The organism is Pseudogulbenkiania ferrooxidans 2002, from assembly GCF_000174355.1.
Lineage (GTDB): Bacteria > Pseudomonadota > Gammaproteobacteria > Burkholderiales > Chromobacteriaceae > Pseudogulbenkiania > Pseudogulbenkiania ferrooxidans.
Genome location: NZ_ACIS01000013.1, coordinates 1 through 82,630 on the forward strand (window position 1 = coordinate 1; position 82,630 = coordinate 82,630).

94 protein-coding genes, 1 tRNA gene and 1 pseudogene are annotated in these 82,630 nt (G+C 62.9%); 64 read left to right on the forward strand and 32 right to left on the reverse strand.

The window, feature by feature from the left end; all coding sequences use genetic code 11:
- Window positions 1–21: 21 nt before the first annotated feature.
- The 29 genes and pseudogenes from rpsJ (at window position 22) to rplQ (ending at window position 13,929) form a co-directional block, all read left to right on the forward strand.
- Window positions 22–333, forward strand: coding sequence for a 30S ribosomal protein S10 (rpsJ, locus tag FURADRAFT_RS18160; protein ID WP_008955635.1), 312 nt, complete (start codon window positions 22–24; stop codon window positions 331–333).
- 144 nt (window positions 334–477) lie between these two features.
- Entirely contained in the window at window positions 478–1,122 is a 645-nt protein-coding gene (rplC, locus tag FURADRAFT_RS18165; protein ID WP_008955636.1) for a 50S ribosomal protein L3, read from the forward strand.
- Window positions 1,122–1,742 (forward strand): 50S ribosomal protein L4, encoded by a 621-nt coding sequence (rplD, locus tag FURADRAFT_RS18170; protein ID WP_008955637.1) that lies wholly within the window; start codon window positions 1,122–1,124, stop codon window positions 1,740–1,742. Before rplC ends, rplD begins: the two co-directional genes overlap by 1 nt.
- Window positions 1,739–2,041 (forward strand): 50S ribosomal protein L23, encoded by a 303-nt coding sequence (gene rplW, locus FURADRAFT_RS18175; RefSeq protein WP_008955638.1) that lies wholly within the window; start codon window positions 1,739–1,741, stop codon window positions 2,039–2,041. The genes rplD and rplW overlap by 4 nt, the downstream gene beginning before the upstream one ends.
- Window positions 2,042–2,052: 11 nt before the next feature.
- Window positions 2,053–2,887, forward strand: a pseudogene (rplB, locus tag FURADRAFT_RS18180) (50S ribosomal protein L2).
- A 7-nt stretch (window positions 2,888–2,894) separates the two neighbouring features.
- Window positions 2,895–3,173 (forward strand): 30S ribosomal protein S19, encoded by a 279-nt coding sequence (rpsS, locus tag FURADRAFT_RS18185; RefSeq protein ID WP_008955640.1) that lies wholly within the window; start codon window positions 2,895–2,897, stop codon window positions 3,171–3,173.
- A 9-nt stretch (window positions 3,174–3,182) separates the two neighbouring features.
- The gene (gene rplV / locus FURADRAFT_RS18190) at window positions 3,183–3,512 is read left to right on the forward strand and encodes a 50S ribosomal protein L22 (protein WP_008955641.1); all 330 of its coding nucleotides are present in this window, start codon (window positions 3,183–3,185) and stop codon (window positions 3,510–3,512) included.
- A gap of 10 nt (window positions 3,513–3,522) precedes the next feature.
- A complete protein-coding gene (rpsC, locus tag FURADRAFT_RS18195) occupies window positions 3,523–4,224 on the forward strand; it encodes a 30S ribosomal protein S3 (protein ID WP_008955642.1) in 702 nt (233 codons plus the stop codon).
- A complete protein-coding gene (rplP, locus tag FURADRAFT_RS18200) occupies window positions 4,208–4,624 on the forward strand; it encodes a 50S ribosomal protein L16 (RefSeq protein ID WP_008955643.1) in 417 nt (138 codons plus the stop codon). The genes rpsC and rplP overlap by 17 nt, the downstream gene beginning before the upstream one ends.
- Window positions 4,624–4,812: a 50S ribosomal protein L29 gene (gene rpmC, locus FURADRAFT_RS18205; RefSeq protein WP_008955644.1), complete on the forward strand. Its 189-nt coding sequence runs from the start codon at window positions 4,624–4,626 to the stop codon at window positions 4,810–4,812. The genes rplP and rpmC overlap by 1 nt, the downstream gene beginning before the upstream one ends.
- A 1-nt stretch (window position 4,813) precedes the next feature.
- A complete protein-coding gene (rpsQ, locus tag FURADRAFT_RS18210) occupies window positions 4,814–5,077 on the forward strand; it encodes a 30S ribosomal protein S17 (RefSeq protein WP_008955645.1) in 264 nt (87 codons plus the stop codon).
- A 197-nt stretch (window positions 5,078–5,274) separates the two neighbouring features.
- Window positions 5,275–5,643, forward strand: a complete 369-nt coding sequence (gene rplN / locus FURADRAFT_RS18215) for a 50S ribosomal protein L14 (RefSeq protein WP_008955646.1) — start codon at window positions 5,275–5,277, stop codon at window positions 5,641–5,643.
- Between the two features lie 9 nt (window positions 5,644–5,652).
- Window positions 5,653–5,967, forward strand: a complete 315-nt coding sequence (gene rplX / locus FURADRAFT_RS18220) for a 50S ribosomal protein L24 (protein WP_008955647.1) — start codon at window positions 5,653–5,655, stop codon at window positions 5,965–5,967.
- 9 nt (window positions 5,968–5,976) lie between these two features.
- Window positions 5,977–6,516, forward strand: coding sequence for a 50S ribosomal protein L5 (gene rplE, locus FURADRAFT_RS18225; RefSeq protein WP_008955648.1), 540 nt, complete (start codon window positions 5,977–5,979; stop codon window positions 6,514–6,516).
- A gap of 4 nt (window positions 6,517–6,520) precedes the next feature.
- The gene (gene rpsN, locus FURADRAFT_RS18230) at window positions 6,521–6,826 is read left to right on the forward strand and encodes a 30S ribosomal protein S14 (protein WP_008955649.1); all 306 of its coding nucleotides are present in this window, start codon (window positions 6,521–6,523) and stop codon (window positions 6,824–6,826) included.
- A gap of 13 nt (window positions 6,827–6,839) precedes the next feature.
- On the forward strand, window positions 6,840–7,235 hold the full coding sequence (rpsH, locus tag FURADRAFT_RS18235) for a 30S ribosomal protein S8 (RefSeq protein ID WP_008955650.1): 396 nt from the start codon (window positions 6,840–6,842) through the stop codon (window positions 7,233–7,235).
- Between the two features lie 12 nt (window positions 7,236–7,247).
- Window positions 7,248–7,781 carry a 50S ribosomal protein L6 gene (gene rplF, locus FURADRAFT_RS18240; protein ID WP_008955651.1) on the forward strand — a complete coding sequence of 178 codons (534 nt, stop codon included), beginning with the start codon at window positions 7,248–7,250 and terminating at the stop codon, window positions 7,779–7,781.
- Window positions 7,782–7,794: 13 nt separating this feature from the next.
- Complete coding sequence (gene rplR, locus FURADRAFT_RS18245; protein ID WP_008955652.1) at window positions 7,795–8,148, forward strand: 50S ribosomal protein L18; 354 nt, start codon at window positions 7,795–7,797, stop codon at window positions 8,146–8,148.
- Window positions 8,149–8,161: 13 nt separating this feature from the next.
- Window positions 8,162–8,680 carry a 30S ribosomal protein S5 gene (gene rpsE, locus FURADRAFT_RS18250; RefSeq protein WP_008955653.1) on the forward strand — a complete coding sequence of 173 codons (519 nt, stop codon included), beginning with the start codon at window positions 8,162–8,164 and terminating at the stop codon, window positions 8,678–8,680.
- Window positions 8,673–8,858, forward strand: coding sequence for a 50S ribosomal protein L30 (gene rpmD, locus FURADRAFT_RS18255; RefSeq protein ID WP_008955654.1), 186 nt, complete (start codon window positions 8,673–8,675; stop codon window positions 8,856–8,858). The genes rpsE and rpmD overlap by 8 nt, the downstream gene beginning before the upstream one ends.
- Window positions 8,859–8,861: 3 nt before the next feature.
- The gene (rplO, locus tag FURADRAFT_RS18260; protein WP_008955655.1) at window positions 8,862–9,296 is read left to right on the forward strand and encodes a 50S ribosomal protein L15; all 435 of its coding nucleotides are present in this window, start codon (window positions 8,862–8,864) and stop codon (window positions 9,294–9,296) included.
- Between the two features lie 11 nt (window positions 9,297–9,307).
- On the forward strand, window positions 9,308–10,627 hold the full coding sequence (gene secY / locus FURADRAFT_RS18265) for a preprotein translocase subunit SecY (protein WP_008955656.1): 1,320 nt from the start codon (window positions 9,308–9,310) through the stop codon (window positions 10,625–10,627).
- Between the two features lie 23 nt (window positions 10,628–10,650).
- Window positions 10,651–10,869, forward strand: a complete 219-nt coding sequence (gene infA, locus FURADRAFT_RS18270; protein WP_008955657.1) for a translation initiation factor IF-1 — start codon at window positions 10,651–10,653, stop codon at window positions 10,867–10,869.
- Between the two features lie 36 nt (window positions 10,870–10,905).
- Window positions 10,906–11,019, forward strand: a complete 114-nt coding sequence (gene rpmJ, locus FURADRAFT_RS20300) for a 50S ribosomal protein L36 (RefSeq protein WP_011137711.1) — start codon at window positions 10,906–10,908, stop codon at window positions 11,017–11,019.
- Between the two features lie 70 nt (window positions 11,020–11,089).
- The gene (gene rpsM / locus FURADRAFT_RS18275; protein WP_008955658.1) at window positions 11,090–11,452 is read left to right on the forward strand and encodes a 30S ribosomal protein S13; all 363 of its coding nucleotides are present in this window, start codon (window positions 11,090–11,092) and stop codon (window positions 11,450–11,452) included.
- 18 nt (window positions 11,453–11,470) lie between these two features.
- Window positions 11,471–11,866 (forward strand): 30S ribosomal protein S11, encoded by a 396-nt coding sequence (rpsK, locus tag FURADRAFT_RS18280; protein WP_008955659.1) that lies wholly within the window; start codon window positions 11,471–11,473, stop codon window positions 11,864–11,866.
- An 18-nt stretch (window positions 11,867–11,884) separates the two neighbouring features.
- Window positions 11,885–12,505, forward strand: a complete 621-nt coding sequence (rpsD, locus tag FURADRAFT_RS18285) for a 30S ribosomal protein S4 (RefSeq protein WP_008955660.1) — start codon at window positions 11,885–11,887, stop codon at window positions 12,503–12,505.
- Window positions 12,506–12,527: 22 nt separating this feature from the next.
- The gene (locus FURADRAFT_RS18290; protein ID WP_008955661.1) at window positions 12,528–13,511 is read left to right on the forward strand and encodes a DNA-directed RNA polymerase subunit alpha; all 984 of its coding nucleotides are present in this window, start codon (window positions 12,528–12,530) and stop codon (window positions 13,509–13,511) included.
- A 25-nt stretch (window positions 13,512–13,536) separates the two neighbouring features.
- Complete coding sequence (gene rplQ / locus FURADRAFT_RS18295; RefSeq protein ID WP_008955662.1) at window positions 13,537–13,929, forward strand: 50S ribosomal protein L17; 393 nt, start codon at window positions 13,537–13,539, stop codon at window positions 13,927–13,929.
- A gap of 65 nt (window positions 13,930–13,994) precedes the next feature.
- On the opposite strand, the gene FURADRAFT_RS18300 is transcribed toward rplQ, so the two are convergent.
- Together FURADRAFT_RS18300 and FURADRAFT_RS18305 are read right to left on the reverse strand one after the other, a co-directional pair.
- On the reverse strand, window positions 13,995–14,909 hold the full coding sequence (locus FURADRAFT_RS18300) for a glutaminase (protein WP_008955663.1): 915 nt from the start codon (window positions 14,907–14,909) through the stop codon (window positions 13,995–13,997).
- Window positions 14,910–14,987: 78 nt separating this feature from the next.
- Window positions 14,988–15,785, reverse strand: coding sequence for an MOSC domain-containing protein (locus tag FURADRAFT_RS18305; protein ID WP_008955664.1), 798 nt, complete (start codon window positions 15,783–15,785; stop codon window positions 14,988–14,990).
- 532 nt (window positions 15,786–16,317) lie between these two features.
- On the opposite strand from FURADRAFT_RS18305, the gene FURADRAFT_RS18310 reads away from it, so the two are divergent.
- Entirely contained in the window at window positions 16,318–17,961 is a 1,644-nt protein-coding gene (locus tag FURADRAFT_RS18310; protein WP_008955665.1) for a methyl-accepting chemotaxis protein, read from the forward strand.
- Between the two features lie 45 nt (window positions 17,962–18,006).
- Here FURADRAFT_RS18310 and lnt read toward each other — a convergent pair whose 3' ends face one another.
- From lnt to FURADRAFT_RS18345, 7 genes are all read right to left on the reverse strand, one after another.
- Window positions 18,007–19,500: an apolipoprotein N-acyltransferase gene (lnt, locus tag FURADRAFT_RS18315; protein WP_008955666.1), complete on the reverse strand. Its 1,494-nt coding sequence runs from the start codon at window positions 19,498–19,500 to the stop codon at window positions 18,007–18,009.
- A gap of 3 nt (window positions 19,501–19,503) precedes the next feature.
- A complete protein-coding gene (locus FURADRAFT_RS18320) occupies window positions 19,504–20,355 on the reverse strand; it encodes an HlyC/CorC family transporter (protein ID WP_008955667.1) in 852 nt (283 codons plus the stop codon).
- Window positions 20,356–20,359: 4 nt separating this feature from the next.
- Window positions 20,360–20,866 carry an rRNA maturation RNase YbeY gene (gene ybeY, locus FURADRAFT_RS18325; RefSeq protein WP_008955668.1) on the reverse strand — a complete coding sequence of 169 codons (507 nt, stop codon included), beginning with the start codon at window positions 20,864–20,866 and terminating at the stop codon, window positions 20,360–20,362.
- Entirely contained in the window at window positions 20,853–21,824 is a 972-nt protein-coding gene (locus FURADRAFT_RS18330) for a PhoH family protein (protein WP_008955669.1), read from the reverse strand. The genes ybeY and FURADRAFT_RS18330 overlap by 14 nt, the downstream gene beginning before the upstream one ends.
- A 21-nt stretch (window positions 21,825–21,845) precedes the next feature.
- Window positions 21,846–22,142 carry a YciI family protein gene (locus tag FURADRAFT_RS18335; protein ID WP_008955670.1) on the reverse strand — a complete coding sequence of 99 codons (297 nt, stop codon included), beginning with the start codon at window positions 22,140–22,142 and terminating at the stop codon, window positions 21,846–21,848.
- Window positions 22,143–22,206: 64 nt separating this feature from the next.
- A complete protein-coding gene (miaB, locus tag FURADRAFT_RS18340; protein ID WP_008955671.1) occupies window positions 22,207–23,541 on the reverse strand; it encodes a tRNA (N6-isopentenyl adenosine(37)-C2)-methylthiotransferase MiaB in 1,335 nt (444 codons plus the stop codon).
- 23 nt (window positions 23,542–23,564) lie between these two features.
- On the reverse strand, window positions 23,565–23,927 hold the full coding sequence (locus FURADRAFT_RS18345) for a hypothetical protein (RefSeq protein ID WP_008955672.1): 363 nt from the start codon (window positions 23,925–23,927) through the stop codon (window positions 23,565–23,567).
- Between the two features lie 221 nt (window positions 23,928–24,148).
- On the opposite strand from FURADRAFT_RS18345, the gene FURADRAFT_RS18350 reads away from it, so the two are divergent.
- Entirely contained in the window at window positions 24,149–26,812 is a 2,664-nt protein-coding gene (locus FURADRAFT_RS18350; protein WP_008955673.1) for a sensor domain-containing protein, read from the forward strand.
- Window positions 26,813–26,838: 26 nt separating this feature from the next.
- Here the strand turns inward: FURADRAFT_RS18350 and FURADRAFT_RS18355 are convergent, their stop codons facing one another.
- The 4 genes from FURADRAFT_RS18355 to antA all read right to left on the reverse strand — a co-directional run bounded on the left by FURADRAFT_RS18355 (window position 26,839) and on the right by antA (window position 30,867).
- A complete protein-coding gene (locus FURADRAFT_RS18355) occupies window positions 26,839–27,849 on the reverse strand; it encodes an AraC family transcriptional regulator (RefSeq protein WP_008955674.1) in 1,011 nt (336 codons plus the stop codon).
- 89 nt (window positions 27,850–27,938) lie between these two features.
- Window positions 27,939–28,970, reverse strand: a complete 1,032-nt coding sequence (gene antC, locus FURADRAFT_RS18360) for an anthranilate 1,2-dioxygenase electron transfer component AntC (protein ID WP_008955675.1) — start codon at window positions 28,968–28,970, stop codon at window positions 27,939–27,941.
- A 16-nt stretch (window positions 28,971–28,986) separates the two neighbouring features.
- Complete coding sequence (gene antB, locus FURADRAFT_RS18365) at window positions 28,987–29,475, reverse strand: anthranilate 1,2-dioxygenase small subunit (RefSeq protein WP_008955676.1); 489 nt, start codon at window positions 29,473–29,475, stop codon at window positions 28,987–28,989.
- Window positions 29,476–29,478: 3 nt separating this feature from the next.
- Window positions 29,479–30,867 carry an anthranilate 1,2-dioxygenase large subunit gene (gene antA / locus FURADRAFT_RS18370; protein ID WP_008955677.1) on the reverse strand — a complete coding sequence of 463 codons (1,389 nt, stop codon included), beginning with the start codon at window positions 30,865–30,867 and terminating at the stop codon, window positions 29,479–29,481.
- Window positions 30,868–31,382: 515 nt separating this feature from the next.
- Between antA and FURADRAFT_RS18375 the strand changes: the two genes are divergently transcribed.
- The 6 genes from FURADRAFT_RS18375 (at window position 31,383) to FURADRAFT_RS18400 (ending at window position 38,815) form a co-directional block, all read left to right on the forward strand.
- Entirely contained in the window at window positions 31,383–32,489 is a 1,107-nt protein-coding gene (locus tag FURADRAFT_RS18375) for a muconate/chloromuconate family cycloisomerase (RefSeq protein ID WP_008955678.1), read from the forward strand.
- A gap of 137 nt (window positions 32,490–32,626) precedes the next feature.
- Window positions 32,627–32,917 carry a muconolactone Delta-isomerase gene (gene catC, locus FURADRAFT_RS18380; RefSeq protein WP_008955679.1) on the forward strand — a complete coding sequence of 97 codons (291 nt, stop codon included), beginning with the start codon at window positions 32,627–32,629 and terminating at the stop codon, window positions 32,915–32,917.
- Window positions 32,918–33,027: 110 nt separating this feature from the next.
- Window positions 33,028–33,948 carry a catechol 1,2-dioxygenase gene (catA, locus tag FURADRAFT_RS18385; protein ID WP_008953947.1) on the forward strand — a complete coding sequence of 307 codons (921 nt, stop codon included), beginning with the start codon at window positions 33,028–33,030 and terminating at the stop codon, window positions 33,946–33,948.
- A gap of 145 nt (window positions 33,949–34,093) precedes the next feature.
- On the forward strand, window positions 34,094–35,680 hold the full coding sequence (locus FURADRAFT_RS18390; protein WP_008955680.1) for a methyl-accepting chemotaxis protein: 1,587 nt from the start codon (window positions 34,094–34,096) through the stop codon (window positions 35,678–35,680).
- 179 nt (window positions 35,681–35,859) lie between these two features.
- Window positions 35,860–36,609 carry an IclR family transcriptional regulator gene (locus FURADRAFT_RS18395; protein ID WP_236261629.1) on the forward strand — a complete coding sequence of 250 codons (750 nt, stop codon included), beginning with the start codon at window positions 35,860–35,862 and terminating at the stop codon, window positions 36,607–36,609.
- Between the two features lie 310 nt (window positions 36,610–36,919).
- Complete coding sequence (locus FURADRAFT_RS18400; protein ID WP_008955682.1) at window positions 36,920–38,815, forward strand: sensor domain-containing diguanylate cyclase; 1,896 nt, start codon at window positions 36,920–36,922, stop codon at window positions 38,813–38,815.
- A gap of 568 nt (window positions 38,816–39,383) precedes the next feature.
- On the opposite strand, the gene FURADRAFT_RS20305 is transcribed toward FURADRAFT_RS18400, so the two are convergent.
- From FURADRAFT_RS20305 to FURADRAFT_RS18450, 12 genes are all read right to left on the reverse strand, one after another.
- Window positions 39,384–40,034: an RloB family protein gene (locus tag FURADRAFT_RS20305; RefSeq protein ID WP_008955683.1), complete on the reverse strand. Its 651-nt coding sequence runs from the start codon at window positions 40,032–40,034 to the stop codon at window positions 39,384–39,386.
- 22 nt (window positions 40,035–40,056) lie between these two features.
- Window positions 40,057–41,376, reverse strand: a complete 1,320-nt coding sequence (locus tag FURADRAFT_RS20310) for an AAA family ATPase (protein ID WP_008955684.1) — start codon at window positions 41,374–41,376, stop codon at window positions 40,057–40,059.
- 582 nt (window positions 41,377–41,958) lie between these two features.
- Window positions 41,959–43,242, reverse strand: coding sequence for a type II secretion system protein GspD (locus FURADRAFT_RS18405; RefSeq protein ID WP_008955685.1), 1,284 nt, complete (start codon window positions 43,240–43,242; stop codon window positions 41,959–41,961).
- Window positions 43,239–44,309: a zonular occludens toxin family protein gene (locus FURADRAFT_RS18410; RefSeq protein WP_008955686.1), complete on the reverse strand. Its 1,071-nt coding sequence runs from the start codon at window positions 44,307–44,309 to the stop codon at window positions 43,239–43,241. The genes FURADRAFT_RS18405 and FURADRAFT_RS18410 overlap by 4 nt, the downstream gene beginning before the upstream one ends.
- A gap of 4 nt (window positions 44,310–44,313) precedes the next feature.
- Window positions 44,314–44,607: a DUF2523 family protein gene (locus tag FURADRAFT_RS18415; RefSeq protein WP_008955687.1), complete on the reverse strand. Its 294-nt coding sequence runs from the start codon at window positions 44,605–44,607 to the stop codon at window positions 44,314–44,316.
- Window positions 44,608–44,614: 7 nt separating this feature from the next.
- On the reverse strand, window positions 44,615–46,198 hold the full coding sequence (locus FURADRAFT_RS18420; protein WP_008955688.1) for a hypothetical protein: 1,584 nt from the start codon (window positions 46,196–46,198) through the stop codon (window positions 44,615–44,617).
- Between the two features lie 240 nt (window positions 46,199–46,438).
- Window positions 46,439–46,645, reverse strand: coding sequence for a major capsid protein (locus tag FURADRAFT_RS18425; RefSeq protein WP_008955690.1), 207 nt, complete (start codon window positions 46,643–46,645; stop codon window positions 46,439–46,441).
- Window positions 46,646–46,694: 49 nt separating this feature from the next.
- Window positions 46,695–47,009, reverse strand: a complete 315-nt coding sequence (locus FURADRAFT_RS18430) for a hypothetical protein (RefSeq protein WP_008955691.1) — start codon at window positions 47,007–47,009, stop codon at window positions 46,695–46,697.
- Complete coding sequence (locus tag FURADRAFT_RS18435; protein WP_008955692.1) at window positions 47,002–48,846, reverse strand: replication endonuclease; 1,845 nt, start codon at window positions 48,844–48,846, stop codon at window positions 47,002–47,004. The genes FURADRAFT_RS18430 and FURADRAFT_RS18435 overlap by 8 nt, the downstream gene beginning before the upstream one ends.
- 1 nt (window position 48,847) lies before the next feature.
- The gene (locus tag FURADRAFT_RS18440; protein WP_008955693.1) at window positions 48,848–49,102 is read right to left on the reverse strand and encodes a hypothetical protein; all 255 of its coding nucleotides are present in this window, start codon (window positions 49,100–49,102) and stop codon (window positions 48,848–48,850) included.
- A 5-nt stretch (window positions 49,103–49,107) separates the two neighbouring features.
- Window positions 49,108–49,425, reverse strand: a complete 318-nt coding sequence (locus tag FURADRAFT_RS18445) for a hypothetical protein (protein ID WP_008955694.1) — start codon at window positions 49,423–49,425, stop codon at window positions 49,108–49,110.
- Between the two features lie 35 nt (window positions 49,426–49,460).
- Window positions 49,461–49,685 (reverse strand): hypothetical protein, encoded by a 225-nt coding sequence (locus FURADRAFT_RS18450; protein ID WP_008955695.1) that lies wholly within the window; start codon window positions 49,683–49,685, stop codon window positions 49,461–49,463.
- Between the two features lie 109 nt (window positions 49,686–49,794).
- Here FURADRAFT_RS18450 and FURADRAFT_RS19900 point away from each other — a divergent pair, with 109 nt between their 5' ends.
- A complete protein-coding gene (locus FURADRAFT_RS19900; RefSeq protein ID WP_008955696.1) occupies window positions 49,795–50,538 on the forward strand; it encodes a hypothetical protein in 744 nt (247 codons plus the stop codon).
- Between the two features lie 175 nt (window positions 50,539–50,713).
- The gene (locus FURADRAFT_RS20315) at window positions 50,714–51,535 is read left to right on the forward strand and encodes a phage integrase (protein WP_201441973.1); all 822 of its coding nucleotides are present in this window, start codon (window positions 50,714–50,716) and stop codon (window positions 51,533–51,535) included.
- On the opposite strand, the gene FURADRAFT_RS20655 is transcribed toward FURADRAFT_RS20315, so the two are convergent.
- From FURADRAFT_RS20655 to FURADRAFT_RS18465, 3 genes are all read right to left on the reverse strand, one after another.
- Entirely contained in the window at window positions 51,532–52,476 is a 945-nt protein-coding gene (locus FURADRAFT_RS20655) for a hypothetical protein (RefSeq protein ID WP_150105104.1), read from the reverse strand. The genes FURADRAFT_RS20315 and FURADRAFT_RS20655 overlap by 4 nt on opposite strands.
- A gap of 124 nt (window positions 52,477–52,600) precedes the next feature.
- Window positions 52,601–52,677: transfer RNA gene (locus FURADRAFT_RS18460), tRNA-Met, on the reverse strand.
- Between the two features lie 270 nt (window positions 52,678–52,947).
- Window positions 52,948–54,099 carry a class I SAM-dependent methyltransferase gene (locus tag FURADRAFT_RS18465; protein WP_008955699.1) on the reverse strand — a complete coding sequence of 384 codons (1,152 nt, stop codon included), beginning with the start codon at window positions 54,097–54,099 and terminating at the stop codon, window positions 52,948–52,950.
- Between the two features lie 64 nt (window positions 54,100–54,163).
- On the opposite strand from FURADRAFT_RS18465, the gene FURADRAFT_RS18470 reads away from it, so the two are divergent.
- The 21 genes from FURADRAFT_RS18470 to FURADRAFT_RS18570 all read left to right on the forward strand — a co-directional run bounded on the left by FURADRAFT_RS18470 (window position 54,164) and on the right by FURADRAFT_RS18570 (window position 73,888).
- Window positions 54,164–54,943 (forward strand): pteridine reductase, encoded by a 780-nt coding sequence (locus FURADRAFT_RS18470; protein ID WP_150105105.1) that lies wholly within the window; start codon window positions 54,164–54,166, stop codon window positions 54,941–54,943.
- Between the two features lie 71 nt (window positions 54,944–55,014).
- Window positions 55,015–55,977 (forward strand): tRNA 2-thiocytidine(32) synthetase TtcA, encoded by a 963-nt coding sequence (ttcA, locus tag FURADRAFT_RS18475; RefSeq protein ID WP_008955701.1) that lies wholly within the window; start codon window positions 55,015–55,017, stop codon window positions 55,975–55,977.
- 46 nt (window positions 55,978–56,023) lie between these two features.
- On the forward strand, window positions 56,024–56,767 hold the full coding sequence (locus FURADRAFT_RS18480; RefSeq protein WP_050773252.1) for a polyamine aminopropyltransferase: 744 nt from the start codon (window positions 56,024–56,026) through the stop codon (window positions 56,765–56,767).
- A gap of 120 nt (window positions 56,768–56,887) precedes the next feature.
- Window positions 56,888–57,952: a Gfo/Idh/MocA family protein gene (locus FURADRAFT_RS18485; protein ID WP_014085786.1), complete on the forward strand. Its 1,065-nt coding sequence runs from the start codon at window positions 56,888–56,890 to the stop codon at window positions 57,950–57,952.
- A 61-nt stretch (window positions 57,953–58,013) separates the two neighbouring features.
- Entirely contained in the window at window positions 58,014–58,550 is a 537-nt protein-coding gene (locus FURADRAFT_RS18490) for a DUF4337 domain-containing protein (protein ID WP_008955704.1), read from the forward strand.
- A gap of 18 nt (window positions 58,551–58,568) precedes the next feature.
- The gene (locus FURADRAFT_RS18495; protein ID WP_008955705.1) at window positions 58,569–59,135 is read left to right on the forward strand and encodes an acyltransferase; all 567 of its coding nucleotides are present in this window, start codon (window positions 58,569–58,571) and stop codon (window positions 59,133–59,135) included.
- Between the two features lie 51 nt (window positions 59,136–59,186).
- Window positions 59,187–60,284, forward strand: a complete 1,098-nt coding sequence (locus FURADRAFT_RS18500; RefSeq protein WP_008955706.1) for a DegT/DnrJ/EryC1/StrS family aminotransferase — start codon at window positions 59,187–59,189, stop codon at window positions 60,282–60,284.
- A 13-nt stretch (window positions 60,285–60,297) separates the two neighbouring features.
- The gene (locus FURADRAFT_RS18505) at window positions 60,298–61,587 is read left to right on the forward strand and encodes a lipopolysaccharide biosynthesis protein (RefSeq protein WP_008955707.1); all 1,290 of its coding nucleotides are present in this window, start codon (window positions 60,298–60,300) and stop codon (window positions 61,585–61,587) included.
- Window positions 61,577–62,107, forward strand: coding sequence for an acyltransferase (locus FURADRAFT_RS18510; RefSeq protein ID WP_008955708.1), 531 nt, complete (start codon window positions 61,577–61,579; stop codon window positions 62,105–62,107). Before FURADRAFT_RS18505 ends, FURADRAFT_RS18510 begins: the two co-directional genes overlap by 11 nt.
- Entirely contained in the window at window positions 62,101–63,318 is a 1,218-nt protein-coding gene (locus tag FURADRAFT_RS18515) for a DegT/DnrJ/EryC1/StrS family aminotransferase (protein ID WP_008955709.1), read from the forward strand. The genes FURADRAFT_RS18510 and FURADRAFT_RS18515 overlap by 7 nt, the downstream gene beginning before the upstream one ends.
- Window positions 63,315–64,379 carry a glycosyltransferase gene (locus FURADRAFT_RS18520; protein WP_008955710.1) on the forward strand — a complete coding sequence of 355 codons (1,065 nt, stop codon included), beginning with the start codon at window positions 63,315–63,317 and terminating at the stop codon, window positions 64,377–64,379. Before FURADRAFT_RS18515 ends, FURADRAFT_RS18520 begins: the two co-directional genes overlap by 4 nt.
- Window positions 64,376–65,485 (forward strand): glycosyltransferase family 4 protein, encoded by a 1,110-nt coding sequence (locus FURADRAFT_RS18525; protein ID WP_008955711.1) that lies wholly within the window; start codon window positions 64,376–64,378, stop codon window positions 65,483–65,485. The genes FURADRAFT_RS18520 and FURADRAFT_RS18525 overlap by 4 nt, the downstream gene beginning before the upstream one ends.
- Window positions 65,482–65,949: a hypothetical protein gene (locus FURADRAFT_RS18530; protein WP_008955712.1), complete on the forward strand. Its 468-nt coding sequence runs from the start codon at window positions 65,482–65,484 to the stop codon at window positions 65,947–65,949. The genes FURADRAFT_RS18525 and FURADRAFT_RS18530 overlap by 4 nt, the downstream gene beginning before the upstream one ends.
- 8 nt (window positions 65,950–65,957) lie before the next feature.
- A complete protein-coding gene (locus tag FURADRAFT_RS18535; RefSeq protein WP_008955713.1) occupies window positions 65,958–67,184 on the forward strand; it encodes a glycosyltransferase family 4 protein in 1,227 nt (408 codons plus the stop codon).
- Between the two features lie 8 nt (window positions 67,185–67,192).
- Complete coding sequence (locus FURADRAFT_RS18540; protein WP_008955714.1) at window positions 67,193–68,251, forward strand: acyltransferase family protein; 1,059 nt, start codon at window positions 67,193–67,195, stop codon at window positions 68,249–68,251.
- A 170-nt stretch (window positions 68,252–68,421) separates the two neighbouring features.
- Window positions 68,422–69,066, forward strand: a complete 645-nt coding sequence (locus tag FURADRAFT_RS18545) for an alanyl-tRNA editing protein (protein WP_008955715.1) — start codon at window positions 68,422–68,424, stop codon at window positions 69,064–69,066.
- 29 nt (window positions 69,067–69,095) lie between these two features.
- Window positions 69,096–69,443, forward strand: coding sequence for a hypothetical protein (locus FURADRAFT_RS18550; protein WP_201441974.1), 348 nt, complete (start codon window positions 69,096–69,098; stop codon window positions 69,441–69,443).
- 90 nt (window positions 69,444–69,533) lie between these two features.
- Window positions 69,534–70,697, forward strand: a complete 1,164-nt coding sequence (locus tag FURADRAFT_RS18555; protein WP_008955716.1) for a DegT/DnrJ/EryC1/StrS family aminotransferase — start codon at window positions 69,534–69,536, stop codon at window positions 70,695–70,697.
- Window positions 70,694–71,332, forward strand: a complete 639-nt coding sequence (locus FURADRAFT_RS18560) for a sugar transferase (RefSeq protein ID WP_008955717.1) — start codon at window positions 70,694–70,696, stop codon at window positions 71,330–71,332. The genes FURADRAFT_RS18555 and FURADRAFT_RS18560 overlap by 4 nt, the downstream gene beginning before the upstream one ends.
- Window positions 71,333–71,334: 2 nt before the next feature.
- Window positions 71,335–73,239: a polysaccharide biosynthesis protein gene (locus FURADRAFT_RS18565; RefSeq protein WP_008955718.1), complete on the forward strand. Its 1,905-nt coding sequence runs from the start codon at window positions 71,335–71,337 to the stop codon at window positions 73,237–73,239.
- A 40-nt stretch (window positions 73,240–73,279) separates the two neighbouring features.
- Window positions 73,280–73,888, forward strand: coding sequence for a DUF1294 domain-containing protein (locus FURADRAFT_RS18570; RefSeq protein ID WP_008955719.1), 609 nt, complete (start codon window positions 73,280–73,282; stop codon window positions 73,886–73,888).
- 233 nt (window positions 73,889–74,121) lie between these two features.
- Here the strand turns inward: FURADRAFT_RS18570 and FURADRAFT_RS18575 are convergent, their stop codons facing one another.
- A complete protein-coding gene (locus FURADRAFT_RS18575) occupies window positions 74,122–75,333 on the reverse strand; it encodes a GGDEF domain-containing protein (RefSeq protein WP_008955720.1) in 1,212 nt (403 codons plus the stop codon).
- A 236-nt stretch (window positions 75,334–75,569) separates the two neighbouring features.
- Between FURADRAFT_RS18575 and FURADRAFT_RS18580 the strand changes: the two genes are divergently transcribed.
- Window positions 75,570–76,622, forward strand: a complete 1,053-nt coding sequence (locus tag FURADRAFT_RS18580; protein ID WP_008955721.1) for an NADP(H)-dependent aldo-keto reductase — start codon at window positions 75,570–75,572, stop codon at window positions 76,620–76,622.
- Window positions 76,623–76,686: 64 nt separating this feature from the next.
- Here FURADRAFT_RS18580 and FURADRAFT_RS18585 read toward each other — a convergent pair whose 3' ends face one another.
- The gene (locus FURADRAFT_RS18585; RefSeq protein WP_008955722.1) at window positions 76,687–77,055 is read right to left on the reverse strand and encodes a YggL family protein; all 369 of its coding nucleotides are present in this window, start codon (window positions 77,053–77,055) and stop codon (window positions 76,687–76,689) included.
- Between the two features lie 169 nt (window positions 77,056–77,224).
- The gene (gene ubiD, locus FURADRAFT_RS18590; protein WP_008955723.1) at window positions 77,225–78,700 is read right to left on the reverse strand and encodes a 4-hydroxy-3-polyprenylbenzoate decarboxylase; all 1,476 of its coding nucleotides are present in this window, start codon (window positions 78,698–78,700) and stop codon (window positions 77,225–77,227) included.
- 149 nt (window positions 78,701–78,849) lie between these two features.
- Between ubiD and FURADRAFT_RS18595 the strand changes: the two genes are divergently transcribed.
- The 3 genes from FURADRAFT_RS18595 (at window position 78,850) to FURADRAFT_RS18605 (ending at window position 81,836) form a co-directional block, all read left to right on the forward strand.
- Complete coding sequence (locus tag FURADRAFT_RS18595; RefSeq protein ID WP_008955724.1) at window positions 78,850–79,452, forward strand: OmpW/AlkL family protein; 603 nt, start codon at window positions 78,850–78,852, stop codon at window positions 79,450–79,452.
- 97 nt (window positions 79,453–79,549) lie between these two features.
- Window positions 79,550–80,605: a PLP-dependent cysteine synthase family protein gene (locus FURADRAFT_RS18600; protein ID WP_008955725.1), complete on the forward strand. Its 1,056-nt coding sequence runs from the start codon at window positions 79,550–79,552 to the stop codon at window positions 80,603–80,605.
- Window positions 80,606–80,726: 121 nt separating this feature from the next.
- The gene (locus tag FURADRAFT_RS18605) at window positions 80,727–81,836 is read left to right on the forward strand and encodes a VanZ family protein (protein WP_008955726.1); all 1,110 of its coding nucleotides are present in this window, start codon (window positions 80,727–80,729) and stop codon (window positions 81,834–81,836) included.
- On the opposite strand, the gene FURADRAFT_RS18610 is transcribed toward FURADRAFT_RS18605, so the two are convergent.
- A complete protein-coding gene (locus FURADRAFT_RS18610; protein WP_040653235.1) occupies window positions 81,813–82,445 on the reverse strand; it encodes a pyrimidine 5'-nucleotidase in 633 nt (210 codons plus the stop codon). The genes FURADRAFT_RS18605 and FURADRAFT_RS18610 overlap by 24 nt on opposite strands.
- Window positions 82,446–82,630: the final 185 nt, after the last annotated feature.

Below are 82,630 nucleotides of genomic sequence, written 5' to 3' on the forward strand. Positions count from 1 at the left end.
CGCCTAATCGGAAAGCCCAAGATGCAAAGCCAAAAAATCCGCATTCGCCTGAAAGCTTTCGATTACAACCTGATCGACCGCTCCGCCCAGGAAATCGTTGAAACCGCCAAGCGCACTGGCGCCGTGGTCAAAGGCCCGGTTCCGCTGCCGACCAAGATCGAGCGTTTCAACATCCTGCGTTCGCCGCACGTGAACAAGACTTCCCGCGACCAGCTGGAAATCCGCACTCACCTGCGTCTGATGGACATCGTTGACCCGACTGACAAAACCGTGGATGCGCTGATGAAGCTCGATCTGCCGGCCGGCGTCGATGTGGAAATCAAGCTGCAGTAATCACTTGGGTTCGTCTGTCGCAGGTCTAAGTGCTTGCGATAGTTGAATTTTCTGTGATACATTAGCGGACTCGCCATTTTGGCGAGTCCGCTTTTGTTTTTATGAGCCGGTCAATCGTAATCGGCCCTGCAAAAGGAAATAAACATGAGTTTAGGTCTTGTCGGTCGCAAAGTCGGCATGACCCGCATTTTTGCCGAAGATGGTGCTTCCATCCCGGTAACTGTGCTGGACATGGCTGCCAATCGCGTCACGCAAATCAAAACCGCCGAAGTTGATGGCTACGAAGCTATTCAGGTGACCTACGGTTCCTGCAAAGCCAACCGCGTCAACAAGGCTGAAGCTGGTCACTTTGCCAAGGCAGGCGTTGAAGCCGGCCGTGGTCTGGGTGAGTTCGTTCTGAACGCTGAACAGCTGTCGCAGTTCAAGCCGGGCGATGCCATCACCGTCGAAATCTTCCAGGTGGGTCAACTCGTTGACGTTACCGGTACCTCCAAGGGTAAAGGTTTCTCCGGTGTGATCAAGCGTCACAACTTCTCCTCCAACCGTGCTTCCCACGGTAACTCGCGTTCGCACAACACTCCGGGTTCCATCGGTCAAGCGCAGGATCCGGGTCGTGTACTGCCGGGTAAGCGCATGGCTGGTCAGTACGGTAACGTGCAGAGCACCGTGCAGCGCCTGGAAATCGTCCGCATCGATACCGAACGTCAACTGATTCTGGTCAAGGGTGCAGTTCCGGGTGCCACGAACGGTGATGTCGTCGTTCGTCCTAGTGTGAAGGCGGGTGCGTGATGGAATTGAAGGTTATCAATGTACAAGGTCAGGCTGTAGAAGGCCTGCAAGCTTCCGAAGGTTTGTTCGGTCGCGAATACAATGAAGCTCTGGTCCATCAGGTGGTTACTGCGTTCCTGGCTAATGCCCGTAGCGCCAACCGTGCCCAGAAGACCCGTGCTGAAGTGAAGCACTCCACCAAGAAGCCGTGGCGTCAAAAGGGCACCGGTCGTGCCCGCTCCGGTATGACTTCCTCGCCGATCTGGCGTGGTGGTGGTCGCACCTTCCCGAACAGCCCGGACGAGAACTTCTCGCACAAGGTAAACCGCAAGATGTTCCGTGCCGGTATGGCCGCGATTCTGTCGCAGCTGGTCCGTGACGAGCGTCTGATCGTTGTCGACAACTTCGCGGTTGAAACGCCGAAAACCAAAGAGTTCGTCGGCCTGGTCAAGTCCATGGGGATCGAGCAGGGTCTGTTCATCACCAACGAAATGGATGAAAACCTGTATCTGTCGTCGCGCAACCTGCCGAATGTGCTGGTGATCGAGACTCAGCAAGTTGATCCGTACAGCCTGCTGCGTTTCAAGAAAATCGTGATCACTCGCGACGCCGTGAAGCAACTCGAGGAGCAGTGGGCATGAATCAGGAACGTTTGTTGCAAGTAATCCTTGCTCCGGTTGTTTCCGAGAAGAGCACCCTCGTCTCCGAGAAAAACCAGCAAGTCGTGTTCCGCGTCGCTAGCGATGCAACCAAGCCGGAAATCAAAGCGGCTGTCGAGATGCTGTTCAATGTAAAAGTTGATGGCGTTTCCACCGTGAACGTCAAGGGCAAGGTCAAGCGCTTTGGTCGTACTTTCGGCCGTCGCAAGGACTGGAAAAAGGCTTACGTCAGCCTGGTAGCCGGTCAGGAAATCGACCTGACTGCGACTGCAGCTGAGTGAGGAGATAGAGCATGCCTATCGTTAAAGTAAAACCGACTTCCGCGGGTCGCCGTGCCGTAGTCAAGGTGGTTCACCCTGACCTGCACAAGGGTGCTCCGCTCGCCGCCCTGGTCGAAAAGAAGAATTCGACCGCCGGCCGTAACAATAACGGCCACATCACCGTACGTCATCGCGGTGGTGGTCACAAGCAGCACTATCGCATCGTCGACTTCCGTCGCAACAAGGATGGTATTCCGGCCAAGGTTGAGCGTATCGAATACGATCCGAACCGTACCGCGCATATCGCCCTGCTGTGCTACGCCGATGGCGAGCGTCGCTACATCATCGCGCCGCGCGGCGTGAAGGTTGGTGCCGTGCTCCTGTCCGGTGCTGAAGCTCCGATCAAGGCCGGCAACTGCCTGCCGATCCGCAATATTCCGGTCGGTACCACCATCCACTGCGTAGAACTGGGCAGCCGGGCAAGGGTGCCCAGATGGTGCGTTCCGCAGGTGCTTCCGCCATGCTGCTGGCGCGCGAAGGCGTTTACGCCCAGCTGCGTCTGCGCTCCGGCGAAATCCGCAAGGTGCATGTCGATTGCCGTGCCACCGTAGGTGAAGTGGGTAACGAAGAGCACAGCCTGCGCAAGCTTGGCAAGGCCGGTGCAACCCGTTGGCGTGGTATCCGTCCGACCGTTCGTGGTACTGCCATGAACCCGATCGATCACCCGCATGGTGGTGGTGAAGGTCGTACGGGTGAAGGCCGTGTGCCGGTTAGCCCGTGGGCACGCCGACTAAGGGCTTCCGTACCCGTCGCAACAAGCGTACTGACAATATGATCGTACGCCGTCGCTATTCCACTAAAGGGTAATTGACATATGGCACGTTCGCAGAAAAAAGGCCCGTTTGTTGATCTGCACCTTCTGAAGAAGGTGGACGCGGCGCGTGCGACCAGTGATAAACGTCCGATCAAGACCTGGTCGCGTCGTTCGACCGTCCTGCCGGATTTCATTGGCCTGACTATCGCTGTACACAACGGTCGCACCCATGTGCCGGTTTATGTTTCCGAAAACATGGTCGGTCATAAACTGGGCGAATTCTCCCTGACTCGTACCTTCAAGGGCCATGCCGCCGACAAGAAGGCGAAGAAGAGGTAAGGTGAAGCGATGAGAGTATCTGCACATTTGAACACCGTCCGCCTGTCGGCACAGAAGTGCCGTCTGGTGGCCGATTTGATCCGCGGCAAGTCCGTTGATCAGGCCCTGAACATCCTGGCGTTCAGCCCGAAAAAAGGCGCCGTGATTGTCAAGAAAGTGCTGGAGTCGGCTATCGCCAACGCCGAGCACAACGAGGGTGCCGATATCGACACCCTGAAGGTGGCTGCCATCTTCGTTGACAAAGGTCCGAGTCTGAAGCGTTTCGCTGCCCGTGCAAAAGGCCGTGGCAACCGTATCGAAAAGCAGACTTGCCATATCACGTTGACCGTGGGCAACTAAGGGGTAAGCAATGGGTCAGAAGATTCATCCGACGGGTTTCCGTCTTGCCGTTAACAAGAACTGGTCTTCCAAGTGGTTCGCGAACTCGCATGATTTCGCCGATATGCTCAAGCAGGATATCGACGTTCGCGCCTTCCTGAAGAAGCGTCTTGCTAACGCATCCGTGGGTCGTGTCACCATCGAGCGCCCGGCCAAGTCCGCCCGCATCACTATTCATAGTGCCCGTCCGGGTGTTGTGATCGGCAAGAAAGGCGAGGACATCGAGGTTCTGAAGAAAGAACTGCAGAAGCGCCTGGGCGTGCCGGTGCACGTGAACATCGAAGAAGTCCGCAAGCCGGAAATCGACGCTCAAATCATCGCCGACGGTATCGCCTCGCAGCTGGAAAAGCGCGTGATGTTCCGTCGTGCCATGAAGCGTGCCATGCAGAACGCCATGCGTATGGGCGCTCAGGGCATCAAGATCATGAGCTCGGGCCGTCTTAACGGCATCGAAATCGCACGTACCGAATGGTACCGCGAAGGCCGCGTGCCGCTGCATACCCTGCGTGCCGACGTTGACTACGCTACTTCGGAAGCCAACACCACGTACGGCATCATCGGTATCAAGGTATGGGTTTACAAAGGTGAGCTGAAGCCGGGTCAGGTTCAGGCCGCTCCGGTTGCCACCGAGAAGAAAACGAGAAAGGGTCCGCGCAATGCTGCAGCCAACTAGACTCAAGTACCGCAAACAGCAGAAAGGCCGTAACACCGGCATCGCTACTCGTGGTAACAAAGTCAGCTTCGGTGACTTTGGCCTGAAGGCTATCGGTCGTGGCCGTCTGACTGCTCGTCAGATCGAGGCGGCTCGCCGTGCGATGACCCGTCACATCAAGCGTGGCGGCCGTATCTGGATTCGTATTTTCCCGGACAAGCCGATCAGTTCCAAGCCCGCCGAAGTCCGTATGGGTAACGGTAAGGGTAGTACGGAATACTACGTGGCTGAAATTCAGCCTGGCAAGATGCTGTATGAAATGGATGGCGTTGCAGAAGAGCTCGCTCGCGAAGCCTTCCGTTTGGCCGCAGCCAAGTTGCCGATCCCGACTGTGTTTGTGACTAGACAGGTAGGTCAGTAATGAAAGCGTCCGAACTGAGAGCAAAGACTGATGCCGAGCTGAAGGTGGAACTGCTGAGCCTGCTGAAGGCACAGTTCGCGCTGCGCATGCAGCACGCCACCCAACAGCTTGCCAAGAGCAGTGAGCTGAAGAAAGTGCGTCGCGACATCGCTCGTGTTCGCACCGTTCTGAAAGAAAAGGCGGCTTGATATGAGCGAAACCAAAGTCGTACGTACGCTGACCGGTAAAGTGGTTAGCGACAAGATGGATAAGACTGTAACCGTACTGGTCGAGCGCAAGGTTAAGCACCCGATCTACGGCAAAATTATCCGCCGTTCCAAGAAGTTCCACGCACACGACGAGAACAACGAGTTCCGTGCCGGCGATACCGTTGTCATCAGCGAGTCCCGTCCGCTCTCGAAGAGCAAGTCGTGGGTTGTGACTGCCCTGGTCGAGAAAGCTCGCCAGGTGTAACGCTTGCAGAGGGGCTCGCCCCTCTGTATAATGGCCACTTCCCTGTCCATTCGGGCAGGGGTCGCCCTTTACGGGGTCCAAAACTGGCCGTTTGATACGCCGCAGATTTTTCTGTGGCGTTTCGTCTAACTGAACGCCGAAAAGCCGGCTGAAGGTTGACGAAAGTGACGGGTTAAGTTGGATAGAAAGGTAATCAAATGATCCAAATGCAGACCATGCTTGAGGTCGCTGACAACACCGGTGCGCGCTCTGTTATGTGCATCAAGGTGCTGGGCGGTTCCAAGCGTCGCTATGCAAGTGTTGGCGATATCATCAAGGTGAGCATCAAGGATGCTGCTCCCCGTGGTCGCGTCAAGAAAGGCGATGTGTACAGTGCTGTCGTGGTTCGCACGGCCAAGGGTGTACGTCGTCCGGACGGCTCGCTGATCAAGTTCGATGGCAACGCCGCCGTACTGCTGAACAACAAACTTGAGCCGATCGGCACTCGTATCTTCGGGCCGGTAACGCGTGAACTGCGTACCGAGCGCTTCATGAAGATCGTTTCGCTCGCTCCAGAAGTGCTGTAAGGAGGACGCATGCGCAAAATTCGTAAGGGTGATGAAGTCGTAGTAATCACCGGCAAGGACAAGGGTAAGCGCGGCACCGTTCTTCGTGTTCTGGACGAGAAGGTCGTTGTCGAAGGCGTGAATGTTGCTAAGAAGCATCAGAAACCGAATCCGGTTCGTGGTGTGGCTGGTGGCATCGTTGAAAAGACCATGCCGGTTGATGTGTCCAATGTGGCCATCTTTAACCCGGCTAGCCAGAAGGCTGATCGCGTAGGCTTCAAGACTCTTGAAGACGGCCGCAAGGTGCGCGTATTCAAGTCCAATGGCGAAGTTATCGGGGCCTAAGGAGTCAACATGGCACGTTTCTACGATTTTTACAAAGAAAGCGTAGTGCCTGAGCTGGTAAAACAGTTCGGCTACAAGTCGATCATGGAGGTTCCCCGCATCGAGAAAGTCACCCTGAACATGGGTGTAGGCGAAGCGGTGGCCGACAAGAAGGTGATGGAGCACGCCGTAGGCGACCTCGAGAAAATCGCAGGTCAGAAGGCTGTTGTGACCACGGCGCGTAAATCGATCGCCGGCTTCAAGATCCGCGACGCTTATCCGATTGGCTGCAAGGTAACGCTGCGCCGTGAGCGCATGTACGAATTCCTTGATCGCCTGGTGACCATCGCACTGCCGCGTGTGCGTGACTTCCGTGGCGTGTCCGGCAAGTCTTTCGACGGCCGTGGCAACTACAACATGGGCGTTCGCGAACAGATCATCTTCCCGGAAATCGAGTACGACAAGATCGATGCGCTGCGTGGGATGAACATCACCATTACCACCACGGCGAAGACTGACGAAGAAGCCCGCGCACTGCTGGCTGCGTTCAAGTTCCCGTTCAAGGGTTAAGCACATGGCAACACTTGCACTGATTAACCGTGAAGAGAAGCGCGCCAAGCTGGTCGCCAAGTTCGCCAGCAAGCGTGAACAGCTCCTCGAAATCATCAACAACCAGAGCCTCTCGGAAGAAGAGCGTTTCGCTGCACGCCTGAAACTTCAGCAACTGCCGCGTAACGCCAGCCCGGTTCGCCAGCGTCGTCGCTGTGCTGTTACCGGTCGTCCGCGTGGCGTCTTCCGTAAATTCGGTCTGGGTCGCAACAAACTTCGTGAAATCGCCATGAAAGGCGAGATCCCGGGCGTTGTGAAGGCCAGCTGGTAATAGGAGATACAGAATGAGCATGCATGATCCTATTTCCGATATGTTGACCCGCATCCGCAACGCTCAGCGTGCTTCCAAGGCTGCCGTATCCATGCCTTGCTCCAAGCTGAAGGTTGCACTGGCCCAGGTGCTGAAGGATGAAGGTTATATCGAAGACTTCGCCGTAGCCGGCGAAGAGAAAAAGCCCGTCCTGGATATCCAGCTCAAGTACTATGCCGGTCGTCCGGTTATTGATCGCATTGAGCGCGTATCCCGTCCTGGCCTGCGTGTTTACAAAGGCTCCACCGAGATCCCGAAAGTCATGAACGGTCTGGGTGTTGCAATTGTATCCACCTCCAAAGGTCTGATGACTGATCGCAAGGCCCGCGCAGCCGGTATCGGCGGCGAGCTTCTCTGCATCGTGGCGTAAGGAGAGGGTTGAATGTCTCGCGTAGCAAAGAATCCCGTAGCGATCCCGGCCGGTGTTGAAGTCAAGTTCAACGCCACCGAAGTGAGCGTCAAGGGCGCTCTTGGCACCCTCAGCACCGCTTTGTGCGGCGAGGTTGAAGTGAAACTGGATAACAACCAGCTGACCTTCGCGGCCAAGAACGACAGCAAGTTCGCTCGTGCCATGTCTGGCACGTTGCGCGCCCTGCTCAACAACATGGTGAATGGTGTCAGCAAAGGCTTCGAGAAGAAGCTGACCCTGGTCGGCGTGGGCTATCGTGCCCAGGCTCAGGGTGATGCCGTCAACCTGTCTCTTGGTTTCTCGCACCCGGTTTCCCACAAGATGCCGGCCGGTGTGAAAGTGGAAACCCCGACTCAGACCGAGATCCTGATCAAGGGTGCTGACAAGCAGCTCGTTGGTCAAGTCGCTGCCGAAATCCGTGCCTACCGCTCCCCGGAGCCGTACAAGGGCAAGGGCGTACGCTATGCCGACGAGGTCGTGGTTCTGAAAGAGACCAAGAAGAAGTAATTGAGGCCCTGACATGGACAAGAAACAAGCTCGACTCCGCCGTGCACGCAAAACCCGTGCCCGGATTGCGGAGCTCAAGATGGTGCGCCTTTCTGTATACCGCACCAACTGCCACATTTACGCTCAGATCATTGATGAGACTGGTAGTCGTGTGCTGGCCAGCGCTTCCACTCTGGAAGCCGAAGTGCGCTCTGATCTTTCCAATGGTGGCAACCAGGCCGCTGCAGCCGTAGTCGGCAAGCGGATTGCCGAGAAAGCTAAGGCAGCTGGCATTGAAAAAGTCGCTTTTGACCGCTCTGGTTTCCAATACCACGGCCGTATCAAAGCGCTGGCCGATGCAGCTCGCGAAAGCGGCCTCGTATTCTAATTCGGAGTGAAGAATGGCTAAGCACGAAATGGAAGATCGTGGCGACGGTCTGATCGAGAAAATGATCGGCGTCAACCGCGTCACCAAAGTGGTGAAGGGCGGCCGTATCATGGCTTTCTCCGCTCTCACCGTAGTTGGTGATGGCGATGGCGGTATCGGCATGGGTAAGGGCCGTTCCAAGGAAGTGCCGGTTGCAGTGCAAAAGGCAATGGAATCGGCTCGCCGCAACATGGTGAAGATTCCCCTGAAGAACGGTACCCTGCATCACACCGTAATTGGTAAGCACGGTGCTACCACCGTGTTCATGCAGCCTGCCAAAGAAGGTACCGGTGTAAAGGCCGGTGGCCCGATGCGCGCGATCTTCGACGCGATGGGTGTTCGTAACGTGTCCGCCAAGGTGCACGGTTCGACCAACCCGTACAACGTCGTACGCGCAACCCTGGACGGTCTGAACAAGATCTTTGTTCCTTCGCAGATCGCCGCCAAGCGTGGCCTGACTGTCGAGGAAATCCTGGGGGTGGAGCATGAGTAACGCCAAGACTGTCAAGGTGACTCTGGTGAAGAGCCTGATCGGTCGCCTGGAATCCCACAAGGCCTGCGCTCGTGGTCTGGGTCTGAAGAAGATCAACCAGACTGTCGAAGTGCTCGATACGCCTGAAAACCGTGGCATGATCAACAAGATCAGCTACTTGTTGAAAAGCGAGGGCTAAGCGATGTTGCTGAATACCATTAAGCCGGGCGCGGGCGCGAAACACGCCAAGCGTCGCGTTGGCCGTGGCATCGGCAGCGGTCTGGGCAAGACTGCTGGTCGTGGTCACAAGGGCCAGAAGAGCCGCGCAGGTGGCTTCCACAAGGTCGGTTTCGAAGGCGGTCAGATGCCGCTGCAGCGCCGCCTGCCGAAGCGTGGCTTCAAGTCCCTGTCCGCCGGCAAGACTGCTGAGGTTCGTCTGTCCGAACTGAATCAGTTGCCGGTTGATGAAATTGATTTGCTCGCCCTCAAGCAAGCCGGCATCGTTGCCACCCAGGCCCTGGTGGCCAAGGTGGTGCTGTCTGGCAAGGTTGAGCGTGCTCTGAAGTTGCGTGGCGTGGCCGTGACGGCCGGCGCTCGCGCAGCTATCGAAGCCGCTGGCGGCAGTATCATTGAATAAGGCGCACGTACGTGGCGAATACTTCTCTAGTCTCTAATGGCAACAAGTTTGCCGATCTGAAGCGGCGTGTGCTGTTCCTGATCGGTGCACTGATCGTTTACCGCATTGGTGCGCATATACCTGTACCCGGTATCAACCCTGCCGAACTAGCGAAGTTGTTCCACACGTCGCAAACGGGCCTCCTCGACATGTTCAACATGTTCTCGGGCGGGGCCCTTTCCAGATTTACGGTATTTGCCATTGGCATTATGCCGTACATCTCGGCCTCTATTATTCTGCAGTTGGGCTCGGAAATCGTTCCGATGCTCAAGGAGCTTAAGAAAGAGGGCGACGCTGGACGTCGTAAGATAACCCAGTACACACGTTACGCGACTGTTTTGCTGGCGACTTTCCAAAGTTTCGGCATTGCAGTGATGCTTTATAAGCAGCCTAACCTGGTGGTGACTCCTCAGTGGGAGTTTTACCTGACGACTGTGGTTACGCTGGTAACCGGCACCATGTTCCTGATGTGGCTTGGTGAGCAGATGACTGAGCGCGGTATCGGCAACGGTATTTCGCTGATCATCTGTGCCGGTATTGCCGCCGGTGTACCTGCCGCCATCGGTAAAACACTGACCCTGACCAGTCAGGGTTCGTTGCCTATCCTGTTTGCCATTGTTTTGTTTGCATCGGTGATTCTGGTGACTTACCTGGTCGTGTTCGCCGAACGCGGTCAACGTAAGGTGCTGGTGAACTATGCCAAACGACAGGTTGGCAATCGCGTCATGCAGGGCCAGAGCACGCATATGCCGCTCAAGCTCAACATGGCAGGGGTGATTCCGCCGATCTTTGCTTCCAGCATTATCCTGTTCCCGGCTACCGTCATCGGCTGGTTCGGCAACACGGAAGGCATGGGCTGGCTGAAATCCGTTGCAGACAAACTGCATCCGGGCCAGCCGATCTATGTCCTGCTGTATGCAACGGCGATCATTTTCTTCTGTTATTTCTACACGGCCTTGGTGTTCAACCCCAAGGAGACGGCAGACAATTTGAAGAAAAGTGGTGCCTTCATCCCGGGGATTCGTCCAGGTGAGCAGACTTCGCGTTACATCGAGAAGATCATTCTGCGGCTGACGTTGATCGGTGCGATCTATATCACGTTGGTTTGCCTGTTGCCTGAGTTCCTGATCCTGAAGTGGAATGTTCCGTTCTACTTTGGTGGGACCTCGCTGTTGATCATCGTTGTCGTGACGATGGACTTCATGGCTCAGGTTCAATCCTACATTTTGTCGCACCAGTACGAGAGTTTGCTGAAGAAAGCTAATTTCAAAGGCAATGCTCTTACCCGCTGATATACGAGTTCACACTGGGTTATATGGCTAAGGAAGATACCATTCAGATGCAGGGCGAGGTCCTGGAGACGTTGCCGAACGCAACCTTCAGGGTCCAGCTTGAGAATGGACACGTAGTGCTCGGGCATATTTCCGGGAAGATGCGGATGCACTACATCCGCATCCTTCCTGGCGATAAGGTCACGGTGGAGTTGACTCCCTATGATCTGTCCCGTGCCCGAATTGTGTTCCGTGCAAAATAATGCACTCGCTCTTTTTAGAGATTGAAAGGAACTGACATGCGAGTTCAGCCTTCGGTAAAGAAAATTTGCCGTAACTGTAAAATTATCCGTCGCAACCGTGTTGTTCGCGTGATCTGCACGGATCCCCGTCACAAGCAAAAACAAGGCTAATATTTGTTAGCCTGCGTTTTGCGTGATACAATCGCAAGCTTTTCAAGGTCTTAAGGCTTAAGGAAAGAGTATGGCCCGTATTGCAGGGGTAAACATCCCCAACCATGCGCATGCCGTTATCGGCCTGCAGGCTATTTACGGCATCGGTCAAACTCGTGCTCAGCAAATTTGCGCTGCAGCAGGTGTTGTTACCTCCACGAAAGTGAAGGATCTGACCGACGCCGAAATGGACAAACTGCGTGAAGAAGTAGCCAAGTTCACCGTTGAAGGTGATCTGCGCCGCGAAATCACCATGAGCATCAAGCGTCTGATGGACATGGGCTCTTACCGTGGCATGCGCCATCGTCGTGGCCTGCCGTGCCGCGGCCAGCGTACTCGCACCAATGCTCGTACCCGCAAAGGTCCGCGCAAGGCGATCGCCGGCAAGAAGTAATCTTAAGGAACACAGATAATGGCTAAAGCAAACACAGCTGTCCGTGTACGCAAAAAAGTGCGCAAGTCTGTTAGCGAAGGTATCGTGCACGTGCACGCTTCGTTCAACAACACGATCATCACTATCACCGACCGTCAAGGCAATGCTTTGTCTTGGGCTACCTCTGGCGGCGCTGGTTTTAAGGGCTCGCGCAAGAGTACACCCTTTGCTGCTCAGGTAGCAGCGGAGCACGCTGGTAAAGTTGCCCAAGAATACGGTGTGAAGAACCTCGAAGTTCGTATCAAAGGCCCGGGCCCGGGTCGTGAATCTGCCGTTCGCGCGCTCAACGCGCTGGGTTTCAAGATCACCAGCATCTCCGACGTGACGCCGGTGCCGCACAACGGCTGCCGTCCGCCCAAGAAACGTCGTATTTAATTCGGAGAGTGTGAGAACATGGCACGTTATATTGGCCCGAAATGTAAACTCGCGCGTCGCGAAGGTACCGACCTGTTCCTGAAGAGCGCGCGTCGTGCACTGGATTCCAAGTGCAAACTGGACAGCATTCCTGGTCAGCATGGCGCTCGCAAGAGCCGTCTGTCTGATTATGGCGTCCAACTGCGTGAAAAGCAGAAGATCCGCCGCATTTACGGCGTGCTCGAGCGCCAGTTCCGCAACTATTTCGCCGAAGCTTCGCGCCTGAAGGGCTCGACCGGCGAAAACCTGCTGAAACTGCTGGAATCCCGCCTCGACAACGTCGTATACCGCATGGGCTTTGGCTCCACCCGCGCCGAAGCGCGCCAGTTGGTGAGCCACAAGGCCATCGTGGTGAACGGTCAAGTTGTGAACATCCCGTCCTTCCAGGTGAAGGCTGGTGATGTTGTTGCCATCCGCGAAAAAGCCAAGAAACAGGCCCGTATCGTTGAAGGCCTGGCTCTGGCCGAGCAGGGTGGTTTCCCGTCTTGGGTTTCTGTTGACCCCAAGAAGATGGAAGGTGTTTTCAAGTCGGCTCCGGAGCGTTCCGAACTGGCTGGCGATATCAACGAACAGCTCGTTGTGGAATTCTACTCCAAGTAATCGCTAGCTCTAGGGAATGACTATGCAAAACAGCGCTTCGGAATTTCTTAAACCGCGACTCATCGATGTGCAGCCGGTTTCGGCTACTCACGCGCGTGTATCGATGGAGCCGTTTGAACGCGGTTATGCCCATACTCTGGGTAATGCCCTGCGTCGCATTCTGCTCTCCTCGATGCCGGGTTTTGCACCGACCGAAGTCACTATCGCTGGCGTTTTGCATGAGTATTCCGCTCTTGATGGCGTTCGCGAGGATGTCGTTGACATCCTTTTGAACCTCAAGGGCGTGGTGCTTAAGCTGCATGGTCGTGACAGCGTCGTTCTTACTCTCAAGAAAGAGGGTGAGGGCGCTGTTCTGGCTGGCGATATCGAGTTGCCGCACGATGTTGAGGTGATCAATCCGGATCACGTCATCTGCCATCTGGCAGCTGGCGGCAAGATCGATCTGGAAGTGAAGGTCGAGAAGGGTCGTGGTTACCAGCCGGTTAGCGTTCGTGTTAACCAGGACGATAACCGCGCCATTGGTACCATTCAACTGGATGCTTCCTTCTCTCCGGTTCGCCGGGTGAGCTTTGGTGTGGAAAGCGCCCGCGTTGAGCAGCGTACTGACCTGGATCGCCTGGTGCTCGATATCGAGACCAACGGTGTGATCGAACCTGAGCAAGCCGTGCGTAACGCCGCGCGCATCCTGATGGATCAGCTGTCGATTTTTGCTGATCTGCAAGGTACTGCGGTTGAAGAAGTCGTTGAAAAGGCGCCGCCGATCGATCCGATCCTGCTGCGTCCGGTCGACGATCTTGAACTGACGGTTCGTTCGGCTAACTGCCTGAAGGCCGAGAACATTTACTACATCGGTGACCTGATTCAGCGTACCGAGACCGAGCTTCTGAAGACCCCGAACCTCGGCCGCAAGTCCCTGAATGAGATCAAGGAAGTTCTCGCGTCCAAAGGCCTGACTCTCGGCATGAAGCTGGAAAACTGGCCGCCGGCAGGGCTGGAAAAACCGTAAGGTTTGAGATTAAAGGACATTAACAATGCGTCATCGTTATAGCAATCGTAAACTGAACCGCACGACTAGCCACCGTCTGGCTATGCTGCGCAACATGGCTAACTCGCTGCTGCGTCACGAAGTCATCGTGACCACGTTGCCGAAGGCCAAGGAATTGCGCCGTGTGGCTGAGCCGCTGATCACGCTGGGCAAGAAGCCGTCGCTGGCAAACCGCCGCTTGGCTTTCGACCGCACTCGTGACCGCGACATCGTTGTAAAACTCTTCGACGTACTGGGTCCGCGCTACACCGCCCGCAATGGCGGTTATGTTCGCATCCTGAAGTACGGCTTCCGCAACGGCGACAACGCTCCGATGGCTCTGGTTGAGCTGCTGGACCGTCCGGAAGATGCGGTAGCAGTGGAAGAAGAAGCCGAGTAACCTTCGGGTGCTCTGAATAAAAAAGCCAGCGCAAGCTGGCTTTTTTATTTTCCGCTTCGCGAAGGCTAGAAAATGGATAGCCCGGTGCGGGTGGTGAAGCGGTCTAGCGCTTCCAGCCCGATCAGCGAATTGCCTTGGCTGTCGAGCGCCGGGCTCCACACCGCCATGCTCAGCTTGCCGGGGATGACCGCCAGGATGCCTCCCCCCACGCCGCTTTTGCATGGTAGTCCGACCCGGTAGGCGAATTCACCGGCGGCGTCGTAGGTGCCGCAGGTGAGCATGATGGCGTTGACCTGCTTGGCCTGGCTGCGGCTCAGTCGCTGCTGGCCGCTGACCGGGGAGAGGCCGTGGTTGGCGAGGTAGAGGCCGGCGCGGGCGAGTTCGGCGCAGCTCATGGTGATGCTGCAGCTGTGGAAGTAGCTGTCTAGCGTGCGCTCTACCGGATTGACCATGTTGCCGTAGCTTTTCATGAAGTGCGCCAGTGCGGCATTACGGTCACCGTGCTGTTGCTCGGACTGCGCCACCTCGAGATCGAAGGCGAGGTCGTCGGCGCCGCTTTCCTGACGCAAGAAATCCAGCAGCACCGCCTTGGCTTCGCCATACAGCGAGTTGGCGAGATCGGTCACCACCAGCGCACCGGCGTTGATGAAAGGATTGCGGGGAATGCCGTTCTCGTTTTCCAGCTGGATCAGCGAGTTGAAGGGGTTGCCCGACGGTTCCTTGCCAACGCGGGTCCACAAGTTGTCGCCAAGACGTCCCAGCACCAGCGACAGCATGAACACCTTGGACAGGCTCTGAATCGAGAACCGGGTGTCGGCCTGGCCGGTGGAGTATTGCTGGCCGTCGAGCGTGGCGATGCTGATGGCGAACTGCTGTGGGTTGATCTTGGCCAGGGCGGGGATGTAGTTCGCCACCTTGCCCAGTCCGAAATAGGGGACGATGTCCTGCGCTATTTCATCGAGGAGGGTCTGATAATCCATCTGTCTTGTGTTGTCAGTGTGAGTTGTCGTTGGCGGCCCTGTGGCGGGCTCTTGTCGGCACCCTCTCTGGAGTTGCCGTCAGAAAGTATAGCGTAGCTCAAGCACCTCGAAGGGGTCGCCCAGCTGCAGGATCCCTTCGTTGCGGGGTACCAGGTTGACGCCGAAGCAGATGCCCTCGGGCAGCTGGCGAGTCTTGATCAGGGTGGCAAGGGGCTCGCCGTCTGGCGACGGCATGCCGTTGTCGGGGTTGACCGTGGTCAGGGTGCAGCGGGTGCAGGGTTTGGCGACGTCGAAGATCACCGCGCCGATGCGCACCACCTTCCAGTCGTCTTCTTCGTAGGGTGTGGCGCCGCTGACCACCAGGTTGGGGCGGAAGTGGCGCTGGGTGACCGGCTGGGGCAACTGGGTGTTGAGTTCGTCGAGTGAGCTCTGGTTGACCAGCAGATAGGGGTAGCCATCGGCAAAGGACAGTCCGTGTTCGCTGGTCTTCTGCTTGCGATGGGAGCGGCACCCCAGCCACAACAGGCGGCAGGGAATGCCGAGGTAGCGGCTGAACCAGGCGTCGGTCCGCGGCGAGCCATGATAGGCGGTGAAATGGTCTTTCCAGACGCTGGTAGCGCTGGGGGTGTCGAATTCGGTGGCGAGCGCGGCGATGGGGGCAGCATCCGGGGCCTGCAACAGGATGGCGCCGGGAATCGGCGTGCAGCGGATCGTGAGCAGTTGGGGATAGTCGCGTGCGGTAATGAAGCGCCCGGCCTCATCGGTCAGCAGCCACTCGCGGTCGTGCAGCAAGCCCTGCCACGAGGCAAACGCCCGGGCGTACGGAATGCCGCGGGCGGATTTGAGGGGGTGGACGTACATGCTGGCCAGTTGCACGGATCTGCTCCTTAGGAATGTGCGTTGCTGCGGGGTGAATGGGGTCTGTCTGGCGTGCTCGGCTGCGGTGATGCCTGACGTGTGTTGGCCATGGCCTGGCCGCTCTGTAGGCATCGATCCGGTTTGGCCGCTTGCTTGCGATAGGGTTGTCGCGTCTCGCCGGATGACGTCATGGCTTTGGCTTCACGGCGCCTGGCCCGACCGGGCGGGTGCTCCCAGCGAGGTTAGCAGGCCGGAGCGCGCTCGGGTAGCGTGAGCGGTATCCGGGTCGTGCCGGCAGGTAGCAGGCGGCTCAAGAATCCCCCTGCCAGGTCGATCAAGAAGGGGAGATGACGCTCTGGCGCCGCGTGGCCGGCTGTCGCTGATCCGGCACCAGGTGGCTGACGCGTTGGGTACTAGGGTTTTTCCTGAGAGTCTATGCTAAAGGCTTAGTAGTATCCTGAGGGGGGCTGACTGCTGCCAGGCAGCCTCCGATGTACCCGGCGGCCAGGGTTGGCCGAAGCCGTGTGCCGGCATAACCAGGGGGAGAACAATGAAACAAGCAAATCATGGCTGGAGCCTGCGGGCAAGGTTGCTGGGGCTGCTGGGCCTGGTGGCGGTGCTGGTCTGCGTGCAGGGTGGTTGGAGCCTGTTGAGCGAGCGTGACAGCATGCTGCAGGATCGCAAGGACAAGGTGCGCAATCTGGTCGAGGCGACGGTGGCGGTGGTGGCCAACTACGAGCAGAAGGCAGCCAGCGGGACGCTGAGCGAAGCGCAGGCCAAGGCTTTGGCCGCGGCGGCACTCAATGCCATTCGCTACGATGGCAAGGAGTACTTCTTCGCTTACGACCAGAATATGGTGTACGTGGCGCATGGCGCGCGCCCCGACAAGATCGGGCAGAGTGCTCACGGCATGAAGACGCCGGAAGGCGTCGACCTGGCAGCGCTGTTTCTGAAAACCGTGCAGGAGGGGCAGGGCAAGGGTTTTGCGCCTTACGTCTGGGACAAGCCGGGCTCCACGACGCCGCAGCCGAAGATCTCGTACCTGACGGTCACGCCGGGCTGGCACTGGATGATCGGCACCGGGCTGTACCTGGACGATCTCGACGCGGTCTTCCAGCGGGCGCTGCTGGGCCTGGTGTTGCGGGTCGGCGTGGTGCTGGCGTTGCTGCTCGGGGGCGGGCTGCTGCTGGTGCGCAGCGTGCTGCGTCAGCTCGGCGGCGAGCCGGCGGCGACCGCCGCCATCGTGCGCCGTATTGCCGACGGCCAGCTGGATGCCTCGATTGCGCTCGTTCCGGGCGACCGCGACAGCTTGCTGGCGGCGGTGGCCGACATGCAGTCGCAGTTGCGCCAGCTGGTGCAGCGGATTGCGGAAGGGGCCAATACCATGTCTGGCATGAGCTCCCGGATCGCTGGTAACGCCGAGTCGGTGGCGCAGTCCTCGGGGCAGCAGAGCGGTGCCGCGACGTCGATGGCGGCTTCGGTGCAGCAGATGACGGTGAGCATCAACCAGATTGCCGAGCATGCCCAGGACGCGCGCCAGCTATCGCAGGCTTCCGGCACGCTGTCGCGTGAGGGTGGGGAGGTGATCGCCAGCGCGGTGGGCGAGATGCAGCGCATCAACGAGTCGGTGGACCAGGCGGCGTCGAGCATCGGCGAGCTGGCCCAGAAGACCCAGACCATCTCCAGCATCATGCAGGTGATCAAGGATATTGCCGATCAGACCAATCTGCTGGCGCTCAACGCGGCGATCGAGGCCGCGCGTGCCGGGGAGAGCGGACGCGGTTTTGCCGTCGTGGCCGACGAGGTGCGCAAGCTGTCGGAGCGTACCGCCCAGGCTACCCAGGAAATTGCCGGCATGATCGATGAAATTCGTCTGACTTCGGATGCTTCGCACAGCACCATGGCCGAGGCGGTACAGCGCGTGAAGAGCGGGTTGCAGCTGGCGGAGCAGGGCGGTGAGGCGATTGCGCGCATCCGCGACAGCGCCCAGCAGGTGGTGCTGGTGGTCAACGATATTTCGCACTCGCTGAAGGAGCAGAGCGAGGCGAGTCAGGGGATTGCCCGCCACGTCGACGATATCGCGCAGAGCGCGGCGGTCAATGCCGACGCCTCGCTGGCGGCGTCGCATGCGATCGAGGAACTGCATGCGCTGGCCGATACCCTGCGCGACCAGGTGGCGCGGTTCCGCTGCTAAGCGCGCTAGTCGCTGCGAGTAGGCCCGGCCACTGCCGGGCCTTTTTCATGCCTGTTGCCGGCGCTGGCGACGCCCGATCAGGATGGCCAGCGTCAGCAGCAGGGCGGCCAGCAGCAGGACCGGGCGGTTGCCGTACTGCATGTAGGGGGTCAGGCCAGTGCGTCCCTGCACCATGCCCGACAGGACCTGGCGCGTGAACGGGGCGGCAATCGCGCCGATTTCGCCATCGGCGTGGATGATCGCGGTCATGCCGGTGTTGGTGGCGCGCAGCATCGGCCGCCCGGTTTCCAGCGCCCGCGTCTGCGATAGCTGAAGATGCTGGCTGGCGGCGTCGCTCTGGCCGAACCAGGCCAGGTTGCTGACGTTGGCGAGCAGGGTGGCCTTGGCGGCCGGGCCGATCAGCTCCTCGCCGAAGCTGTCTTCGTAGCAGACGTTGAACGCTACCTGCTGGCTGGCCATGGCGATCGGCGGCTGGTCGGCGCCGCCGCGGCTGAAGCCGGAGAGTGGCATGTTCATGAAGCGGTAAATCCAGCTGGTGATGCCTGGCAGCGGGATGAACTCGCCGAACGGTACCAGGTGGTTCTTGGCGTAGTACGGCAGCCCCGGCGTGGTCGGGGCGATGACGGCGTTGAGGTAGCCGCGGCCGTCGTCGGTACGGCGCGGCACGCCGAAGGCCAGGGCCATCTGGTTGCGCTCGGCGGTGGCCGCGAGCAGGCCGAGGAAGCCGGGGGGCAGCTCGTCGAGGAACACGGGCAGGGCGGTTTCCGGCAGGATCATCAGGTCGGCGCGGGTATTGGCGACCTGGCGATAGTAGCTGGTGAGGGTGTATTCGTAGATCGCCGGATCCCACTTCAGGCTCTGCGGGATGTTGCCCTGGGCCAGCGCCACGCGCAGCGGTTTGCCTACGGGCCGGGTCCACTCGATCGCCTTGAGCTGCTGGCCGCCGGCCCAGAACGCGGCGACCGTCAGCAGCAGTGCCAGGCGCCAGCGGTTGGCGAGGCGGGGCAGCACGATCAGGGTACCGGCGCTGAACGCCACCAGCAGGGTGACGCCGTAGACGCCGGACACGGCGGCGTAGCCCGCCAGCGGGCTCTCGGTAATCTGGGAGTAGCCGGCGGTGCCCCAGGGGAAGCCGGTGAGCATCCAGCCGCGCTGCCATTCGGCCAGGGTCCACAGGGCCGGGAACAGCACCAGCCAGCGCATGGCGGGGCGGCGGTCGATGCGGCAGGCGAGCCACAGCGCGAGGCCGGGGTAAAGCGCGAGGTAGGCCGGCAGCAGCGCCGTCATCGGCGCGGCGAGCCAGAACGGCATGCCGGCGATGTCGTGCAGGCTGTAGTAGATCCAGTGGAAGTTGGCGGTGTAGGCGGCGACGCCCCAGCTGTAGCCGAGCCAGAAGGCGCGCTGGGGCTGGCGTTGGGCCAGTTCGGCCAGTGCCGCGAGGGCGAGCGGCATCAGCCAGAACAGGCGGTAGGGGGCAAAGGCGAACAGCGTGGCGGCGCCGGCGAGCGCGGCCACGAGCAGGAACAGTAAGGTGCGCATGGGTCAGGGTGTGAGCGGCTGGTCCTGGGGTTGCAGGCGTTCGACCAGCAGGGTGTGTAGACGACGGCCGTCGGTTCGGATCACGGTGAAGCGCAGGTCGTCGCTTTGCACCGTTTCGCCACGCTTGGGCAGATGGCCGAACAGCGAGATCACCAGGCCGCCGATGGTATCGACGTCGTTGTCGGCAAAGCCGGTATCGAAGTAGTGGTTGAAGTCGGCGATCTCGGTCAGCGCCTTGACGCGGTAGCGCTGGCCGCGCACCGGGATGATGTTGTCGGCGCTGTCGTCGTTGTCGTATTCGTCCTCGATATCGCCGACGATCTGCTCGATGACGTCTTCGATGGTGACGAGGCCGGCGACGCCGCCGTATTCGTCGACCACGATGGCCATGTGGTTGCGCGTGGTGCGGAAGTCGCGCAGCAGCAGGTTGAGCGGCTTGGATTCTGGGACGAACACCGCCTGGCGCAGGATGTCGACCAGCTTGAAGGTGGCGGGCTGGTGGAAGTAGCGCAGCAGGTCCTTGGCAAGCAGGATGCCCTGCACGTCGTCCTTGTCGTCACCGATCACCGGGAAGCGCGAGTGCCCGGTCTCGATGACGAAGGGCAGCAGCTTCTCCACGGTTTCATCGTGCCGGACTACGTCCATCAGGCTGCGCGACACCATGACGTCGCGCACGGTCAGTTCGCTGACCGACAGCACGCCCTCGATCATGCCGAGCGCTTCGGCGTCGAGCAGGTCGCGCTCGAAGGCCGAGTGCAGCAATTCGACCAGTTCCTTGCGGTCTTCCGGCTCACGCAGCAGCAGCGTCGACAGGCGCTCCAGCCAACCGGGTCTGCTCTTGCTGGAATCGTCCATGGTGTCAGGTTTTCTCCGCCGCGTAGGGGTCCGGATATCCTAGCTTGGCGAGAATGGCGGTTTCAAGCGCCTCCATGACCTCGGCCTCGTCGTCGTCTTCGTGGTCGTAGCCCTGCAGGTGCAGCATGCCGTGCACCGTGAGGTGGGCGTAGTGGGCCGCGAGCGGGGTGTCCTGTTCGGCGGCTTCGCGTGCCACCACCGGCACGCACAGCACCAGGTCGCCGAACAAGGGCATGCCGGGGAGGGTTTCGCCTTCGTTGAGGGCGAAGCTCAGCACGTTGGTGGCGTAGTCCTTGCCGCGGTAGTCGCGGTTGAGGGCGCGGCCTTCCTCGCCTTCGACCAGCAGCAGGCTGATCTGCGCTTTCTGCACGTCGGCCTGCAAGGCGGCGCGAGCCCAGCGTTGCAGGTCGGCGGCGCGGGGCAGGTCGGCGGCGTCGCTGCGGATATCCAGCGTCAATTCCAGGCGTTCGGCCAACCTTTGTCGCAGCGGGGTGCGCTTAGCTCTTTTCATCGGACTTGCTTTGCGTGAGTTCTTTCAGTTGATGGGCGTCGTAGGCGTCGACGATTTTCTGCACCAGCGGGTGACGCACCACGTCGTCGCTCTGGAAGTGATGGAAGTGGATGCCGCGCACGTGGCTCAGGATGCGCTCGACCTCAACCAGGCCGCTTTTCTGGTGGCGTGCCAGGTCGATCTGGGTGATGTCGCCGGTGATCACCGCCTTGGAGCCGAAGCCGATGCGCGTCAGGAACATCTTCATCTGTTCCGGCGTGGTGTTCTGCGCCTCGTCGAGGATGATGAAGGCGCTGTTCAGGGTGCGGCCGCGCATGTAGGCGAGCGGGGCGATTTCGATCAGGTTCTTCTCGAACAGCCGGGTCACCTTGTCGAAGCCCATCAGGTCGTAGAGCGCGTCGTAAAGCGGACGCAGGTAAGGGTCGACCTTCTGCGCCAGGTCCCCGGGCAAAAAGCCCAGCTTCTCGCCGGCCTCGACCGCCGGGCGCACCAGCACGATACGCTTGATGGCGTCACGCTCCATGGCGTCCACCGCGCAGGCGACGGCGAGGTAGGTCTTGCCGGTGCCGGCCGGGCCGATGCCGAAGGTGATGTCGTGCTGCTGGATGGCCTTGATGTAGCTGTTCTGGCGCGGCGTGCGACCGCGCAGGTCGCCCCGGCGTGTCGCCAGCACCGGCGCTTCTTCTTCCGGCGTGGCGGCATGCTGGCGAACCTCGACCAGGCCGAGCTGGATGTCGTCGATCGACAGCTCCTGTTTTTCGGCCTGCAGGTAGAAACGGGTCAGCGCGGTGGCGGCGTCCGCGGCGCGCGAGCCGCGGATGCGGAAGCCCTCGCCGCGGCGCTGGATCACCACGTCCAGCCCGGTTTCGATCTGCTTGAGGTTTTCGTCGAGCGGGCCGCACAGGCGCGCCAGGCGTTCGTTGTCGATGGGGTTGAAGCTTAGCTGTTCGGTTTGCAAGGGGGGTCGGCTCCGCGGCGTTCAGCCGGGCAGGGGCTCGCGCAAGGCGTCGAGGTCTGCCGCGGTCAGGGTCGGAATGAATTCGGTAATGTCGTACTGGGCCAGGCCGGCCTGCGCGAACGGGTCTTCGGCCAACCTTTGTTCCAGCGCGGCCCGTTCACCGCGCGCCAGGATCACGCCGCCGTTGCGCGGCACCTTGCGCCCCGAGGCCAGGAAGGCGCCGTCGGCGTAGCCGCGTTGCAGCCAGGCGACGTGGGCGTCGAGCAGGGCGTCGACGGCGGAGAGCGGGGCGGTGTAGCTGAGGGAGACGATGAACATGGTTGGCCGAAGCGTGAATGGTATGGTTTAAGGATACGCCCGGCATGGGCCGGGCGGAACTCCTTCAGACGGTTTCGGTGGTCACGATTTCGCCCGCCAGCGAGTGCGGGCGCGCCTCGGTGATGCGCACCTCGATCATCTGGTTCAACAGGCGCGGGTTGCCGATGAAGTTGACGACGCGGTTGTTCATGGTGCGTGCCGCCAGCATGTTCGGATCCTTCTTCGACACCGCTTCGACCAGCACGCGCTGCACCGTGCCGACCATGCTCTGGTTGATGGCGAAGCCCTTGGCCTCGATCACCTCGTTCAAGGCTTCGAGGCGGCGCACCTTCTCTTCGTGCGGCGTGTCGTCCGGCAGGTTGGCGGCCGGGGTGCCGGGACGCGGGCTGTAGATGAACACGAAGCTGAAGTCGAACTCGAGGTCCTTGACCAGCTTGAGCGTGGCGTTGAAGTCGTCCTCGGTCTCGCCGGGGAAGCCGACGATGAAGTCGGACGACAGGCACAGGTCGGGGCGGATGGCGCGCAGCTTGCGGATGATCGACTTGTATTCCAGCGCGGTGTAGCCGCGCTTCATCGCCATCAGCACGCGGTCGCAGCCGCTTTGCACCGGCAGGTGCAGGTGCGACACGAGCTTGGGCAGCTTGGCGTAGCAGTCGATGATGCGCTGGCTGAATTCGCGCGGGTGGCTGGTGGTGAAGCGGATGCGCTCCACGCCCGGCACTTCGTGCACGTATTCCAGGAGCAGCGCGAAGTCGGCGATCTCGCCGTCGGCCATCAGGCCGCGGTAGGCGTTGACGTTCTGCCCCAGCAGGGTGATTTCCTTGACGCCCTGGGCGGCGAGGCCGGCGATTTCGGTCAGCACGTCGTCGAACGGGCGCGACACTTCCTCGCCGCGGGTGTACGGCACCACGCAGAACGAGCAGTACTTGGAGCAGCCTTCCATGATCGAGACGAAGGCAGCGCCGCCGTCGACCTTGGCGGGCGGGATGTGGTCGAACTTCTCGATCTCGGGGAAGGAGATGTCGACCTGGGCCGCGCCGCTGTCCTGCTTGGCGCGGATCAGCTCGGGCAGGCGGTGCAGGGTCTGCGGGCCGAACACCACGTCCACGTAGGGCGCGCGCTTGACGATGGTGTCGCCTTCCTGCGACGCCACGCAGCCGCCGACGCCGATGATCAGATCCGGCCTGGCGTCCTTCAGCGGACGGATGCGGCCGAGATCGGAGAACACCTTCTCCTGCGCCTTCTCGCGCACGCTACAGGTGTTGAACAGAATGACGTCGGCCTCTTCGGGGTTGTCCGTCTTGACCATGCCTTCGGCGTCACCGAGCACGTCGACCATCTTGTCGGAGTCGTACTCGTTCATCTGGCAGCCGAAGGTCTTGATATATACCTTCTTCATGGCAACAGCGATTCCAGCTAGGGTTATGGCCGGGCCAGGGTGCGCAGATCGTCGTCCGTCAGTACCCAGATCCGGTTGATGGCGCCTGACATATCGACCGTCACCCCCACGCGCCGGCCCACCAGTCCCGGCAGCTGGCCGGTCAGCAGGAAGCGGTTGTTCTCGTCGAGGATGCGTACGCCGGGCGCCAGCGGATAGGCGGTGCCGGACGGGATGAAGAGTCCGGTGAGTGCCTGCAGCCAGGAGCGCTCGGCCGCGAAGCTGATCTGCGCGCTGTCGGCGGCGTTGATTTCTCCGACCTGCAGGGTGGCGGGCAGCACGCGGCCGGCCAGGGCGCTCTGGGCGCACTGCAGGGTGACGAGGAGGGCGAGGAGTCGTGTTTTCATAGGCAAATGAACATGTTGCGCGAGTCTACCATAGACTCCCCGGAGGGAGGCGCCGGCCCGTGGCAAAGCGGGGTTTTTCCTGTCGGTCAGGATGGTTGCCGCTCGCGCCGCAACGGCAAGAGCAGCGCGCCGGCGGGCTTGGCCCATTATAATGCCAAGTACATGACGCGCCGGGATAGGGCTGGCGCGTTCCACCCTATCCTTCCCCGACCTGGAGCCCCATGACTCACCAGCGCCAAGCGCTGCGCCTGTCCGGTACGTTCGCCCTGGCGGGCGTGCTGTGGATCGTGCTCAGCGACCGTTTCCTGGCTTCGCTGCCGGTCAGCACGCAGACCCTGATGATGCTGCAGACCTACAAGGGGATGGGCTTCGTCGCCGGCATCTCGCTGCTGCTCTACTACCTGGTGCGGCGTGCCTTGAAGTCGCAGGCACAGCTGTTGGTCCAGCTGCGGCGCAACCAGGCGCTGTTCCAGGAGGCGCAGCTGAGCGCGCAGCTGGGCAGCTGGGAATACGACAGCGCGCGCCGCGAGTTCCTCTGGAGCGGCGCCGCCCGGCAGCTGCTGGGGCTGCCCGCCAGCGAGACGCGCACGGAGCGCGGCACCCTGCTGCAGCGGGTGGCGGCGGGCGATCGCGCGCGGGTCGCGACGGTGCTCGATGCGATGTTGGCCGAAGGCAGCGGCAGCGTCGAGTTCTGCCGTGCCGGCACCGGCGCGGCGCCGGTGTGGCTGCGGCTGCACTACCAGGTGCACCTCGACGAGGAGGCGCCCGGCCTGGTGCTGGGGGTGCTGCAGGACATCAGCGTCCAGAAGGCGCAGGACGACGCCTTGCGCGAGCGCGAGCAGCTGTTTCGCGGCACCTTCGAGCAGGCGGCGGTGGGGATCGCCCACCTTGGGCTCGACGGCCACTGGATCCGCGTCAACCAGCGCTTGTGCGACATCCTCGGCTACTCGCGCGAAGAGCTGCTGCGGCTGACCCTTCAGGACATCACCCATCCCGCCGACCAGGACAGCGATCTGGTGATGACGCGACGCCTGCTCAGTGGCGAGATTCCCAGTTTTTCCATCGAGAAACGCTATCGGCAGCGGCGCGGCCAGCTGGTCTGGGCCAATCTCACCGCGGCGCTGATGCGCGATGAAGGCGGGCGGCCGGAATATTTCATCTTGGTGGTGGAGGACATCTCGGCGCGCAAGCAATCGGAAGAAGCCCAGCAGCTTGCACTGACGGTGTTCGACAGCATGCTCGAGGGCGTGATCATTACCGACCACCATCGCCGCATCCTGGCGGTGAACGCCGCCTTTGGCGAGATCACCCGCTACCCGGTGGAGGCCCTGCTGGGACGGACGCCGCCCTTGTGGCGCACGGCGCACCAGGATGCCGCGTTCTACCGCCGCATCTGGCGGCAGCTGCTCGCGAGCGGGCGCTGGGAGGGGGAGCTCTGGCATCGCAAGCGGGACGGCACGCCGTTTCCGCTGTGGCTGTCGATCAGCTGCGTGCGCGACGAGCAGGGCCGGCCGCGTCAGTACGTCTTCGTGTTCAACGACATCAGCCAGCTCAAGGACAGCCAGGAGCAGCTGGAGCGCCTGGCGCATTACGATCCCCTCACCGGGCTGCCCAATCGTCACCTGGCGCTGGCCCGGCTGGAGCACGCCCTGGAGCGGGCCCGGCGTCATGCCTTCCCGCTCGCGGTGATGTTCATCGATCTCGACCGCTTCAAGACCATCAACGACAGCCTCGGGCATCAGGCGGGCGATGAACTGCTGGTGGCCATCGCGCAGCGCCTGCATCAGCGGCTGCGCCAGGAGGATACGCTGGCGCGCCTGGGGGGCGACGAGTTCCTGGTGGTGATCGAGGAAGCCCCGGTGCAGCAGGTCGCCAGCATTGCGCACGCCTTGCTCAAGGTGGTCGATCAGCCTTTCGGCTTCTCCGGCGGGGGCGAGGCCTACGTCGGCGCCAGCATCGGCATCAGCCTCTACCCCGGCGACGGGCGCAGTGCCAGCGAGCTGATCCGCAACGCCGATGCCGCGATGTACCTGGCCAAGGCCCAGGGCAGCAACGCGTACCGCTTCTACACCGAGTCGCTGACGCGCGCCGCCAACGAGCGACTGAGCATGGAAACCAGCCTGCGCCGGGCGCTGCGGTGCGAGGAGTTCGTGCTGCACTACCAGCCCCTGGTCGAGCTGGCGAGCGGCAGGGTGCTGGGGGCCGAAGTGCTGGTGCGCTGGCAGCCGCCGGGGGAGGCGCTGGTGCCGCCGTCGCGCTTCATTCCGCTGGCCGAGGAGACCGGGTTGATCGTCCCGCTCGGCGACTGGGTGTTGCACGAGGCGTGCCGCCAGGGCAAGGCCTGGCTCGACGCCGGGCTGCCGCTGCTGCTGGCGGTCAACCTCTCGCCGCGGCAGTTCCTGCGTCACGATCTGGTCGGCCAGGTGCGCAAGGCGCTGCAGGGCAGCGGGCTGCCGCCGGCGCAACTGGAACTGGAGCTGACCGAGGGGGCGCTGATGGAACAGGCCGAGCAGGCGGTGAAGACGCTGCATGCGCTCAAGCGCCTCGGGGTGAGCCTGGCCATCGATGACTTCGGCACCGGCTACTCCTCGCTGGCCTACCTCAAGCGTTTTCCGCTCGACAAGCTGAAGATCGATCGCAGCTTCGTGCGCGACCTGCCGCGCGACAGCAGCGATGCCGAGATCGTCACCACCATCATCGCCATGGTGCGCAACCTCAAGCTCGAGGCGTTGGCCGAAGGGGTGGAAACGCCACAGCAGCTGGCGTTCCTGCGCCAGTTGGGGTGCGACAGCGGCCAGGGCTACCTGTTCAGCCCGCCGCTGCCGGCGGAGGCGTTCGAACGCTGGCTGCGCGATGGCCGCGGCGTGATCGCGCCGCCGTCCTGAGGCGGGGAGGGGGCGGCCGGGTGGCGCTAGCGCCGCCCGATGCGGCTCAAGGTCTGCGACGGCGTTTCGTCGAACAGTTTCCGGTAGTCGCTGGAGAAGCGTCCCAGGTGGGTGAAGCCCCAGCTCATGGCGATGCTGGAGATATTGCGGCCGGAGCGGTCCGCCAGGATGTCGCGCCGCACCGCCTCGAGCCGGAATTGCTTGAGATAGGCGATCGGCGCCAGGCCGAAATGGCGCTTGAAGCCCTCGAACAGCTTGAAGCGCGACACCCCCGCCACGCGCTCGATGTCCTCCAGGTTCAAGTCCTCGTGCGCGTTTTCGTGGATGTATTGCCGGGCGCGCGTCAGATAGTGCGGACAGGACGGCGCCAGCATGCTGGCCAGTTCGTCCGAGTAGTTGTGCGGCTGCGACAGCAGCAGCCCCTTGATCAGGGCGTGCTCCAGGTCGTTCGCCATGTAGAGGTGGCTGAACAGCTTGCCGGTGCGCTCCATCTCGCTCAGCAGGTATTTGACCATGCGCCACCAGGCGGCCTGATCGCCGCTATGGGCATCCATGCCTGCCTGGAAGGTCAGCGGGGCATCGAGCGGGCGTTGCAGCAGGTTTTCCAGCACCTTGCGCAGGGCCGGGCGCGGGATGGCCACCAGGATCTTGCGGCAGTTGCCGGCGATGGTGAGGGCCTGGTTTTCATGCGGCTGCAAGATCAGGCCGTTGTTGCTGTCGGACAGCAGCAGGCGCCCTTCCGCCGACAGTTCCTGCTCGCCCACCAGCGGCAGGCTGATGCTGTAGCAGTTGAGCGGGGTGTCCTCGCGCACGACCACGGTGACGTCGGTGCCGTACTCGACATAACCGAGCGAGGTGGCCATCGAGCGCAGCACGTTGCCGGCGTGGTGAAACTGCAGCCGTTGCGGGCAGCTCACTTCCAGCCCGTGCGGTCCGCAGATGCCGGCCATCCAGTCGCGCGCGCCGTCCAGGTCGTTACGCAGCGCGTGTATGCCAAGACAATCGCACTCGGCTTGCGTTTGCTTCTGTTCGCTCATGGCCACCCTCCGCCTACGCCTAGCATAGGGAATTTGGACGCAATTTCATAGACTTGGCCGCACCCGCCAGGGCGGGCACGGCCAGGGTGTCAGCGGCTGGTGTTGCTGTCGCTGAACTTCTCGTAGTAGAGGCGGGCGTCTGCCAGGCCCTGCGCGTCCAGCCACTGCTTGATCGCCTCGACCATCGGCGGCGGGCCGCACAGGTACATGTCGAAGGGGCGGGCGGCCAGCCAGCGGCGGTCGAGGTGCTCGGGGATCAGCCCGGCCTTGCCCGCCCACTCCGGCGAGGGGTTCATCACCACGATCTGGTACGAGAAATCGGCGATGCGCTCGGCGTAGCCCGCCAGCCGTTCCAGCTCGCACAGGTCGCGCGCGTTGCTCACGCCGTAGTAGAGCCGCACCGGCTGGCCGCAGCCGCCCTGTTCGGCCAACTCGTCCAGCATGCCGAGGAAGGCCGACAGTCCGGTGCCGCCGGCCACCATCACCAGCGGCCGCTCGACTTGGCGCAGGTAGAACGCGCCCAGCGGAGCTTCGAATTCGATGGCCTGGCCCGGTTGGCAGCGCTCGCGCAGGTAGTCGCTCATCGCGCCGTTGGGCAAGAGGCGGATCAGGAACTGCAGCTGGTTGCGCGGGTTGGGGCGGTTGGCGAACGAGTACGAGCGCCAGGCGGCGCTGCCCGGCACCTGCAGCCGCGCGTACTGACCGGGCAGGAAGTCCAATTGCTGCGGGTAGGCGCTGGCGTCCAGGTGCAGGATCGCGGTGGTCTCGGACACCTGCCGTACCCCGCTCACGTTGGCCGAAAGCAGGCGGGTGCCGCCGACGTGGCACAGGCTGGAGTCGAAATCGAAGTAGAACGAGGCGTCCGACTGCACCCGCGTCTGGCAGGTCAGCACCTTGCGGGCGGCGAGATCCGCCGCCGACAGGGTCTCCTCATCGACGTAGTCCTGGCTGTAGCGGCCCGCTTCGCAGCGGCCCTGGCAGGTGCCGCACACGCCTTCGCGGCAGTCGAGCGGGATGTTCACCCCGTTGCGCAGCGCGGCGTCGAGCAGGACTTCGTTGGGCCGGACGTCGAAGAACAGCGTTTTGCCGTCGGCAAAACTGAAGGCGACTTTGTGGCTCATGGCACGGTCCTCCTGCTTACAGATGGTAGAAATCCAGCACCGCATTGATGGTGTCGTTGAGCAGCAGCACGTGTTTCCGCACGATCTTCCAGCTCTCGCCCGCGGGGCGCAGCCGGTAGGTGACGCGGCCGAAGAAGTGCTCGGCGACGCCGTGGCGGCTGTAGAAGGTGGTCCAGTTGGCCTTCACCTCGAGCTGGCCGTCCGGGCGCTCGTCGATATGCACGTTGCTGATCTGGTGCAGGGTGCGCGGCAGCGGCGTGGAGGCGGCCGACTTGCCGGTGCGCAGGCGGAACACGCGGTCTTCCAGCCCCGAGCGGTTGCGGTAATAGATCAGCGACATGCCGCGCTTGGGGTCGGTGGTGTACTCGTGTTCGGAATCCCACTGCGGCACGTGGAATTCGCTGTCCTCGTCGAATAGATCGAGGTAGGCGTCCCAGTCCTGCGCGTCGCACAACTCGGCCTTGAGGTAGAGGAACTGTTCGATCGCATGTTGTCGTTGGCTCATGGCTCAAATCTCCTTGCTGTCGTTGCACTTCTGCTGCAGGCCCTTGAGCAGGAACTCGCGCCAGGCGCCGTGCTGGTTGACGTACAGGCCCTCGTGGGTCAGTTCGGTGCCGGTCAGCACCGGCTGGATGCCCAATAGCTCGCTGTTCGGCGTGGTGCCTTGCAGCCACTTGTGGTGGCCGCGCGAAATGTCGTTCCAGCGCTCCAGGCGGGCCTGGAAGCCACGCTGCTGTTCGCGGAATTCCACCAGGTCGTCCGGCGTGCCCATGCCGGAGACGTTGAAGAAATCCTCGAACTGGCGGATGCGGTTTTCGCGGTCCTGGTTCGATTCGCCCTTCACGCCGATGCACTGACTGACGATCTCGGTCTTGTTCCAGGCCACCGGGCGCACGATGCGCAGCTGCGAGCTGATCTGGTCCATGAAAAACAGGCTGGGGTAGATGTTGAGGTTGCGCAGGCGGTGCATCATCCACTCCGCCTTGGCTTGGCCGTGTTCCTCCACCAGGCGCGGCATCACGCTGGCGTAGCCGGGGCGCACCGCCGGGTTGGGCATGTCGCTGAACAGCACGCTGTGGCCGTTCCGGAACGAGAACCAGCCGTCGTCGGTTTCGGCGTCGCCGGCACCGAGCTTGCTGTAATCGAGCGTGCCGCTGCCGGCCTCGCCTTTTTGCGCGTTGGCGTCCTGGCGGTGCTGCACCGTGGCCACGTAGTTGTAGTGCACGGTGCTGACGTGGTAGCCGTCCAGGCCGTTCTCGTTCTGCAGCTTCCAGTTGCCGTCGAAGGTGTAGGTGGATTTGCCCGGCAGCACTTCCAGTTCGCCGGTGGGGGACTGCGCCACCATCATGTCGAAGAAGACGCGCGCATCGCCCAGGTAGTCTTCCAGCGTGTCGCGGCCGTTGGCGTCCAGGCTGATGAAGACGAAGCCCTTGTAGCTCTCGATGCGCGCCTTCTTCAGGCCGCGCGTGGATTTGTCGAAGTCCTCGCCGTATTCGCCCGGCGCCTTCACCTTCAGCAGGCGGCCGTCGTTCTTGTAGCACCAGGCGTGGAACGGGCAGGTGAAGGTGGATTGATTGCCCTTGCTCAGGCGCGTCAGCGTGGCACCGCGGTGCTGACAGGCGTTGATCATGGCGTTCAGTCCGCCGTTGCCGTCGCGTGTCACGATCATCGGCATGCGGCCGGCGCGCAGGGTGATGAAGTCGTGCGGGTTGGGGATTTCGCTTTCGTGGCAAGCGTAGATCCAGTTCTTCTCGAAGATGAATTCCATCTCCAGTTCGAACAGTTCCGGTTCGGTAAACATCTCGCGCGCCATCCGGTACACGCCTTCCGCGGGTCGGAAGTCCAGACAGCCGCCGATGAATTCTTGCCATTGCGATGGGGTTTTTGCCGTGCTCATGATCAATTCTCCTCCTGCCTTGTGATGGTCTTTTAATCACGCTAAGACCACGGCGATTGAATACCTGATCGGGGGTCGGGGCTATCCGGCTACTTGGCGTTCGCTATCCGTTTTTTTGGGCCGTCCTGTCGTCCTCCCCTCCTTGAGCGCTTCCGGTGCGTGTTCATGCCATCCGGGATGGTAGCCCCGTCGCTGTCCGCGCCGCACGGGCGCGTCGTTTGTCCTTCTCCTCTTCGCCGTCGCCCGCAAAAAAAGCGGATAGCCATTGACCAGTAGCCGGATAGCTCCCCGGCGCCAACGGGTATTCAATCGTCTCCAGCCAGAGCGCACCTCGCAACGGCCCGCGCCGGGCTTTGCTACGGGGTAGCGGGCGGAAGCGCAGGGCAGACGGGTTGATCGCCAAATGGATACCTTCCAGGTATCGGTCTGATGCTAAAACAGTATTGGATGGTGAAAAAATAACCTAATAAGCTGCTGTTTCAGTTGGTAATTTTAGCGATTGATACTTTAAAGACATGATCAGATCCATCGAGACCATCCTGGTCGATGTGCCCACCATCCGCCCGCACAAGTTGTCGGTGGCCACCATGAACACCCAGACCCTGGTGCTGGTGCGCGTGCAGTGCGAAGACGGGATCGAGGGCTGGGGCGAGGCGACCACCATCGGCGGCCTGAACTACGGCGACGAGAGTCCCGAGAGCGTCAAGGTCAACATCGACACGCACATCGCCCCGCTGCTGATCGGTCAGGAGGCGCGCAACGTCGCCGCGACGATGGCGCGGGTGCGCAAGGTCATCCAGGGCAACCGCTTCGCCAAGTGCGCGCTGGAAACCGCGCTGCTGGACGCCCAGGCGCGCCGCCTCGGCATCCCGCTGTCCGAACTCCTGGGCGGCCGCCTGCGCGACGCGCTGCCGGTGGCCTGGACCCTGGCCAGCGGCGACACCGCCCGCGACATCGCCGAAGCCGAGAGCATGCTCGAGCAGCGCCGCCACCGCATCTTCAAGCTCAAGATCGGCCTGCGCCCGGTGGTCGACGACGTCAAGCACGTGCTCGCCATCAAGAAGGCGCTCGGCGACGCGGTGAGCGTACGCGTCGACGTCAACCAGGCCTGGAGCGAGCTCGACGCCGTCAACGGCATCGCCGCGCTGCAGGACGGCGGCGTCGACCTGATCGAACAGCCGGTGCGCGCCGAGAACCGCGCCGGGCTGGCCCGCCTGGCGCGCCAGTTCGCCGTGCCGGTGATGGCCGACGAAGCGCTGCACGGCCCGCTCAGCGCCTTCGAGTTCGCCAAGGACGCCGACGCCGACGTGTTCGCGGTCAAGATCGCCCAGTCTGGCGGCCTGATCCCGGCCAAGCAGGTGGCCGATATCGCCCAGCTCGCCGGCATCGGCCTGTACGGCGGCACCATGCTGGAAGGCGCGGTCGGCACCGCCGCCTCGGCCCACGTCTTCGCCACCTTCGGCGAGCTCGCCTTCGGCACCGAACTGTTCGGCCCGCTGCTGCTGACCGAGGAAATCCTCGTCGAGCCGCTGCAGTACCGGGATTTCATGCTGCAGGTGCCGACCGGACCGGGCCTGGGCATCCAGATCGACAGGGACAAGCTGGCCACCCTGCGCCGCTAGCGCCGCCAATAAAACCCTATCGGCGTTGTTGCGCGGCCTGGCCGTACGACGAGTACTGTCTGCGGCCGCGCGCCTAGCCGATACCGCTTCGCTGGGTTTTCTTGGTGGCTTTGAATCAACTCATTGAGGAGCAATTCATGCTGTTTCACGTAAGGATGGAAGTGAATCTGCCGCCCGCGATGCCGGCCGCCGAGGCCGCCGCACTGAAGCAAGTCGAGAAGGAACAGGCGCAGGCGCTGCAGCGCGCCGGCAAGTGGCGCCACCTGTGGCGCGTCGCCGGGCAGTACGCCAACGTCAGCCTGTTCGACGTCGAGAGCGTGGACGAACTGCACCAGCTGGTATCGACCCTGCCGCTGTTCCCGTACATGACGATCGAGGTCACGCCGCTGTGCCGCCACCCCTCGTCGATCCGCGACGACGACCGCTAAGCCCCGAACCCCCACCCATTCAGCCCGAGACAAGGCCGTGAAATGCGTTCGGCCGGTTGAACGGAATGCCACAACGCATTGGCACGACGATATAAATGAGGAGTAGAGACATGACACACGCAGAAATCGACGCCCTGGTAAAAAGCTTCCTGGTCGACACCGCCACCGGCGAAGTCAACCCGCGCGTGCAGCAGATCGCGGTGCGCCTGACCAGCGACCTGTTCAAGGCCATCGAAGACCTCGACCTCAGCCCGAGCGAAGTCTGGAAAGGCCTGGAGTACTTCGCCGAAGCCGGCGCCACCCACGAACTGGGGCTGCTGGCCGCCGGCCTGGGCCTGGAGCGCTTCGTCGACATCCGCATGGACGAGGCCGAAGCCAAAGCCGGCCTCACCGGCGGCACCCCGCGCACCATCGAAGGCCCGCTCTACGTCGCTGGCGCGCCGAAGTCGGAAGGCTTCGCCCGCATGGACGACGGCAGCGAGGTGGAGCAGGGCGAAGTGCTGTTCATGCAGGGCACCGTGTACGACGCCGACGGCAAGCCGCTGCCGGGCGCCCAGGTCGAAGCGTGGCATGCCAACCTGATGGGCAACTACTCGTTCTTCGACAAGAGCCAGTCGGACTTCAACCTGCGCCGCACCATCGTCACCGACGCCAACGGCCGCTACCAGTTCCGCAGCATCATGCCGATGGGCTACGGCTGTCCGCCGCAAGGCACCACCCAGCGCCTGTTGAACCTGCTCGGCCGCCACGGCCGCCGTCCGGCGCACATTCACTTCTTCGTGACCGCCGCCGGCCACCGCAAGCTGACCACGCAGATCAACATCGACGGTGACGACTACCTGTGGGACGACTTCGCCTTCGCCAGCCGCGAGGGTCTGGTGCCGGCGGTGAACCGCATCACCGACGCGGCCGAGATCGACAGGAAGGGCCTGCAGAAGCCGTTCGCCTCGATCGACTTCGACTTCCGCCTCAACGGCGAAACCGCGGCCGCGCCGACGACCGAAGTCGAACGCAAACGCGCCAGCGCCTGAAGCGGGCGGGCGAAGAGCAACCGGGTGGTTCGTCAGAGCCCCCCGGTTTTTTGCCGTCGCCAACCCGGCTGGCCGGATCGGCTTATCCGAACCGGCCGGCACGGCACCCGCGCGGGTCCTTTTCCCGAACACCTAGTGGTACAGCATGCGAAACAATCTGCCGATCACCGATCACGAAGTGGCGCTCGATCCCCGATGCCCGATCGTGACGAAAACCGATCTACAGGGAAAAATCCTGTACGCCAACCCGGAGTTCATGCGCATCAGCGGCTTCGCCGAGGAGGAGCTGCTGGGCCAGGACCACAATATCGTCCGGCACCCCGCCATGCCGGTGCAGGCGTTCGCCGATCTGTGGGCAACCATCCGGCGCGGCCAGACCTGGCAGGGCCTGGTGAAGAACCGCCGCAAGGACGGCGGCTTTTATTGGGTCAAGGCCCACGTCTCGCCGCTGCACGAGCAGGGGCGGCATGTCGGCTACATGTCGGTGCGCACGGCGCCGAGCGCGCTGGAAAAGCAGCAGGCCGAGCAGTTGTACCGCGCGCTCGAACGCGGAGCGGCGGCGTTTCCTGCCACGCCGCCGCTGCAGGCCCGCGCGCTGTCGTTCTGGCTAGCGGCGGCGCTGCTGGTGATGATGGCTGGCGTGCTGGGCGGCCTGTGGCTCGATCGTTCTCTGGCGCTGGCGCTCAATCTGGCGAGCATCACGCTGGCGGGCGGACTGCTGTTCTACGCGCTGCGGCAAGCCCGGCGCTCCGGCCGTCTCGTGCTGGCGGCCCTGACCCAGTGGCGGGAGGGGCGCCTCGATCAGTCCGTTGTCCCGAGCGGCCCACGCGAGTTCCAGTACATGTTCGCCGCGCTCGAGTCCACCCGGCTCCATCTGCAGGCGGTGGTGTCGGACGTGGTGGCGGTCAACCATCGCATCGACCGCACCTCGACCCATATCGAAACGGAAACCCAGCAGCTCTACCAGCAGAACACCCAGATCGCGCAAGGGGTGGCGCAGATCGCCGCCGCCATGGAGCAGCTGGCGGTATCGATCCAGGAAATTTCCACCATGACGCAAGAGGGCTCGGCGCACGCCAAGCGCAGCAGGGCGCTGGTGGCGGCGGGCAACCGTTTCATCGACGAATCGAAGTCGGCGATGGACGAGGCCGCCGGTGGCGCCTCAACGACCAATGCCGCGGTGCAGGAGCTGGAGGGCATTTCGGAGGACATCGGCTCGATCACCGACATCATCCAGAGCATCGCCCAGCAGACCAATCTGCTCGCCCTCAACGCCGCCATCGAGGCCGCGCGCGCCGGCGAGCAGGGACGCGGCTTTGCCGTGGTGGCCGACAAGGTGAGACAGTTGGCCGAAAACACCGCCGACAACACCGTCAACATCCGCGCCTCCATCGCACTCCTGAAAGAGAAAATCGCGCACATCATCGACGGCCGCCAGGCTGTCGGCGTCTGCATCAAGCGGGTGCAGCACAACATCCAGCAAACCGTCGACAGCCTGCAGCAGATCGATCAGGCCAGTGCCGGGCTGGAAACGGTCACCGCGGCCATCGCCAACTCGCTGCAACAGCAATCCAGCGCCTCGGCGGAGGTCGCGCAGAGCATGGAAAGCCTGGGCGCCGCCTCCGAGCAAAGCACGGTGAACATCGTCAAGAACCGCGAGATCGCCGCCGCCTTGCACGGCTTGTCCCGGGCGCTGATGAAATTGCTGGCCGACTTCGAGAAGAACCGATGAGTGCCGCCGCCATGCCTTCGTCCAGGCCAGAAACAGCGGCGCCGGGGCGAGTTGAGCCGGGCGACGCCATGAATCGTGCCGCCGTTGGTGATGTGGGAGGCGAAATGGCCGACAGCGCGCCGGGGCGGTCCGGGCCGGCGCGTCCGGACGCGCCCCGCGTTTTCCCTGAGCCGCCCGCCATGCACGATACCGATACGCCGTTCGAACGCGGCCTGGCGGTGATACAAGCCTTCGACCCGTGCGGCACGCCCTTGTCGGTGAGCGAGATCGGCCAGAAGACCGGCATACCGCGCGCGTCTGTCGCCCGCTGCCTGTATACCCTGCAGCAGCTCGGTTTCGTGCGCCCGAGCGCAGACAAGCGCTTCGCGCTGACGCCGAAAATCCTGACGCTGGGTTTCGATGCGTTTGCGTCCGTCCCGTTGCCGCGTGCCGCGCAGGCGGTGCTCAATCATCTGGCCGAGCTGACCGGCGAGAGCTGCATGCTGCTGGTGCCCGACCGGGGCGAGATGCTGTGTCTGGCCGAGGCCCCAGGCCATTTCTTCCACCACAGCCGCTTCGCCACGGGGGCGCGGGTGCCGATGACGTGCACCGCGTCGGGGCGGGTCATCCTGAGCGAGCTGGAGCCGGCGGCGCGGAATGCCCTGCTCGACGCCCCGCGACCACGCCACACCCCGCATACCGTGGTCGAGCGCCAGGCCCTGCAGCGGCTGCTGCCGGCGATTCGCAGCCAAGGGTATGCCTGGTGCGACCAGGAGTTCGAGCTTGGCCTGTGTACCTTGTCGGTGCCGATCCGCGATGACCTCGACGCCGCCCGGGCCACGCTCTGCCTGCACGTGCCGGCCTGCCGGGGGGCGGGGCACGAGCTGCCGCAGCGCTACCTGGAGCCGCTGCGCGAGGCGGCGTGGGAGCTGTCGCTGCTGCTGAAATAGGGGGGGCGCTGGTGGGCGCCTCCGCCGTCGCGGCGCCGACCACAGATCGAGTGCCTTGGCGCCAATGCGCGCCAGGCGGTGACGATGCCGAGAGGGGGGCCATTGCCCGGCGGCGGCGGGGCTGGTCGACTAAGATTCGGAAATCATCTTCAAGATGTCACATGCATGCTACTTGTTTGAGGCAGCAATCTGACGTCTAATCAGGTGACTCTCCCTCTTTTTCGTTGGCTGGCTAATGCCATATGAACCTCGATTAAGTTCAGCCCGGACTATCTCCCACCCGCTTTCGATCCTGGCCATCGTTGGGCTCATGGTCGCGTTGCTCTGGTTTGTTCTCATCGCGGAACAAGACCGTAATCACGCCGATGTTGAGCGTCATGCCAAGACCGAGTCCGCCAATCTTGTCCGGGCCTTCGGGGAACACGTCGTTCGCACCTTCAACGAGGTCGACGAAGCGCTGCTGATCCTGCGCCAGTCATGGCTTGACGACCGGTCCGATTTCGACCGGAAAGTCCAGTTGCTCCAGTCCACCTACCCCAAGTCACTGCTGGTCCAGGTCGCGGTCATCGGTCCGGACGGAAAGCTCGCGTATTCCAATCTGGACCCGCACGCGAAACCGGTCGATCTGAGCGACCGTGAGCATTTCCGGGTGCATCGTGACAGCAGCCAGGACCGGCTTTATATCAGCAAACCCGTCAAGGGGCGGATCTCCAGCCGCTACAGCATACAGGTGACCCGCCCCATTCTGGGGGAGCATGGCCACTTCGAGGGGGTGCTGGTCATCTCGCTCAGCCCCGACTACTTCGGGCAATTTTTTGCTTCGATCGACCTCGGCCCACGTGGCTCTATCGGGCTGGTCGGAACGGACGGCATTTTCCGCGCGCGCGGAAGCAATCGGAAACTGGATAACCAGGCTGTCGGCACGGCGGTGCCTCCCGATCGTCCGTTTTTGCGCCCAAGTGCGCCTGCGCAGGGGAGCTTCGAAGCACTGAGTTCGATCGATGGGGTCGACCGGCTGGTGACGTATCGACGCCTGGATGACTATCCGATGGTCGTATCGATAACCCAGCCCGTCGAGGACATTTTCGCCGCGCATGAACAGCGCTGGTTCCGCTACCGCCTGCTCGCCGCTGTCATCTCGCTGTCCATGGTGCTGGGCGGTGTGCTGCTGGCACGCGCGCTTTACATTCAACGTCAATTCCGCAGCCGATTGCTGTTCGTCAACGACAGCCTGCGTATTCTGAACGATATCGCCACCCAGTCGGGCGATACCCTGCAAGAGCAACTGCAGAAAGCTCTGGAACTTGGGTGTCGTCACCTTGGGGTTGAATTTGGCATCGTCAGCCATGTGCACAGAGGCCGCTACCGTGTCGAAAGCTGCTGTACGCCGCCGTCTGCCAACCTGAAGGCCGGCGATGAATACGAGCTCTCGCAGACCTGCTGTTCGATCACGCTTAATCGCGCGGATGTGGTGGCGATCCACCATATGAGCGATTCCGAGTATGCGGGCCACCCCTGTTTCGATGCCTTCAAACGGGAGTGTTATATCGGCACCCCGACGTGGGTCGGCGGCGAACTCTATGGCACTGTCAATTTTTCCTCTACGAAACCTTATGGCCGAACGTTTGATCGCAGCNNNNGCTTGTTGGGGCGCTGGGTTGGCATCGCCATTGCCGAGGACAGATCGATCAGCACGCTGAGATCCATCGCGACAACGGACGAACTGACGGGTGTGATGCGCCGTGGCCACTTTACGGAGATTGCCGAGAAAGAATTCGGTCGGACCAAGCGCTATGGGGGCCGACTGTCGATGTTCCTGATCGACCTCGACTACTTTAAACGCATCAATGACAGCTTCGGCCATTATGGTGGTGATGAAACCCTGAAGCGCGTCGCCATTGTTTTTCAGCAGGTGCTCAGGAGCAGCGACATTCTCGGCCGCCTTGGCGGGGAGGAGTTCGCCGTTCTGTTGCCCAACACCCCGGAGTCCGAAGCGAAAGAGGTGGCCGAGCGCCTGCGCCATGAAGTCGAAGAGAGCACGATTCAAGCGCTGAGCGGAGAAATTCGCGTGACCATCAGTATCGGTGTTGCAGAACTGGCCGCCGAGGACGACTTCACGGCCATCTACAATCGCTGCGATGCCGCGCTTTATGAGGCGAAGCGGCGGGGCAGAAACTGCGTCGTGGCAAAAGGCGTATGTCTGTAAGAAGGCTACAATGGCAGCCCCGGCGGCCGGCTTGGAGTACCTGTCGGAGGACGACGGCAACGTGGCCGGCTGATCTGTCGTCGCGCCGGGAGGGGCGGCGGAAAGTGTAGACGCGAACTGTCGCTCTGCGTCGTCACGGCGTTGTGCAGGCCCAGTGAGGGCGGGGATCGCTATAGATCGATGCGGAGCTTGAAGGCCGACACGGGGCCTACCGCAAGGCAGAAAAGCAAAAGGCCAACTCGTTTGAGTTGGCCTAAGGCTTTAATTGGTGGTGGCGAATCAGGGACTCGAACCCCGGACCTGCGGATTATGATTCCTTCGCAATAGCCCCACACTGATCGTCAATCCACTACATTTCAATGGGTTAAGAAAATCTAGGCTCACTGTAGTCGACTTTGCGCGACTATAGCGTCGACGGTTAGTTGACAGTCAAAGGCTGGTGCAAGTGTGGGGTGATCAGCCCCTTTCGGCACAGTAATGTTGAGCGCCCGCCCATCTCGAACCACCAGGCAGCCCTTACAGCCAGGTCCCTCAAGGACAGCCATGCACGCTTCTGCGAGTCCAATGCTCATTCAAAATTGTCAATTGCATCTAGCAAGAGATGAATTTCCGTGAACGGATTGAGCTGATATGGTTTTGTTCTTTGCGGGTCCGCACTTTCTAAAGTTTGTGCATTCATTTTTTTTGCCGCTTTGCGAGCAGAATCAAGCCCCCCTTTTACAGAATCAAATATCGATGCATTGGCTTTGTCGTATTCATGAATGCCTTTTTCTTTTAAGTGCTCCTTTAATTTACTATTGCTAATTAGGTCAGCGTAGCTGCTGTATGGCGAACCATTTTCTTGAAAGTGAAGCAAGAGCCACAGCTCAAAGCAAACATTAGAAATAGCAATATTAATGCCGTTGGACTTTGCTTTTTGAGATGCCTCCGCATGCAGAGCGTCAGGGTATTTTGCAACGCTCTCCCTGTCAAATACGACCCAGAAAATGTCACTTTTTGGGCAGGTAGGAGATTTTTTATGTTTAACTGCCTCATCAACCAATTGAACAGGTGTATTTTTTTTTGTTGGCTCTACTCTGATTACGTTTTTTCTACGGTTCCCTGGGGATGTTTCTTGTAGGTAGCTATTAATATAATTTGGTTCGGTTTTCGCCCCTTCGCAATATATATGAAGGACTGCCTGCAGCTTTCTCTGAACTGCCGATTTCTTCTTTGGCATGATGAATTAACTTATGTAAAATTTATTCAAAGAAGTTGCTGTTTTTATTATCTTCCGCTAATTTTTCGTCCTCAGCGGGGCGTAACAGCTTGGAAATTGACATGTAGTCAATGCTTGGCAACGCACCAAATCTTCCATCGTCATACCAGTCATCAAATGGGCTGTTTGATTTGACTTCTTTCTTATCAAAAGAGTCCAGTGAATACAGCTGCGTTTTGCCACGAATTTTTTCAGTGAACCAAATTTGATCCCGTCTCATCCTCGCCGGATTCATTAGCTGAATATTGTGAGTGGTGAATATTAGCTGAGCATTTTTTGTATTAACTTCAGAGTCGTTAAATAGTTTAATTATCAATTCAGCAATATGAGGGTGAAAGCTATTCTCCAATTCATCCATGAAAATAATGCCACCACTGCTTAAGACTCCCTGAAGCATAGGAAGAAAAGAAAAGAGCTTTTGTGTTCCTTCTGACTCTCGATCTTCTTCAAACTCTTCAAGGTCGCCAGATTCATTTTCATGTGCGAAGAAAAGTTGCAACTTACTTCTTTCAATTAGAACTTTTTTTACTTTTTCTGGCAGATTGTCAGGAATAAAATCGGGGGAAAAGTTTTCATTCTTATGAACTTTAATTCTTGCAATCCCAGTATCTACAAGGCAAAGTAATTTCGATGTAAAATCGATTGACTTTTCATATTCATTCATGTCCGACATCAGTACTTGTTGATTTGGACCTAGAATCGCAATGTCTTTTCTAAAGAAGTCGTAGGCAGCACGAATTACATCTGCGGCAGCAGCACTATTAGCAGCCTTCGAAAGATAACTATTGTTTTTGAAGATTGGGATGCGGCGCGCTCCACCCTTGTAATGCCCTCCGAATTGTATTGTTTCCCACGAGTCATTCTCGGTTCGTTTAAAAATATTGGCCTTCTGTCTTGTGGGGAAAAAGTCTAAGCTCTCTTCAATAATTGAAGTGTGAGTAAATGAAACGCTATATAAGTATCTGATATTGTCGTGGCTAAAAAACTCTAGCTCGAACTTGACTGGCGCTTTCTTTGTTGCGTCGGAAAGTCGATACGGATCATACCAAGGTATCGGTTCGCCCTCTTTTAGATCACCGGAATAAACAACCAAATTCTGTAGTGCTTGGAATGCAAGCAAAATATTAGTTTTTCCTGATGCATTCGCGCCATAAATTCCAATGCTTCGCAATACCCCGATACGATCCCCGGCTGGATATGCAACATGGGTGGATAGGTGGTTTCTAGGGGACTCTACATGCATGCTTAGTAGAGTCTCGTCCTTGATTGATCTGAAATTTTGTATAGTGAAATCAATGATCATGATGTTTCCGTCTCGCCAAAGTGGCTGTTTTCTTGAGTTTCGCACAAAATTTGTCGGAAAACACGTTCTTCGTCACATCCTGTGGCCTGTCATCTACATGCGGACTATGATCTATAGTTGCTTGGACTTCTTGGGCTTTGCCCAAGCCCCACAAACGATCGCGTTTGATCCTCGGGGGCTGGGGTGAACGGCCACCCCAGCCCTCCGAGTGAGCGTGGGGTCGCTACGAAGCCGTCAAGGGCAAGACGAGTGGCCTACGGCCACCCTTGACCGTTTCTCCGCTCGTGGGGAGTGGTGCCGGCCGTCGACAAGGCAAGCCAGCGCGATCTGGCTCCGGCTGTGTGTTCCTCGCGCTCGCGCGCTGCGGTACGCCAGCCGGCGCCGTGTCGCGCGGGGTGGGCAAGTCGAAGGAAAGTCGGACCAGGAAGGTCGCGCGGAATTATTGGTGTTTATGCGTGGATTGCTCGGGCAGATCGCCCAGGAACCGAGGATGGGGCATGCCTTGGCCCCTCTGCGCATCGGTCAACCAGGCATTCACGCATAAACACCAGTAATCCTTGCCCATCCCGGTTTCCAGCGGAGCTAGCTGGCCGTTTTGGTCAGTTGCAGCATCAGCAGGATCTCGGTCTGGTTGCTGCTGCTGGAGCGGGCGCGCAGGAAGTCGGGCAGGAAGGACAGCCCGGTGCGACTGGCGTTGTCCTTCTCGTCGCGCAGGCCACCGAGCACGATCAGCTCGCCGTCCAGGGCGGAGACATGGGTGCGGAGCTCGCGCTTGATCAGGGTCGGCGAGTCATCGACGCCGGTCTCGGTTTTGACGAAGTTGGACACCTGCTGCGACACCTCGAGGTCGATCGTGCGGTCGCGCACCTGGGGCGCGATGTTGAAGATGACACCGGATGACTTGTACTCGATCGAGCGCACCGGCGTGCCGCCGCCCTGCGGATAGGACACCGACCCGAGCACCGGCACGTCCTGTCCCACCGTCAGCGAGGCGCTGCGGCCGGACTTGACCCGCAGGTACGGAGTCGACACCACCTTGAAGCGCGAATCGCCGGCCAGTGCACCGATCGCGGCGTCGATCGCGCCGGTCTTGAGGGTGATCGCATTGTCGCCCTTGGGCGGTGTACCGATCGTCACACCAAGCTTGCCGCCTAGCAGAGACAGCGCGAGCTGGAAGCCTGACGCCTCGTTCTGGCCGGTCGACACCTCGTACACCACGCCCTTCACTAGCACCTCTCCCATCGCAGTATCGACTTGTGGCAGTACACGCTTGAGCATGTCGATCTCGGCCGCCGTGCCCTGGAACACCATCACGTCGCTTTTCTGGTCGATCAGTGCCGCAGCGGTGCCGGACGGCGCTGGCGTGCTCGACGCATTGCCCGGCGCGGCGCGCACCGTGCGGTTGACGGTGAATGAGCCGTTCTTGAACAGCGGCCTGAGTAGTTCGGTCAGGTAGGCGAGATCGCGGTATTTTGGCCGGTAGACAAACAGTTCGAGCGCCGGGCCTTTCTGCTCGGCCGGCTTGACGGTGACGAAGTCGACGCCGCCGCGCATCTCGATCGCGAAGCCGAGAGAATCGAGAAAGGCGCGGAGGAAGGTCCGCAGCTCGCCCTTGCTCGCATCGAAGCGGAACGAGACTAGGCGCTGGTCGCCGAGTACGTTTGGATCGAGCACATACGGCTGCTTGAGCACTTCCCCGTACAGTAGTGCGATCACCTGCGCCACGTTGACGCCCTGGAAGTCGAACTTCGGTGCTGGGGGCTGCGCCGCTGGTGCGACCGGAGCCGGGGGCTTGGTGACGAGGGGCGGTGCGGCTTGGGCACTGACGGCCAGCAACAGTGAAAGCACGATGAGGGATCGTTTCATCGCGGCACTCCTAGGCCGAGCGAGCTCTGGGCCGCGGCTGGCGGCGCCGACCAGGTAGTGACGCGCGCGCCATCGACCACGCCGATTATTGACAGACCGCTGTTGCTGAACATGCTTGGCGACTCGAGCCGCACACGGTTCTGCTGATTGGCGATCACGACCCAGCTTTGCCCGTTCGCGCTGAATTGCCCGACTACGCGCCAGCGCTCGGAGAACGTCGGTTGTACGGGTTGGGAAGGCTGTGCCGGCGCTACTTGACTGGCCGGCTGCGACGCCTCCTTGGCCGCCAGCGCCGGTGTACCCGCAGGCGTACGATGAAAGAAACGCCAAGTGTTCCAGATGCCGAAGCTGATGAAGGCAACCACCCCGAGCGCGATCAGCCACAGCTTCTTGTTGGTCAGGATGTTGGCACGCTTGTCGATCGCGTTTTCCTTGCCCTGGCCGCCTGCATATGACTTGTAGAGTGGGAAGATCTCGGAGTCGTACTTCTTGTTGTGGACGTCGATTTGGGTTTTCTTGTTCTGCTTCCAGCCCTCATAGATCTGCACCCGATACATCTTGGTAAGCCCCAGCGACTTGAGCTTGGTCATCAGGAACGAGAACTCGATCACGTTCCGCAGGTTGCGGTGCAGACCGGTGATGTCCTGGGTCATGAGCACTACGTCGCACGCCACGCCGGTGTCCGGGTGGGTGTAGTGACGGTGCATGCGGAAAAACTGCATGTGCTCGTGGCTGAACTTGCCGCCGTCCGTACCCCAGAAGCGCCACGCTTCGTCGATCGCCACGATGTCGCCGGGCTGGACCACCGACACCACATCCGGCTGTTCTTCGTCGGGAAAGAACGCCGGCTCCTTCACCCGCGCATTGCTGACGTGGACGACATGGCCGAGCTTGTCGGGATCGGCCTCACGCTTCTTCACCAGGTAGGCGTGGATGCGCTCCTCGTTGATACCGTCGATGTTGGTTACGACTTTACGGCCGGCAAAGATCGCCTCGAGCACCACCGAGCGCATCACCTCAAACGATTTGCCGGAGCCTTGCAGGCCGGTATATGCATTGATTGCCATGAGATTATCCGATCACCGGGATGCGGCGGATGATGAAGCGCGTCGCGACAGCCGCCAGCACGATCGGCAGTCCCTGGCTGAGGGCGAACAGATCAAGGAAGTACCACACCGCCGCCGGGATCCCGCCAAGGGAACCGGTCAGGCTGTCGGCGGTCGGGAACACTCCGGCCGATTGCAGAACCTGGATGAATTCAGTGGTGATGAACCATAGGGCGAAATAGGTCGCGAACTTGACCAGGACGGAACGCACCAGCCAGGCCAGTGCCGCGTTCAGAGCGGAAAGGACGATGCCGAACATAGAGAACTCAGGCGGATAGGATGATGAGAACAGCGACCACGCCCCACACGACGGTCATGATCAGGTAAAGCGCTTGACGCTGCCCCTCCGCAATCGTGCACTGGCTATCCATGACGATCACCTTGCCGAACAGGTTGAACTCCGGCTTGGGGCAGACAGCCAAGTGCTGAGGCGTGGTAAAGCGCTTGAAGTCGGGCAGCAAGTTGAGCAGTGGCGCCAAGATCATTTGCGCGGTCGGTGTCGTCTCGAGCGACGGCGCGCCGATGCCGGGATCCGTGCCCAGGTTGAGTTGCGGCTGGTCGGCACCCGGATTGGTACCGGTAGAACCGCCCGGCGTCACTGTGCCGGTGCCCGTATCTGGCGAGACCGGCGTGCCAGTAGAGTCCGGTGGCAGTGGTGCCCAGGGTGAGCTGCCGCCAGTGGCTCCGGAACCCGCCGAAGGCATCGGCGCTGTCATGTCACCGACGGTCGGATAGTAGCTGGCGTTGGCCTGCTGCCATGCCTGCGCGTCCGCCGCACTGATCGGTTGGATGTTGCTGTAGGGGATGCCGTCGTAACCGGGCTGCTGGGCAGCCTGCTTCCACAGTTGGTTGGCGAGCGCGGCAAGCAAGACCGGGTTGATCGGCTTGGACTTCTCACTATCGGGCAATCCGCTAACAGCGTCGGAGAGCGATTTGACGCCATCGGCACTCGAACTGGTCGACGTCGGGGTGATGCCCAGCGAGGTGCATTTGCCACCAACCGAGTAACTCAGAACCGGACAATCGGCGGCCGCGACCGATTTTGTCACGTCGTAGGTAAAAGTTTCTCCCTTAAATTCAGTCCAACTCCCGTACTGTAAGAAAGCGGTGGCATAGCCAATGTTGGCCGTCGAACCGGTAACGTTGATTTTGGTCCAGGCCGTTTTCGAGCCATCCCCGTCTCTATAGGGAGCACTGCACTGTGACGGATCAAAACGGTAAGGGTATTGGTAGGTGCCGGCACAGACATACGAGCTGAGGTATCCAAAAATCGCTGTGCCCGGATCGCCGGCGCAAATTGGGGTGGCGGAGGTGGTCATGGCACACCAAGCTTCTCCCCCCTTTTGCATTGCTGCCGGTTTGAAGTTACTGGCAGCCCCCGAGGCAAACGGGATTTGATCGAACGCCATTTCGCCGGGAGAGCCGGATACGGTGACCGTGCTGTTATCACCAAACGCCCACTTAACCACCCCGTCGAGGGCCACCGTCACCCCATAGGTCACGACGGTGCTTACTGCTGCAACCGCCATAACGGATACCCATGCTGGAGCTGTCACACCTGCGACGACAACGGCGGCGGCTCCTCCTGCTGCCGCCCCCACTGCCGTTGTCCCAACTTTGGATACGGTGTTAATCACCCGAGGATCGGTGTTGCTGAAGCCGCGTTGCACTGCGTTCTGCTGAACCAGGCCGGAGAGCGCAGCCTTGGCTCGCAACGCATCGACCTGAGTCGCCGGCGTGGCGGCGACGTAACTGCCGATGATGTTGCCCTTACTGTCGAAGATCAGATTGGTGGCATGTACAGGCAGCACCGTCAAACACACCACCAGGGCAGCGATTTTCAGTTTCACCGGCTGTTCCACCACAGCCCGATCAGGCACAGAAGCAGCAGGAAGCCGATCCAGCCCAAGAGGTAAAGAAACGCGAGATGGATCTCAGGTTGCATATCAGCTCCTCATCCCCTGGATCACCGCCCAGCCGCAGAGAATTCCCCAGGCGAAGATCAGCAGGTACCACAGTTGATTGATGGTCATGATCGGTCAGGAAAAAATGGGGGGACATCGCCCCCCGGTTACCCGAAGGGCGTCGGCTTACGCTCCGCGCACCATGCCGATCACGATCTTGGCACCCTTGATGGCGACGTAGACGCCGGCGAGTAGACCGGCGATCGCCAGCACTGCGGTGATGACAGTGCCGAAGTCGACCACCGAGGTGAGCGGAGTCAGGTCCGGGCCGGCAGCCAGGGCACCAGTAGCCACGGTGGACAGCGCAGCGAGGAAGGCGATTTTTTTGAACATGGTTTGAAGCTCCTTGAGAAAAACCCGGGGAAAGCGCCCGGACGCATGGCTAGCCACGACGGATCATGTTGAGGACTAGCGAAATACCGTGAGAAACGAAGTACAGGCCGACGACCGTGCTGAAGGCGAGCGTCCACAATGCGGAGGCATAGCCGTAGTCGAACGGCCCCAAGGCGGCGTCGACGGCCTGTTGCTGGCTGGCATCGAGCACGTAGGCTTGGCGGGTGTATAGCTGCGCGCCGCCGGGGCAGACCGACACGGCATCGCCCGCGCTGCTGACAGGCGATAGCGCGGTGAAGCCCTCGGCGGGCGCAGTGGCGCAGACAAGCACGGTTTGAACTGTGCCGGTGCTGAAGCTAGGCATGGCCGGCCCTCCGTATCAGAAAGGGGGGCGGCTCATACGGCGGAGGTGGGTCGAGGAAATCGTTGTCGGAGTCGAAGGCTTCGAAATCGAGTGAAAGCGAGCGCGGTTCGTGGTGGCGCGATGTTCCATCGCGCGATGCGTCGTTACAGTTATTACACATGAATCCAAGCTGGCGATCCGCTTCGCGGCCGCCAGTGCGGAGTTCCACCGTCCACTCGTGCAGGCGAGAACGGACGAACACCCCCTCCGTCTTGTCGACCACGCCGACGATCTTGTTGCGAACCAGTTCGCCGTACTTGTTCGGCAATTCTTCGTCGCACGTCACTTCCAGCAGACGATCCTTGCGCGGGGAGCCGAAACCGAGCGCGTGCTCGTAGGCTTCCCAGTCGCCCTGGTCGGCGGCGGCTACGGCCGCGTCGAGGACGTCGGAGTCGAACTCGGCGCTATCGAGGTTGGCAATTCGACGCAGTTCTCGGTACAGCGTGACTGGCGCCCCACCGATCTGCTGGAACTGGCGGATGCGCCACAGCGATGCCCAGGCCCTCACGCGCTGGGCAGCGGTCGGCGCGTCCAGGCCGTCGAAGTTCATCCCGATCGATTCGCCGTTCGAACCGCAGCCGTCGACGTTCTTGGCGATGTACTTGGCGACGTAGCCGGTCGCCGAGCGTTCTGGGTCGAGCCACTTGATCTTGACCCGCCGCGAAGTCTTCAGCAGGCCAGAGCGACGGTTACGCAGCTCGGTCTGGTCTTCTCGGGTGTAGTGCTCGGTCAGCAGCTCGGACAGCGCATCGGCGTGCTCCGGACGCACATACAGCAGCAGGTGCCAATGCGGCGTGCCGTCGTGATGCGGCTCGGCGATACGAAAGCCGAACACCTTGATGCCCCGGCGGTGGAATTGGGCGCGTACCAGCGCCCAATAGCGGGTCAGATAGCGTTGGCCATCAGCCGGCGTGGCTCCGTCGAACTTCTCATTCGGGCGCGTCTTGCGTTTGCCAAGCAATTTGATGGCGTGAAAGCGGCTCGGACAGGTCAAGGTGACGAACACGGCGGTAAAACCCAGCGCCTTGGCGATTCGTTCGGTGCCGGCCATGCGCACCATCAATTCGGAGTAACGGTTGCGCGGGTTGGATACCGTGCTGTCGGCGAACTTCAGTACCGATTCCGAATAGCCATCCTCGTTGGTGACGATCAAATTCTTCAGGTATTCGCGCGAACGAGCCGCTTGGCGACGTTGGGCATCGGCTTGGTAATCCGAGACATAAAGTCCTTGTGTCTTGCTCACCAGCCCCATCGCGCGAGCATGGGTTTCCGCCAGTTGCGGCAGCACACGGCGGAACGTCATGCGCCAGAACTGTTCGTCCAGCAGCCGCTTGAGAAAGGAATCGGGGGTGACCTGCTTTTTACCCGGAGGATCGATCAAGCGAGCGTATGAGGAAGCGTTGAGGTCGTCGTACAGATAGACGCCGTACTGATTGGCCAATGCCATCAGCGACGGCAGCCAATAGCGCGGAGGTGTATAAGCGCCGTGTCGGCCGAGCCGACGGGTCAGTTGATTGACGACTTCGACAGCCTTTTCGTTTTGTTCCTCACGGCTCCAGGACAAGCGCAGTTTGCTGTCCTTGGACGCCATCAAGGCACGAAACGAAAGAGCGCCGAGGTTCGCGGTACGGCGGGCATCGCCGTCTTTGGCAAAGTCCGAGCTGAAATAGGTGCGCGAGTACTTCCGCTTGGCGACCTGCGACAAATGCGCAGGTGCTACCGAAAAGCAGTCTTCAGCAAATGAAACGTCTTGCCGGTAGCTACTGCGACGGTTGGCAGCGGAAGTACTCGACAGCATGTCAGTGCACCTTCTTGTGGCCATACGGCACGAGCGGGTCGGGCAGACCCAATTGCTTGGAGAGGTGGGTGAAGAGCCGGCGCTCCTGATCGGTCGCGAAATCCATGTCCGGGCCGAGGTAGCCGAAGAACGTGGAGATGAAGGCGCGATCGGCCAGCAGGCGGGCGGAGGGATGGGAGCCCTTGGCGAACTCCGCGTGTACCTCTCCCGCCACCTTGAGCGCGGCTTGAACAGAGGCCGAGGTCAAAGCCGCCATGGCTCTTACTCCTCGACCGCGTGGTAGGCGTTGACCACCGGGCGACGGGTAAAGCGCTCGCCGGTGTCCTTGTCGGTGTAGTTGAACGGTTTGCCACGGTAGCCACCGCAGCCGACCAGGCATTCGACGGTGTCACCGGCCTGGCCGATGCGCTTGCGCGAGCGGATCTCGACCACTGCCGGCTGGCTGTATTCGTCAGGCGCCGGCAGGGTGACTTCGGTGTAGAAGAACTCTTCGGCCTTGCGGATCACATTGACGCGGCCGCGCAGCAGGGACTGGTTAGGTTTCAGGTTCAGCTTGATTGCTTCTTGCGGGATGCTCATGGGTTTCCTTTCGGGGGGTTTGGGTTTCTGTGGGGCTACAGGCGGAATTCAGCTTGGTCGATGCAGCGTTTGGTGAGTGCGGCGAGGTTGACCAAGCGATGACGGCCAATTTGGGTGCAAGGGATGTATCCACGGGCGATCCAGCCGTCGACCACTCCTTCGGTTACGCCAATGGCCCGGGCAAACGAGACGCGGTCCATGACTGGCACTACAGCGGGGGTTACGAGGGGAATTTGTGAGAAGTTGATGTTGTCGCCCATAATGGATCTTGTGACGTATGTCGATGGACTTATGTTACAAACACTATGGATAATTTGTCCATGGCAAACTGGATAATTTGTCATGAATCGTGATTGGTGAGGGAGGGGTATGGATACTCTTGGTGATCGTATTATGTTGATAATTAAGGAAAAAACTAGCGAGGTGCGGCGGTGGAAGGAGTTGGAGGAGATCAGCGGTATCGCCGCAACAACGTGGCAAAGTTTTGGGCGAGCGCGGCAACGTGCGACGTCCGAGATGGTTGAGGCAGTGTCAAAGCAGTGGCCTCAATTCGCCTTCTGGCTTGTGACTGGGTTGACTGATCCTGAGTATGGGCATGTAGCTCCTCGCGAGTCCGACGGCTACCCATATAGCGGGAGCGGGCAAGATAACTCTGTCCGTTATTTCCAAGATGCTATCGCCGCAAGACAGCAAGCGAGAGAACTTGTACTGAACTGGTGGAAAGAAGAGCTCGGTGAAGATCTCGGTGGGCTAACCCCATCAGAACTGGTTACTGATTTTGAACTTCAATCCGCCCGTCAGCTTCGTTTGGGGAGTCGAAACGCAAAACCAACGCCAGATGTCATCAAATATGATTCGCTTATTAGCAAGTTGAAAATATCGAAATCTTTAAGGCGGGCAGAGATATTGCTGGAAACGGAAAAAGAGTTCGACTATGAGGGAACTGAAGCTCTTGTTGGTTTGGTTGAAGATATGAAGGTGACGATTGAGAAGAAAATGAAGCCGGGAAAATTAAGTGTGAGTTATGGTGAGTTAGATAAGAAGCTGGAAAAGCTAAAAGAAAGAATTGAAATGCATAATAAGTATACGAGTATGAATAATAGCGAAGGGTGAGTGTGTGGCTGTAAAGAAAAGTGATTCTGGGTGGTTGGTTGATATTCAACCAGGAGGGCGTGGAGGGAAACGGTTTCGGAAAACGTTCCCCCTAAAGTCCGAGGCTTTGGCGTGGGAGGCCTGGGTTAAGTCACAAGTTGCTCAGAGCCCAGAGTGGGAGCCAGAGAGAAGGGATTTGCGTACTCTGGCTGAGCTGATCGAACTGTGGTATCAGCATCATGGTTGTAACCTGAGGTCTGCGGCTGACACCCTGCGTCGCTTATTGGCAATGGCCGAGGCAATGGGGAATCCGGTTGCAGATCGGTTCTCTGCTGAAGATTTTGCTAAATACCGTGCTCAACGTTTGGAGTCTGGTGTGACTGCAAACAACATGAACCGTGAGCATGCATACTTGCGGAGCGTTTTCAACGAACTGAAGCGTTTGGGGCTTTGGAAAAAAGAAAACCCTTTGGCCATGGTCCGTCAGTTCAAAATTCCGGAGAAAGAGCTGTCATGGTTGACGGTAGATCAGATCCAAACCTTACTAGCTGAGCTGGAAAACTGTCGGAACAAGGATGCTCTCTTGGTGGCAAAGATATGTCTGTCTACTGGGGCGCGATGGGGTGAAGCTGAGGGGCTGAGAAAAAGCCAGCTACGCAACCAGTCCCTTCAGTTCACAGGCACGAAGAGCGGCAAGAATAGAACGGTTCCTGTCGCTGAGGGGCTCTACGATGAGTTGAAAGCAAAAGACGTAGGTAGCACAGACCGGCTATTTCAGTATTGCTGGGGAGCGTTCAGGGACGCGGTTGAGCGATGCGGACTAGTTTTGCCTGATGGACAAATGACCCATGTCCTACGCCACACGTTTGCATCTCATTTTGTGATGAATGGTGGCAATATTTTAGTTTTGCAAAAAATATTGGGGCATCAGAGCTTAACTATGACTATACGTTACGCCCATCTGGCCCCAGATCATTTGCAAGAGGCTAAATTTCTTAATCCATTAGCAAATATTTAATTGTCTTTTTCAAAAACGAAAGAGATGTGATCAATGCTTTGGAGTTCGTCGTTGAGGGTCTCGTATGTTCCATCATTGAACTGGCTTGGGTTGCTCTTTATGTATGGGTTAGTTCCAACAAAGAAGCAGCGTACCTTCTCGCCATTGTTGATGGCTTTTTCTAATTCCTGAACTTCCGCACGGAAGAATTTCTTCCTTCGAGATTTGTCTATGGTTTCTTTGGAAATGTAAGCCCATACCGTATGAGGTTTCTTGTTGGGGCTCCAATGCTTTTCAGTAAACTTAATACCCAATGAATCAGCATTGCTATAGGGTTTTAAGCTGCTAACTTCGCCATGGTAAATGTAGCCTTGTCCGTCAGCCAGGAATTTGACGGACTTGAAAAACTTGGAGAAAGGCTTAGTTTTGTCCCCGATGGTAAATTTATTATTCTTCGCGGACTCATCTCCATAGAGAAAGCAGTCAACTACTTGGTCAAGATATCTGGTTTTCGAACTTGTCTTACGAGGGGCATCAGAGCCTGGAGCCCCGCCAGTTGATTTCGTCCCGGAACCATCACCCCCATCTCCCCCTGTAGCTGTGCCACCGCTTCCAGGCTTTCTTTTTGGCGGGTCAAGAAGTAGCTCGGTAGGAAAGTTGGTTAGTTTGAAATCATCTTCTTGCTGACCTGGGGCAGGATTACGTTTCCCACCGAGCTTGTCGTCGCAATATTCGCATTGAAGGGTGTGGGGCTCATCTTCCCTGAAGTGGAGCGCACGCTTCGACTTTCGTGTCATGTAGATTCCGACTGGCGTCAGCTTGGCTCGACAGTCTTTATCTTCACAGAGGAACCGAAGCTTTTGCTCGAAGAACGGACTATCTTCGTCCGTGTAGAGCTCTCGTGCTTGGTAGGGAGTGACAGATTCGTTGAGTTCTGGGGAGAAGGCTCGATCAAATTTCATACTGCACCACGACCATAGATATATGCCATGAGCAATAGAGTATCAAGATTTGAGAGCCGTTGACACTTCGTTGACAGTGTAGAAACGGAAAAGGGGTTAGCCTAAGCTAACCCCTTGAATTCCTTGGTGGCGAATCAGGGACTCGAACCCCGGACCTGCGGATTATGATTCCGTCGCTCTAACCGACTGAGCTAATTCGCCACGCTGCTTCGTTGCTTGTTGCGTCGAAGTGGGGCGAACTATACCGGGGCTGTTTGGGGCTGTCAACACCTGGGGCGTATTTTTTGCCGGAACGCTTAGAACCTGTCTCCGATCTTGCTGCGGGGTCCCTGATCGGGGCTCATGTGCACTGCGTGCCAATCTTCGATTGGCTCAGCGATCGGGAATCCTCATGGACCACGTGTCCGTTCCGGTCCCTGTGCTGCTCTTCACCCCGCTGAGGGCCGCTCGCGACAGATCGGGGGCCGGTTCTTACAGGGCGTGGCAGCGATCGCCCTCGGTGAGGCCGATCCAGTCGATGCTCACCCCCTTGCCGAAGCCGATCACCTTGAACAGTTCACCCATCTCGTTGGGTGAGAGCAGCTTCTGCACCGCCGCGACGCGCGGGGCGTAGCGGGCGACGTCGTCCGGATCGAGCTGTTGCAGCAGCGCGGTGATGCCGGCGTTGACCAGGAACTGCGCCTGCGTGGTGTAGCCGATCAGGTCGAGCCCGGCGTCGGTGCCGGCCAGCGCCACGGCGGTGAAGTCGACATGGCTGGTGAGATCCATCAGGCCGGGCAGGTAGAACGGGTCGTCCACGGTGTGGTGGCGGTAGTGGCCGATCAGCGTGCCCATGTGGCGCTGCGGGTGGTAGTACTCGCGTTCGGGGAAGCCATAGTCGATCAGGAGGATGGCGCCACGTACCAGGCGCGCGGCCAGGGTGGCGATGAAGGCGCGGTTGGCCAGGCTGACTTCCGACAGGTAGCCGGCCGCCTCGGGGGGGAGCGCGGCGGCCACGGCGGCGAGCCGGGGATCGGCGATGGGGCGGTCTTCCCAGGCGAAGGCGCCGTCGCGCACGGTGACGCCGCGCTGTTGCGGCGTCGGGGTCCAGTGCAGCAGCTCGCAGGGCATGGCGTCGAGCACTTCGTTGCCGATGATGACGCCGTCGAACTGTTCCGGCAGCTCGCTCAGCCATTCGACGCGGCCGGCGAGGTGCGGCAGGGCTTCGGCCAACGTTTGCCGCTGGCGCTCGACCAGGTCGGCGGAGAGGTCGATGATGGCGTAGCGCTCGGGCAGTTGGCCGAGCGCTTCCAGCTCGGTGAGAATGTCGACGGCGAGACGGCCGGTGCCGGCGCCGAATTCGTAGAGCGTGCCGCCGGTCTGCGGCAGCAGCTCGGCGAGCTGGCGCGCCAGGGTGCGGCCGAAGTAGGGCGATAGCTCGGGCGCGGTGACGAAGTCGCCGGCGGCGCCGAACTTGCGGCTGCCGGCGCTGTAGTAGCCGAGGCTGGGGGCGTACAGCGCCAGTTCCATGTAGCGCGAGAACGGAATCCAGCCGTCGTGGGTGGCGATCTCGGCGGCGATGTGGCGGGAGAGCTCTTGGCTGACGGCCAGGGCGGCGGCGTCGGGGGCGGGTAACTGGGTCATGGCGTGGCTTGCGGTAGAATTGGACGAATTGTCGGCCAATTCCGCCGTGCCGGAAAGAGGCGGGATGGGCGGCGGCGCGACAGACAAGGGGAGAGGGGCGATGGGCGAGGGCAAGGTGGTGCTGATTACCGGCGGCGCGCGCCGGGTGGGTGCGGGCATTGCCCGTCATCTGCACGCGGGGGGCTCGCGGCTGGTGTTGCATTACCGCGGTTCGCGCGCCGAGGCGGAAAGCCTGGCCCTGGAGCTGAACGCGGTGCGGCGCGGTTCGGTGGTGCTGGTGCAGGCCGACCTGCACGACATCGCCGGGCTGCCGCGCCTGGTGGAGACCGCGCTCGAGGCGTTCGGCCGGCTCGATGGGCTGGTCAACAACGCCTCCAGCTTCTTCCCCTCCGGCATCGGCCATATCGACGAGGCGGTGTGGTACGACCTGATGGGCAGCAACCTGAAGGCGCCGCTGTTTCTGGCGCAGGCCGCCGCGCCGTATCTGAGAGCGAGCGGCGGCGCCATCGTCGGCATCGTCGACATCCACGCCGAGCGGCCGATGAAGTCGCACGTGGTGTACAACCTGGCCAAGGCCGGCCATGCCCAGCTGATCCGCAGCCTGGCGATCGAGCTGGCACCCGAGGTGCGCGTCAACGGCGTGGCGCCGGGCAGCAACCTCTGGCCGGAGGGCGAGTCGTTCTTCGACGAGGAGCACAAGCGCCGCATCGAGGCGAGCATCCCGCTGGCGCGCATCGGTACGCCGGAGGATATCGCGCGCGCGGTGAAATTCCTGCTGTTCGACGCCGCTTACGTCACCGGGCAGGTGCTGGCGGTGGATGGCGGCAGGAGCGTGGTGTTGTAGTGTCGGCCATGACAGGCGCCCCCGATTCGCGCTAAAATCGCCTGTTTTTCAATTTCTTAGCTGTTCCTTCCATGTCCGATATCCAAACCCTCGACGCCAAGGCGCAGAAGGCGCTGTTCGAGGCCAACAAGCTGGCCAAGCGGCTGCGCCACCACGTCGGCGACGCCATCAACGATTTCAACATGATCGAGCAGGGCGACCGCGTCATGGTCTGCCTGTCCGGCGGCAAGGACAGCTTCGCCCTGCTCGACATCCTGCTCGGACTGCAGAAGTCGGCGCCGATCGATTTCTCCATCGTCGCGGTCAACCTCGACCAGAAGCAGCCGGGCTTTCCCGAACACGTGCTGCCGGAGTACCTGACGGCGATCGGCGTCGAGTACCGCATCGTCGAGGAAGATACCTACTCCATCGTCAAGCGCGTGATCCCCGAGGGCAAGACCACCTGCAGCCTGTGCTCGCGCCTGCGCCGCGGCATCCTGTACCGCGTGGCCGACGAGCTGGGGGCGACCAAGATCGCGCTCGGCCACCATCGCGACGACATGCTGCATACCTTGTTCCTCAACATGTTCTACGGCGGCAAGCTGAAGTCGATGCCGCCCAAGCTGGTGAGCGATGACGGCAAGCACATGGTGATCCGCCCGCTGGCGTACTGCCGCGAGAAGGACCTGGAGCGCTACGCCAGGCTGCGCGAGTTCCCGATCATCCCGTGCAACCTGTGCGGCTCGCAGCCCAACCTGCAGCGCCAGGTGGTGAAGGAGATGGTCAACGACTGGGACAAGCGCTTCCCGGGCCGCCTGGAGAGCATGTTCCGCGCGCTGCAGAACGTGGTGCCGTCGCACCTGGCCGATACCGGCCTGTTCGACTTCGCCGGGCTCAAGACCGGGGACGCGCCGTTCGCCGACGGCGACACTGCTTTCGACAAGGAAGAATTCCGCGATCCGCCGCTGCCGGGCGACGACGAGTTGGCCGAAGCGCAGCGTCGCACCATCAGCATCCTCGACTCCCGCCCGAAGGAGACCTCCTGTGGCGGGTAGAGCGCGTCATCCGTTCCGCCGCCGCGTGCGCGACGGCGTGGACGCCATGCCGGAGGTGGAAATCTCCGAGGTGGGCGGCATCCGTTCGCTGCACCTGGGCTCGGAGACGGTGCAAAGCTCGATGGACGTGGACGACCCGGTGCGGCTGGTGCTGTCGTACAGCCGCGCCATGATGGGCTTTCTGCTGTTCAATCCGGAGCCGCGCCACATCCTGCAGATCGGCCTGGGCGGCGGCTCGTTCGCCCGCTACATCGACTTCTACCTGCGCGACGCCAAGAGCGTGGCGGTGGACATCAACCCGCAGGTGATCAATGTGGCGCGCGCCTTCTTCGAGCTGCCGGAAGAGGGCGAGCGCTTCGAGATCGTCGAGGCCGACGGCGCCGACTACGTCAAGATCTTCCGCGGCTCGACCGACGCCATCCTGGTGGACGGCTTCGACGGGCTGCAGATCGTCGACGCGCTGACCACCGAGGCGTTCTTCGAGGACTGCAAGCGCGCGCTGGCGCCGGACGGCGTGTTCGTCGCCAACTGGTGGAGCGGCGACAAGCGCTACCACCAGTTCGTGGAGCGTCTGCTCGGGGTGTTCGAGGGGCGGGTGCTGGAGCTGCCGTCGGCCAGCCACGGCAATGTGGCGGTGATGGCCTTCGCCGGTTCGCCGGCGCTGACGCGTTTCGAGGGCCTGAAAAAACGCGCCGAGGAACTGGAGGCGCGCTTCGGGCTCGAATTTCCGGAGTTTGTCAGCCGGCTCAAGTCGACCAATCAGCACAGCGACAACCGCCTGCTGATTTAATAGAGGCTGGCGTATAATGACGCCGGTGTGGCGGAGCGGCGCTGGCCAGCCTGTCACGCCACCGGATCGATGTGGGCGGCCCAGGCCGCCCTTTGCCTTTTCCAGAAAGACCAGAACACCATGCAAGCTGCCCATCAGGCCCCGATCACCGACCGCAAGATCCGCTTCGCGCTGGTCGGTTGCGGCCGCATCGCCCAGAACCACTTTGCCGCGCTGGAGAAGCACGCCGAGCGCGCCGAATTGACCGACGTGTGCGATATCGACCCGGCGGCGCTGGCCGCCGCGGTGGCGCGCACCGGCGCGCGCGGCCACGCCAGCCTGGCCGCGCTGCTGGCCGAGACCCGGGCCGACATCGTGATCCTGACCAGCCCGTCCGGGCTGCATCCGGCGCAGAGCATCGAGTGCTCCGAGGCCGGCTTCCACGTCATGACCGAGAAGCCGATGGCGACGCGCTGGGAGGACGGCCTGGCCATGGTGAAGGCCTCCGACCGCGCCGGACGCCGCCTGTTCGTGGTCAAGCAGAACCGCCGCAACGCCACGCTGCAGCTCCTGAAGCGCGCCATGGAAGAGAAGCGCTTCGGTCGCCTCTACATGGTCAACGTCAACGTGTTCTGGACCCGGCCGCAGGAGTACTACGACTCGGCCGCCTGGCGCGGCACCTGGGAGTTCGACGGCGGCGCCTTCATGAACCAGGCCAGCCATTACGTCGACCTGCTGGACTGGCTGATCGGCCCGGTGGAGAGCGTGCAGGCCTATACCGCGACGCTGGCGCGCAACATCGAGGTGGAGGACACCGGCACCGTCAGCGTCAAGTGGCGCTCGGGCGCGCTGGGCAGCATGAACGTGACGATGCTGACCTACCCCAAGAACCTGGAAGGCTCGATCACCATCATCGGCGAGAAGGGCACGGTGCGCGTCGGCGGCGTGGCGGTGAACGAGGTGCAGCACTGGGAGTTCGCCGAGCCGCATCCGATGGACGACGAGATCCAGAGCGCCAGCTACGCCACCACCAGCGTGTACGGTTTCGGCCACCCGCTCTACTACGACAACGTGATCAACGTGATGCAGGGCAAGGCCGATCCGGAGACCGACGGGCGCGAGGGCCTGAAGTCGCTGGAATTGCTGATCGCGATGTATCTGTCGGCGCGCGACGGCCGCCGCGTCAGCCTGCCGCTCGACTACTGATTCCCGTGGCCCGCCGCCGGCGGGCCGCTCCCGTTTTCACCGTGTTACCCGAAGCAACATCATGGCGGACGAAAAGAAAGAACCCTGGCTCAATTATCTGGCGCTGACCACCGTCATCCTGGCGGTGTGCGCCACGCTGTCCACCTTCAAGGGCGGCAGTTTCTCCACGCGCAGCGTCATCACCCAGGCCCAGGCCTCGGACCAGTGGGCCTATTACCAGGCCAAGAGCATCAAGAGCAACCTCTACGAGATGGAGCGCGACCGCCTGCAGCTGGCGCTGGACAACCTGCCGCCGCAGGTCGAGCCGACGGTGCGCGAGCGCTACGCCAAAACGCTGCAGCAGGCCGCCGAGCGCGCCGCGCGCTACAACCAGGAGCGCAAGGACATCGAGCAGAAGGCGCGTACCCTGGAGGCCGAGCGCGACAGCGCGCAGCGCCAGGGCAAACCGTTCGGCATGGCGGTGATCTTCCTGCAGGTGGCGATCCTGATCTCCTCGATCGCCGGCCTGTTCAAGAAAAAGGCCGTCTGGCTCGCCGCGCTGCCGGTGGCCCTGCTCGGCCTGGTGTTTTTCGTCGACGGTTTTTTCCTGTTTTTCTGATTGCGTGAGGGCACCCGCATGACCTATCTCGTTCACCCCACTTCCATCGTCGACGACGGCGCCACCATCGGCGCCGGCACCCGCATCTGGCACTGGGCGCACATCTGCGCCGGCGCGGTGATCGGCGAGCGCTGTTCGTTCGGCCAGAACGTGTTCGTCGGCAACGACGTCATCATCGGCGACAACGTCAAGGTGCAGAACAACGTGTCGATCTACGACGCGGTGACGCTGGAGGACGACGTGTTCTGCGGCCCCTCCATGGTGTTCACCAACGTCAACAATCCGCGCAGCCACGTCAGCCGCAAGCACGAATACCGCCGCACCCTGGTGAAGAAGGGCGCCACCATCGGCGCCAACGCCACCGTGGTGTGCGGCCACACCATCGGCGAGTACGCCTTCATCGGCGCCGGCGCGGTGGTGACGCACGACGTGCCGGCCTACGCCCTGATGGTCGGCGCCCCGGCCTACCGCATGGGCTGGATGTGCGCCTGCGGCGAGCGCCTGTCGGACATGATCGGCGAGCACGCCTGCCCGGGCTGCGGCACCAACTACGACATCGGCGGCAACCACTGCACGCCGTTCTGATCCCCAGCAAGGCTTCGGCCAACGTTGGCCGAAGCCCGAGGAACGATTCCGATGAGCATTCCGTTCATTGACCTGAAAGCGCAGTACCAGCACCTCAAGGCCGACATCGACGCGCGTATCCACGCCGTGCTCGACCACGGCCAGTACATCATGGGGCCGGAAGTGGCCGAGCTGGAGCGCGAGCTCGCCGCCTACGTCGGCGTCAAGCATTGCGTCGGCGTGGCCGACGGCACCACCGCGCTGCTGATCGCGCTGATGGCGCTGGGCATCCAGGCCGGCGACGAGGTGATCACCACGCCGTTCACCTTCATCGCCACCGGCGAGATGATCGCGCTGCTCGGCGCCACACCGGTGTTCGTCGACATCGACCCGGACAGCTACAACCTCGACCCGGCCAGGATCGAGGCGGCGATCACGCCGAAGACGCGCGCCATCATGCCGGTGAGCCTCTATGGCCAGTGCGCCGACTTCGACGCCATCAACGCCATCGCCGCCAAGTACCATCTGCCGGTGATCGAGGACGGCGCGCAGAGCTTCGGCGCCCGCTATAAGGGCAGGAAGTCCGGCGCGCTGTCGACCATCGGCTGCACCAGCTTCTTCCCGAGCAAGCCCTTGGGCTGCTACGGCGACGGCGGCGCCTGCTTCACCGACGACGACGCGCTGGCCAAGGCGATGCGCGAAATCCGCGTGCACGGCCAGGACCGCCGCTACCACCACCCGGTGATCGGCCTCAACGGCCGCCTCGACACGCTCCAGGCCGCGGTGCTGCTGGCCAAGCTGCCGAGCTTCCCGGCAGAAGTCGCGGCCCGCGAGCGCATCGGCGCGCGCTACTCCGAACTGCTCAAGGACGTCGCACGCGTGCCCAGGTTGGCCGACGGCTGTTCCAGCGTGCATGCCCAGTACACCATCGAGGTGGACCGGCGCGACGCGGTGGCGGCCACGCTCAAGGAGCTGGGCGTGCCCACCGCGGTGCATTACCCGATCCCGCTGCACCTGCAGCCGGCCTTCGCCGCGCTCGGCCAGGGCGTGGGCAGCTTCCCCGTGGCCGAAGCGGCCGGGCAGCGCGTCATGAGCCTGCCGATGCACCCCTTCCTCGACGAGCCCACGCAGGATGCCGTCGTCGCCGCCGTGAAGAAGGCGCTGGCTTGAGCGCTGCCGAGCGATGCTGAAAGGCGCCGTACAACGGCTGGTGGCAGGCGGCTTCGCCCGCAACGTGGCGACGCTGACCGGCGGCGCGGCGCTGGCGCAGCTGTTGCCGCTGGTGTTCGCGCCGCTGTTGACGCGGCTCTACAGTCCGGACGATTTCGGCCTGCTGGCGGTGTTTTCCGCCTGGCTCTCCAACCTGGCGGTGATCGCCACCGCGCGCTACGACATGGCCATCGTACTGCCCAAGGACGAGCGCGACGCCGAGCGCCTGATGACGCTGGCGCTGGCGATCAACCTGGCGCTGCTGCTGGTGCTCACCGCGCTGCTGCTGCCGGCGCACGGCTGGATCGCCGCCACGCTCGGCGCGCCGGCGCTGGGGCCGTGGCTGCTGGTGTTGCCGGGCGGGGTGTGGCTGGCGGGCAGCCTGCAGGCCTGGACCAGCTGGAACAACCGTCAGCGCCGCTACCCCGCCAACGCCCAGGGCCGGGTGATGCAATCGCTCGGGGTGACCCTGGCGCAGCTGGGCGCCGGCTGGGCCGGGCTGGGCTTTGCCGGCCTCATCGCCGGCTCGCTGGCGGGGCAGGCGCTGGCGCTGCTGGCGCAGGCGCGCGCCGATCTCGCCACGCGCCTGACCTGGCTGCGCGGCCACCGCCGCGCCGAGCTCGCCGCGCTGGCGCGGCGCTACGCCGAGTTTCCCAAGATCAACACCCCGCACGCCTTCGTGGTGGCGTTCCAGGATTCGCTGATGCTGGCCCTGCTGACCTCGCTCGCCGGGCATGCCGTGGTCGGCCAGTACGCGCTGGTGCTGCGCGTGCTGAAGCTGCCGGCGGCGTTGCTGGGGCAGGCGGTGTCGCAGGTGATCTTCCGCGACCTGGCCGAGGCGCACGCCCACGGCCGCGCCATGACACCGCTGTTGGCGCGCGCGCTGGCGGTGCTGGCCGGCGCCGCGCTGCTGCCGTTCGGGCTGCTGCTGGTGGCGGCCGAGCCGCTGTTCGGCTGGGTGTTCGGCGCCGGCTGGCGCGAGGCCGGGGTGATCGCGGCGACGCTGGTGCCGTACCTCGCGGCGGCCTTCGTCGCCGGACCGTGCTTCATGGTGCCGATGGTGATCGGACGCCAGCGCGCCTCCTTCCTGTTCGTGCTGATCGGCGTGGTGGTCAACATGGCGGCGTTCGCCGCGGTGTTCGTCGCCAGCCGCGACGCCCTGCTGGCGTTCAAGGTGATGTCCGGGGTGATGTCGCTGTATTTCGCGGCCTACGTGGCGTGGATCTTCCGCCTGTTGCGCCGCCTGGAGACTCATGGTGCTTGAACGATTGCTGCTGCGCCTGTACCGGCTGTGGCCGCTGCTGCGCGGCGCGCGCCTCGCGCCCGGGGCGCGCGTGCACCCGAGCGCGCGGGTGACGCGCTGGAACGCGCTGTCGCTTGGCAAGAACGCGCTGCTGTACTGGCGCGGCGACGCCCTGATCGGCCTGCACGGCCGGCTCACGCTGGGCGCCGACAGCCACCTCGCGCCGTACTTCTACCTGCTGATCGGCGACCATCACCTGTATTTCGGCCACAACGTCGCGGTGGGGCCGCGCAGCCTGTTCTTCTGCCACTCCAACGGTATTCCGGCCGACGTGCCGGTGACGCCGTTCACCGAGTGCCACGTCGACGGCGACATCCGCGTCGGCGACAACGTGTTCATCGGCGCCGGCTGCATCGTGCTGCCCGGCTGCGAGATCGGCGACAACGTGGTGCTGGCGGCGGGCTCGGTGGCCAAGGGCCGGCTCGAGTCGGGCTGGCTCTACGCCGGGGCGCCGGCGAAACAGGTGCGCCGGCTGTGCTGACCGCCAACTCGCTGACTCTCCCGATGCTGCTGGCCGCGCTGCCGCGCCTGGTGGCCGGCCGCACCGCGCTGCGCCGCCGCCTGCGCGACGAACTGGCGCGCTTGTTCGGCGTCGACGCGCGGCGCATCGTGCTGACCGACACCGGCCGTGCCGCGCTGGCGCTGCTGCTGCGCGCGCACGGCGTCGGTGCCGGCGACGAGGTGATCGTGCCGGCCTACACCTGCGTGGTGGTGCCGAACCAGATCCCGGCGCTGGGCGCCACGGTACGCTGGCTCGACGTCTCGGCCGCCACGCTGGGTTTCGACTGGAGCCGGCTCGACGCCGCCATCGGCCCGGCCACGCGCGCGGTGATCGTGCCGCACAACTTCGGCCCGGCCTGCCGCGTGCCGGACGCGCTGCGCCTGCGCCACCCGCGCGTGGTCTTCCTCGACGACGCCGCGCACGGCTTCGCCTCGCAGTGCGACGGGCAATGGCTGGGGACGTACCACGACGGCGCCTTCTTCAGCTTCGAATACTCCAAGAACCTGAGCGGCGGCATCGGCGGCTTCGCCTTGCTGCCGGAGGGCCTGGTGGCGGAAGAACCGCCGGCCGAGCTCGGCGCGCTGGATCAGCTGCGCCTGCTGGCCACCTTGACCGGCCATCTGCTGGCGGCGCGCTGCGCGCTGGCCGGGCGCGTCTGGCTGGCCCTGGCGCGCCGTGTGGGGCTCATCTACCGCTCGTCCGACGCCGAGGTGGCCGACGGCGTGGCGCACCCGCCGCGCGCGCTGCCGGCGCTCTCGGCGGCCTTGCTGCTGCCGCAATTGGCGGCGCTGCCGGCGCTGCTGCGGCACAAGCAAAGGTTGGCCGAACACTACCGCGCCGCGCTGTCCGCCGTGCCCGGCCTGACGCTGTGGCCGGGCGCGCCCGGCGCGCACTGGGTGCGCTACCCGTTCGCGCTGCCGCAGCCGGTGGCCGACAAGGCGGCGCTGGCGCGGCGCCTGAGCGCGGCATGCGGGCTCGCCATCGGCGTGTGGTTCGACGACGTGATCCACCCGGCGGGCTCGTTCCGCCACGGCTACCTCGCCGGCAGCGCGCCCGAGGGCGAGCGCCTCGCCGCCACGGTGCTGAACCTGCCGATGAACGTCGCCATCGCCTGCGACGCCGCGCTCGACGCCCGGCTCGCGCGGCTGGCGGCGGCGCTCGCCGCTTACCTGAAGGAAACCGCCGCATGAAGCTGCTGCTGATCGGCTCGGCCTCGGTGCACACCTTCCGCTACCTCGCCGGCATCGCGCCGCACGTGGCCGAGGTGCACCTCGTCACCAGCGGCGAGCTGCCCGAGCACTACCGTCCGGCCAACCTGGGGCAGGTGCTCGCCGTGGATTTCAGCCTCAAGGCGCTGGCGACGGCGCGGCGCATCGCCGCGCTGATCGACGAGCTGCGCCCCGACATCGTGCACGTGCACCAGGCCAACAGCGTGGCCTGGCACGCGCGCCGCGCCCTGGCCGGCAAGGACGTGCGTTGGGTGCTGACCACCTGGGGTTCGGACGTGCTGCTGCTGCCGCAGCAGAACCGGCTGATGAAGGCGATGGTGGCGGCCAACTTGGCGGCGGCGGACGCGGTGACCTCCGATTCGCTGCATATGGCGGCGGTGATCCGCACCCTGGCGCCGGTGCGACGCCTCGACGTGCTGAACTTCGGCATGGACGCGCTGCCGGAAGCGCCCGATCTGGCCGCCAAGCCGAAGAACGTGCTGTCGTGCCGGCTGCACAAGAAGCTCTACCGCGTCGACGCCATCCTCAAGGGCTGGGCCGAGGTCGAGGCCGATCCGGCCTGGGACGACTGGACGCTGACCGTGGCCGCCAGCGGCGAACAGAGCGACTGCCTGAAAGGGTTGGCCGAAAGCCTCGGCCTGCGCCGCGTCCACTTCACCGGCTTCGTGCCGGCGCCGGTGCTGGCCGGGCTGTATCGCGCGGCGCGCGTGTTCGTCAGCGTGCCGGAGTCGGACGCCACCAGCATCAGCCTGCTGGAGGCGATGGGGCACGGCTGCCTGCCCTTGCTATCCAACCTGCCGGCCAACCTGGAGTGGGTGCTCGACGGTGTCAACGGCGCCATCGTGGAAGACGTGGCACGCCTGGGCGACGCCCTCAAGGCCACGCTGCGCCGCGCCGGCGACGACGCCGCGCTGGCCGAGGCGGCCGCGCTCAACCGCCGCCTGATCGCCGCCAAGGGCCTGCACCAGGACAATATGCGCCGCTTTGCGGCGATCTATCACGATTTGCTGGAAACCCGATGAGAGTCTGCCATCTCACCAGCGCCCACCCGCGCTACGACATCCGCATCTTCGTCAAGGAGTGCGCCACGCTGGCGCGCGCCGGCCACGACGTCACGCTGATCGTGGCCGACGGCCAGGGCGAGGAAATCCGCGACGGCGTGCGCATCCACGACGTCGGCCCCAAGACCGGCGGGCGCCTCGCGCGCATGACCGGCACCGTCGAGCGCGTCTATCGTGCCGCGCTGGCGCTTAAGCCCGAGGTCGCGCACTTCCACGACCCCGAGCTGATCCCGGCCGCGCTCAAGCTGCGCCGCGCCGGCATCAAGGTGGTGTACGACGTGCACGAGGACGTGCCGCGCCAGGTGCTGGCCAAGCACTGGATTCCCGGCGCGGCGCGGCCCTTGGTGTCGAAGGGGGTGGAACTGCTGGAGCACTACGCCGCGCGCCGCTTCGACGCCATCGTCGCCGCCACGCCGCTGATCCGGCGCCGCTTCGCCGCGCTCGGCGCGCGCGCCATCGACGTCTGCAACTACCCGATCCTGGCCGAGCTGGTGCGCGACACGCCGTGGGAGGCGCGCCGCAACGAGGTGTGCTACCTCGGCGGCATCAGCCGCACGCGCGGCATCGCGCCGATCATCACGGCGCTGCCGTCCACCGCTACCCGCCTCAACCTGGCCGGGCTGTGGAGCGAGACCGAACTCAAGGCCGAACTGCAGCAGCAGCCGGGCTGGGCGCGCGTCAACGATCTGGGCGTGCTCGACCGCGCCGGCGTGGCCGAGGTGCTGGCGGCGAGCAAGGTCGGCCTGGTGACGCTGCTGCCGACGCCGAGCTACGTCGAGTCGCTGCCGATCAAGCTGTTCGAGTACATGGCCGCCGGCCTGCCGGTGATCGCCAGCGATTTCCCGCTGTGGCGCGACATCGTCGACGGCGCCGGCTGCGGCCTCTTGGTCGACCCGAACGACGCCGCCGCCATCGCCAGCGCCATCAACTTGCTGCTGGCCGACGACGAGCGCGCCCACGCCATGGGCGAGGCCGGCAAGGCGGCGGTGCTGGCGCGCTACAGCTGGGCCGCCGAGGGCGACAAGCTGGTGGCGCTCTATCGCGAGCTGGCCGGGGGTGCGGCATGAAGCGCTATCGCCAGTTGCTCGACCGCCTGCACGCGCTGGCGCTGGGGCCGACCCTGCTGCTGTTCGGCCTGCCCTTGGGCAGCCTGCTCTACGGCCTGCAGCAGCATACCTTCCGCCCGCTGCTGTGGGCGGCCTACTGCCTGGCGGCGATGCTGATGCTGATCGCGCCGATGTGGCTGTTCCGCCGCAAGCTGGCGGCCTGGATGGCCGACGATTTCGCCGGCTGGCGCCACGAGCGCGCGCGCGGCAAGTGGGCGTTCGCGCTGCGTCTGGGCCTGGTCTGGCGCGGTCTGCCGCTGGCGCTGTTCAGCCTGACCATGCTGATGCTGGGCTACGCCAAGCTGCCGACCCCGGCCGACGTGCTGTTCAACCTGGTGAGCTGGGGTGTCGCCGGCGTGGTGTTCACCAGCATGGACTGGAACGCCATGGAGCGCGCCTTCCGCCGCCGCCATCCAACCGACTGAAACCGACCGTGCGCATCCTCTACATCAACCATTACGCCGGCAGCCCGAAGCACGGCATGGAATTCCGCCCCTACTACCTGGCGCGCGAATGGGTTCGGGCCGGGCACGAAGTCAACCTGGTCGCGGCGGACTACTCGCACCTGCGCCAGCACAACCCGACGTTGGCCGAAGCCTACCGCGACGAGGACATCGACGGCATCCGCTACACCTGGTGCAAGACGCCGCCTTACGAGGGCAACGGCCTCAAGCGCGTGATCAACATCTTCCGCTTCCTCGGCCGGCTGATGGGACTGTCCGGGCGCTACCTCAAGGAATGGAAGCCGGACCTCGTGATCGCCTCGTCCACCTACCCGCTCGACACCGTGCCGGCGGCGTGGATCGCCCGCAAGACCGGCGCGCGCCTGGCGTACGAGGTGCACGACCTGTGGCCGCTGACGCCGGTCGAGGTGGGCGGCATGTCGCCCAAGCACCCGTTCATCCGCCTGCTGCAGTGGGCCGAGGACTTCGGCTATAAAAAGGCCGACACCGTGATCTCGATGCTGCCGTGCGCGCGCGACTACATGGTCGAGCACGGCATGGCCCCGGCCAAGTACGCGGTGGTGCCCAACGGCGTCGACGTTGCCGAGTGGCAGGGCGAGCCTGCGCCGCTGCCGGCCGGGCACGTCCAGGCCTTGGCCGAGTTGAAGGAGCAAGGCCGCTTCATCGTCGGCTACGCCGGCGGCCACGGCCTGGCCAACGCGCTCGATTTCCTGCTCGAGGCGGCCAGCCGATTGCAACAGGACAAGGTCAGCTTCGTGCTGGTGGGCGACGGCCCGGACAAGGCGGCGCTAGAGGCGCGCGCGGCTGAACTCGGCCTCGCCAACGTGTGTTTCCTGCCGGCGATTCCGAAACGCGCGGTGCCGGCCTTCCTGGCCCGGTGCGACGCGCTGTTCATCGGCTGGCGCCGCCTGCCGATCTACCGTTTCGGCATCAACCCCAACAAGCTGTTCGACTACTTGATGGCCGGCAAGCCGGTGATCCACTCGGTCGAGGCCGGCAACGACCTGGTGCGCGAGGCCGGCGCCGGCATCAGCGTCGGCGCCGAAGACCCGGCCGCCATCGCCGACGCGGTGCGGCGCATGCTGGCGCTGCCGGCGGCCGAGCGCCAGCGCATGGGCGAGGCGGGCCGGACGCACGTGCTGGCGCAGCACGACTACGCCGTGCTGGCGCGGCGCTTCCTCGCCGCCTGCCGCTGAGGTCCGCCATGAGCCAGCCGCACGTCCGCTTCGACTTCGCCGACGCCCTGCGCGGCCTGGCGATGCTCGCCGTGGTGCTGTTCCATTACACCCAGATTTTCTGGTTCAGCCGCGAGCGCGTCGGCCAGATCCTCGATCTCGCGCCGCTCGCGGGCTACCCCAGCGCCTCGCTGGCGCTGCCGGTCAACCTGGGCGCGGTCGGCGTCGGGCTGTTTTTGCTGCTCTCGGGGCTGCTGATCCCGTTGTCGCTGGGCCGGCAGGGTGCGGCGCGCTTCGCCGTGACGCGGCTGACGCGCATCTACCCGACCTACTGGGCCGGCCTCGCCGTCACCGTGCTGGCGCTGTGGCTGGCGAGCCGGCTGGGCGGCGCCCCGTTCGCGGTGAGCGTGCGCGACGTGCTAGGGCACGCCAGCATCGCCTTCCAGGACATGCTGGGCGGGCGCAACATCGACCCGGTGATGTGGACGCTGAAGGTCGAGCTGTGGTTCTACGCGCTGCTGGGCAGTGCATTCGCGCTGACGCGCCGCCGCCTGAAGGGGGCGATCTGGCTGCTGCTGCCGATCCTGGCCTTGCTGTGCCGCGGACCGGCATGGGGGACGGCGTGGCACGCCGCGCAGTATTATCTGGCTCCGGTGGTGTGCTACTTTCCGCTGATGTTCGCCGGCAGCTGGTGCTATTTCTGGCTGACCGGCCAGGCCTCGCGGCGTGAAACGGCCATCATGGCGACGCTGATGCTGGCGCTGTTCGTCTGGTTCACCGGCTGGCACTCGCTGGCGCTCTACCTGAGCTACGCTGTCGGCATCGTCCTGTTCGCGCTCGGCGTGCTGCGCCCGGCGTGGTGGCGCAGTCGGCTACTGGCGCGCGTCGGCGCGGTCAGCTACGCCTGGTACGTGTGCCACTCCATCGCCGGCTACGTGACGATGACCGCGCTGGCGCGGCTGGGCCTGCCGTGGTGGCTGCTGGTGCTGACGGCGCTTTTCGTCACCTGGTGGCTGGCGGTGGCGATCAACCGCTGGGTCGAACTGCCGACGCAGCGCTGGGGCAAGCGGCTGGCGGAACGCTGGTAACGGGAGTCGGGTAGATGAGTAGGATGGGGGCAGTGCAGCGCAACCCATCACCTCGGCGATACAACGGGAATGACGGGGTGCGGCGGGAACGCCTTCACCCATGCTACGGGCTACGCTAGGCATGGTTTGGCGCGGCAGCGGCCAGGATCATGGCCGGGAAGGAGGCGACGATGACTGACAAGGTGTTCTGGCGGGAGCCCTACCGCACGGCGCTGATCACCCGCGTCGCGCGCGTCGCGGGGCTCGACGTGGTGCTCGAGGCGACGCTGTACTTCGCCGAATCGGGCGGGCAGGAGAGCGACACCGGCACCATCGGCGGCTACCGCGTGCTGGCGGCGCGCTGGCAGGGCCGCGACCTGGTCTATACCCTGCCGCCGGGGCACGTGCTGGAGGAGGGCGACACGGTGACGGTGGAGATCGACTGGCCGCGCCGCTACGCCCTGATGCGGCTGCACTTCGCCGCCGAGATCGTGCTGGAGCTGGTGACGCAACGTCTGCCCGCCATCGGCAAGATCGGCGCGCACATCGGCGAAGACAAGGCGCGCATCGACTTCACCTGGCACGAGCCGCTGACGCCGCTGCTGCCCGAGCTGATGCGCGAGGCGCAGGCCGTGATCGACGCCGACGCCCCCATCGTCAGCGCCTTCTCCGACGAGGCGGCCGAGCGCCGCTACTGGGAAGTCGCCGGCTTCGGCCGCGTGCCGTGCGGCGGCACGCACCTGGAGCGCACCGGCGAGGTGGGCGTGCTGCGCCTCAAGCGCAAGAACGTCGGCAGCGGCAAGGAACGCATCGAGATTTACGCGGCGCCGCGCTGACGGCGTCCGCACACGACAGGTGAGGCGCTATGAATCCGCGACGCGTGCATGAATTGATGCGCAAACATTTTCCGCCCATTGATGCGGCGTCACGCACGTGGAAGAACATCGTAGAACGTGATGGGATGCAAGAAAAAGAGTTAATGCTCCTACTGGATCAATTCATCTCAGGTGAGCAAGTTCTCGTCGAGGTTCACCGGAAGCTTGGCAACTACCTCTCCAAGCAAGACGCAGTCAGCTTTGTAGCTGCCAATGTTGGCAAAGGCGAAATACACATAACCGACAGAGAGTTTCACGGTTTTGTTGTCGTTGCCCACAACGGTGTCGCAACTGGTTGGTTTGGTTCGCCTAACACGGTGGACAACCAGGACGGGTAACGGCTGGGTCGTCACCTGCCTGATACCTTCATTGATGGCCGGCGGTTTCGCACGTGAGCGGGCCGCCGCAGAGCAACAAGGCTAGAGATTATGACCGAACAGAAATTCCTCCCCTTCGCCCTGCCCGACATCGGCGAAGAAGAAATCAACGAAGTGGTCGACGCGCTGCGATCCGGCTGGGTCACCACCGGTCCCAAGACCAAGCAGTTCGAGGCCGACTTCGCGCACTTCCTCGGCGGCGGCGTCGAGGCGATCGCGGTCAATTCCGCCACCGCCGGCCTGCATCTGGCGCTGGAGGCGGTCGGCATCGGCCCCGGCGACGAGGTGATCGTGCCGAGCTACACCTTCACCGCCACCGCCGAGGTGGTGCGCTACCTCGGCGCGCACCCGGTGGTGGTCGACGTCGATCCGGTCACCCTCAACATCAGCCCGGCGGCAATCCGCGCCGCGCTCACAGACAAGACCAAGGCGATCATGCCGGTGCACTTCGCCGGGCTCGCCTGCGACATGGACGCCATCCTCGCCATCGCGCGCGAGCACAAGCTGAAGGTGATCGAGGACGCCGCGCACGCGCTGCCGACGACGTACCAGGGCCAACTGATCGGCACGCTGGGCTCCGACGCCACGGTGTTCAGCTTCTACGCCAACAAGACCATGACCACCGGCGAGGGCGGCATGGTGGTGTCGAAGGACAAGGACCTGATCGCGCGCTGCAAGGTGATGCGCCTGCACGGCATCAGCCGCGACGCCTTCGACCGCTACGTGTCCAAGACCCCGGCCTGGTTCTACGAGGTGGTCGCACCGGGCTTCAAGTACAACATGCCGGACATCGCCGCCGCGATGGGCCTGCACCAGTTGAAGAAGATCGGCCGCTTCCATCAACAGCGCGAGGCGATGGCGGCGCGCTACGACCGTGAGCTGGCCGGCCTGCCGCTGATCCTGCCGGCGCGCCCGGCGCTGGCCACCGACCAGCACGCCTGGCACCTCTACCCGGTGCGCCTCCAGCCCGAGGCCGGTGTCAGCCGCGACGACTTCATTGTGCGCATGGCGGAGAAGGGCATCGGCTGCTCGGTACACTTCATCCCGCTGCACCGCCACCCGGTATGGCGCGACGGCTACCAGCTCAAGAACGCCGACTTCCCGGTGGCCGACGCCGCCTTCGAGGCCGAAGTGACGCTGCCGCTCTATACCCGGATGACCGATGCCGACCAGACGCGCGTGATCGCGGCGGTCAGGGAGATTCTCGGCGCATGAGCGGGTCCGTCTTGCCGGCCGCCGGCCGCCCCGGCTCGATGGGCGCCAAGCGGCTGTTCGACCTGATCGCCGCCGGCGCCGGATTGCTGCTGCTGGCGCCGCTGCTGCTGGCGATCGCGCTGTGGATCAAGCTCGATTCGAAGGGGCCGGTGTTCTTCCGCCAGGAGCGGGTGGGGCGCTTCGGCCAACCTTTCCGCATCCACAAGTTCCGCACCATGCGCGTCGACGCCGAGCGCCACGGCCAGCTCACGGTGGGGAGCGATGCGCGCGTCACCGGCGCCGGGCGCTTCCTGCGCAAGTCCAAGTTCGACGAGCTGCCGCAGCTGATCGACGTGCTGCTGGGCGACATGAGCCTGGTCGGCCCGCGCCCCGAGGTGCCGCGCTACGTCGCGCACTATCCGCACGAGATCAAGGCGCTGGTGCTGTCGGTGCGCCCCGGCATCACCGACTGGGCGTCGATCCGCATGATCGACGAGAACGACATCCTCGGCGCCGCTGCCGACCCGGAACGCGCCTACCTCGACGAGGTGCTGCCGCAGAAGCTCGACTACTACGTGCGCTACGCGCAGAGCCACACCCTGGCCGGCGACGTGTGCATCATCCTCGCCACCCTGAAGAAGATCGTCCTGCGCTGACCATGATCGACAAGCTGCTTTCCTTCTCGCGCCACCACAAGATGGCGCTCCTGATGCTGATGGACGCGCTGTTGCTGCCGCTGGCGCTCTACAGCGCGGTGGTACTGCGCCTGGGCGGGGTGTGGGACCCCAAGCTCACCCCCTACCTGTGGATCTTCGTGGTGCCGCCGTTGTGGGTGATCCCGATCTTCATCAAGCTCGGGCTCTACCGCGCCGTGCTGAAGTACCTCGACGACAAGATCGTCTACACCGTGTGCTACGGCGTCAGTCTGGCGGTGCTGGTGCTGGCGGCGGTGATCGTGATGGCGCGCATCGGGCCGTTCCCACGCTCGTCCATCATCATCTTCTGGGTGTTCGCCATGGCCTACATCGGCGGCAGCCGCTTCCTGCTGCGCGGCCTGGTGCGGCGCATCGACGCCGTGGACAGCCCGCGCGAGCACGTCGTCATCTACGGCGCCGGGCGCGCCGGCATCCAGCTGATGCTGGCGCTGCAGGCCGGGCGCGAATACCGGCCGATGGCCTTCGTCGACGACAACCCTGCGTTGTGGCGCCACACCTTCCGCGGTCTCGCGGTGCATGCTCCGGCCGAACTGCCGGCGCTCCTGGCCGATACCGAGGCCAAGGCCATCCTGCTGGCCTTGCCGTCGGTGAGCCGCGCGCGCCAGCGCGAGATCCTGGAGAAGCTGGAGTCGCTGCACGTGCCGATCAAGCGCCTGCCCGGCATGGCCGAGCTGGTGTCGGGCGAGGTGCGGGTGGAGGAATTGAAGCGGGTCGACATCGAGGATCTGCTCGGGCGCGACCCGGTGCCGCCGCGCCCGGAACTGCTGGCGCGCAACATCGAGGGGCGCGTGGTGATGGTCACCGGCGCCGGCGGCTCGATCGGCTCCGAGCTGTGCCGCCAGATCGTGCGCCAGCGCCCGGCGCGCCTGATCCTGTTCGAACTGTCGGAGTTCGCGCTGTACGCCATCGACCAGGAGCTCAAGGCCCTGGCGCCGCAGCTGGAATGCCTGCCACTGCTGGGCTCGGTCACCGACTACGAGCGGCTGTTCCGCGTCATCGACGGCTTCGGGGTGCAGACGGTGTTCCACGCCGCCGCCTACAAGCACGTGCCGCTGGTCGAGCACAACCCGCTCGCCGGCATCCGCAACAACGCCTTCGGCACCGACGTCTGCGCCCAGGCGGCCGAAGATGGCGGGGTCGATACCTTCGTGCTGATTTCCACCGACAAGGCGGTGCGCCCGACCAACGTCATGGGCGCCACCAAGCGCCTGGCCGAGCTGTGCCTGCAGACGCGCCACGCGCGCGGCAGCCGTACCCGCTTCGTCATGGTGCGCTTCGGCAACGTGCTGGGCAGCTCGGGTTCGGTGGTGCCGCTGTTCAAGAAGCAGATCGCCGCCGGCGGCCCGGTCACCGTCACTCACCCCGAGATCACGCGCTACTTCATGACCATCCCCGAGGCGGCGCAGCTGGTGATCCAGGCCGGCGCCATGGGCGAGGGCGGCGACGTGTTCGTGCTCGACATGGGCGAACCGGTCAAGATCGCCGAGCTGGCGCGGCGCATGGTCCACCTCTCCGGGCTCACGGTGAAGGACGAGAGCCGCCCGGACGGCGACATCGAAATCCGCTTCAGCGGGCTGCGCCCCGGCGAGAAGCTGTACGAGGAGCTGCTGATCGGCGACAACGTGCTGCCGACCGACCACCCGCGCATCCTGCGCGCGCAGGAGTACCACCTCGACGAGGAGGTGCTGACCGGTCTGCTGCAGCGCCTGCGCGACGCCTGCCTGCACCACGACGCCGACGCCGCCTTCCTCTTGCTGCAGCAGGCGGTGCACGAGTTCCAGGCCGCCGAGCGCACGCGCGACTGGCTGGCGGAACAGGCTGCCAGCGGCGTGGGGCCAGCGCGCTGACGGCGGACGGCAGATTCGGTTCGACAGACAGGGGGCAGGGATGCGTTTTCAAGGCAGGCTCACGCGCTGGGACGACGCGCGCGGCTTCGGCTTCATCACCCCCAACGGCGGCGGCGCCGAGGTGTTCGTGCACATTAGCGATTTCGGCACGGTACCGCGCCGTCCCGCCGCCCATGACCTGGTCAGCTACCGCCAGGACTACGACGAGCGTCGCCGGCCACGCGCCGTGGAGGCGAAGTTGGTCGGCGTGGCGCGACGCCAGCAAGGGCAGGGGGCCGGCGGACTGGGGCCGGCCTGCACGGTGGCGGGCGTGTTCTTCCTCGGGCTGTGGCTGGCGCTTCTGGCCGGCCGGCTGCCGCCCTGGCTGGTGCTGGGCTACGCCGGCCTGAGCCTGGCCAGCTTCGTGCTGTACTGGCACGACAAGACGTCGGCGCAACGCGGCCAGTGGCGCACCCCGGAACGCCAGTTGCACCTGCTGGCCCTGCTCGGCGGCTGGCCCGGCGCGCTGGTCGCCCAGCGTACCTTCCGCCACAAGTCCAGCAAGGCATCGTTCCGTCGCGTCTACTGGCTCACGGTCGGGCTCAACCTCGCCGGCCTGGGCTGGCTGCTGCTGAAGGGGCCGGCACTGGCGGCGTTGTTGCCGGGCTGAGTGGCGCTCGGCAAACCCTGCGGTGGCGCTCCGCTCGCGGGCGAATCTTTCGATTCGCCTCGCACACACGTGCCGTCCTGCGGGGACTGTACGCGGCAGCGCTCCTTGCCGGAACCGTTGCGCTGAGGGTTTTGTCGGCGACGCTAAAAGGCGTTTACGAATGAAAAAGGTTGGCCGAAGCCGCTGTTGACGGGCTTCGGCCAACCTTTTTGCCGTGGGGACTCCGCCGCGGCTTACACCGGCTGCGTCCGCAGCTCCGACACGTCGACCGGTGCCGCGGCGGGCCGCGCCCCGTCATCCGCCGCGACGACGCGGTCGCGCCCCTGCTGCTTGGCGCGGTACATGCGGGCGTCGGCGATCTCCACCAGCTGCTGCCAGCTTGCCGCCTGGTCCGTCTGGCTCTCGGCCAGCCCGATGCTGGCAGTCAGCGGCGAGCCATCCGGCCGCCGCCCCAGACCGTGCCGGCGCAGTCGCGCCAGCGCCTGTTGTGCCTGCTGACGGTCGGTTTCCGGCATCAGCAGCAGGAACTCCTCGCCGCCCCAGCGCGTCAGAATGTCGCCGTGGCGCAGCGTGTCGCCGATGGCCTGCGTCAGGCTCTGCAAGGCGCGGTCGCCGGCTTCGTGGCCGTGTTTGTCGTTGATGCTCTTGAAGTGATCGAGGTCGATGAAGGCCACCGACAGCGGACGGCGCGCGCGTTGCGCCAGGGTGAACTGCAGGTCGAGCATTTCCTCGGCGCTGCGGCGCGAGAAGCAGCCGGTGAGGGTGTCGCGCACCGCCTGGTTGACCAGCGCGATCATGAAGGCGAGCTGGCTCATCGACGCCAGCGTCGCCACGGCGCTGATCAGCGTCAGCAGCCAGAACGCGCCGCTGAACGACGGCCAGTCGATCACCTGCCATTGCAGCAGCCAGGCCAGGCCGTCCGCGATCAGGATCGGCGAGGCGAAGGTGGCGCTCTCCAGCAGCGTCAGCGGAAAAATGGCGAAGCCCGCCAGCAGCACGAACGGCAGGAAGGCGTAGCCGGTGCCGATCGCCGCCGACAGCCCCTGCAGGTGGTAACGCGTCAACAGCAGGTGCGAGGCGATGTAGAACAGGGTCGGAATGGCAAACAGCGTCGCCATGGCGCGGTAGGCGTGGCGCAGGGTCCCGTCGCTGTGGTGGCCGAAGACCAGCCAGGCGAAGGCGACGGTGGCCATCAGGCGCATCCCGGCCAACTTGGCCGCCAGCTCCATCGGCAGCGCCACCACGTCGACCGCGATCCACAGCGGGGTAAGCAGGGCGAACAGCATGGCGAACAGGCGCGCCCGGTTGATGATGATCACGGCGCGGCGCTGCGCCATCAACGGCATGTGCTGCTGCGGGCTGATCAGCCATTCCGTTTCGTGCACGGTCAGTTCGCCGGGGAGCAGTCCCAGCAGGCGTTGCCACAAGGAGAGGGTGAGCTTCATCGTTGGGCACTCCGGGAGGTAAGCCGATCATTCTAGAGTGCCGTATCCGGAATGCTATTTGTCATAGATCAAGCCGGCGACGATGCCTGCCCGGAACCGGGTTCCGGCGTGGCGTTTTGGCATCAGCCCGGCCGGTCGACGCGCATGGCCCGGACGCCGACCGGCCGCGGTTTGCGTCGCCCGCCGCGCGTCGCATAATCGGGCCATCTCCCTCCCGACAGCGAAGGACCCACGCGATGGAATACCGCCCACTCGGCCGCAGCGGCCTCCAGGTCAGCCTCATCGGTCTCGGCACCATGACCTGGGGCGAGCAGAACAGCGAAGCCGACGCCCACGCCCAGCTCGACTTGGCGCTGGAGCACGGCATCAACCTGATCGACGCCGCCGAAATGTACCCGGTGCCGCCCAAGCCCGAGACGCAGGGTCTGACCGAGCGCTACATCGGCAGCTGGCTCGCCAAGGGCGGGCGCCGCGACCGCGTGCTGCTCGCCACCAAGATCGCCGGCCCGGCGCTGCAGCCGCACAACCCGCGCCACATCCGCGGCGACGCCAACCACTTCGACCGCGCCAACCTTATCGCCGCGCTCGACGGCAGTCTCAAGCGCCTGCAGACCGACTACATCGATCTCTACCAGCTGCACTGGCCGGACCGGCATACCAACACCTTCGGCCGCCTGGGCTACCCCTGGCTCGACGGGCCGGACGGCGCGGTCGCCCCGGAAGAGACGCTGGCGGTGCTGGCCGATCTGGTGCGGGCCGGCAAGATCCGTCATGTCGGCCTCTCCAACGAAACGCCGTGGGGCGTGGCGCGCTTCCAGCAGGCCGCCGAGCGCCTCGGCCTGCCGCACATGGTCAGCATCCAGAACCCCTACAACCTGCTCAACCGCAGCTACGAGATCGGCCTGGCCGAATTCTCGCATCGCGACGGCATCAGCCTGCTGCCGTACTCGCCGCTCGCCTTCGGTGTCCTCTCCGGCAAATACCTCGACCAGGCCCGCCCGGCCAACGCCCGGCTCACGCTGTTCGACCGCTTCACGCGCTACACCCGGCCGCAGGCGCTGGCGGCGACAGCCGACTACGTGACGCTGGCGCGTCGGCACGGCTTGTCGCCGGCGCAGATGGCGCTGGCCTTCGTCAATTCGCGCCCCTTCGTCGCCAGCAACCTGATCGGCGCCACCACATTGGCGCAGCTGGAAGAGAACATCGCCAGCGCGTCGCTACGGCTCGACGACGAGGTGCTGGCCGGCATCGAGGCGATCCACGAGCGCTACCCCAACCCGGCGCCCTGAGCTTCGGACGTCGAAAAAGCAAAAGCCCGCTGATGCGGGCTTTTGTGCTTGGAGCGGGGTAGGCTCAGGCGGCGTGCCACAGGTCGATCAGCTCGCTCGCTTCCAGCGCCTTCACTTCGCTGCGGGCCTTGAGCCAGCCGGCCAGCTCGCCGCGCAGTTCCTCGCCGATCTTCACCGCGCCCACCGGGAACACCACGCCTTCCAGGTTGCAGCGGCCGTCGAAGTGGCCGCCGAAGCTCACGCCGGCCTCGTCCACGCGCGTCAGCCACGCGTCGAGCAGGGCATCCTGACCTTCGCTGCTGAGATCGTCGGCCAGGGTGGCCACCAGGTGGAAGCCCAGTTCTTGGTAGTTGCCCACGCGCATCTTCTTGCACTGGCGGTTGTTGAGGCGCTTCAGGCGCTGGGCGGAATTCGGGTTGCGTACATCGCTCATGTCTAGACTCCTGGTATGGGGAAAACCGGGCATGGTAACAGATATAGGGTGCAGGGCTTAGCGGCTGTTCCGGTCGGCGCTCCTGCCGGGGTTGCCGGGAGCGCCGGGGCCGGAGACCGTCCCTCCGCTTCCCCGCCGCGTCCGCTGCAGCGGCCGAGGCTCCGCCCGCTTACAGCCCCAGCTCGTCCCACAGTTTATCGACGCGCTGTTTCACCGCCGCGTCCATCACGATCGGCGTGCCCCACTCGCGCTGCGTCTCGCCCGGCATCTTGTTGGTGGCATCGAGCCCCATCTTGCCGCCCAGGCCGGAGATCGGGCTGGCGAAGTCGAGGTAGTCGATCGGCGTGTTCTCGATCAGCACCGTGTCGCGCACCGGGTCCATGCGCGTGGTGATGGCCCAGATCACCTCGCGCCAGTCGCGGGTGTTGACGTCGTCGTCCACCACCACGATGAACTTGGTGTACATAAACTGGCGCAGGAAGCTCCAGCAGCCCATCATCACGCGCTTGGCGTGGCCGGGGTACTGCTTCTTGATCGACACCACCGCCATGCGGTACGAGCACCCTTCCGGCGGCAGGTAGAAGTCGACGATCTCGGGAAACTGCTTCTGCAGGATCGGCACGAACACCTCGTTCAGTGCCACGCCCAGCACCGCCGGCTCGTCCGGCGGTTTGCCGGTGTAGGTACTGTGGTAGATCGGGTTCTCGCGCATGGTGATGCGCTCGATGGTGAATACCGGAAAGCGGTCCTGCTCGTTGTAATAACCGGTATGGTCGCCGTACGGCCCTTCCAGCGCGGTATCGTCCGGGTAGATATGGCCTTCCAGAACGATCTCGGCGCTGGCCGGCACCTGCAGGTCGGAACCGATGCATTTCACCAGTTCGGTGCGGCTGCCGCGCAACAGGCCGGCAAACTGGTATTCGGACAGCGTATCCGGCACCGGCGTCACCGCGCCCAGAATGGTGGCCGGGTCGCAACCCAGCACCACCGCCACCGGGTAGGGCTGGTCCGGGTTGGCGGCGCGGAATTCGCGGTAGTCCAGCGCGCCGCCGCGGTGTGCCAGCCAGCGCATGATCACGCGGTTCCTGCCGATCACCTGCTGGCGGTAGATGCCGAGGTTCTGACGTTTCTTGTTGGGGCCGCGCGTTACCGTCAGCCCCCAGGTGATCAAGGGCGCCACGTCGCCCGGCCAGCAATGCTGGATAGGTAGGCGTCCCAGGTCGACCTCGGCGCCTTCCCAGAGGATCTGCTGGCACGGCGCCTTCTTCACTTCCTTCGGCGCCATGTTGAGCACCTGCTTCAACAGCGGCAGCTTGTCCCAGGCATCCTTGAAGCCCTTGGGCGGTTCCGGCTCCTTGAGATAAGCCAGCGTCCTGCCGATCTCGCGCAATTCGCCGATGTCCTCCGCCCCCATGCCCATCGCCACCCGGCGCGGCGTGCCGAACAGGTTGGCCAGCACCGGGTAGTCGAAGCCGTGACCGTCGCGTACCGGCTGTTCGAACAGCAGCGCCGGGCCGCCGGCCTTCAGCACCCGATCGCCGATCTCGGTCATCTCCAGATGGGTCGAGACCGGCACGCGGACGCGCTTGAGTTCCCCCTCGCGTTCCAGTTGGGCAATAAAATCGCGCAAATCGACATATTTCATGACGTGACCATGATCTAGCTCAAAAAACCAGGAAGAGAGTATGGTTAATCTTCCCTCCGAAGACGTCGCACGCTACTGCCGGTAGGCGGCAAAGTCAACGGCAGCAGATCGGGCGATCAGCAATCCACCAACCATCTTTGGAGAAAACCATGAAAAAGCTTGCTATTGCTGTGATCGCCGGTCTGGTATCGGCCAGTGCCTTTGCCGCCCAAGGGGACATCCTGGCGCGTTTCCGCGTCATTAATATCGCTCCGGATGTGAAGACTTCCGATACTCTGTCGGCCGTGCATGTCGATGTGGACAACCAGACCGTGCCGGAACTCGACTTCACCTACATGATCACCAACAATATCGGTGCCGAACTGATCCTGGCCACCGCGCGTCATGAAGTGACCTCCGATTTGGGTTCGCTGGGCAAGATCAACCACCTGCCGCCGACCCTGACGCTGCAGTACCATTTCAATCCGGAAGGCCAGATCCGCCCCTACGTCGGCGCCGGTATCAACTACACGCGTTTCTATAATAACGACCTTGGCAGCTCGGTCACGGGCAAGGTGTCTGTCGATAAAAACAGCTGGGGCGGTGCCCTGCAGGTCGGCACCGACATTGCCGTCAACAAGGACTGGTTCGTCAACCTGGATGTGAAGAAGATTTACATCAAAACTGATGTAACGAGTGAAAACCTGGGCTCGCTGGGCACCCTGAAGATCAACCCGTGGGTGTTCGGTCTCGGCGTCGGCACCAAGTTCTGATCGCCAGACGGCAAGACGACAAGGCGCACCGCGTGGTGCGCCTTTTTTGTTGTGGCAACGGTAAAATAACCATTTTATGCCGTTGCGGAATTCCTCCATGTCCAACTGGGTTGCCCAAGCTGTCCGCCAGATCGAGGCGGACTTCCATCGTTCCAGCGATACCCATCTGATTCCGCTGGCCATTCCGGCCCTGCCGCAGATCCAGCTGTATTTCAAGGACGAGTCCACGCATCCCAGCGGCAGCCTGAAGCATCGCCTGGCCCGCTCGCTGTTCCTGTACGGGCTGTGCAACGGCTGGATTCGCCAGGGCACGCCGATCATCGAGGCCTCGAGCGGCAGCACGGCGGTCTCCGAAGCCTACTTTGCCCGTCTGCTCGGCCTGCCGTTCATCGCCGTCATGCCCAAGGGCACCTCGGCCGAGAAGGTCAAGGCGATCGAATTCTACGGCGGACGCTGTCATCTGGTGGACGATCCGGCCACCATTTACGACGAATCGCGCCGCCTGGCCCATGAGCTTGACGGCCATTACATGGACCAGTTCACCTACGCCGAGCGCGCCACCGACTGGCGCAGCAACAACAACATCGCCGAAACCATCTTCCAGCAGATGGCGCTGGAACCCCATCCGGTCCCGACATGGATCGTCTGCGGTGCCGGTACTGGCGGCACCTCGGCCACCTTCGGCCGTTACGTGCGCTATCAGAAGCTGGCTACCCAGCTGTGCGTGGTCGATCCGGAAAATTCGGTGTTCTACGACAGTTATCAGAGCGGCAACCGTGACTGCCGCTGCGAGGGCGGTTCCGGCGTCGAGGGCATCGGCCGCCCGCGCGTCGAGCCATCGTTCATCCCGACGGTGATCGACCGCATGATCCGCGTGCCCAACGTCGCCAGCTACGCCGCCATCCATTTCCTGCAGGAAGTCCTTGGCCGCCGCTGCGGCGGTTCCACCGGGACCAATTTCTTCGGCGTGTGCGAGCTGGTGACACAGATGGTGGCCGAAGGGCGCAGCGGCTCGGTGGTGACGCTGATCTGCGACGACGGCAACCGCTACCTCAACAGTTATTACGACAACGCATGGCTCGCCGCGGGCGGTTTCGACATCGCGCCGTGGCTGACGCGCTATCGGCGCTTCTTCGAGACGGGGCGCTGGTGAGGATTGGGAGTAAAGAGCAGATGGAGGGCAAGGTTGGCCGAAGTCCGGCTGGCCGCAGGCAAATGACGAGCGATAATGACGTTATGCATGAACAGACTCGGTTGAGCGAACGGGGCGTCTCATGTTGACACCCATACGCCATGGCGTGCCGCAGCGGGCCTATATCGCCCGCTATCTGGCCCTGCTGCTGTTCGTCGTGATCGTGTTCGCCAGCTTGTACCCGTTCACCGGCTGGAGCTACAGCGGCCGCCCTCTGCTCGAGTTCCTGTTTTATCCGTTGCCGTACTACTTCCGCCTGTTCGACAACCTCGCCAACCTGGTGGTCTACATTCCCTACGGGTTTGGACTGGCGCTATCGTTCCGACCCCGCTGGCTGGGCTGGGTCACGGCGCTGCTGTTGTCGGTGCTGACCAGCTTCACGATGGAGTTCATCCAGCAGTTCCTGCCGGAGCGCGTCGCCTCCAATCTGGACATGCTCTACAACGTCGCGGGTGCCTTCATTGGCGCCACGCTGGCGGTCAGCCCGCTGTTTCGCCACGCCTGGCACCATGTCTGGCGCTGGCGTCAGCGCTATTTTGTCGCCAATGAACCCGCCGACTACGCGCTGGCCTTGATGGCGCTCTGGTTCCTCACCCAGCTCAATCCCTCCATCCCGCTGTTCGGCGTCGTGGTCATGCCGCTGGGCCTGCCGCAGCCCTTCATCTCACCGATCGACAACCCGGCACTGTTCCTTTTCCTGCTCGAAGCCGGCGGAGCCATGCTGCACCTGACCGCCACACTGCTGTTCGTCACCAGCTTCCTCAGCAAGCGGCGCTATATCGCCCGCAGCGTCACCACCGTCGTCGTGCTGGCCGTCTTCCTCAAGATGCTGGCTGCCGGGATGCTGCTCAAACCGTTTGCGTTCTTCGAATGGATCAACAGCAACGTGCTGGCGGGCCTGGGGGCCGGGTTCCTGCTGGTGTGGCTGCTCACCCGCTTCGGCCGGGGGGTACAGCTGGTCGTGGCGCTGCTGGCGCTGCTGGCGACGCAAGTGATCTCCGCTCTTTGGCCGCTGTCCGCCAACGAACTCGACATGCTCACGCTGTTTCGCTGGGGCTACGGCCACCTTGCCAATATGAACGCGCTGGTGGAGTTCCTGTCGCGGCTCTGGCCGCTGGCGGCGGCACTCTGCCTGATCGGCGCCCTCTGGAACGTGCGGCACATGCCGTCACTGCAGGCCAAGCCGAAGTAACTCCCCCAACTGGCGGACGTGCACATCGACATAGGATGGCCGACGCGCGCTAGGGCTGATCCACACCGTGCGCATCCCCAGGCGCTTGGCCGCCTTCAGATTGGCCAACGAATCTTCCACCATGATGCATCGGGCCGGGTCCAGACCTTCGCGCTGCAGCACGGTACGGAACGACCGAGGATGTGGCTTGGGCTGCAGATCCAACCGCTCCACGCCATAGACGCTGGCGAAGTGCCGCCTGATCCGCATCCTCCTCAGCACACCCTCAACATAATGCTGTGGTCCGTTGGACAGCAAGATCTTGCGGCCGGGCAAGCGGCGTAGCAGTGCTGCCGTCTGGGCCTGCCAGACCAGCAACGTTTCCAGTTCGCTCATAGGGTGGGTGTCGCGCAGAAAGGTCTGCGGCGCGATGCCATGATGTTGCTCCAGGCCTTTCAGCGTCGCACCGTATTGTCGCCAGTAACGTTGTCGCAGCTCCGTCGCGCTGTCTTCACTCATGCCCAGGTGGCGCATGATGAATTCGGTCATGCAACGATTGATATGTGGAAACACCGCTGCCGAGGCGTGGTGCAAGGTGTCGTCCAGATCGAAAATCCAGGTGGGCTTCAAGGTGTTATTCCGTCTCGGAGTAGATTCTGATTAGGAATTATGGACTGATTCGCCGTTTTATCGGGTCAACGGTGCCGTTTCTGCAGGCTCGTTTCGTCAGTATGGCTAATGCCATGAGTGAAAAGCGCAAACTTTTTCCCAAGTAACTTCCTTGAAAAACAGGTGGTTGGGATTGTAGTGCCGGA

Coding starts and splice junctions, on each gene's coding strand:
- rpsJ (WP_008955635.1), top strand. CDS start 22: ATGCAAAGCCAAAAAATCCGCATTCGCCTGAAAGCTTTCGATTACAAC.
- rplC (WP_008955636.1), top strand. CDS start 478: ATGAGTTTAGGTCTTGTCGGTCGCAAAGTCGGCATGACCCGCATTTTT.
- rplD (WP_008955637.1), top strand. CDS start 1,122: ATGGAATTGAAGGTTATCAATGTACAAGGTCAGGCTGTAGAAGGCCTG.
- rplW (WP_008955638.1), top strand. CDS start 1,739: ATGAATCAGGAACGTTTGTTGCAAGTAATCCTTGCTCCGGTTGTTTCC.
- rpsS (WP_008955640.1), top strand. CDS start 2,895: ATGGCACGTTCGCAGAAAAAAGGCCCGTTTGTTGATCTGCACCTTCTG.
- rplV (WP_008955641.1), top strand. CDS start 3,183: ATGAGAGTATCTGCACATTTGAACACCGTCCGCCTGTCGGCACAGAAG.
- rpsC (WP_008955642.1), top strand. CDS start 3,523: ATGGGTCAGAAGATTCATCCGACGGGTTTCCGTCTTGCCGTTAACAAG.
- rplP (WP_008955643.1), top strand. CDS start 4,208: ATGCTGCAGCCAACTAGACTCAAGTACCGCAAACAGCAGAAAGGCCGT.
- rpmC (WP_008955644.1), top strand. CDS start 4,624: ATGAAAGCGTCCGAACTGAGAGCAAAGACTGATGCCGAGCTGAAGGTG.
- rpsQ (WP_008955645.1), top strand. CDS start 4,814: ATGAGCGAAACCAAAGTCGTACGTACGCTGACCGGTAAAGTGGTTAGC.
- rplN (WP_008955646.1), top strand. CDS start 5,275: ATGATCCAAATGCAGACCATGCTTGAGGTCGCTGACAACACCGGTGCG.
- rplX (WP_008955647.1), top strand. CDS start 5,653: ATGCGCAAAATTCGTAAGGGTGATGAAGTCGTAGTAATCACCGGCAAG.
- rplE (WP_008955648.1), top strand. CDS start 5,977: ATGGCACGTTTCTACGATTTTTACAAAGAAAGCGTAGTGCCTGAGCTG.
- rpsN (WP_008955649.1), top strand. CDS start 6,521: ATGGCAACACTTGCACTGATTAACCGTGAAGAGAAGCGCGCCAAGCTG.
- rpsH (WP_008955650.1), top strand. CDS start 6,840: ATGAGCATGCATGATCCTATTTCCGATATGTTGACCCGCATCCGCAAC.
- rplF (WP_008955651.1), top strand. CDS start 7,248: ATGTCTCGCGTAGCAAAGAATCCCGTAGCGATCCCGGCCGGTGTTGAA.
- rplR (WP_008955652.1), top strand. CDS start 7,795: ATGGACAAGAAACAAGCTCGACTCCGCCGTGCACGCAAAACCCGTGCC.
- rpsE (WP_008955653.1), top strand. CDS start 8,162: ATGGCTAAGCACGAAATGGAAGATCGTGGCGACGGTCTGATCGAGAAA.
- rpmD (WP_008955654.1), top strand. CDS start 8,673: ATGAGTAACGCCAAGACTGTCAAGGTGACTCTGGTGAAGAGCCTGATC.
- rplO (WP_008955655.1), top strand. CDS start 8,862: ATGTTGCTGAATACCATTAAGCCGGGCGCGGGCGCGAAACACGCCAAG.
- infA (WP_008955657.1), top strand. CDS start 10,651: ATGGCTAAGGAAGATACCATTCAGATGCAGGGCGAGGTCCTGGAGACG.
- rpmJ (WP_011137711.1), top strand. CDS start 10,906: ATGCGAGTTCAGCCTTCGGTAAAGAAAATTTGCCGTAACTGTAAAATT.
- rpsM (WP_008955658.1), top strand. CDS start 11,090: ATGGCCCGTATTGCAGGGGTAAACATCCCCAACCATGCGCATGCCGTT.
- rpsK (WP_008955659.1), top strand. CDS start 11,471: ATGGCTAAAGCAAACACAGCTGTCCGTGTACGCAAAAAAGTGCGCAAG.
- rpsD (WP_008955660.1), top strand. CDS start 11,885: ATGGCACGTTATATTGGCCCGAAATGTAAACTCGCGCGTCGCGAAGGT.
- FURADRAFT_RS18290 (WP_008955661.1), top strand. CDS start 12,528: ATGCAAAACAGCGCTTCGGAATTTCTTAAACCGCGACTCATCGATGTG.
- rplQ (WP_008955662.1), top strand. CDS start 13,537: ATGCGTCATCGTTATAGCAATCGTAAACTGAACCGCACGACTAGCCAC.
- FURADRAFT_RS18300 (WP_008955663.1), bottom strand. CDS start 14,909: ATGGATTATCAGACCCTCCTCGATGAAATAGCGCAGGACATCGTCCCC.
- FURADRAFT_RS18310 (WP_008955665.1), top strand. CDS start 16,318: ATGAAACAAGCAAATCATGGCTGGAGCCTGCGGGCAAGGTTGCTGGGG.
- lnt (WP_008955666.1), bottom strand. CDS start 19,500: ATGCGCACCTTACTGTTCCTGCTCGTGGCCGCGCTCGCCGGCGCCGCC.
- FURADRAFT_RS18320 (WP_008955667.1), bottom strand. CDS start 20,355: ATGGACGATTCCAGCAAGAGCAGACCCGGTTGGCTGGAGCGCCTGTCG.
- ybeY (WP_008955668.1), bottom strand. CDS start 20,866: ATGAAAAGAGCTAAGCGCACCCCGCTGCGACAAAGGTTGGCCGAACGC.
- FURADRAFT_RS18335 (WP_008955670.1), bottom strand. CDS start 22,142: ATGTTCATCGTCTCCCTCAGCTACACCGCCCCGCTCTCCGCCGTCGAC.
- miaB (WP_008955671.1), bottom strand. CDS start 23,541: ATGAAGAAGGTATATATCAAGACCTTCGGCTGCCAGATGAACGAGTAC.
- FURADRAFT_RS18345 (WP_008955672.1), bottom strand. CDS start 23,927: ATGAAAACACGACTCCTCGCCCTCCTCGTCACCCTGCAGTGCGCCCAG.
- FURADRAFT_RS18350 (WP_008955673.1), top strand. CDS start 24,149: ATGACTCACCAGCGCCAAGCGCTGCGCCTGTCCGGTACGTTCGCCCTG.
- FURADRAFT_RS18355 (WP_008955674.1), bottom strand. CDS start 27,849: ATGAGCGAACAGAAGCAAACGCAAGCCGAGTGCGATTGTCTTGGCATA.
- antC (WP_008955675.1), bottom strand. CDS start 28,970: ATGAGCCACAAAGTCGCCTTCAGTTTTGCCGACGGCAAAACGCTGTTC.
- antB (WP_008955676.1), bottom strand. CDS start 29,475: ATGAGCCAACGACAACATGCGATCGAACAGTTCCTCTACCTCAAGGCC.
- antA (WP_008955677.1), bottom strand. CDS start 30,867: ATGAGCACGGCAAAAACCCCATCGCAATGGCAAGAATTCATCGGCGGC.
- FURADRAFT_RS18375 (WP_008955678.1), top strand. CDS start 31,383: ATGATCAGATCCATCGAGACCATCCTGGTCGATGTGCCCACCATCCGC.
- catC (WP_008955679.1), top strand. CDS start 32,627: ATGCTGTTTCACGTAAGGATGGAAGTGAATCTGCCGCCCGCGATGCCG.
- catA (WP_008953947.1), top strand. CDS start 33,028: ATGACACACGCAGAAATCGACGCCCTGGTAAAAAGCTTCCTGGTCGAC.
- FURADRAFT_RS18390 (WP_008955680.1), top strand. CDS start 34,094: ATGCGAAACAATCTGCCGATCACCGATCACGAAGTGGCGCTCGATCCC.
- FURADRAFT_RS18395 (WP_236261629.1), top strand. CDS start 35,860: ATGCACGATACCGATACGCCGTTCGAACGCGGCCTGGCGGTGATACAA.
- FURADRAFT_RS20305 (WP_008955683.1), bottom strand. CDS start 40,034: ATGCCAAAGAAGAAATCGGCAGTTCAGAGAAAGCTGCAGGCAGTCCTT.
- FURADRAFT_RS20310 (WP_008955684.1), bottom strand. CDS start 41,376: ATGATCATTGATTTCACTATACAAAATTTCAGATCAATCAAGGACGAG.
- FURADRAFT_RS18405 (WP_008955685.1), bottom strand. CDS start 43,242: ATGAAACGATCCCTCATCGTGCTTTCACTGTTGCTGGCCGTCAGTGCC.
- FURADRAFT_RS18410 (WP_008955686.1), bottom strand. CDS start 44,309: ATGGCAATCAATGCATATACCGGCCTGCAAGGCTCCGGCAAATCGTTT.
- FURADRAFT_RS18415 (WP_008955687.1), bottom strand. CDS start 44,607: ATGTTCGGCATCGTCCTTTCCGCTCTGAACGCGGCACTGGCCTGGCTG.
- FURADRAFT_RS18425 (WP_008955690.1), bottom strand. CDS start 46,645: ATGTTCAAAAAAATCGCCTTCCTCGCTGCGCTGTCCACCGTGGCTACT.
- FURADRAFT_RS18430 (WP_008955691.1), bottom strand. CDS start 47,009: ATGCCTAGCTTCAGCACCGGCACAGTTCAAACCGTGCTTGTCTGCGCC.
- FURADRAFT_RS18435 (WP_008955692.1), bottom strand. CDS start 48,846: ATGCTGTCGAGTACTTCCGCTGCCAACCGTCGCAGTAGCTACCGGCAA.
- FURADRAFT_RS18440 (WP_008955693.1), bottom strand. CDS start 49,102: ATGGCGGCTTTGACCTCGGCCTCTGTTCAAGCCGCGCTCAAGGTGGCG.
- FURADRAFT_RS18445 (WP_008955694.1), bottom strand. CDS start 49,425: ATGAGCATCCCGCAAGAAGCAATCAAGCTGAACCTGAAACCTAACCAG.
- FURADRAFT_RS18450 (WP_008955695.1), bottom strand. CDS start 49,685: ATGGGCGACAACATCAACTTCTCACAAATTCCCCTCGTAACCCCCGCT.
- FURADRAFT_RS19900 (WP_008955696.1), top strand. CDS start 49,795: ATGGATACTCTTGGTGATCGTATTATGTTGATAATTAAGGAAAAAACT.
- FURADRAFT_RS20655 (WP_150105104.1), bottom strand. CDS start 52,476: ATGAAATTTGATCGAGCCTTCTCCCCAGAACTCAACGAATCTGTCACT.
- FURADRAFT_RS18465 (WP_008955699.1), bottom strand. CDS start 54,099: ATGACCCAGTTACCCGCCCCCGACGCCGCCGCCCTGGCCGTCAGCCAA.
- FURADRAFT_RS18470 (WP_150105105.1), top strand. CDS start 54,164: ATGGGCGGCGGCGCGACAGACAAGGGGAGAGGGGCGATGGGCGAGGGC.
- ttcA (WP_008955701.1), top strand. CDS start 55,015: ATGTCCGATATCCAAACCCTCGACGCCAAGGCGCAGAAGGCGCTGTTC.
- FURADRAFT_RS18480 (WP_050773252.1), top strand. CDS start 56,024: ATGCCGGAGGTGGAAATCTCCGAGGTGGGCGGCATCCGTTCGCTGCAC.
- FURADRAFT_RS18485 (WP_014085786.1), top strand. CDS start 56,888: ATGCAAGCTGCCCATCAGGCCCCGATCACCGACCGCAAGATCCGCTTC.
- FURADRAFT_RS18490 (WP_008955704.1), top strand. CDS start 58,014: ATGGCGGACGAAAAGAAAGAACCCTGGCTCAATTATCTGGCGCTGACC.
- FURADRAFT_RS18495 (WP_008955705.1), top strand. CDS start 58,569: ATGACCTATCTCGTTCACCCCACTTCCATCGTCGACGACGGCGCCACC.
- FURADRAFT_RS18500 (WP_008955706.1), top strand. CDS start 59,187: ATGAGCATTCCGTTCATTGACCTGAAAGCGCAGTACCAGCACCTCAAG.
- FURADRAFT_RS18505 (WP_008955707.1), top strand. CDS start 60,298: ATGCTGAAAGGCGCCGTACAACGGCTGGTGGCAGGCGGCTTCGCCCGC.
- FURADRAFT_RS18510 (WP_008955708.1), top strand. CDS start 61,577: ATGGTGCTTGAACGATTGCTGCTGCGCCTGTACCGGCTGTGGCCGCTG.
- FURADRAFT_RS18520 (WP_008955710.1), top strand. CDS start 63,315: ATGAAGCTGCTGCTGATCGGCTCGGCCTCGGTGCACACCTTCCGCTAC.
- FURADRAFT_RS18525 (WP_008955711.1), top strand. CDS start 64,376: ATGAGAGTCTGCCATCTCACCAGCGCCCACCCGCGCTACGACATCCGC.
- FURADRAFT_RS18530 (WP_008955712.1), top strand. CDS start 65,482: ATGAAGCGCTATCGCCAGTTGCTCGACCGCCTGCACGCGCTGGCGCTG.
- FURADRAFT_RS18540 (WP_008955714.1), top strand. CDS start 67,193: ATGAGCCAGCCGCACGTCCGCTTCGACTTCGCCGACGCCCTGCGCGGC.
- FURADRAFT_RS18545 (WP_008955715.1), top strand. CDS start 68,422: ATGACTGACAAGGTGTTCTGGCGGGAGCCCTACCGCACGGCGCTGATC.
- FURADRAFT_RS18550 (WP_201441974.1), top strand. CDS start 69,096: ATGAATCCGCGACGCGTGCATGAATTGATGCGCAAACATTTTCCGCCC.
- FURADRAFT_RS18555 (WP_008955716.1), top strand. CDS start 69,534: ATGACCGAACAGAAATTCCTCCCCTTCGCCCTGCCCGACATCGGCGAA.
- FURADRAFT_RS18560 (WP_008955717.1), top strand. CDS start 70,694: ATGAGCGGGTCCGTCTTGCCGGCCGCCGGCCGCCCCGGCTCGATGGGC.
- FURADRAFT_RS18565 (WP_008955718.1), top strand. CDS start 71,335: ATGATCGACAAGCTGCTTTCCTTCTCGCGCCACCACAAGATGGCGCTC.
- FURADRAFT_RS18570 (WP_008955719.1), top strand. CDS start 73,280: ATGCGTTTTCAAGGCAGGCTCACGCGCTGGGACGACGCGCGCGGCTTC.
- FURADRAFT_RS18575 (WP_008955720.1), bottom strand. CDS start 75,333: ATGAAGCTCACCCTCTCCTTGTGGCAACGCCTGCTGGGACTGCTCCCC.
- FURADRAFT_RS18580 (WP_008955721.1), top strand. CDS start 75,570: ATGGAATACCGCCCACTCGGCCGCAGCGGCCTCCAGGTCAGCCTCATC.
- FURADRAFT_RS18585 (WP_008955722.1), bottom strand. CDS start 77,055: ATGAGCGATGTACGCAACCCGAATTCCGCCCAGCGCCTGAAGCGCCTC.
- ubiD (WP_008955723.1), bottom strand. CDS start 78,700: ATGAAATATGTCGATTTGCGCGATTTTATTGCCCAACTGGAACGCGAG.
- FURADRAFT_RS18595 (WP_008955724.1), top strand. CDS start 78,850: ATGAAAAAGCTTGCTATTGCTGTGATCGCCGGTCTGGTATCGGCCAGT.
- FURADRAFT_RS18600 (WP_008955725.1), top strand. CDS start 79,550: ATGTCCAACTGGGTTGCCCAAGCTGTCCGCCAGATCGAGGCGGACTTC.
- FURADRAFT_RS18605 (WP_008955726.1), top strand. CDS start 80,727: ATGTTGACACCCATACGCCATGGCGTGCCGCAGCGGGCCTATATCGCC.